Genomic DNA, 115,343 nt, shown 5'->3' with positions numbered 1-115,343 from the left:
AGCGTACATTAGTACGTGACTAGGGTGAGCGAGGAAAGCCAACGCACATGCAACTTGAAGTATGACAGGTATAAATACGAAAACGGTCAGCCAGACAAATGTGCCGCTATACCTGACTTAACCTTGAGTGCAATTAGCGAATGAATTTCCAAACAGAAGTTGGAATCTTGTCGTAAAGCTTATTCATGGTCAATTCAGCAAGGCGATGATCTGCTGCTGAGTAAAATACAGCCAGTTCGTTGTCGGACAATTCATATTTATTTTTTTCAATAACGCGCTCTAGCGTATCAATTGTCTGGCAACGTCGCAGGCGCATCAAATAATCTGTTTTAGTTAATGGTTTATCGGACATAACTCTTACCTATGATTGTAATAATTTTTAACAAGACAAACTAACAGGATTAGCCCTGGTGGCATTGACAAAACAGCGAAACAGTCGATTACCTGACTTCCGCCATTTCTGCAGATCCTGCGTATTAATACCATAACTGCTGAACAACATAAAAGTGTCATCCAGGTATTCATCTATCTGCGCGATCAGCTTATTGTCCTCATTGTACTTAATTTTATAATTAAGTGCGAAGGTTGCAATATGCTCTATCAGTTCATTGAGCTGCAAGCTGGTTGCAGAGGTAGGGTCATTAACCCAGCCATGGTTACTTTGTTCAAGGTTTGCAAGACAGTCATGATACAGAGTTTCGCAGAGAAATTTAAGCTGCGCGATATCATGTCTTTTGGGTGAGTATTCATCCATAACGCATCCCCTTCTTAGTGGCTTAAACTAACCGAACACCTTTCGGGATGGATACAACAACTACCTGGAACTTGCCCGCGACTCCTGATGATTTAACTATAATCTACTCTAAAAAAGATTTCATCGTCATATCACGAAAAATTACAATTATGTAAAATTATGATGCTACGTCATTTTTACATTTTAACAGATAAATGCCGCTATTCGAAATGGGACAATTTCTTTATTCTTCGGGCAATCATCGGGTTATCTTGTTTAGGTTTAGCAACGAAAGGCAACAACCGACAATGTGAACCAGTGGATAGGATTAATCTTAATATTTATTAAAGTAAATAAGAACTCTCGCTGTTTTTTAAGAATAGCCTTTAAGGCTGCAAGGATTATATCGCTTATTTACCCGATAGAAAATAAACGGAATGGCAATAAGTGATTTTTATGATTTTTTCAGAAAAAAGGCCGCTTGCGCGGCCTTATCTTTAGAGATGTATCAATGATGCTCTACTGAGTGGCTATGCTCAATATCTTCATTTTTGCGGCTAAAGCGGCGGCGTACCACCACAAAGAACACCGGAACAAAGAAGATCGCCAACACGGTTGCCGTCACCATCCCACCCATTACGCCAGTACCAACGGCGTTCTGCGCACCGGAACCTGCGCCGGAGCTGATGACCAGCGGCATTACGCCCAGAATAAAGGCCAGTGACGTCATCAGGATTGGACGTAAACGCATGCGTACTGCGTCCAGCGTCGCCTCTATCAGACCTTTACCCTCTTTATCCATCAAGTCTTTGGCGAATTCGACGATAAGTATCGCGTTCTTCGCCGACAACCCAATGGTTGTGAGCAGGCCTACCTGGAAGTAAACGTCGTTGGTCAGGCCGCGGAACGTTGCTGCCAGCAATGCACCGATAACACCCAGCGGTACAACCAGCATTACGGAGAACGGAATTGACCAGCTCTCGTACAACGCTGCCAGACACAAGAATACGACGATCAGTGAAATAGCATACAGGGCAGGAGCCTGGTTGCCGGACAGTCGTTCCTGGTAGGACATACCAGTCCAGTCATAACCGATACCGGATGGCAGTTTGCTGGCCAGTTGCTCCATCATCGCCATGGCTTCACCGGTACTTTTACCCGGAGCGGCCTGGCCTAAGATTTCCATGGAAGGCAAACCGTTATAGCGTTCCAGACGCGGCGAACCGTATTCCCAACGTGAGGTGGAGAAGGCGGAGAACGGTACCATCTGTCCATCGCTACCGCGGACATACCAGTTGCCAATATCTTCTGGCAACATACGGTATTTCGCTTCAGACATGACGTAAACTTTCTTCACACGACCACGGTCGATAAAGTCATTCACGTAGCTTCCGCCCCATGCTGCACCCAGCGTTGTATTAATATCACTAATGGAAACGCCCAGAGCCTGCGCTTTTTCCTGATCGATATCGATCTTGAACTGCGGCGTATCTTCCAGACCGTTAGGACGAACACCGACCAACAGATCAGGATGCTTCGCGACTTCACCAAACAGTTGGTTACGCGCCTGAGTCAGCTTCTCATGGCCCAGACCCGCCTGGTCAATCAACTGGAAGTCAAAACCGGTTGCGGTCCCTAACTCCACAATCGCTGGCAGGTTAAAGGCAAAGACCATTGCGTCTTTAATCTGCGAGAATGCGCCCATTGCACGCTGAGTAATCGCTTCAACCTTGTTCTCTTCGCCAGGACGTTCACTCCAGTCTTTCAGAGAAACGAACGCGATGCCGGTGTTCTGACCACGACCAGCAAAACCGAAACCGTTAACGGCAAACACCGATTCAACGTTCGCTTTTTCCTTGGTCAGGTAGTAATCCGTCATTTCGTCCAGTACCTTCTGGGTACGCTCTTGCGTCGCACCCGCAGGCAGCTGAGCCATAGACAGGAATACCCCCTGGTCTTCATCTGGCAGGAACGAACTTGGCAGACGAACGAACAGATAGGCCATGCCCACAACGATAATCAGATACAGCGCCAGATAACGACCGGTGCTGCGCAGAATACCGCCCACGCTATCGGTGTAATGATGCGTGCTCTTATCGAACATGCGGTTAAACCAGCCGAAGAAGCCTTTTTTGCCTTCTCCGTGATCGCCTTTAGCAATCGGTTTGAGCATGGTCGCACACAGGGCAGGGGTCAGAATCAATGCCACCAGTACAGACAGCGCCATCGCGGAAACAATGGTGATGGAGAACTGACGGTAAATTGCACCGGTCGACCCTCCGAAGAACGCCATTGGGATAAATACCGCTGACAGCACCATCGCGATACCCACCAATGCACCCTGAATCTGGCCCATCGATTTTCGCGTTGCTTCCTTCGGCGGTAGTCCTTCCTCAGCCATTACACGTTCAACGTTCTCGACCACCACGATGGCATCATCCACCAGCAGGCCGATGGCGAGCACCATCCCGAACATCGTCAGGGTATTTATTGAGAAGCCGAAAATCGCCAGGACGGCAAACGTACCCAAGAGTACCACCGGCACGGCGATAGTCGGAATCAGCGTCGCGCGGAAGTTCTGCAGGAACAGATACATTACCAGGAACACGAGGATGATTGCTTCTGCCAGCGTTTTCACTACTTCGTGAATAGAAATTTTCACGAACGGCGTGGTGTCATACGGGTAAACGATCTTCAGACCTGACGGGAAGAACGGTTCCATCTTCTTCAGTTCTTCGCGGATAGCGTTTGCGGTGTCCAGGGCGTTAGCACCTGTTGCCAGCTTGATACCCAGACCGGATGCCGGTTTACCGTTGAACTTCGCAATGATGTCGTAGTTCTCACCGCCCAGTTCCACTTTCGCTACGTCACGCAGACGAACCTGGGAACCATCCTGATTCACTTTCAGCAGGATTTTGCCGAATTCATCAGCGGAGGTCAGACGGGTTTGCGCAATGATCGATGCGTTAAGCTGCTGACCTTTCACCGGCGGCGTACCACCTAACTGACCGGCTGCAACCTGGGCGTTCTGCGCTTTGATGGCGCTGATTACATCAACCGGTGTCAGCTGGAAGTTGTTCAGTTTGTTCGGATCCATCCAGATACGCATCGCGTACTGAGAACCAAACAGCTGAACGTCGCCCACGCCTGAAGTACGGCTAATGGCATCCTTCATGTTGGCGCCAACGTAGTCGGAAATATCCTCCTGCGTCATGGTACCGTTGGTGTTGATAACACCGACAACCATCAGGAAGCTGCTGGATGACTTCTCAACGCTAACCCCTTGCTGCTGTACTTCCTGAGGCAGCAACGGCATGGCCAGCTGCAGTTTGTTCTGCACCTGTACCTGTGCGATATCCGCATCAGTACCAGACTGGAAGGTCAGGGTGATCTGCACGGTACCCGTGGAGTCACTGTTAGAGGACATGTACATCAGGTTATCGATACCGTTCATATTCTGTTCGATAACCTGCGTAACAGTATCCTGTACTGTTTTGGCATCAGCGCCAGGGTAGGTCGCGGAGATCGTCACTGCTGGCGGTGCAATAGTCGGATATTGCGCTACCGGCAATTTGAGGATCGCGAGCCCCCCTGCCAACATGATGATAATGGCGATCACCCACGCAAATATTGGGCGATCGATAAAGAAATTAGGCATGTCTTAACGGCTCCTGTTTAAGTTAAGACTTGGACTGTTCAGGCTGGCTACCGCTTTGGCCTTGCTGGTTGTTATCAGCGGTGATTTCCTGCGCTTTTACCTGCGCGCCAGGACGTACTTTCTGCAGCCCAGTAACAATCACGCGGTCGCCCGGCTTAAGTCCATCAGTGACTAACCATTTGTCGCCAATCGCTTGTGCGGCGACAATTTGACGAGTTTCAACTTTGTTGTCTGCACCGATAACCAATGCACTGGCATCGCCACGCGGTGTGCGGGTAACGCCTTGCTGTGGAACCAGTAATGCAGTTGGGTTAATCCCTTCTTCCAGACGTGCGCGGACGAACATACCCGGCAGTAAGGTATGATCCGGGTTCGGGAAAATTGCGCGTAACGTAATCGACCCAGTGGTTTGATCTACCGTCACATCAGAAAATTCCAGCGTACCGGACTGCGGGTATTTAATGCCGTCATTGGTCACCAGTTCGACTTTCGCTTTACCGTTCTCTTGCTTCAGCGTGCCGTTGGCCAGCTCTTGTTTCAGGCGCAGGAAGTCGTTGCTTGACTGCGTCACGTCTACATAGATGGGATCCAACTGCTGAACGGTCGCCAGTGCGGTCGCCTGACCGTTTTGCACCAGAGCGCCTTCCGTAACGGATGATTTACCAATGCGACCGCTGATCGGTGACGTCACTTTGGTGTAAGCCAGATTGATGCGTGCAGTTTCTACCGCAGCTTTCGCGGCAACGACGGCGGCGTTTGCCTGCTGTGCGTCAGCCAACGCGCTATCGTAGTCCTGTTGGCTGATGTACTTAGTACCCAACAGTTTCTGATAACGTTTCACCGTCAGTTGAGCAATGTTTGCTGCGGCTTGTGCTTTAGCCAGATCGCCTTTTGCACTTTCATAAGCGGCCTGGTAAGTAGCAGGATCAATCTGATAGAGAGATACACCCGCTTCGATGTCACCACCTTCCGTGAAATTACGTTTCAGGATAATCCCGCTAACCTGAGGACGAACTTCAGCAATACGAAACGCACTGGTGCGACCCGGAAGTTCGGTTGTGATCTGTAGAGGTTCAGTTTTGAGCGTAACAACTCCAACCTCTGGCATTTGCTGGCCCCCTTGTTGGGCCTGTTTGTCGTCACATCCTGTTAGCGCTAAGCTGCCTGAGAGCATCAGAACGACTGCCAGAGGCGTTAACCCTCTGTTTTTGTTCATATGTAAACCTCGAGTGTCCGATTTCAAATTGATCAATGGCTTAAAGCCCATAAACCCATTGCTGCGTTTATATTATCGTCGTGCTATGGTACATACATTCACAAATGTATGTAAATCTAACGCCTGTAAATTCACTGACCTATGGCACGAAAAACCAAACAACAAGCACAGGAAACACGACAACACATTCTTGATGTCGCTCTGCGTATGTTTTCGCAACAAGGGGTCTCATCCACCTCGCTGGCTGAGATCGCAAAAGCCGCTGGTGTGACGCGCGGTGCAATCTATTGGCATTTCAAAAACAAATCGGATTTATTCAGTGAAATCTGGGAGCTAGCAAAACCTAACATTGATGAGTTAGAGACTGAGTATCAGGCAAAATTCCCTGACGATCCACTATCAGTATTAAGAGAAATTTTAATTTACGTTCTTGAAACTACCGTGACAGAAGAACGCCGACGTTTATTGATGGAGATTATATTCCACAAATGCGAATTTGTCGGGGAAATAGCATCAGTTCAGTTAGTCGAACGTAGCCTGTGTCTGGAAAACTATGACCGTATAGAAAAAACGTTACGCCACTGTATGGATGTCAACATGTTGCCGGAAAACCTGAACACACGTCGTGTAGCGGTGTTAATGCGTAGCTATATTTCCGGGATCATGGAGAACTGGTTATTTGCTCCCGAATCGTTTGATCTGAAGAATGAGGCTCGCCAGTACGTGGCGGTGCTGCTGGAGATGTGTCTGCTTTGTCCAAGCTTGCGCCTGCAGGCAGGAGAGACAAGCTAGTTTGCCATTCTGCACCAGGAATTCTCCTGGTCGTTTTGCCTGCTGCTATTCTGCTGGTCACAGCCGTGATATTCTTGCCGCTTGACTATTTCCGGTCACTTTCCCGGTTCAGAAACATTCATTCTCATGACTATGTTGCAGCTCTATAAACGTTCACAGCATGTAATTGCTATTAGCATACTTTTCTTCATTCTATTGTTATCCTGCCAGTCATCTGCATTTGCGCGGGCGCAACAGAGTGGTGAACTGCCGACGAAAGCAGATATTCAGAGCCAACTGGACGCACTGAGTAAACAAAAAGATCTCTCCGCGCAGGATAAGCTGGTCCAACAGGATCTCATCGATACTATCGCCACGCTGGATAAAATCGATCGCGTGAAAGATGAGACCGTACAGCTTCGCCAGAAAGTGGCCCAGGCGCCGGAGAAAATGCGTCAGGCGACGGATGCGCTAAATTCGCTCAGCGATGTCGACAATGACGACGAAACGCGAAAAACGCTGAGCACGCTTTCCTTACGACAGCTTGAGTCACGCGTCGCGCAGGTGCTGGATGACCTGCAAAGCTCGCAAAACGATCTTGCTGCCTACAACAGCCAACTGGTGTCGCTCCAGACCCAGCCAGAGCGCGTACAAAATGCGATGTACACTGCGTCGCAGCAGATGCAGCAAATCCGCAACCGACTTGATGGCACTAATGTAGGCGAAGGTGCTTTACGCCCCAGCCAGCAGGTACTGTTACAGGCGCAGCAGGCGCTGCTGAATGCGCAGATCGACCAACAGCGAAAGAGCCTCGAAGGTAATACGATTTTGCAGGATACCTTGCAAAAACAACGTGATTACGTGACGGCGAACAGTAACCGCCTTGAGCATCAGCTCCAGCTCCTGCAGGAAGCGGTGAACAGCAAGCGACTGACGTTAACCGAAAAAACGGCGCAGGAAGCAGTCACGCCGGATGAAGCCGAGCGTATTCAGTCCAATCCGTTAGTGAAGCAGGAGCTTGATGTTAACCATCAGCTCAGCCAGCGTCTGATTGCCGCTACCGAAAACGGCAACAGCCTGATGCAGCAAAATATCAAAGTCAAAAACTGGCTTGACCGCGCGCTGCAATCCGAACGCAACATTAAAGAACAGATCGCCGTTCTGAAAGGCAGTCTGCTGCTGTCGCGTATTCTGTATCAGCAACAACAAACGCTGCCGTCGGCGGATGAACTTGCCGATATGACCAACCGGATCGCCGACTTGCGTCTGGAGCAGTTCGAGGTCAACCAGCAGCGCGACGCGCTGTTCCAGAATGATGCGTTTGTCGCCAAACTGGAAGAAGGGCACAGCAACGAAGTTAACGGCGAAGTCCATGATGCCTTACTGCAGGTTGTGGATATGCGTCGTGAACTGTTGGATCAGCTCAATAAGCAACTGGGCAACCAGCTGATGATGGCGATTAATCTGCAAATTAACCAGCAGCAGTTAATGAGCGTGTCGAAAAACCTGAAAGGGATCCTCACGCAGCAGATTTTCTGGGTTAACAGTAATCGTCCGATGGACTGGGACTGGATCAAAGCTTTCCCGCAAACGCTTAAAGACCAGTTTAAGTCGATGAAAATCACGGTGAACTGGGAAAAAGCGTGGCCTGCAGTATTTATTGCGTTCCTGGCGGGATTGCCGCTGCTGCTCATTGCCGGGTTAATCCGCTGGCGTCTGAAATGGTTGAAAGAGTATCAGGCGAAATTAGCCGCTGCGGTGGGTAACCTGCGTAATGACAGTCAGCTCAACACGCCAAAAGCGATTCTGATCGATCTCATCAGAGCCTTGCCGGCGTGCCTGATTATCCTCGCGGTAGGTCTGATTCTGCTTACCATGCAGTTGAATATCAGCGACCTGCTGTGGGCGTTCAGTAAGAAGATGACAGTCTTCTGGCTGGTGTTTGGTCTGTGCTGGAAGGTGCTGGAAAAAGATGGCGTGGCAATTCGTCATTTTGGTATGCCAGCAAAACAAACTAGCCATTGGCGCCGCCAAATCGTGCGTATTAGCCTGGCGCTGTTACCGCTTAATTTTTGGTCGGTCATTGCTGAACTGTCACCGCTCAATCTGATGGACGATGTGCTGGGTCAGGTGGTGATTTTCCTCAACCTGCTGCTGATCGCCTTCCTGGTATGGCCAATGTGCCGCGAAAGCTGGCGTGATAAAGAGTCACATGGTCTGCGTCTGGTGACGATTACCGTGCTGTCTATTATCCCGATAGCATTAATGGTGCTGACGGCGACCGGCTATTTCTACACCACGCTGCGCCTGGCGGGACGCTGGATTGAAACGGTTTATCTGGTCATTCTCTGGAACCTGCTGTACCAGACCGTGCTGCGTGGGTTGAGCGTCGCGGCACGTCGTATCGCCTGGCGTCGCGCGCTGGCACGTCGTCAGAACCTGGTGAAAGAAGGAGCGGAAGGCGCCGAACCGCAGGAAGAACCGACCATCGCGCTTGAGCAGGTTAACCAGCAAACGCTGCGTATAACTATGCTGGTGATGGTTGCCCTGTTTGGTGTCTTGTTCTGGGCCATTTGGTCTGATTTGATCACCGTGTTCAGCTATCTCGACAGCATTACGCTCTGGCATTACAACGGTACCGAAGCGGGTGCGGCAGTGGTGAAAGACGTCACCATGGGTAGCCTGCTGTTTGCGATTATTGCCTCAATGGTCGCGTGGGCGCTGATCCGTAACTTACCCGGCCTGTTGGAAGTGCTGGTGCTCTCGCGACTGAAGATGCGTCAGGGCGCTTCGTATGCGATCACCACGATCCTTAACTACGCGATCATCGCCATCGGCGCGATGACGGTCTTCGGATCGCTCGGTGTTTCGTGGGATAAGCTACAGTGGCTGGCAGCAGCCCTGTCGGTTGGTCTTGGTTTTGGTTTGCAGGAAATCTTCGGTAACTTTGTTTCGGGCCTGATTATTCTGTTTGAACGCCCGGTCCGCATCGGCGATACCGTGACTATCGGTACGTTTTCAGGAACAGTCAGCAAGATCCGTATCCGTGCCACCACCATTACCGACTTCGATCGCAAAGAGGTGATCATCCCGAACAAAGCCTTTGTGACGGAGCGTTTGATCAACTGGTCGCTTTCCGATACCACCACGCGTCTGGTGATCCGCATCGGCGTGGCCTACGGTTCGGATCTGGACAAAGTGAAGAAAGTGCTGTTGCAGGCGGCGATGGAACACCCGAAAGTGATGCACGATCCGGAGCCTGCGGTGTTCTTTACCGCCTTCGGCGCCAGCACGCTGGATCATGAGCTGCGTTTATACGTGCGTGAACTGCGCGATCGTAGCCACACGGTTGATGAACTGAACCGTGCGGTCGATCGTTTGTGCCGTGAAAACGACATTGATATCGCCTTTAACCAGCTCGAAGTGCACCTGCACAACGCGAAGGGCGACACCGTGACCGAGGTTAAGCGTGACATCATTAAAGGTGATGATCCGACGCCTTCGGTAGGTTAATAGAAAAGCTCATCAGGCCTGCGAGCTTCGATTCATTCGTAGGCCTGATAAGTGCAACGCTATCAGGCATTTCAGCTATAGCGCGTTTTTTGAAGAAGAGAGCTGTTTCTTTTCGTAATCCCGTTTAACAATCTCCAGCGCCTTCAGTACGGTTTCAGGTGCAACCTGATTTTCCTCAAGTAAAACAATCAAATCGACGGCCAGTTTGACCTCGTCCGGGGCGTTCTCTAATGACATAAATTCTCCGGGGATTAACGGGTTAAACGCGCCAGCACGTTTTCTATTCTTGCCAGAGCATGACGGCAGCGCGCCAGTCGCGCCTCGAATGCTTCTACTTCACGATGCAGTTTTTGCTGTTCTGCAAAGCCGGTAGCCTGAGCCAGACGCTCTTTGCGTTCACGCGTCATTTCAACCAGACGGCGTTCAAACTCCTGATGTTGGACCCGCTTACGCTGCCAGCGCGCCAGACCTGGAGATGCACTGTCCCACTCGCGTAGCGACCAACTGGCAGTTTCACGTGAAATCGCCTCTAACTGTGAGGCAAGGTGTTCCGCAAGCCAGGTGATTTGTGGTAGTTGTTGCTGCTCAACGGCGCGACGTAGGGCAGTAAGATTATCGTCAGCTTCATCCAGGCAGGCCTGCAGCAATGTGCTGCGCGTGTGAAACAGATGCCTGTCAAAGCGGGCGCTAAGCGTTGTGTGGTGCGCCAGCGGAGCACAACGCTGTCGCAGGCGGTTAAGCTGGTTTTCGAGCGTCTGTAACAGCATGGCGGTTTTCACAACAACACTCCGATGAAAATGAGAACTGTTATGCTAAAGTAGCGATTCTCTGTGTTAAGTACTGATATTATGCAACGCATTATTCTAATCATCATTGGCTGGATAGCGGTAGTGCTAGGTACGCTGGGCGTAGTATTGCCTCTGTTGCCGACGACGCCGTTTATACTGCTGGCCGCCTGGTGTTTTGCCCGCTCATCGCCGCGTTTTCACGACTGGTTGCTTTACCGTTCGTGGTTCGGCGGGTATCTGCGTCACTGGCAAAAGCACCGCGCGATGCCGCCGGGAGCAAAACCGCGCGCTATTTTGTTGATCCTGGTGACGTTTGCTATTTCCCTCTGGCTGGTCAATATGATGTGGGTACGCGGCCTGCTGCTGGTTATTCTCGCCTGTTTACTGATTTTTATGTGGCGGATCCCGGTGATTGATGAAAAACAACAAAAGCAGTAAAGCGCAATAATCGCTGTTGCAATTGTCTCTCGCAGCCAGTAAATTCGACCGTTTTCGAGCACAGGCGCAGATGGTCAAAGGTTAACCAAGTGTAACCTTGGCCCTAATATAGACACAAAATCATTCAAGATACGTCGAGGATGAAGTGTATAGTGCGCCGTGAAGTAATACTGTATTAATCAGGCACAAACTTATGACCGCGACTGCACAGCAGCTTGAGTTTCTCAAAAATAGCATCAAAAGCATCCACGACTACCCAAAACCGGGCATTCTTTTCCGTGATGTCACCAGTTTACTGGAAGATCCGAAAGCCTACGCCCTCAGCATTGAATTGCTGGTTGAGCGCTACAAAAATGCGGGGATCACTAAAGTGGTTGGCACCGAAGCGCGTGGCTTCCTGTTTGGCGCGCCGGTAGCGTTGGGGCTGGGTGTCGGCTTTGTTCCGGTACGCAAACCGCGTAAGCTTCCGCGTGAAGTTATTGCTGAGACCTATGAGCTGGAGTACGGCACCGATCAGCTGGAAATCCACGTTGATGCCATCAAACCGGGTGATAAAGTCCTGGTTGTGGACGATCTTCTGGCAACTGGCGGCACGATTGAAGCGACCGTGAAGCTGATCCGCCGTCTGGGTGGCGAAGTGACCGATGCTGCCTTTATCATTAACTTGTTTGATCTGGGCGGCGAGCAGCGTCTGGAAAAGCAGGGGCTGACTTGTTATAGCCTGGTTCCATTCCCGGGCCACTAAGTCGGGCTATCTTATCCCGGTTGAAGTAATACCGAGACACACAACCTCGCCGTTGCTGCGAGGTTGTGTTAGCATTACCCTCCTGTGAATCCACCCTCCAGCCTTTCAGAGCCTGCCAATGAGTTATCAGGTCTTAGCCCGAAAATGGCGCCCACAAACCTTTGCTGACGTCGTCGGCCAGGAACATGTGCTGACGGCACTGGCGAACGGCTTGTCGTTAGGGCGTATTCATCATGCTTATTTGTTTTCCGGCACCCGTGGCGTCGGAAAAACCTCTATCGCCCGCTTGCTGGCGAAGGGATTAAACTGTGAAACTGGCATCACCGCTACGCCGTGCGGCGTGTGCGATAACTGCCGGGAAATTGAGCAGGGGCGTTTTGTCGATTTGATTGAAATCGATGCCGCCTCACGCACCAAAGTCGAAGATACTCGCGATCTGCTGGATAACGTTCAGTATGCGCCCGCGCGCGGTCGCTTTAAGGTCTATTTGATCGACGAAGTGCACATGCTGTCGCGCCACAGTTTTAACGCCTTGCTGAAAACGCTCGAAGAGCCGCCCGCGCACGTCAAATTCCTGCTGGCGACCACCGATCCGCAGAAGCTGCCGGTGACCATCCTGTCGCGCTGTCTGCAATTCCATCTTAAAGCGCTGGATGTCGAACAGATTCGCCATCAGCTTGAGCATATTCTCAAAGAAGAGCATATCGCCCATGAGCCACGTGCGCTGCAACTGCTGGCTCGCGCCGCAGACGGCAGCCTGCGCGATGCGCTGAGTTTGACCGATCAGGCGATTGCCAGCGGCGATGGTCAGGTCTCGACCGACGCGGTCAGCACCATGCTCGGCACGCTGGACGACGACCAGGCGCTCTCGCTTGTTGAAGCGGTTGTGGCTGCGGACGGCGAACGCGTGATGACGCTGGTAAACGACGCCGCCGCGCGTGGTATCGAATGGGAAGCGCTGCTGGTTGAGATGTCGGCTTTGCTGCATCGTATTGCCATGGTTCAGCTTTCACCTGCCGCGCTCGGTAGCGATATGGCCGCCATTGAACTGCGTATGCGTGAACTGGCGCGAATTGTACCGCCTACCGATGTGCAGCTTTACTACCAGACCCTGTTAATCGGGCGCAAAGAACTGCCGTATGCGCCAGACAGACGAATGGGCGTCGAAATGACGCTGCTGCGTGCGCTGGCTTTTCATCCGCGCATGCCGCTCCCGGAACCTGAAGTCCCGCGCCAGTCGTTTGCCCCGGTCGCACCCACAGCGGTGATGACCCCGACGCAGGTGCCACAGCAGCAACCTGCGCCAGCGCAACAGCAACAGAATGTGCCGCTTTCCGATGCCACCAGTCAGGTGCTGGCGGCGCGCAGTCAACTGCAACGTGCTCAGGGAGCAACCAAAGCAAAAAAGAGTGAACCGGCAGCCGCTTCCCGCGCGCGGCCGGTGAATAATGCTGCGCTGGAAAGACTGGCTTCGGTGTCGGAACGTGTTCAGGCGCGTCCGGCAGTCTCTGCGCTGGAAAAAGCACCGGCGAAGAAAGAAGCGTATCGCTGGAAAGCGACCAATCCTGTTGCAGAAGTCAAAGAAGTCGTCGCCACGCCGAAAGCGCTGAAAAAAGCGCTCGAGCATGAAAAAACGCCGGAACTGGCGGCAAAGCTTGCGGCTGAAGCCATTGAACGCGACCCGTGGGCCGCCCAGGTGAGCCAGCTCTCGCTGCCTAAACTGGTGGAGCAGGTGGCGCTTAATGCCTGGAAAGAAGAGAATGGCAACGTGGTTTGCCTGCACCTGCGTTCCACGCAGCGACACCTTAATTCCAGCGGCGCGAAGCAAAAACTGGCCGAAGCACTGAGTTCCTTAACGGGGTCAACGGTTGAATTGACCATCGTTGAAGATGATAATCCTGCGGTGCGCACGCCGCTGGAGTGGCGTCAGGCCATTTATGAAGAGAAGCTCGCGCAGGCGCGTGAGTCGATTATTGCGGATAATAACATCCAGACGCTGCGTCGTTTTTTCGATGCGGAGCTGGACGAAGAGAGTATTCGCCCCATTTGATCGTCAGCCTAATGGTTTGACGGTCGTCATCCCTTAACGTGATTGAGAGAGAAGCCTATGTTTGGTAAAGGCGGTCTGGGTAACCTGATGAAACAGGCCCAGCAGATGCAAGAAAAAATGCAGCAGATGCAGGAAGAAGTCGCCAAGCTGGAAGTGACCGGCGAATCTGGCGCGGGTCTGGTAAAAGTGACCATCAACGGCGCGCATAACTGCCGTCGCGTGGAGATCGATCCAAGCCTGCTGGAAGACGACAAAGAGATGCTGGAAGACCTGGTTGCTGCGGCATTCAACGACGCGGCGCGTCGCATTGAAGAGACGCAGAAAGAGAAGATGGCCTCTGTTTCTTCCGGAATGCAGCTGCCGCCTGGCTTTAAGATGCCGTTCTGATGCAAACCAGCCCGCTGTTAACTCAGCTTATGGAAGCACTGCGCTGTCTGCCGGGCGTTGGCCCGAAGTCGGCGCAGCGCATGGCGTTCACGCTGCTTCAGCGCGATCGCAGCGGCGGGATGCGTCTGGCGCAGGCGTTAACGAAGGCGATGTCGGAAATCGGCCACTGTGCCGATTGCCGCACCTTCACAGAGCAAGACGTCTGCAACATCTGTTCGAACCCGCGTCGCCAGGAAAACGGTCAGATTTGCGTGGTGGAGAGTCCGGCGGACATCTACGCCATTGAGCAAACCGGGCAATTTTCCGGACGTTACTTCGTGCTGATGGGACATCTGTCGCCGCTGGACGGTATCGGGCCTGATGATATCGGGCTGGATCGTCTTGAACAGCGACTGGCGTCTGAGCAAATCAACGAACTGATTCTGGCGACCAATCCCACGGTCGAAGGAGAGGCGACCGCCAACTATATTGCTGAGCTTTGCATGCAATATGGCGTTGAAGCCAGCCGTATCGCCCATGGCGTTCCGGTAGGCGGCGAGCTGGAAATGGTCGATGGCACCACGCTGTCGCACTCTCTGGCAGGACGACACAAGATTAAATTCTGAACAAACGGAGGCCGCGACGGCGGCTTCCGCTTGAAATCCTTCCCGCTTGTCCCCATTTCACCCTCAACGTGTTTTTACCATTGAAAATGGCATTGTTGAGGTAGATCTACATGAAAGGACAAGAAACTCGTGGTTTTCAGTCAGAAGTAAAACAGCTTCTGCACCTGATGATCCATTCTCTGTATTCCAATAAAGAAATCTTCCTGCGTGAGCTTATCTCTAACGCCTCGGATGCGGCAGACAAGCTGCGTTTCCGCGCACTGTCTAACCCGGACCTGTATGAAGGTGACGGTGAGCTGCGTGTGCGTGTTTCCTTCGATAAAGATAAGCGTACGTTGACCATTGCCGATAACGGCGTGGGGATGAACCGTGATGACGTTATCGATCATCTGGGGACCATTGCGAAATCCGGCACCAAATCTTTCCTCGAATCCATGGGCTCCGATCAGGCGAAAGACAGCCAGTTGATCGGTCAGTTTGGGGTTGGTTTCTACTCTGCCTTCATCGTGGCGGACAAAGTCACCGTGCGTACCCGTGCTGCGGGTGATAAACCGGAAAACGGCGTGTTCTGGGAATCTGCGGGCGAAGGCGAGTACACCGTTGCTGATATTACCAAAGAAGACCGTGGTACCGAAATCACTCTGCATCTGCGTGAAGGCGAAGACGAGTTCCTCGATGACTGGCGCGTACGTTCCATCATCAGCAAATATTCCGACCATATCGCGCTGCCGGTAGAGATCGAAAAATCCGAAGAGAAAGACGGCGAGACCGTGGTTTCCTGGGAAAAAATCAACAAGGCGCAGGCGCTGTGGACCCGTAACAAGTCGGAAATCAAAGACGACGAGTACAACGAATTCTACAAGCACATCGCCCACGACTTCACTGACCCGCTGACCTGGAGCCACAACCGTGTGGAAGGTAAGCAGGAGTACACCAGCCTGCTGTATATCCCGTCGCAGGCGCCGTGGGATATGTGGAACCGCGATCACAAGCATGGTCTGAAACTGTACGTCCAGCGTGTCTTCATCATGGACGATGCCGAGCAGTTCATGCCGAACTACCTGCGCTTTGTCCGTGGTCTGATAGATTCTAACGATCTGCCGCTGAACGTTTCTCGCGAGATCCTGCAGGACAGCACCGTCACCCGTAACCTGCGCAGCGCGCTGACCAAACGCGTACTGCAGATGCTGGAAAAACTGGCGAAAGACGACGCGGAAAAATACCAGACCTTCTGGAAGCAGTTCGGCCTGGTGCTGAAAGAAGGCCCGGCGGAAGACCACGCCAACCAGGAAACGATCGCTAAACTGATGCGCTTCGCGTCTACGCACACTGACTCCTCCGCGCAAACCGTGTCGCTGGAAGATTACGTGTCGCGAATGAAAGAAGGGCAGGAGAAAATCTACTACATCACTGCAGACAGCTATGCGGCGGCGAAGAGCAGCCCGCACCTGGAACTGCTGCGTAAGAAAGGCATCGAAGTGCTGCTGCTTTCTGACCGCATCGATGAGTGGATGATGAACTACCTGACCGAGTTCGACGGTAAGGCATTCCAGTCCGTTGCTAAAGCTGACGAGTCCATCGACAAGCTGGCGGATGAAGTTGACGAATCGGCAAAAGAAGCGGAAAAAGCGCTGACGCCGTTCGTTGAGCGTGTGAAAACCCTGCTGGGTGACCGCGTGAAAGAAGTGCGTCTGACTCACCGTCTGACCGACACGCCAGCCATCGTTACCACCGATGCGGATGAAATGAGCACCCAGATGGCGAAACTGTTTGCCGCTGCGGGCCAGGCCGTACCGGAAGTGAAATATATCTTTGAACTGAACCCGGACCACGTGCTAGTAAAACGCACGGCGGATACTCAGGACGAAGCACAGTTCAAAGAGTGGGTTGAGCTGCTGCTGGATCAGGCGCTGTTTGCCGAGCGCGGCACGCTGGAAGACCCGAACCAGTTCATTCGTCGTATGAACCAGTTGCTGGTATCCTGATACCTGTAATGTAATGCCGGATGGCGCTAACGCTTATCCGGCCTACAACATCTTTTTGATCGTAGGCCGGATAAGGTGTTTACACCGCCATCCGGCAATTTCTTTCCTTATTTTCAATTTTCCCGCCATTAACCGTTTCAGCGCAGACTACCTTCCTTGAGCCAATTGCGTGATGGTGGTATCGTTTAGCGCTTTTTAAAAAATATCGACAACCTTTAAGGGGATTTTCGTAATGCGTATCATTCTGCTTGGCGCTCCGGGCGCGGGTAAAGGAACTCAGGCTCAGTTCATCATGGAGAAGTATGGTATTCCGCAAATCTCCACCGGTGATATGCTGCGTGCCGCCGTGAAATCTGGCTCCGAGCTGGGCAAACAAGCGAAAGACATCATGGACGCCGGTAAGCTGGTGACTGATGAGCTGGTGATCGCGCTGGTAAAAGAGCGTATTGCTCAGGAAGACTGCCGTAATGGTTTCCTGCTTGATGGCTTCCCGCGTACTATTCCGCAGGCAGACGCCATGAAAGAAGCGGGCATCAACGTGGACTACGTTCTGGAGTTTGACGTACCTGACGAACTGATCGTTGACCGTATCGTCGGTCGCCGCGTACACGCTGCTTCTGGCCGCGTTTACCACATCAAATTCAACCCGCCTAAGGTTGAAGGCAAAGACGACGTGACCGGCGAAGAGCTGACCACCCGTAAAGACGATCAGGAAGAGACCGTACGTAAGCGCCTGGTGGAATACCATCAGATGACCGCACCGCTGATCGGCTACTACTCTAAAGAAGCGCAGGCGGGTAACACCAAATACGCGAAAGTTGACGGCACTCAGGCCGTGGCTGACGTGCGCGCAGCGCTGGAAAAAATCCTCGGCTAATTTTTTCGCGTAATAAACCTCTTATCAGGTCTGCCAATATCTCGTAGGCCTGATAAGCGCAGCGCCATCAGGCAAATTCTCGTCTTACCTCTCACAGCAATTAGTTCTTCTTTATCGCTTTTCCGCTACAATTATCAACAATTTGAATCGATAAGAGGCGGTAATGCGTCAGACGAAAACCGGTATCCTGCTGGCAAACCTCGGCACTCCCGATGCCCCAACTCCCGAAGCCGTTAAGCGCTACCTGCGCCAGTTTTTAAGCGATCCACGCGTAGTCGATACGTCCCCTGCGCTGTGGTGGCCGCTGCTGCGTGGTGTGATTTTGCCGCTGCGAGCGCCGCGTGTGGCAAAGCTGTACCAGTCAATCTGGATGGAAGACGGTTCCCCACTGATGGTCTACAGCAAGGCGCAACAGCAGGCGCTGGCACAACGTCTGCCTGATACCCCTGTCGCGCTGGGGATGAGCTACGGTTCGCCATCGCTCGAAAGCGCGGTCGATGAACTGTTGGCAAGCGGAGTGGAACACATGGTGGTGTTACCGCTGTACCCGCAATATTCCTGTTCGACGGTTGCAGCAGTCTGGGACGAGCTGGCGCGCATCTTAGCGCGTAAACGCGGTATTCCCGGCGTCTCTTTTATTCGTGATTACGCCGATGACAGCAGCTACATTGATGCGCTGGCCAAGAGTGCCCGGGATTCATTCGCTCAACATGGCGAACCTGATTTACTGCTGCTCTCCTACCACGGTATTCCGCAGCGCTACGCCGATGAAGGCGATGACTACCCGCAGCGCTGTCGCGATACGACGCGTGAGCTGGTTTCAGCGCTTGGTCTGCCGCCGGAAAAAGTCATGATGACCTTCCAGTCTCGCTTTGGCCGCGAACCGTGGCTGACGCCGTATACCGATGAAACGCTAAAAATGCTGGCGGAGAAAGGAACTCGGCATATCCAGGTTATGTGTCCGGGCTTCGCGGCTGATTGTCTCGAAACGCTGGAAGAGATAGCGGTGCAAAACCGGGAAATTTTCCTTGAGGCTGGCGGTAAGCAATATGAGTATATTCCGGCGTTGAATGCCACACCGGAACATATCGAAATGATGGTTAAACTGACCGCCGCCTACCGCTAAAGCTGTTGCTTAAAGAAACGCGCGCCGTCCTGCAGAGCTTCATCGGCGGTTTTCATCACCCGCGAATAGTGCAGGAAGGCGTGCAGCGTACCGGGATACATTTTGTACTGGCAGGGCTGCTGATGCGCCTGTAACGTCTGGAATAATAAGCGGCTATCGTCAATCAGTGGATCGAACTCCGCACCGGCGATAAAACACGGCGGTACGTCGCGCGTCAGATCGTTATTAAACAGGCAATAGTACGGTGACTCGCGATCGTCAGCGCTACGTAGGTACGCGTTTTCATACATCTGCAAGTCCTCGCGGGTTAACCCATCCCACGCTCCGCCCATCAGCCGTCGGCTCAGTGAATCCTGCAGCCCGTAAAGCCCATACCACAACAGCACGCCAGCCACCTTGCCGCAGGCAATGCGTTTATCCCGCAGCCACAGCGCGCTGGCAAGCGCCAGCATGGCTCCGGCGGAATCGCCCGCAAAACCAATCGTATTGATATTGAGGGAATAGTCGCCAGCATGTTGATGATAGTACTGGCAAACGGCGACGGTCTCTTCGATGGCTTGTGGGTAGCGCGCTTCCGGCGACAGCGAATAGTCGATGCCAATAACTGTGCACTGGGTGTAGTGCGCCAGTAAACGCATAATCCGGTCATGGGTATCCAGATTACCGAGAATAAAACCGCCGCCGTGCAGGTAATACAGCGTGGCCTGGCTTTGGGGCTGCGGAGCGTAGATGCGTGTGGCAACGGGGCCGCACGCGGTAGAAATCACGCATTCTCGTGTATGCATCTGCGGGGCATCGGCATTCCACAGTCGCCGCTCATGAATGTAGTGTTGGCGCTGGGCCACGAAGTCATCGGCAGCGGGCCACGGCGGCAAATCGTCGCGATGAAAATTCACCACGCTTTTCATTTCATCCGAAATTTTGTCGAGTACGGGGATTTTGTTTTCCGGCTTCATAAAACGCTCCTTGTGAAGGTGAGTTATTGTAGAAATTAATCCCGGATAAACTGCGATCTCACCGTCCGATATTGAAACTCAGCGTCGCATCGCATGCGCTGCAGGGAATGTGCTACCATGCATCGCTCAGTTAACCACCCGTAAAATCGACCATGAAATTTCCCGGTAAACGTAAATCCAAACACTATTTTCCCGTCAGCGCGCGCGATCCGTTGCTGCAACAAATTCAGCCAGAAAATGAAACCAGCGCAGCCTGGGTGGTGGGCATCGACCAGACGTTGGTGGATATTGAAGCCAAAGTGGATGATGACTTTGTAAAACGTTATGGATTAAGCGCCGGGCATTCTCTGGTGATTGCCGATGATGTCGCAGAAGCGCTCTATCAGGAACTGGTGCGTGAAAATTTGATCACCCATCAGTTTGCGGGCGGTACGATCGGTAACACGATGCACAACTACTCCGTGCTGGCGGATGACCGCTCGGTGCTGCTGGGCGTGATGTGCAGCAATATCGAGATTGGCAGCTATGCGTACCGTTATTTGTGCAATACCTCCAGCCGTACCGATCTGAACTACCTGCAAGGCGTTAATGGACCGATTGGTCGTTGCTTTACGCTGATTGGTGAATCCGGAGAGCGTACCTTCGCCATTAGCCCTGGGCATATGAATAAGCTACGGGCGGATAGCATCCCTGAATCGGTAATTGCCGGAGCGTCCGCGTTGGTGCTGACGTCCTATCTGGTGCGCTGCGAGCCGGGTGAGCCGATGCCGGAAGCGACCATGAAGGCGATTGAATACGCTAAAAAACACAATGTGCCGGTGGTACTGACGCTGGGCACCAAATTCGTCATTGCCGATAACCCGCAGTGGTGGCAGGCATTCCTCAAAGAGCATGTCTCTATTCTGGCGATGAATGAAGAAGAGGCTGAAGCGCTGACCGGCGAGAACGATCCGCTACTGGCGTCCGACAAAGCGCTGGATTGGGTGGATCTGGTGCTGTGCACTGCGGGTCCGGCAGGTCTGTATATGGCGGGCTTTACGGAAGAAGAAGTCAAACGTAAAACCCAGCATCCGCTGCTGCCTGGAGCGATTGCCGAATTCAATCAGTACGAATTCAGCCGCGCCATGCGCCATAAAGACTGTACCAATCCGCTGCGTGTGTATTCGCACATTGCACCGTATATGGGCGGGCCTGAAAAGATAATGAATACCAACGGTGCTGGCGACGGCGCGCTGGCGGCATTGCTGCATGATATTACCGCCAACAGCTATCACCGCAGTAACGTGCCTAACTCCAGCAAGCACAAGTTCACCTGGCTGACCTATTCGTCGCTAGCCCAGGTGTGTAAATATGCTAACCGCGTGAGTTACCAGGTGCTGAACCAGCATTCACCGCGCCTGACGCGCGGTTTGCCGGAACGTGAAGACAGTCTTGAAGAGTCGTACTGGGATCGCTGAGTTCTTGCCCGATGGCGCTACGCTTATCGGGCCTACGCGTAACATTAACTGGCGGTAGCAACTTCACCGGCAGGCGGTGTTTCAATTAGCTCCAGCATGGTGCGGGCGATTTCACGCTCGCCCATGACGACCTGATTGGCGCCGCGCTCGGTAATATATTCCACCTCATCGTCATAATGTGCGCGGGCGATAATCTCAATCGACGGGCACTTCTCGCGAGCGGAAGCGACAATTTCACCCGCTTCATAGCCATTCGGAATGGTTAGCAACAGCCAGCGTGCGCAATCCAGATGCGCCAGATTCATAATCTCTTCGTTAGCGGCATTTCCTAGCACCGCGCGGATCCCACGCTCGCGCAATTCATCCACCCGGGTACGTGAGGTTTCGATAACCACCAGCGGGATCCCCGCAGCCATCAATTTCTCACCCAGCAGGCTGCCGACGCGACCAAAGCCAACCAGCAGGGCGTGATTGCAGATATCCACCGGAATTTGCTTCTCTTCTTCGATAGCCTCTTCCAGAGTCTGCTCTTCCAGCGTTTCTGTTTTGGCGAGATATTTTTCTAACACCGCGAACAGCACCGGGTTGAGCATTATGGACAGGATTGCCCCTGCCAGCACCAGATTCTGTCCGGCCTGCGGCAGCAGGTTTAACGCCATTCCCAGACCCGCCAGGATAAAGGCAAATTCACCAATCTGCGCCAGACTGGTGGCAATGGTGAGCGCCGTGCGTTGAGAGTGACCAAACAGGCGCACCAGGAAATAGGCGGCAAGGGATTTACCAAAGATGATAATCGCCAGCGTGCCCAGTACTGCCAACGGCTGCTGGATCAGGACTAACGGATCGAACAGCATTCCGACGGAAACGAAGAACAGCACGGCGAACGCATCGCGCAGCGGCAGGGTGTCATGCGCCGCACGGTGGCTCAGCTCAGATTCATTCAGCACCATACCGGCGAAGAATGCGCCCAGCGCAAAGGAGACATCAAACAGCTCTACTGCGCCGAAGGCGATACCTAAGGCGAGGGCGAGGACTGAGAGGGTAAACAGTTCGCGTGAACCGGTTGCGGCGCTGCGGGCCATAATCCACGGTACCAGGCGACGCCCCACCAGCATCATAATCGCGATAAACGCCACCACCTTACCGATGGTAATGCCCATATCGACGGCCAGCGAAGCGAAGCCGACATCTTCTTTTTCCAGCATTCCGGCGACTGCTGGCAGGAGAACCAGCGTCAGCACCATCATCAGATCTTCGACAATCAGCCAGCCAATGGCAATTTGCCCGCGCTGGCTGTCAATGAGCTGTCGTTCTTCAAGCGCACGCAGTAGCACCACGGTGCTGGCGGTTGAAAGACACAGACCAAACACGATCCCCACCATCAGCGACCAGCCTAATACAGCTGAAAGCGCCATACCCAGCAGCGTTGCCACTGCTATCTGGGCAATCGCGCCGGGAATGGCGATTGACTTTACCGCCATCAAATCCTTCAGGGAAAAGTGCAGCCCGACGCCGAACATCAGCAGAATAACGCCAAGCTCGGCCAGTTCAGGCGCGAGCTTAGTATCAGCAACAAAACCAGGTGTAAATGGACCGGCCAGAACGCCCGCTAACAGATATCCCACCAGAGGAGAAATACGTAGTTTATTGGCAATCATGCCTAATATAAAAGCGAGCACAAGGCCGCCGACAATGGTGGTGATAAGCGGGGTGGCGTGATGCATTCCGTCTCCTTTGGTTGCTGTGATGATCCTAAAAACCCAAACTACGAGTAATAGTTTATGACAATTTTAATGTTTATGTTTATGAATAATTATTGAATTTTGAAGAAAACGGGATTTTAAGAGTAAAAAAGCACGGATCGGAAAAGTACGGTGATATGTGAGAGGTAAAGGCTGATGGCTACTGTAAGTAATGATGGCCAAAATTTACTTTTGGCCATCAGAAAATCAGGCTTTGTGTCGGTTATCAGGTAAGAATATGGTCAGTATCCCCAGAAGTGGCAGGAAAGCACATATTTTGTAGACCAAATCGATGCTGGTATGGTCGGCTATCAGCCCTAGCACCGCGGCTCCCAAGCCGCCCATGCCGAAGGCAAAACCGAAAAATAACCCAGAAACCATGCCGATACGCCCAGGAAGCAGCTCCTGTGCGTAAACCAGAATGGCAGAAAACGCCGATGCGAGGATAAAACCAATGATCACGGTTAAAATCCCGGTCCATTCCAGCGTTGCGTAGGGTAAAACGAGGGTAAATGGCGCAACGCCGAGGATAGACCCCCAAATAACATATTTTCTGCCAATTTTATCGCCTAATGGTCCGCCAATCACCGTCCCGGCCGCGACGGCAAACAGGAAGGCAAACAGGTGAAACTGGGCGTTTTGTACCGATAATCCGAATTTTTGCATCAGATAAAAGGTGTAATAGCTGCTGATGCTCGCCATATAGAAGTATTTGGAGAAAATCAGTACCAGCAGGATGCTTACAGCCAGCACCACTTTATTACGCGGCAACGGATTAACGATAGCGACCTTCGGCTTTCCTTTACTCATCCGATGCTGCGCGGCATACCAACGGCTGATTTGTGCCAGGACGACAATCGCTAATAGCGCAGCCAGAACAAACCAGGCCACATTACCCTTACCATATGGCGCGATGATGACAGCCGCCAGTAACGGTCCCAGTGAGCTGCCGAAGTTGCCGCCAACCTGAAAAATCGACTGAGCGAGGCCGTGGCGACCACCAGAGGCCATACGCGCCACGCGGGACGATTCCGGGTGAAATACCGAAGAGCCGGTGCCAACCAGCGCCGCGGCGAGCAGCACCATATGGAAGCTGCCGGCCATGGCCAGCAAAACAAGCCCGCTCAGCGTGAAGCACATTCCTATGGGCAGCGACCATGGCATCGGATATTTGTCCGTCCAGTAACCCACCACCGGTTGCAGCAGCGAAGAAGCTAGCTGGAAGGTTAGGGTGATCATCCCGATCTGCATAAACGTCAGCGAGAACTCTGACTGCAATAGCGGATAAATCGCCAGGATCAGCGACTGAATCATATCGTTTAGCAAATGGGAGAGGCTGATCGCTCCTAAAATGCCAAATGAGGTGCGTGCTTTAGCAACCGACGCTGACGCGCCAGCCACAGGCTGGGTTGGTTCACTTATTGCCATAGAAAGTCACTTCTGTTTGGGTTGCGATTATGAGGGTAATCTAATTTGTTATTATTACCTGACTAACATACCTGCGGAAGGTGTTTGAAGGAAGTCTCATTTCTGAAAACATTTTCGACTATTATTTCATATCATTGTAATTTCAGTCGTTGATTTTGGCTCAGGGAGAGAAATATGAAGTTTTTAAAACGGGGCGTGGCGCTGGCGTTATTAGCCGCATTTACGCTGGCAGGTCAGCCAGCGCAAGCGTATGAAAAAGATAAAACCTACAAAATTACCATTCTGCATACCAATGATCATCACGGTCACTTCTGGCGTAGCGAATATGGGGAATACGGACTGGCGGCGCAAAAAACGCTGGTGGACGGTATTCGTAAAGAGGTGGCTGAGGAAGGGGGCAGCGTACTGCTGCTTTCTGGTGGTGATATTAATACCGGCGTACCGGAGTCCGATCTGCAGGATGCGGAACCTGATTTTCGCGGGATGAACCTGATTGGCTATGACGCGATGGCGGTCGGAAACCACGAGTTTGATAATCCGCTTAGCGTATTGCGCCAGCAGGAAAAATGGTCCAAATTTCCGTTTCTCTCGGCCAATATTTATCAGAAAAGCACCGGCGAGCGTTTATTTAAGCCGTGGGCCATCTTTAAGCGCCAGGATTTAAAAATTGCCGTACTTGGTTTAACCACTGACGATACGGCAAAAATTGGCAACCCTGAGTTCTTTACCGATATCGAATTCCGTAAACCTGCTGATGAAGCCAAACTGGTTATTCAGGAACTGCATATGGGTGAAAAGCCAGACATCATTATCGCGACCACCCATATGGGACATTATGACAACGGCAACCACGGCTCGAACGCCCCTGGCGATGTCGAAATGGCGCGCAGCCTGCCAGCAGGTTCGCTGGCGATGATTGTCGGTGGCCACTCGCAGGATCCGGTGTGTATGGCTGCGGAAAATAAGAAGCAGGTTGATTACGTACCGGGTACGCCGTGTGCGCCAGATAAGCAAAATGGGATCTGGATTGTACAGGCCCACGAGTGGGGGAAATACGTGGGCCGGGCGGACTTTGAGTTCCGTAACGGCGAAATGAAAATGGTTAACTACCAGCTCATTCCCGTTAATCTGAAGAAAAAAGTGACCTGGGACAACGGTAAAAGTGAGCGCGTACTCTACACCCCGGAGATTGTTGAAAATCAGCAAATGCTTTCGCTGCTGACGCCGTTCCAGAATAAAGGTAAAGCGCAGCTCGACGTGAAAATCGGTAGCGTCAATGCGCGCCTCGAAGGCGACCGTAGCAAAGTCCGTTTCGTGCAAACCAATATGGGGCACTTGCTGCTGGCTGCGCAAATGGCGCGAACCAGCGCTGATTTTGGCGTGATGAGCGGCGGCGGTATCCGTGACTCCATCGAAGGCGGCGATATCACCTATAAGAGCGTGCTGAAGGTACAGCCGTTTGGCAACATCGTGGTGTACGCCGATATGAGCGGGAAAGAAGTGATTGATTATCTGACCGCGGTGGCGCAAATGAAGCCGGACTCCGGAGCCTACCCGCAGTTTGCCAACGTCAGCTTTGTAGCGAAAGACGGCAAACTTAACGATTTGAAAATCAAAGGCGAACCTGTTGACCCAGCCAAAACCTATCGTATGGCAACGCTGAGCTTCAACGCCACCGGCGGTGATGGCTATCCGCGCATTGATAACAAACCAGGCTATGTGAATACCGGGTTTATTGATGCGGAAGTGCTGAAAGAGTACGTACAGAAGAACTCACCGCTGGATGCCAGTGCGTATGAGCCGAAGGGTGAGGTGAGCTGGCAGTAACAGGGCGGAGTGCCGGATGGCGGTGCAGGCACCTTATCCGGCCTACAGGTCAGTGCGATTTGTAGGCCTTAAAGCTGCGCGCCATCAGGCATTCATTCTATAACCGCTTAATCCCGGCGGGCGATATCGGCGAATTTCGCATCCAGAATTTTCGCCATATCGCTCGCTGCCAGTTCGATATCCAGCCCGCGTTTGCCGCCGGAAACATAAATGGTGTCAAACGTTTGGGCTGGCGCGTCGATAAGCGTCGGCAATCTTTTTTTCTGCCCCAGCGGGCTGATACCGCCTACCAGATAGCCGGTAGTGCGTTGCGCGACCATGGGATCGGCCATATCGACCTTTTTGGCACCCAATGCTTTGGCAACCTTTTTGAGATCCAGTTGACCTGCTACCGGTGTGACGGCGACCGCCAGATGCTTCATGTCGCCATTCACGGCAACCAGCAGCGTTTTGTAAACCTGGTCCGCGTTCAGACCTAACTTTCGCACCACTTCATCACCAAAGTTTGTCTCGGACGGATCGTGATCGTAGGTGTGGATCTGAAAAGAAATTTTGTTTTTTTCGAGTAATTTAACTGCGGGTGTCATAGCAATTTTCCTGGCCCAGACAAAATACGACTCAAGCATACGCCTGATGTCTGTCTAAAAAATAGTACCATCTTGCGCAATAGTATTGGCAGGATGATGACTTTGAGCGACAATCGAACTACACCGACGCTTTAAGCGCCGGGATCATAATAATGATGAAATTCCTCTTTGACGGGCCAATAGAGATATTGGCCATTTTTTTTACCGTAACATCTCCGGCAAATTTCCTTCTCCGTATAAATGCAGCGCGCCAACGGCCACGACGTAGTGACCAGCAGGCATCGCTCTGAGCCGATCGCGCCAGGCTGTGTTGCGTTGATGCATCAATACGTCATACAACGACTGGCTAAAGGTATTGGGAAGCGTCAGTTCGCTATTGCGCGGCGGCGTTTCAAGCCACCAGCCCATCATCTGCTGTAGCAGTCTGGCATTGGTATGCCAATGCGTCAGAGTATCATCCAACAGGGCCAGTCCGTTATCAGGCAACTGACATAACAGCTCGATTTGACTGGATGCGCCTTCCAGTTCAATTATCGGTTTATGCGCCTGCTTAGCCGCATTCAACAGTTGATAATCAATCCCGTATTCCGCCCGCAGCCCTAGCTGCTGTGCCTGCGTTGCCTGTAATACCATGGCAATTTGCCATAACGGCTGAGTGGAGAGCAGGGAAGGAGAAATGCCCAGTTCATCGGTGACCTTATGCAGATTATCTAACTGCTCCGGGCTGATGCGCTCTTCGAGTGCGGCAAAGGTCGGCAGGTCGGCAAACGGCGTGTCGTCACCGGAAACATCCGCTTCGACAATCAGCGCATCGGCATGCTTGAGTTTTTTGAGTAATTTGGCAGGCAGAGGCGCCATATCGCGGCTGCCCATGTGAATGCTGCCAATCAGATGAAAATGGCGGTTGCCGGGCAAAGAGATGTCGATGGCAGGCCAGGTATAGTGGTTGCCGCGCAGTGCAGACCATAATGCTTTTACCCGGTATAACAAATCCATACGACCTCCCTAAGTGGAGAACCATGCTAGCGCGTGGCCGGAAAAGTCGCAATGTGTGAATTGCCGGATGGCGCAGTTGATAGCGCCATCCGGCAAAGGGTTACTCTTTAGGTTTGAAGCGCAGCAGTCGGTTCGCGTTGCTCACCACGGTAATGGAAGAAAGCGCCATCGCCGCCCCGGCGACTACCGGGTTGAGCAGCGTGCCGGTGAACGGCCACAGGATCCCAGCGGCAACCGGGATGCCGATGCTGTTGTAGATAAACGCGCCGAGCAGGTTCTGTTTCATATTGCGTAGCGTTGCCCGGGAGATAGACAGCGCATCCGCAACGCCCATCAGGCTATGACGCATCAGCGTAATCGCGGCTGTTTCAATCGCCACATCGCTGCCGCCACCCATGGCGATCCCTACATCGGCCTGAGCCAGCGCAGGTGCATCGTTGATACCGTCACCGACCATGGCGACCTGACGCCCCTGGCTCTGCAGACGCTTGATCGCCTCGGCCTTACCGTCCGGCAGAACGCCCGCAATCACCTCGTCAATACCCGCCTCTTTGGCGATGGCGTTGGCGGTCGTTGGGTTGTCGCCGGTCAGCATCACCAGACGATACCCGGCGCGGTGCAGGCGCTGGAGCGCTGCCACGCTGTCGCTACGCAGTGGATCACGAACCGCTAACAGCGCCGCCGCTTTACCATCAATCGCCAACAGGACCGGAGTTGAACCCTGGGAAGCCTGAGCGGTGATTTCAGCTTCCATTTCAGTGGTATCAACCTGCTGTTCATTGAGCAGAGCCTGATTTCCCAGCAGCAACGTATGACCTTCGGTCTCGCCGCTGACGCCTAACCCGCGCAGGGTACGGAAACCGTTGACCAGCGGCAGCGAGACATCGCCAGCTTTGTCCAGAATCGCCCTGGCCAGCGGGTGGCTGGAACCCTGTTCAAGGGCGGCAGCCAGACGAATTGCCCGCGCTTCATCGGTGTTGCCAAACGTTTTGATGGCGACAACCTGCGGTTTGCCTTCAGTCAGCGTCCCGGTCTTATCAAAGACTAGAGTATCGAGCGTGCTGGCGCGCTGCAGCGCATCGGCATCGCGTACCAGTACCCCAAACTCAGCGGCACGCCCCACGCCTGAAATAATCGACATCGGCGTTGCCAGACCCAACGCACAAGGGCAGGCGATAATCAGAACGGTGGTGGCAATGACCAGCGTATAGACAATCTGCGGTGCTGGTCCAAAGAAATACCAGATAGCCGCACTGACCAGCGCAATGGCGACCACGACCGGAACGAACACCGAGGAGATACGGTCAGCCAGTTTGCCAATTTCCGGTTTGCTGCTTTGCGCTTGACGCACCATACGAATAATGCGTGACAGCGTGGTGTGACTGCCAACGGCGCTGGCGCGGAACAGCACGCTGCCGTCCTGTACGACCGTACCGGCGTGGACGCTATCGCCTTCACCTTTTTGCTGCGGAATCGGCTCACCGGTCAGCATCGCTTCATCCAGCCAGGCTTCGCCCTGCGTAATTTCTCCATCGACCGGCACGCGGTCGCCGGTGGTCAGGCGCAACAACATTCCCGCCTGAACGTCTGCCAGCGGCACGTTCTTTTCACCTTCGTCAGTAACGACGCGTGCGGTCGGTGGCGTCAAATCAAGCAGTTTTTCCAGCGCTTTGGACGAGCGCTGGCGAGCCCGCGCTTCCAGCATGTGTCCGAGGTTAATCAGACCAATAATCATGGCGCTGGCTTCATAATAGAGGTGTCGCGCTTCCATCGGGAACCATTGCGGCCAGAGGTTGACGCTCATGGAATAGAGCCATGCCACCCCTGTACCCAGCGCGACCAACGTATCCATAGTCGCGGTGCCGTTCATCAGGCTTTTCCACGCATTGCGGTAAAAGTGACCGCCCGCGAAAACCATCACCGCAAGCGTTGCCAGACCAATCGTCAGCCACAGGCTGCGGTTGTCATCGCTCACCATCATGTTGTCGCCAATCATTCCCCATACCATGACAGGGATACCCAGCAGCAGCGCGACGGCCGCCTGCCAGCGAAAACGTTTCATGGTTGCCACGGCGGTTTCTTGCTGACGCTCGCGGCGTTTAGCATCATCTTCAATGGCTTCTGCGCCGTAACCCGCTTTTTCTACCGCCTGCACTAAATCTGCGGCGGAGGCACTGCCCATTACCAGCGCAGTGCGTTCCGCCAGGTTTACCCGTGCCTGGGTGACACCCGGTACGCTTTGCAATGCATTTTGTACACGGGTCACACAACTGGCGCAGCTCATGCCGTTTAACAGCAACTGTTGGCTGTCATCATCAGCCGTAGCTGCCGGAAGCTCGGAAGGGACCGCTGCCAGTGCTTCCGACGGGATTGATGACTCCGTCAGCGGTTTAGCCTTTGGGTGGCTTAACTCCGCGCCGTAACCGGCTTGTTTGATGGTTTCAATCAGCGCTTCTGCGCTGGCGCTCCCGGTAACATGGGCCTCTGTCACGGTAACATCCGCTTGCTCAACATCCGGACGTTGTTCCAGACTTTCTTTAACGCGTTTTACGCAGTGACCACAGGACAAACCGTCCAGGGTTAGATCGATTGTTTGAGACATAACCAACTCCTTCATTGCAGGTTTAACTGACTGTGATAAAGGTTAAACCTTCCAGCAAGGGGAAGGTCAAGGGTGTTTTTAGAAAAGATGAAAAAAGGGGCGAAGGGGGAAAAAAACGGGAACGTCACCTCAGAGCGTTCCCGGTCTGTTATTGATTGAGGACGATAAGCGGCGTTCGATGCTCCGGTTCATTTATGACCGTGAGATCGGCACCGTACAGCGCGTTCAGCGCCCGTTGCTTCAGGACATCCTGCGGATACCCGTTATCAACAATCCTGCCGCGTTCCATCAATACCACGCGGTCGGCATAACGCGCTGCGAGGTTGAGATCGTGCAGGACGCAGCAGACGCTAAACTGCCGTTCACGCACCAGGCGACGCAGCAGACGAAAAAGGTGCTGCTGGTGGTGAATATCCAGGGCGGAGGTAGGTTCATCGAGAAATAACCATTTGGGCCGAGGCACGGGCTCCCAAAGCTGAACCAGCAGGCGCGCCAGCTGTACCCGCTGTTGTTCTCCTCCCGACAGATGCCGGTAATCGCGCGCGGCCAGCGCCTGGCAGTCGCACAACGTCATGATGTGTTCCGTTTCATCGCCCGTATTGCGAGTGCGATACGGATGCCTGCCCATGCGAATAACCTCCTGCACGCTAAACGGGAAGGCCATATGACTGTTCTGGCGCATCACGGCACGGGTTTTTGCCAGCTCGGTGATTGACCATTCGTTCAGCGGCTTGCCGAATAAGCTACAGCGCCCACTGTGAGGTTGCAGATAACCCGTGAGCTGGCGTAGCAGCGTTGATTTCCCGGCGCCATTCGGGCCAAGAATCGCGATAATCTCTCCTTCAGGTAGCGTCAGGGAAACATCGTCGGTCAATCGTCTGCCCTGAATGTGGTAAACCAGATTTTCAGCAACGATCATGACACCCTCCGGCTACGCAGTATTAACCACAGAAAATACGGTCCTCCGATCAGGCTGGTTAACAGACCAACGGGCATTTCGGCAGGCTGCACCAGAGTGCGGGCCAGCGTATCGGCAATCAGGAGTAGACAGGCGCCCGCCAGCGTCGAGCAGGGAATCAACCAGCGATGATCGGCGCCGGTAGTCATTCTGATCAGATGTGGGATCACCAGGCCAATAAAACCAATTACGCCGCTGACGGAAACGGCAGCACCAACCAGTAGCGAGCTGAGCAACAGTAACTGCTGGCGCTTACGTTTGACGTTCACGCCGAGGTAATGCGCCTCTTCATCACCCAATTGCAGCAAATTAAGCGTGCCCGCCATACAGACGGTGACAGCAATGGCTGGAAGAACAAAGGTACTGGCAACCAGCAGCGTTGGCCACTGGGCCTGGCCGAGATTGCCCATCATCCACAGCGTAAGTTGACGTAGCTGTTGCTCATCGCCCACATAGCTCAGTACGCCAATAGCCGAACCGCACAAAGCATTGATAGCGATACCGGCTAACAGCAGTTGCATCATTCCGCCGTGGCTATGACGCTGGCTTATCAGGAAAATAATCGTGCAGACCACCATGCTGCCCGCGACGGCAAAAATCATCTGCTCATACAGCACCAGCACCACGGGAAACGAAAAGGGGATAACTATCGCGATACCGACCATCAGCGCGGAGCCGCTACTGACACCAAGCAGGCCAGGATCGGCCATCGGATTGCGAAAAAGCCCCTGCATTATAACCCCTGCCGTTGCCAGCGCTGCGCCTACCAGAACGGCCAGCAACACACGGGGCAAACGGATGTTCAACCAGATGTCACGGTATTCGTCGTTGAACAGCGCGCTGAAGCTAATGTTCAGCGCCCCCTGGCTGGCTCCGAAGAGCATCAGAGCGACCAACAACAGAGAAAGACCCGTCAGAATGCTGACGGAAGAAAGCGAGTCCTTAAGCACGCAACGCTCCATAACGTCTTTGCGGCGCGAAGTTCCCGCGCCGCGAGGGGTTTACGCGGGTTTCAGTCCTGGCTCAACCAAACTGTAAATCTGGTTATTGAGTGACGGGGCTGTAGCCAGTTCGTGAATGTGCCTTGCAACATCTGCACGCATCACAAAACCATGGCACTCCTCGGCCTGTATCCGTTGCGCCTGACCTGTGGCTGCACCGTTCAGCAAACCGCCGGGGCGGAGAATGGCGTAGTCCAGTTGACTGGTTTGTAGCCAGCTTTCAGCCAACGATTTTTCGCGTACCGCCTGACCAAATGCGGCCCTGGCGCGTGGGGACAAAAAGGGCCAACTGTCGCCACAGCCAAGCGAAGTCACCAGAATCATGCGTTTGATCTCCGCTTTTTCTGCTTCATCAATGACGGTTCTGTGCGCCAGATAATCCTGGGCACCGCCCATGGAGGAGATCACCGTGGCATGTTGACCCGCTGCGCGACAGGCACAGGCGGTGACCTGGCTGTCGCAGGCGTCGCCAATGAAGACCTGCACACCTTTTTCCTGCAACCCGGCAGCGACCTGCGCGTTGCGAACGACGGCAATCACCGGACGTTGTTCCGCCAGTGCGAGTGCCAGTGTTTTCGCGCCGACGCCGCTACCACCTGCACCAAAAATGAGCCATGGAGCCATCAGGCTTGTTCCTTTAAGGATGAAGACAGCGCGTGAAAGGCGCTGACCTGGTCGGCCAGTAGCTGACGATGCTCATCCCGACCGAGGAAAATTTTGAACATAGCGCTACCCGCCTGGTTAAAGAAGAGAATGGACGCGGTGTCCATGCCCATAAATTTGCGTTCAATCAGGGCGATATGTGTGCAGTTTTCTGCCTTGATATGACCGGTCATGCCTTTTTTGCCGCGCAGGTTGAAGTAACCGTGGCGGTGGAATCCGGAAGGTAATTCACCGGTGAATTCCAGAATGACATCAGCAGTATGGACCAGGGTGGTGACTTTGCCCCATTCGCTGACGGTTTCCCAGACGGTATCAAATTGACTGCCGGAAACCAGCGTCGGGGAGGGGAGGTTTTTCACCACCTCCAGCAGCGTGGTGTTGTACTGGGCTGCGATAACTTCCAGCGTACCGTCCGGCTCAGTTTTCAAAAAATCCTGTAAAGAGACATGGCTCATACTTCACTCCTTTTATGGTTGCTCTACCGCAATACGCGGCGTGTTAAGTGTTTGAATCAGTTCATCAAGAGACTGCAAAATATTGCTCGCCCAAAAACGCCCTTCATTGGTCAGGCGTACACAGGTGCTGGCATCTCGCGTCAGTCCTGCGTGATGCCACTGGGTCAGTAGCGGGGTCAGTTTTTGTGCATGAGGTGTCAGTTCATCCAGCGGGACGCGGGCCGTTTCAATACCGGCCTGGAGGGTGTTTCGCCACTGGAAACCACGCTCGGCGGTGCGCATCATCATCATGAGCGGTTTTTTTCCGGCGGCGATGGATTCATGCCATGTGGTCAGATTGCGCTCGACCATCCAGGAATAGCCATTGACTGACCCTCCTGCGCCAGAGCCGAATGCCAGACAGTCTGCGCCCTGTTTAATCAGCAGGTTGTACAGATTGCGTTCCCGTGTGGTGCGCGCCCAGTGGCTGTTGCTGATGCAGCGCCAGCCCGCGCTGTCCATAAAATCGCAGCCCTGAAGATAGAGGTCGCGACGTTCGGCAGGAGAGGGAACCGTTGTGCGCCCGGTTTCAACCGCTTTGCCAAGCGGTGTATTAGGGAGCAGGTTCAGCGCATAAAGATCTACGCCGTCGAGGCCGATGTCGCGGGCAATCGCCAGATCCTCGCTCCACACCTTTGCGTCCTGTCCTGGCAGACCAAACAGCAGATCGCAGACCACGGCGGCTCGATCCCGTTTTACCAACCCCTGCATAAAGGCCATCGCGGTCGGGCCGTCCGAAGTGCGCGCCATTTTCTTGCGGATCCGGCTGTTAAATGACTGAATGCCGATCGAAAATCGATTGGTGCCAGCGTCAAGGCAGGCATCTATTCGCGCATCGTCAAAATTGAGTACCCGCCCCTCAATGGTGATTTCGCAGTCCGGCGCCAGCGGTAGCTTGTCACGTAGTGCGGTGATGATTCTGGCCAGATCCCGTGCCGACAGCGCAGACGGTGTACCGCCGCCAAAATAGACGGCGTGAATCGGGGCCGACTGATGCAATGCGCTATCGGCTTCCATCTCTATTTCGCGTAATAGCGCGTTGGTGTAGCGGGCGCAGTGATCCTCTTCAAAGCGGTTTTGATAAAAACCGCAGAAAGTACAATGTGTTGCACAGAAAGGGATATGCAAGTACACCAACCGTTTCCGCGGTGGGGTTGGCTGGCTGATGACCTCCTGCCAGGTTTGTGACAATAGCTCTTTGGCAACCGGGATCGCCCCACGCCAGGGCATCGTGGCGCGGCGATCCTTAAATGGCTGACTTCCCTCGAGCGCAAAATGCGCGGTGAGATCCAGCGAGTGTTCAGTTTTCATTGTTCTTTATAAATCCAGTTAGTGAGGCCAGAATTGCTGGTGCAGGGCTTCAACCGCATCGGCGACGCGCGGCCCCATACCCAGAATTAGCGCCTGGTCAACCGCCACAATGCGCTGGTTTTTCCAGGCCGCAGTGTGGGTAATACCGGCAATCGCGCTCAGACGAGCCAGACCGCCATCCACCATTTGCGACGTCACCACGATCACCTCTGGGTTGGCGGCGATCAGCGATTCCGCGCTGTAGCTTTTATACTGCGCATGGGTGGCGACATTTTGTGCGCCTGCGAGGGTCATAATGGCATCGGCAACGCTGCCTTTTCCGGCGACCTGTGGCGCGCTGCCGCCAGCGGAGAGAATGAACATGGCTTTGACCGGCGCGTTTTTCGCTGCCACGTTGTGCTGAACGCGATCCAGACGTTGACGTATGCGATCGATCAACGTCTCACCTTGTTCGGGAATGCGCAGGGTTTGAGCCAGTTCCCGAATGTTGGCGTACATCTGTACGACGGTGGCCGGTACGCGCGGCAACGTCACGACGTTAACTTTTTGCGCCCGCAACTGATCCAACACGATTTGAGGGCCAGCATCCTGCCAGGTGATAAAGCTGTCCGGATGCAGCGATAAAATGCCCTCGCTGCTTAACTGCTTCCAGTAGCCGATATGCGGGAGTGCGGCAGTTTCGGGTGGATACGAGGTGGTTTCATCAACGCCGACCACCCGGTTGCCGATGCCCATGGCGTATATCAGTTCGCTAAGAGAGCCGCCCGCCACCACCAGGCGGTCGGCGGACTGGGCACTGAAAACGCAGGCGAGGCTCAGTAAGCCAATCAAGAGTTTTTTCATCGTCAGAAATTCCACGCAAAGCCAACGGCGGCATTGAAACCAGCGTCTGGAATAGATTCATGCGCGGTTCTGTAACGCTTGTCGGTCAGGTTGTTGAGCGCGAGGTTGACCTGATACTGATCCTGCGGACCGAACTCGGTGTTGAATGCAAGGTTAAGCGTGGCCCAGCCTGGGTAGTTGATTTCCGTGGTGCCGGTATTATCTTTGGCGCTGGACGCCGCGCGGATAAAGACATCGGACGTCAGGTTAGCGGCGTTCATCAACCAGGTATGTTTCAGGCCGACGCGCCCGGTCAGAGTGGGTTCGCCGGTATCCCAGGTTTTAAGGGTATTGCCTTCGTACTGACGGCGAATGAGATTACCGCTCAGGTAAGGTGAAACTGCCCAGCCGTTGTATTCTGCGGTGAGTTCCATGCCCCAGGTTTTGGCCCGATCGATGTTGTCGTAGTAGTAATAGCCGCCCCGTGAAGAGGTGGTATTACCGCTGCATACGGGTTGACCTGAACAGGCCAGGCTGGCGATATAGTCTTTGGCTTCGGAGTAATAAATGGCGCCGTCAATCAGCCACATATTCCCTTTATACCGTGCACCCAGCTCATAGTTATTCGAGTGTTCCGCCTTCAGGTTTGGGTTGCCGTAGGTTACGCTGCCGCCTGCGGACGTCTGCATAAACAGCTGAGTCAGCGTGGGGAAGACATAGCCTTGGGCATATGCAGCCCGAAGTTCAAGATCTTTAAAACCGGAATAGCGTAGGCTGGTTGAGGTCACCAGTTCATCATCGTGAACGGAATTTCCTCCGGTGGATTGCCAGGTGCTGCCGCTGCTTTGCAGGGTTTGCGTATCGTTGCGATTGAGCTTCGAAGACAGCCAGTACTGGCGTGCGCCCACGGTCCACGTCCAGTCATCGGCAAAGCGCCAGTCGTTTTGCGCGAACAATGAGGTGTTGCTTTGCTCCGCTTCGTTGTATGACAGGGTACGTGTTTGCGTATCGAAGAAGCCGGTAGCTGCGGTCTGGCGCGTACTGCCGTCCGTGTCCTGTTTTATTTTGTCATGCTGATATTGAGTGCCAATCACCAGCTCGTTGTTAGCAGGCAGGGAGAAGTTGCTCTGTAGCGTTACCCCTTGGGTATACTGTTTGTCGTTGGTATTGGTCTGATTGCTGACCGTCAGCGCTTTAATCATCGGGCTGGGGATAACTTGGGTCGTTTTGACCCGGTTTTCAAATTTGCGCTCTATTGTCTGGCTGTATGCGTCAATATGGATGTTCTTCAGGTAATCCCCATCGGCCGCGTAGTCGTAGAAAAGACCGATTTTCTCGCGTTCCAGCTTAGGTATTTTGACGCTAAAGTCGTCGAACTGGCCCTCTGGATCGTCAAACCAGGTTTGAGTAGACAGTTTGTAACGATCGAGGGAGAGCCCAATTTTGTGGCGATCGAAGTTGTAACCCAGCCATACGCCCTGGCCGTTATTGCGGAAGTTGGTGTTGGGCAATCTTCCGTCAGGCGTATCGCGGTCCCCCTGGTCGGAATAGCTGCCATTGATGCGGTAGTCAAAGTTTCCGATGCTCCCCCAGGCCGCTGCCGACTCTTCCCATCCTGCCGTTGCGGAGTTATAAACAGCCTTAACGCTGCCGCCGAGAGGCTTATCACCGCCTTTTTTGGTAATAAAGTTTACGACACCGCCAATCGCCTGCGAACCGTAGAGGACAGAATAGGGGCCTTTGACCACTTCAATCCGTTCCAGCGCGGATTCGTCAATCAGCAAACCGGCTCCGTAGTTTTGTCCGGCACGTTGGTAACTGACGACCTGGCCGTCGATCAAAATCAGCACCCGCGAAGACGCTTCGCCACGGATACGAATTTGTTTCCGCCCTGCGAGGGCGTTATCGGTGACTTCGACGCCGGGAATATCTTGTAAATCATCAGCAATAGAAACGCTGGTGGAGTTTTGCAGCGTCTGGCGATCGATAACCTGTATGGTTGCTGGGCTATCCCAAAGGCTACTTTCTGTGCGGTTAGCCGTGACGATAACCGTGTCTTCGTCGGACGTAGAAGCGTGTGTTGGAGAGGTAGCTGCAAAAGCGGCGCCGGACATGCATAATGTCAGGGCTGAAAGAATAAATGGCCTTTGGTTATTCCGTGGCAACATAAGAGAACCTTTATTGAATGTAAATGATCATCATTATCATTCGCGTTTATATATAAAATTGTTTCCCTTTGTTCAAGATGAAAGATGTAGAACCAATATATCTTTTGATTTGAGTCAATTTCGTGCAGTCATTAAATGCATAAATGTGATCTAAATCGGATATAACAATGTGAATTAAAAGGATTTGTGCATCGCGGTGAGGGTGGGAAATGTGCAGGGTTCTCGGGTAAATCATCAGGACAATCTGGGCTATAATGGGCTCAGTACCAACAAGATCCGCGGGGGAAATGTGAATATTAGCGATGTTGCGAAAAGAACCGGTTTGACCAGCAAAGCGATACGCTTTTATGAAGAAAAAGGCTTAGTGACGCCGCCGCTGCGTAGCGAAAATGGCTATCGCACATACAACCAACAGCATCTGAATGAACTTACGCTGCTGCGCCAGGCACGCCAGGTGGGTTTTAATCTCGAAGAGTGCGGCGAACTGGTGAATCTGTTTAACGATCCGGCGCGTCATAGCGCAGATGTGAAAAAGCGTACCTTAGAAAAGGTCGCGGACATTGAGCGGCATATCAGCGAGCTGCAGGCCATGCGCTTGCATTTGCTGGCACTGGCGGAGAGTTGCCCTGGCGATGACAGCGCCGAATGCCCGATCATTGATAACCTCTCCGGCTGCTGCCACCATAAAGCGAAGGCTTAACGGCGAGGGGGATTAAGCATAAATACCACCGTGCCGCGGTACCACGGGGATTTCTCAAGCTGCGCTTCAGCCTGCGGGTCCCGGCTACCGTTTTGCACCAGCCCCAGCTTAAACGGAATGCGCAGACGACTGAGTGCGGGCAGATACGCCTGATAATTCGTTACCGTATGACGGCCCTGATAGCTCTGGACCACCAGTTCATCGACCGCCAGCGCATTCAGCGTGGCGACGTCGCCCGTTTTTGCCCAATCCAGCAGTCCAGTCACGCCAAGTGCAAACTCGGCCGGTAACTGTTGGCGTAATTGCTGCAGAAAGCGGGCGTAATCGGCAAGCTGATGGGTCGCCGCGTCAAAATCAACCTGCAGGCCGACTACATGATTCCCGGCGGCCTGCCAGCGTTGCATCAATCTTATGATGCGAGCCGGGATCGCCTCCGGTACGTCGAGCGTGGTAAAGCGCACGGTCAGCCAGATCGAGGGAAAAGACAGGCGGCTGGCCGGCAGCCCGAGACGCTGGAAAACCACGTTACCCGAACGAACCAGCACCTCACCCTGATGCAGATAGACCGTTTGTGCGTCTTTCAGTTCGTCACTGGCCTTCACGCCGGACCACAGCCAGAAGGCCGGATGCTCACGGGCGGCGACGATATCTGCCGCCTGCGGCTGGCCTGTCAGCAGCGCGGTTACCAGTAGTATTTGAGTTTTTGCGCCCACGGACTTCCCGGATACTGCGTTTTCAGTTGGGTGAACCAGCCTTTACGCTGCAGTTTATCCACTTCCTCACCGCCGCACTCGTTAGAGCCTGACGGCGCATAGCACATGATGGCGCGATACAGCGCGAAGCTCTTGTCTTCAACCTCTGCTTTCGGCGAAGTGATCACCTGCTGATAGTAGCGTTGCCTGTCGAACTGACCGAACGGCTCCTTGCGCGATATTGCTGATTCAAGAACGTCGTTGCCAGCACTGTTTTTCCACAAATCGACGTGGGTTTGCGTGGTGCGGAAGAATTCGCCTAAGCAGTTCAGCGCGTGGGCATCATCCGCTTTTTTGCTCAATACCGTCACCGTTTCATTAAGGCTGCGACAGGTGTAACCGCGCTCGGCAGCGTCGCCGTTCCAGTCGAAAATACTCAGATTAACGTCATCAAACGCGTCGCCAATAACCGGCGGAGTAATGGCGCTGGCCAGTTTTCTGTCATTCAACCAGTCGCCAAAGCGGTTTTCGGTAAGATCGCGTACCAGCAGCGTATGCAGGGCGATGGTACGCTCTTCATTGTTAGGTCCATGGACGGCCTGCTGGCGCAGCAGTTCAGGCGAGGCCTGTGTTTTCAGTATCTGCGAGCGAAAACGCAGGTTGGTTACTGCGCTTTCTGGGGCAAATACCGCCGCCACGTCGCCGCTATAAACCAGCGTTGCGGCGAGCTTAGCCTGTACATACTGCTGCTGTTCGTTGTCCTGGCTGAGTTTTAGCAACTGCAGCCAGAAATCACTCGCCGCGCGCCAGTTCTTCTGGCCCATCAGCGCTTCGCCGTACAGCACTTGTTCGCTGAAGGCGAGGGTATCGTGAATGGCGAGTTTCTGCGCTGGCGTAACTGCCTGAATAATCGCCGCGTAGTTCTCCGTCGCCAGCCACAGATTCAGTTGCAGATCGCGCCATAGCGGCAGTTTTTGGCTCTGCTCAAACACCGGTTTGCTGGCATCGAGCTGCGCCTGGGTCAGCGTGGGTTTACTGTTGTTATCCAGACGCAGCGCGCGCAGTAGTTCGATATAGCTGACAAGCGGCGCATCGGGGAATGCTTCCACCACGGACTGTTCGTAGAACGCCATACCGTAGACATTATCGTATTCGATGACTATTTCTCGCAGTTGCCGAGCGTCAGCCGACTGCTGGAGCGTCTGCTCATACAACCCGGCCAGCTGCGGCCACGCCTGTAAATACCAGTTTATGCGACGCAGCATACCGCGCGCGGAGTCGGCATACAGGCCTTGCGGGAAGCGTTGCAGGTAGGCTTGTGCCTGCGTCTGAGCCTGAGTCGCGTCCTCGCGGTTAATTTTTGCAATATCAAAATCGCCGTATTCGCCCACGCTGTTCTGGCTGCTCTTGTTCAAGGCCGCACGCATCAGCATGTATTGCGCGGTCTCTGCCAGCCACGGGCGCTCACTTTTGGCAAGCTGAGTGAAATCCCGTTCGGCGCTGGCATAATCACCGGCATAGAAACTGGCAGCTGCGGCCAGATAATTTTTATAGGACTGAGCGGGTGAATCAGCCGGGAGGGTGGCAAGTGAAGACTCAATTTGCTCGCGGGTTGCCCCGGATAGCAGCCCCGTACGCGCCTGGGCTAAGGCCTGGCGCTGTTCCGCTGTTAACGTCGAGTCGGCCAGCAGTGCGGCAAAAAATGCGCTGACGCTCTCGGTGTTATTCGAAACATGACGGTTCTCAAGCTCAGCGTCGTTGACGTTTATTTCGTCTGCGCTAATGTTCAGTTCGGCCATCTGTCGGGAGAGTGGGTTGTCTGCGGCGGATGCCGGAGCAGCGGCTGGCTGCGAGGTTGCCTCATCCCATTGCGGGTGATAGGCAAAATAGAAATCCCGGGAGCGGGTGATATCTGCTGGCATTGATTGTACCGGCAGAGCAAATGATTTTTCCTGGCTCAGCAGCCGCAGCAGGTTGTCGCGACTGTCGTTTTCAGGGTTGAAGGTCGGCGTGCCTTTCAGCAGGCAGCTGTCGTCGCTCCATTTGCAGTCTTCCATATCGAAAGAGGCGAATGCCTGCGGGGCGGCGGTCAGTAATGTGCAAAGGGCAAAGGCAAGGGGTGTCTTCCTGACCATAGTCTTATTTCCTGTCTTTTTAGTGTGATACCGCTTTAATAATCAGGGTTATCCCTTCAACGGCAATGACTTCAACCTGCGTTCCGGCGCTCAAATCGTCGCTGGCGCTAACGGGCCATGAGCTATCGCCGACGCGCATGTGTCCGCGACCATTGACCAGGGCGGTTTCCAGAATAAATCGTCGGCCAACCAGCTGCTGTCCGCGCTGGTTAAGATGGCTGTCGGCGGGTTTCTGCTCCTGAACGCGCCTTGCCAGCCATTTCCACCACAGCCACGCCGCCAGCAGGGTGAGGACGGCGAACATTGCCCCCTGCCACGCCCAGTCTAGCGGAACGAGCCAGACGACCAGACCGGTAATCACCGCTGCCACGCCGCTCCACAGCAGATAGCCGTTGCCGCCCAGCATCTCGGCGGCGAGTAGCAAACCGCCGAGGCTGAGCCAGAAGATGTGCGGGTGCACCAGAATCATCGCTATCATGATTTTTTCCGCTCGCTGGCGCTGTCCTTAACCAGTTCGGCGATCCCGGCAATAGAGCCCATCAGGCTGCTGGCATCCAGCGGCATCATCACCACTTTGCTGTTATTCGACGAGCCGATATGCTGCAGCGCTTCGGTGTATTTCTGTGCCACGAAGTAGTTCACTGCCTGAATATCCCCAGCAGCAATGGCCTCAGACACCATCTGCGTTGCGCGAGCTTCGGCTTCTGCTGAACGTTCACGCGCTTCAGCCTGTAAAAACGCGGACTGGCGTTCACCTTCCGCTTTAAGGATCTTCGACTGTTTCTCACCTTCGGCCTTGACGATTTCTGCCTGACGGATCCCTTCGGCCTCAAGAATGTAGGCGCGCTTGGTACGTTCGGCTTTCATCTGCGCGTTCATCGCGTCGATAAGTTCTGCCGGAGGACGCACGTCGCGGATCTCGATACGGGTGATTTTGATGCCCCAGGGATTCGTGGCTTCATCAACAATATGCAGCAGGCGCGTGTTGATGTTGTCGCGTTGGGAGAGCATTTCATCGAGTTCCATCGAACCGAGAACGGTACGAATGTTGGTCATGGTCAGGTTGATAATCGCCAGTTCCAGGTTGCTGACTTCATAGGCGGCTTTCGGCGCGTCGATCACCTGAATAAAGCACACGGCATCAATTGCGACGTTGGCGTTATCTTTGGAGATGACTTCCTGAGAAGGGATATCAAGCACCTGTTCCATCATGTTGATCTTACGACCAATGCGGTCCATGAACGGCACAACAAGGCTTAAACCCGGTTGCAGGGTTTTGGTGTAACGGCCAAAACGCTCTACCGTCCACTGATATCCCTGCGGGACGATTTTGACGCCAGCGCCGACGATCACCAGCGCGACAAAAATAAGAATAGGAATAAAAATGAGCATTGATGAAACCTCCTGTTGTGCTGTCCTTTACTGCCTCATTAATCAAATTATACCCGATTTATCAAGGTGGGCTCCCTTATAATAAATTACAGGCATAGACTGTCTGCACGAAAGATGTAAAAAAGGAATGGGTAATGGAAGAAAGCAGTATTTTGCTTCAGTTAAAAAATGTCGCATGGCAGGCAGGGGAGACGCAGGTTCTCAATAACATCAGTTTTGATCTCCGCGCCGGAGAATTTAAGCTGATTACCGGCCAGTCCGGCTGTGGGAAAAGTACGTTACTCAAGATTGTGGCGTCATTAATGAGTCCGACTGCCGGTGAAATTCTCTTTGAAGGCAAGGAGATAAATACCCTCAAGCCGGAAACGTATCGCCAGCAGGTCTCCTATTGTGCGCAAACGCCTGCTTTATTTGGTGACACCGTTTACGACAACCTCATTTTCCCCTGGCAAATCCGTAACAAACGTCCGGAGCCGGATGCGTTTCTGAGCGATCTGGCCCATTTTGATCTCCCCGAGACGATCCTCAAAAAAAGCATCAATGAGCTGTCCGGTGGCGAGAAGCAGCGCGTCTCGCTAATTCGTAATTTGCAGTTTCTGCCCAAAATTCTGCTGCTTGATGAAATCACCAGCGCGCTGGATGAGGCTAATAAACGTAATGTGAACGAATTAATTCACCACTATGTTCGCGATAAGAATATTGCGGTGCTGTGGGTGACGCACGACAAAGATGAAATTACGCATGCGGATAATGTCATAACCCTTCAACCGCACGCCGGAGAAATGCAGGAAGCACGCAATGAACGAGCATAATATTACCAATGAGTCCCTGGCATTAGCGATGATGCTGGTGGTGGTGGCGATCCTGATTAGCCACAAAGAAAAACTGGCGCTGGAGAAAGATATTCTCTGGAGCGTTTGCCGGGCAGTGGTTCAGCTGATTATCGTCGGCTATGTGCTGAAATATATTTTTGGCGTTAACCACAGTATTCTGACCTTACTGATGGTGCTGTTTATCTGCTTTAACGCGGCTTATAACGCACAAAAGCGCAGTAAATATATTGATAAAGCTTTCCTCTCGTCGTTTATCGCTATCACGGTGGGGGCGGGGCTAACGCTGGCGGTGCTGGTTTTGTCTGGCTCTATCGAGTTCACGCCGATGCAGGTCATCCCGATCTCCGGCATGATTGCAGGCAATGCGATGGTGGCAGTGGGGCTGTGTTACAACAATCTGGGACAGCGGTTTAACAGCGAACAGCAGCAAATTCAGGAAAAACTTAGCCTCGGCGCGACGCCGAAAGTGGCCTCTGCGCCGCTGATTCGCGACAGCATTCGCGCCTCGCTGATCCCAACGATCGACTCTGCAAAAACGGTAGGGCTGGTAAGTTTACCGGGGATGATGTCCGGGTTGATCTTCGCGGGTATTGATCCAGTAAAAGCGATTAAATATCAGATTATGGTGACGTTTATGCTGCTTTCTACCGCCAGCCTGTCGACCATTATTGCCTGCTACCTGACTTATCGGAAGTTCTATAATTCGCGCCACCAATTAGTCGTAACGCATTTGAAGAAGACGTGATGTGATGCCGGAGGGATCGGTATTGGTAGAATTTGTATGCCCGATAAGCGCAAGCGCCATCGGGCAAAATCAAACGGATTAGTACAACAGTGCGTACAGTTGGCGGCGGTATTTTGAGGCCAGCGCATCGCCGGTTCCGAGTGCGGCAAGGATCTCCTGGAAGGTCTTACGTGCCTGACCGTCGGCAGCAGTGAGATCTTTCTTCAGGTGGCTGAACAGCAGTTCCAGTGATTCCTCGTTACGTCCGACCTGATGTAACTGGATGGCTAGTTGAGTTGCCAGCACCGCATCCTGCGGATTGCTGGCGACTTGCTGCTGCAGCTGTTGGATTTCCGGCGTATCCGCCGCCTGCTTCAGCAGTTCTATCTGCGCCACCAGTCCCTGATAGCGGGTGTCCTGATCCTGCAACGGAATGGTTTTCAGCACCGCTTCGGCATCGTCAGAACGATTGAGGGCGATTTGCGTTTCCGCCAGCAGCAGGCCAATTTCGCTGCTTTGGTTGGAGATCTGCCAGGCTTCTTTCAGCAGCGGCAGTGCATCCGCGTGATTACCGGCTTCGATGAATTCGATAGCCTGACGCGCTTTCAGCTCTTCTTCGCTCGGCAACACTTTTTCCAGCAGTGCGCGGATAACCTCTTCCGGCTGCGGGCCCTGGAATCCGTCTACTGGCTGACCGTTCTGGAACAGATAAACCGTAGGGATGGCGCGCAGGCCAAACTGAGAAGCGATCATCTGCTCGGCGTCGCAGTCGAGCTTGGCGAGAATAAACTGACCGTTGTACTGGGCGGCAAGGCTCTCCAGTACCGGCGTCAATTGCAGGCAGTGCTGGCTGCGCTCAGACCAAAAATAGAACAGGACCGGCGTGGTCATCGACTGTTCAAGGGTCTGCTGCAGGTTCGATTCGTTAATGTTAACAATATTCTGTGTGGACATGGAGTTACTCTCTTTTGTCGATTTCTTGTTACATGGGGGCTGACGCGCGTGCTTCAACTCAACCCTGTAAAATTTTGTCCATTATGCGGCCTGGCAAGAGGCGTTTAAGTAGCATCACTGCCCAGGTCACCAGCGTAACCGGATAACGTAGCTTTGGTTTATCGCTCTCAAATGCATGACGTACTTTGGCGACAACCGCTTCTGGTCCCAGCGTAAAACGCGCGGCAATGCCGGGGTTCTCGACGGGCTTATCGCTCTGGGTCTGGTTGACGTTTTCGGTAAAGCGGGTACGGATGGGGCCGGGCTCAATCAGGCTGACCTTAATGCCGCTGTGGCGCAGTTCCATACGCAGCGCGTCGGACCAGGCTTCCAGCGCATATTTACTGGCGGCATAGGCGCCGCGTCCCGGCGTTGAGATCAATCCCATCACCGATGAGGTCATCACGATACGCCCTTCGCCGTGAGGGAGCATAGCGGGCAACAGGCGCATGGTAAGCTGATGTGCGCCAAAGAAGTTGGCGGAAAATTGCTGTTCCATCTGTTCACGGCTGATGGTGGGCAGGGGACCATAGACACCGTATCCGGCGTTGTTAAAGATCCCATATAAACGATTATCGGTCAGGGCGATCACTTCATCGGCGGCACGATCCACGCTTTCGGGTGAATCCAGATCCAGCAATACGCCAGCGAATCCCATACTGTTCATACGCGCGACATCGTCAGGTTTGCGACAGCCTGCCAGAATTTGAAAACCCTGGCGCTTTAGTTCAAGCGCGCTTTCCAGACCGATTCCGCTGGAACATCCTGTTATTAAGACCGATTTTTGCATAACTTTACCTGTCAGGATCTCCGTTGTTTTATGAGTCGTGATTTACTAGAGGAGTGAGATGTTGCGCCATCCAGTCGGCAATAAACGGCTGAGCGTCACGGTTAGGATGAATACCATCATCCTGCATCCACTGGGGTTTCAGATAAACCTCTTCCATAAAAAATGGCAGCAGAGGAATATCAAACTCTTTGGCGAGCTTTGGATAAATCGCGCTAAAGGTTTCATTATAACGGCGGCCATAGTTTGCCGGCAGACGAATTTGCATCAGCAGCGGTTCGGCATTTGCCGCTTTGACATCCTGCAGAATCGTGCGCAGGGTTTGTTCGGTTTGCGCAGGCGCAAAGCCGCGCAGGCCATCGTTACCGCCAAGTTCGACCAGCACCCAGCGCGGCTGGTGCTGCTTGAGTAATGCAGGTAGACGGGCCAGACCTTGCTGCGAGGTGTCGCCGCTAATGCTGGCATTCACCACTGGCGTTTTGGTTTGCCATTTATCATTAAGTAGCGCAGGCCACGCGGCGCTGGCGGACATACGGTATCCAGCGCTCAGGCTGTCACCCAGAATTAATAACGTGTCCGCAGCGGCGGCGCGGAAAGTTAACAGGACCAGGAACAGGAAAGGCCAATGCCAGCGGAAAACATTGTTGAAGTTCATCATCTTAAGAAATCCGTCGGTCAGGGTGATCAAGAGCTATCCATCCTTACCGGAGTTGAACTGGTTGTCAAACGCGCCGAGACCATTGCGTTGATTGGCGAGTCGGGATCGGGGAAATCCACGCTGCTGGCGATCCTCGCCGGGCTGGACGATGGCTCCAGCGGTGAAGTCAGCCTGGTGGGGCAGGCGCTGCACACTATGGACGAAGAAGCCCGGGCGCAGCTGCGGGCGCGGCACGTGGGTTTTGTCTTCCAGTCATTCATGTTAATTCCAACCCTCAACGCGCTGGAAAACGTCGAACTACCCGCGCTGCTACGCGGCGAAAATAGCGGAAAAAGTCGTGACGGGGCAAAAACGCTGCTGGAGCAACTGGGGTTGGGAAAACGTCTTGATCATCTTCCGGCCCAGCTTTCCGGCGGGGAGCAGCAACGCGTAGCGCTGGCACGGGCGTTTAACGGACGCCCTGACGTGCTGTTTGCCGATGAGCCAACGGGCAATCTGGACCGCCAGACCGGAGACAAAATCGCCGACCTGCTGTTTTCTCTGAACCGGGAACACGGTACCACCCTGATTCTGGTGACCCATGACCCGCAGCTGGCGGCGCGTTGCGATAGGCGTTTACGCCTGGTGAACGGACAGTTGCAGGAGGAGGCATGATTGCACGCTGGTTCTGGCGCGAATGGCGCTCGCCTTCATTACTGATTGTCTGGCTGGCGTTAAGCCTGGCGGTGGCCTGTGTACTGGCGCTTGGCAATATCAGCGATCGCATGGAAAAAGGGTTGAGCCAGCAAAGTCGTGAGTTTATGGCGGGCGATCGGTCGCTGCAAAGTTCGCGCGCCGTACCGAAAGCGTGGATTGACGAGGCGCGACAGCGTGGTCTGAAGGTGGGTGAACAGCTCACCTTTGCCACCATGACCTTTGCCCGGGATACGCCGCAACTGGCGAACGTCAAAGCAGTGGATGATGTGTATCCGATGTACGGCACGCTGCAAACCAATCCGCCGGGGCTGAAACCGCAGCCGGGCTCAGTGCTGTTGGCCCCGCGTCTGATGGCGCTACTCAACTTAAAAATCGGTGATTCCATCGACGTTGGCGATGCCACCCTGCGCATCGCCGGAGAAGTGGTGCAGGAACCGGATTCCGGTTTTAATCCCTTCCAGATAGCGCCGCGCCTGATGATGAACATGGCGGATGTCGAAAAAACGGCGGCGGTCCAGCCGGGAAGCCGTGTGACCTGGCGCTATAAATTTGGCGGTACGCCACAGCAACTGGAAGCCTATGAAAAATGGCTGCTTCCGCAGTTAAAGCCGGAACAGCGTTGGTATGGGCTGGAGCAGGATGAAGGGGCGTTGGGGAAATCACTGGAGCGTTCGCAACAGTTCCTGCTGCTGTCGGCACTGTTAACGCTACTGCTGGCGGTTGCTGCCGTTGCCGTGGCGATGAATCATTACTGTCGCAGTCGTTACGATTTGGTGGCGATATTAAAAACGCTCGGTGCGGGCAGGGCGCAGCTGCGCAAGCTGATTATTGGCCAGTGGCTGATGGTGCTGGCGCTGTCTGGCTTGACCGGCGGGCTGTTCGGGCTGTTATTTGAGCGGGTGCTGGTGGTATTACTGAAGCCAGTTCTGCCCGGTGAGCTACCGCCCGCCAGCCTTTGGCCGTGGCTGTGGGCACTCGGTACGATGACCGTCATTTCTCTGTTGGTGGGGCTACGCCCTTATCGCTTGCTGCTGGCGACGCAGCCGCTGCGGGTACTGCGTCGCGACGTGGTGGCAAACGTCTGGCCGCTTAAGGTCTATCTGCCCGTAGCAACGATAGTTGTGGTTGCGCTGCTGGCCGGATTGATGGGCGGAAGTATGCTGCTGTGGGCGGTACTGACCGGGGCGGTGGTGCTGGCGCTGCTGTGCGGCGTGTTGGGCTGGATGCTGCTTAACCTGCTGCGTGGTCTGACGCTGACCTCGTTGCCGCTGCGTTTGGCGGTCAGCCGGCTGTTGCGCCAGCCGTGGTCAACGCTGAGCCAGCTGTCGGCATTTTCGCTGTCCTTTATGCTGCTGGCGCTGTTGCTGGTGCTGCGCGGCGATCTCCTCGATCGCTGGCAGCAGCAAATGCCGCCGGAAAGTCCAAACTATTTTCTGATCAACATTGCCACCGAGCAGGTGGCTCCGCTGAAGGTTTTCCTTGCTGAGCATCAGGTGATCCCTGAGTCGTTCTACCCGATAGTGCGGGCGCGTCTGACGGCGATCAATGAGAAATCGACCGAAGGCAATCAGGATGAAGCGCTGAACCGCGAGCTTAATCTGACCTGGCAGGATACCCGCCCGGATCATAACCCGATCGTTGCCGGGAGCTGGCCGCCAAAAGCGGGCGAAGTGTCGATGGAAGAGGGGCTGGCGAAACGGCTGAACGTTAAGCTTGGCGATCGGGTGACCTTTATGGGGGATACCCAGGATTTCAGCGCCACGGTCAGCAGTCTGCGCAAAGTGGACTGGGAAAGCCTGCGACCAAACTTTTTCTTTATCTTCCCTTCCGGCGCGCTGGATGCTCAGCCACAAAGCTGGTTAACCAGCTTTCGCTGGGAGAACGGCAACGGCATGCTGACGCAGCTTAACCGCGAATTCCCGACTATCAGCCTGCTGGATATTGGCGCTATTCTCAAACAGGTGAGTCAGGTGCTGGAGCAGGTGAGCCGCGCGCTGGAGGTGATGGTAGTGCTGGTCACCGCTTGCGGTATGTTGCTGCTATTGGCGCAGGTGCAGGTCGGGATGCGTCAGCGTCATCAGGAACTGGTGGTCTGGCGCACGTTGGGCGCAGGCAAGAAGCTGCTGCGTACCACACTGTGGTGCGAGTTCGCCATGCTCGGGATGGTCGCCGGACTGGTGGCGGCCATCGGGGCGGAAACTGCGCTGGCGGTGCTGCAAACCCGCGTGTTTGATTTCCCCTGGGAGCCAGACTGGCGGCTGTGGGTTGTGTTGCCGCTTTGTGGGGCATTGCTGCTCTCTCTCTGTGGCGGATGGCTCGGTTCACGTCTTCTTAAAGGCAAAGCGCTGTTCCGTCAGTTCAGCAGTTAATTCATATTCGTGATGATTACGCACCGGTTTTTTTAAATCGGTGCTTTTTTTTATCTATGTAGCACAAAATGATAACTCATTGATATTTAACAGCACAGAACAATAAAAACCCGACAACACGAGTGTATTAATAAACGTTAATATTTGTATGCTGAATAATTGGCAGGCTATCTATCAAGGTACAAATAATGACTATAAAAAAAACGGCGCTGGCGGTATCGATCGGCGCAGCAGTGGCATTAACGACTTTCGCCTCCCAGGCGGAAATCACGGTCCTGAAACAAGATCCGCAGGCGGGCAACCCGCTGAGCCGTCTTAATTTCACCGTCGGCGGGAGTATTCGTCCGCAGTTCCAGAATATGGCCGGTGACGATGGTAAGAATGGCTACAAACGTAATGGCTTCGACGGTGGAACGCGTTTCCGCTTCGCTGCTGACTACTATCTGTTTGATGACATCAGTTGGGTGAGCTATTACGAGCTGGGCGTTAACTTCCCGGCGATGTTCAACTGGGACAATCACTATGCTAACGGCGCCAACGATACTACGCGTCGTATGCTGTACACCGGTCTGAAGAGCGCGACCTGGGGTACGCTGACCTTCGGTCAACAGAACAGCATTTACTATGATGTGGTGGGCGCGAAAACGGATATCTGGGACTACGACATGATCGGCCAGGCGCCAGGTAACGGTATCAATGGCGACTACGACGGTTCCTATCGTACACGTAAGTCACTGAAGTATAAAAATACGGTAGGCGATGTTGATCTTTACGCGTCTTATCTGTTCAGCGATGACTACAACCCGAACAACGGTTTGCGCTACAAACGTAAAGGCGGCGGCTCCCTGGGTGTGGATTATCACATCACCGATGACCTGACCTGGGGTACGGCGTGGAACTACACCCGCGCGGAAATGCGTGGCAACACCAGCAAAACCTACGATCAAAACATCGTCGGTACTGCGCTGAGCTGGAAACCGGACAACTGGACTTTCTCGCTGGGCGGCGGTTGGTATCAAAACTTCATGACCACCAAAAAAGTCTCTGTTAATGACTATTTTGCCGGTGACGCCTGGGGTCTGGAATACTTTGCGGGATATACCTTCCCGGTTGGCCAGTATGCGCTGAAATCCGTGCAGCCATACTTTATGGGCGATCGTATTGAATACGTGAATGGCCGTAACTACCTGCGTACCGACAACGGTGTGGGTATCAGCTTCCAGCTGGATTACGGTTTCCGTGTGGATTACGAACACGTCTTCACCTCCAGCACCGACAATCTGGGCGACATGAACCTGGTGCGTCTGCGTTACGACTTCTAATCGAACGCCTGCCGCCCGATGCGCTTGCGCTTATCGGGCCTACGAGAGCAGGGGGATCGCGTTATTTGTAGGCCGGATAAGGCACTTGTGCCGACATCCGGCTTTTTCATGCCTTCTCACATTTAAAAACACACTCTGCAACATCATGAAATAATTTCAAGGACAGCAGGTTGTGATCTGTGTCATGTTAACAATCAGCCTGTTAACAGGCCAACAAGAACAACGCCGCAAGAACGGCGTGAGACATGACACCACAACGTTAAAATGGAGAGATTATGGGATTGCGTCAGAGTTTACGCGTCGCGACCGGGGCGCTGTTACTGGCCTGTGGATTACAATTTGCTCATGCGAACAGTGATCCGCACACCATCGTATTTGGCGTCGCACCTGGGCCGTACGGCGATATGGTAAAACAAGCCATTGCCCCTACGCTGAAAGAGAAAGGCTATAAGGTAGTAGTACGCGAATTCAGCGACTACGTGCAGCCTAACATGGCGCTCTCCAATGGCAGCATCGATGCTAACCTGTTCCAGCATTCACTCTATTTTGACAAATTCACCGCCGATAAAGGCCTGAAACTGAGCAAGCTGATTGTGGTCCCGACGGCCGGGATGGGTTTTTACTCACATAAAATCAAAAGCCTGGATGAATTGAAAAAAGGGGATGTGATCACGCTTTCCAACGATCCCACCAACCTGGCTCGCGGTCTGCGTTTTCTGCAGTCTATTGGCCTTATCACCATCAAAGATAACATCGATCCAACTAAAGCCTCCGAGCGCGATATTGCCAGCAACCCGAAAGGGCTGGTGTTTAAACCGCTGGAAGCGGCACAACTGCCGCGTACGCTGGACGGTGTGACCGGTGCGCTGGTCAACGGCAACTTTGCCGTAGCGGCAAAACTGGATCTCGCCAGCGCCATCAAGCAGGAACACCTGGACGAAAATCTGAAAAATATCATTGCGGTACGCAGTGAAGATGCGGATAAACCATTTGCGAAAGATATTGTCGAGGCGGTGAAATCTCCGGCGTATCGTGCGGTGATCGACGATCCGCAAAATATCTACAGCGCCTTCCAGAAACCGGAATGGATGTCGGCAGCCCAATAATCGCTGCGCACAAGGGTTAACAGGGGCAGCGACGACTGCCCTTTTCGCATTTCTGAGGTGGCTATGATTGAGATTGAGAAAGTTTGCGTAGATTTTAGCGCAGGCCGTGGAGCATCAACCCGGGCGGTTGATGACGTTAGCTTGCGCATTGGCGCAGGTGAGATATTTGGCATTGTCGGGACCAGCGGCGCGGGAAAAAGTACGCTGCTGCGCACCCTGAACGCCTTAACGCGTCCGAGCCAGGGAAGCGTTAAGGTGAACGGCGTAGAAATTTCCGCACTGGAAGGCGCGCATCTACGTAAAGCCCGTCAGCGTATCGGGATGATTTTTCAACATTTTAATCTGATGCATACCCGTACCGTGGCACAAAACGTCGCCTTTAGCCTGAAGGCTGCCGGATGGGAACGCAGTAAAATTGGCCCGCGCGTGAGCGAAATCCTGTCGCTGGTGGGGCTATCAGACAAGGCGAACCGTTTTCCGGTTCAGCTCAGCGGTGGGCAAAAGCAGCGTGTGGGTATTGCCCGCGCAATTGCCAATCACCCGGATGTGCTGCTGTGTGATGAACCCACTTCCGCGTTAGATCTCGAAACCTCGGCCACGATTCTGGCGTTGCTTAAGCAGATCAACCAACAGTTGGGGATCACGATCGTGCTGATCACCCATGAGATGAACGTAATCAAATCGATTTGCGATCGCGTGGCGGTGATGTCCGGTGGCAAGGTGGTGGAGTCTGGTGAGGTGTTTGATGTTTTTGCTCACCCGCAGCACGCTTTCACTCAGCAACTGGTGTCGCATACCCTCAATCTGACGCTACCCGAGCGTCTGCGCCAGCATCTGCCCGGCCAGTTGCTGAAAATTCTTTTTATCGGCGATTCGGCAGAACAGCCGGTGTTGTCAGAAGTGGCGGTTAAATTTGGCGTGGCGGTGAACATTCTGCACGGCAAAATTGAATATATCGGCGAACGTGCGCTGGGGATTCTGGTGGTGCAACTGACCGCGCCGCATAACCCTTCTGCGGTGGATGTCGCCGTGGAACATATTCGTCAACGTACTGCACAGGTGGAGGTGATTCGTGGATGATTTATTGCCTGATTTGACGCTGGCGTTTAATGAAACCTTCCAGATGCTGAGCATCTCTACGCTGTTGGCGATTATTGGCGGTCTGCCGCTCGGTTTTCTTATTTTCGTTACCGACCGGCATTTATTCTGGCAGAACCGTTTTGTGTATCTGCTCAGCTCCGTGCTGGTGAATATTATCCGCTCGGTGCCGTTTGTGATCCTGCTGGTTCTGTTGTTGCCGCTAACCCAGTTTTTGCTCGGCAATACCATTGGACCCATCGCGGCATCGGTCCCACTTTCGGTAGCTGCAATTGCTTTCTATGCCCGTCTGGTTGATAGCGCGCTACGTGAAGTCGATAAAGGCATTATCGAGGCGGCGGAAGCGTTTGGCGCCAGCCCGATGCGCATCATCTGCACCGTTCTGTTACCGGAGGCGAGCGCGGGTCTGCTGCGTGGGCTGACGATAACGCTGGTGAGTCTGATCGGTTACTCCGCAATGGCCGGTATCGTTGGCGGCGGTGGAGTCGGCGACCTGGCGATTCGCTTTGGTTATTACCGCTACGAAACCCAGGTCATGATCGTCACCGTGGTGGCGCTGATTATTCTAGTGCAAGTCGTTCAGGTGCTGGGCGACTGGTTGGCGAAACGCGCAGACAAGCGCGACAGACATTGATTACTGTACGCTAAGCCAGTCAGCCACCTCCTGCCATGAGCCGTGAAAGACGATTTTCGCGGCTTTCTTTTCCAGCTGATAGCGATACATCGGGTCGTAATACTCGTTGAGCAACGGCACCAGCCAGCCCATATGCGCGTCGGTGCTGCCCGTTGCCTGCTGTTCGCGCAGAGCCACGTCGAGCAGGGTGGTCAGCTCGGCAAAACGTTGCAAACCCAGACGACGGCGGATAGCAAACAGACCGTGGTGCAGATACTCGCTGTACTCCTGCCAGCCCTGACTCTCGCCATAAGCGTGAGTGAAATCGTGGTGCATGCGCACAAAATACTCTTCGCGCAGTCGCTCCAGCCGTAGCTCAAAAGGATCGTCCACCACCGCAATAGCAGCCTGGCTCATGCGTTCGCGCAAACATTCGGGCAGATGATTAGCGCCGATCATGCGGCCTTCGTCTTCAAGTACCCACAGACGCAGATCCTGACGGCTGTCGGTTTTCAGCATTTCGACCGCCAGCAGGTTTTCAAAGCTTGCCTGGCTCAGCTGCGGCTCAACGGTGCGACCAAACGAGGAACCGCGATGGTGCGCCAGACCTTCGAGATCCACACCGTTTGGCTGCTGTTGCACTAGCTGCGTTTTACCGTTCCCGGTACAGCCGCCTATTAAGACGATCGGTTTTTGTACCAGCTCTTCAGTCAGTTGAATCGCCGCCTGACGCAATGCTTTATAACCGCCTTGTATTAGCGGGTAGTCAGTACCGGACTCGTGCAGCCATTGCTGCACAATGTGCGAACGCTGGCCGCCGCGCGCGCAGCATAAGTAGCCCGCAGGATTTTGACGACAGGCATTCAGCCAGGCCTTCATGCGTTGCTGGCGAGTCTCGCCACAGACCAGTTGATGGCCGAGCGCGAGGGCGGCCTCAGGCCCCTGACGTTTGTAACAGGTACCCACGGCAGCACGTTCGTCATCGTTCATTAAGGGAAGGTTTATTGCGCCCGGCATGGCGCCCTGCTGAAATTCGACGGGGGCGCGTACATCGATTAAAGGCGTACCAGCGAGCAGAATTGCGCGATAGTCCGTTCCATCGTTCATGTTTGATCCTGAAAATACAAAACAGCAATGGAGGGGATTTTACGCGCCAGGGGAGGGGCCGGGGAAGGATAAAATCCATTCCCCGGCATTAATGGCTTATTTCAGCTTTGACTGCGCCCAGATAATACCGCTGGCATATTCCAGCGGCAGCAGGGGGATAAGCGCTTCCAGTGTCGCGCTAAGGCGCGCGGTATCGCTGTCGCTCAGGTTCAGGTGACCCACCTTACGCCCTTCACGCACTTCTTTGTCATACCAGTGCAGGTGTACCAGCGGCAGCTTCAGCCAGTCGTAGTTCAGGTCGCTACCAATCAGGTTTACCATCACCGAAGGATGGTTCACCACCGGCGTCGGTAACGGCAGGTTGGTAATGGCACGCAGGTGCAGCTCAAACTGGCTAATGCTGGCGCCGTTTTGCGTCCAGTGCCCGCTGTTGTGCACGCGCGGAGCCAGTTCGTTGATCAGCAGACCTTCCGGGGTGATGAAACACTCCATCGCCATCACGCCGACATAGCCCAGCTCCTGCATGATGGCAGAGAGCATCGCTTCAGCCTGTGCCTGCTGTCTGGCGTTAGCCTGCGGGAACACCACGCTGGTGCGCAGAATACCGTCCTGATGCAGGTTATGGGTCAGGGGATAGAAAACGGTGCTGCCGTCATGCGCCCGAGCGCCAACCAGTGAGACTTCGCCAGAGAAGTTGATTCCCCGCTCGACGATGCACTCGCCATAGCAATCATCCGGCAGTTGTGCGGTTTCATTTGCGCGCAAACGCCACTGTCCACGACCGTCATAGCCGCCGACGCGACGCTTGACGATCGCCAGCTCGCCGAGTTTGTCGAATACCGCAGACCATTCGCTTTTATCTGCCAGCAGTTGCCACGGCGCGGTCGCCAGACCGAGCTTGTCAAAAAGCTGCTTTTGCGTCAGACGGTCGGCAATAATCGGGAAGACGTCGCGGTTAACAAACGCCGGGTGGCGCGCCAGTTCGCGAGTGAGCGCCGTTTCCGGCCAGCGCTCAATCTCTGCGGTGATCACGCTTTGCTGAAAAGGGACAGCAGCCGGTTCAGCGTCCAGCCCGACGGGCCAGACCGCAATGCCCAGCGGCTCGCCGGCCTGGCGCAGCATGCGTCCTAGCTGACCGTTACCGAGTACGCAGACCTGCTTCATGCCGCACCTCGCGGGTCCGGATTCTCCAGTACCTCATCGGTTTGTGCTTTGCGCCAGTCGTCCAGACGCTGGTGTAATGCGTTGTCGTGTGTAGCCAGAATTTGCGCTGCCAGTAGGGCCGCATTGGCCGCACCCGCTTTGCCGATCGCCAGCGTGCCGACCGGAATACCGCGCGGCATTTGAACGATGGAGTAGAGGCTATCTACGCCGCTCAACGCTGCGCTTTGCACCGGAACGCCGAGAACTGGCACCAGCGTTTTCGCCGCAATCATGCCTGGCAAATGCGCTGCGCCACCGGCTCCGGCAATAATCACCTGAAAACCGTTCTCTTCAGCGCTTTCGGCGAAGCTGAACAATTTGTCTGGGGTGCGGTGGGCGGAGACGACTTCAACATGATGCGGAACGTCCAGGATTTCGAAGATTTCGGCGGCGAACTGCATGGTAGCCCAGTCGCTTTTGGACCCCATCACGATGGCGACACGCGCCGGATTATTGCGGGAAGACATGCGTCTGAAAACTCCTGTGGTGCACTACACTCGACTTTTGAGGCCACAGAGAATAGCATAATTAACCTTCAAGGAAAACGATTGCGCGCTTTACACTTCACTCTTCAAGCTGCCTCTTTGTTGGCTGCATCTGCTCACCCCAGTCACTTACTTTTGTAAGCTCCCGGGGACTCACAGATTTGCCGCCTCGATGCAACTCGAATAGTTTTGTGTAAAGAGGAACTGGATATCTGCAGAATTAAAACGGAAACGCGACTAGCTCAACGTCGCTGGGCGTGACTTTCACCATTGAGCCTTCGGTATGCCATGCGCCTAATACCACGCGGAAAGCGGGTTGCTCATTGGCCGTGAGTTCGTGGACAGCCGGACGGTGTGTATGTCCGTGAATTAACCACTGGACCTGATGTTTTTCCATCTCGTTAATCACGGCCTGCGGATTCACATCCATGATTTCCAGCGATTTACTGCTGTTGGCGGCTTTACTGTTGGCGCGCATTTTTGCGGCAATGCGCTGGCGAACAAACAGGGGCAGGGCGAGAAACAGCTTCTGTAGCCAGGGTTGATGCACTTTGGCGCGAAACGCCTGATAGCCTGCGTCGTCGGTGCATAAGGTGTCGCCATGCATGATCAGCACCTTGCGGCCATACAGATCGAGCACTTTTTCTTCGGGAAGCAAGGTCATGCCGCTCGCACGGGCAAAACGTTTGCCGAGCAGAAAATCACGGTTGCCGTGAATAAAAAAGCAGGGGACGCCGGAATCTGCCAGCGTTTTTATCGCTGCGGCCATTTCATGATGCAGCGGATTCGGGTCGTCATCGCCAATCCAGGCTTCAAACAGGTCGCCGAGAATGTATAGCGCATCGGCCTTGCGCGCATCGCCGGCTAAAAAACGCAGAAAACCGGCGGTGATCGCCGGTTCTTCTGTGCAGAGATGAAGATCTGCAATAAACAGTGTCGCCACGATTACTCGCTGACGGTCACGTTTTCGATGATAACGTCTTCTTTTGGCACATCCTGGTGCATACCGCTGCGACCGGTGGAAACGCCTTTGATTTTATCAACCACGTCCATGCCTTCAACAACTTCAGCGAACACGCAGTAACCCCAACCCTGCATGCTTTCACCGGAGAAGTTCAGGAAGTCGTTGTCAGCAACGTTGATGAAGAACTGTGCGGTTGCGGAGTGCGGAGCCTGAGTACGCGCCATTGCCAGCGTACCACGGGTGTTTTTCAGACCGTTGTTCGCTTCGTTTTTGATCGCTTCTTTCGTGGCTTTTTGCTTCATTCCTGGCTCGAAACCGCCGCCCTGGATCATGAAACCGTTAATAACACGGTGGAAAATGGTGTTGTTGTAAAAACCTTCGCGGCAGTAGTCCAGGAAGTTTTTAACTGTTTCAGGCGCTTTATCATCAAACGTTTTGATTACGATATCGCCGTGATTAGTGTGGAAAGTAACCATTTTTGCATCCTGTTCCGATAGATTGGTGCTTCGACCCCGTCAGGGGTCAGAGTTAGGGGTGTGTTATAGCATAACCGCAAGCTGTGATCACCTCGCAAAGTGTGCTGCTTCCGGTCTAAATTATGGGTATTATACAGACTTTACTATCCACACACGTCTACACGGAATCTTCGATGTTAAAAATCTTTAATACACTGACGCGCCAAAAAGAGGAATTCAAACCTATTCATGCCGGGGAAGTCGGCATGTACGTGTGTGGTATTACCGTTTACGATCTCTGTCATATTGGCCACGGACGTACCTTTGTTTCTTTCGACGTCGTCGCGCGCTACCTGCGCTTCCTCGGCTATAAGCTGAAGTATGTACGCAACATTACCGATATTGATGACAAAATCATCAAGCGCGCGAATGAAAACGGTGAAAGCTTTGTCGCATTGGTCGACAGAATGATCGCGGAAATGCATAGCGATTTCGATGCGCTGAATATTCTGCGCCCGGATCTGGAGCCGCGCGCTACGCACCATATCGCTGAAATTATCGAAATCACTGAGCAGCTGATTGCCAAAGGTCACGCTTACGTTGCTGATAACGGCGACGTGATGTTCGACGTGCCGACTGACCCGAACTACGGTCAGCTGTCACGCCAGGATCTGGATCAGCTGCAGGCGGGTGCTCGCGTTGACGTGGTTGATGTGAAGCGTAACCCGATGGACTTCGTGCTGTGGAAAATGTCCAAAGAAGGCGAGCCGAGCTGGCCGTCTCCATGGGGCGCAGGTCGTCCGGGTTGGCACATCGAATGTTCGGCGATGAACTGCAAACAACTGGGTAACCATTTCGATATTCACGGCGGCGGTTCGGACCTGATGTTCCCGCACCATGAAAACGAAATCGCGCAGTCCACCTGTGCGCATGACGGTGAGTACGTTAATTACTGGATGCACTCCGGGATGGTGATGGTTGACCGCGAGAAAATGTCTAAATCGCTGGGCAACTTCTTTACCGTGCGCGATGTGCTGAAATACTACGACGCCGAAACCATTCGCTACTTCCTGATGTCGGGTCACTATCGTAGCCAGCTCAACTACAGCGAAGAGAACCTGAAACAGGCGCGTTCTGCGCTGGAGCGTCTGTACACTGCACTGCGCGGTACCGACAAATCCGTTGCCCCTGCGGGTGGCGAGGCCTTTGAAGCACGTTTCATTGAAGCGATGGACGATGACTTCAACACGCCGGAAGCTTACTCCGTGCTGTTTGATATGGCGCGTGAAGTTAACCGCCTGAAGGGTGAAGATATGGCGGCGGCTAACGGTATGGCTGCGCATCTGCGCAAGCTCTCCAGCGTGCTGGGACTGCTGGAACAGGATCCGGAAGCGTTCCTGCAAAGCGGGGCGCAGGCGGATGACGGTGAAGTTGCTGAAATTGAAGCGTTAATCCAACAGCGCTTAGATGCGCGTAAAGCGAAAGACTGGGCGGCAGCTGATGCCGCGCGTGACCGTCTCAATGAGATGGGCATCGTGCTGGAAGACGGCCCGCAGGGCACCACCTGGCGTCGTAAGTAACGCTCTATATTGCCGGATGGCGGCTTACGTCTTATCCGGCCTACGATGGAATGATCGGTAGGCCTGATAAGCGTAGCGCCATCAGGCACTATTAATGACGTTTGTACCACCACAGCACACCCATCATCATAACGCCCGGCAGCCATACCCACATCAACTCCGAAGTTATTACCTGATGCCCATACGGTGTGGCGTAGCGTGATAGCGCAAACGGGGCGACTTTAATCACCTGCCACGGTGCAAAGAAGCGTTCATCCGACCACGGCCACAGCCAGCCGACGCCTTTGCCGCCTGTCGTAACGGAATCCAGCAGACTGTGTGACAGCAGTGAAACCGTCAGGAATAGCCAGCAGCGAATCAATCCCGCCTTAAACCATCGTCGGCCAATCAACACGCAGAGCAGAGGTACCGCGAAGGCGAACAGCAGTGAGTGGGTAAATCCCCGGTGGCCAAACACATTGCCATAGGCGACACCGAACTTAAATGACAACACATCGGCATCTGGCAGCATAGCCAGAACGACGCCAGCAAACAGTAATCGTGGGGGTATGACTTTAAGTCCGAGACCTAACCCTAAACAGAGCGGAACGGCTGCGTGGGTAACAATAGTGGGCATGATGATCGCTTCGTGTGGAAAAACAGCATGCTAACAGTTCACTGTGAAGCGGGGATGAAGTCATTATCTGAAAACGAGAGGGAGAAGTGGCCGGATACGGTGTTTACCTCATCCGGCACTTAGGGTCACGCCACGACGCTAATGCTGTGACCTTCAAAGCTCACGGTCTGTCCGGCAACGATTTTGCATCGTTTACGCGTTTCAACAACGCCATCGACCTTAACTAACCCTTCGCCAATAGCAATTTTTGCCTGGGCGCCGCTTTCGCTCCAGCCTTCCAGCTTCAGCAGATCGCAGAGTTCAACATGTGGGTGTTTACCCAGTGAAAATGTGGCCATCTTAAACGTCCTTTACATCATGATATTCAACACACGCCTGCAGCGTGTTTTCGATAAGTGTGGCTACGGTCATGGGGCCAACGCCGCCCGGCACTGGCGTGATATATGATGCGCGTGCGGCAGCATCTTCAAAGACCACATCGCCAACAACCTTACCATTCTCCAGACGGTTGATGCCGACATCAATCACAATCGCACCTTCTTTAATCCACTCGCCAGGAATAAAGCCCGGTTTACCGACGGCAACAATTAGCAGGTCAGCATGCTCAACGTGGCGACGCAGATCTTTGGTGAAGCGATGGGTGACGGTGGTGGTGCAGCCAGCCAGCAGCAGTTCCATGCTCATTGGGCGACCGACGATGTTTGAAGCGCCAATGACGACCGCATTAAGGCCGTAGGTGTCGATGTTGTAACGCTCAAGCAGAGTCACAATACCGCGCGGGGTACAAGGACGCAGGCGCGGCGCACGCTGGCACAGGCGACCGACGTTATACGGATGAAAACCGTCAACGTCTTTATCTGGTGCAATACGCTCCAGCACTTTAACGTTGTCGATACCGGCAGGTAACGGCAGTTGTACCAGAATACCGTCGATGGTGGTATCTGCATTGAGCGTATCGATCAGCTCAAGAAGCTCCGCCTCGCTGGTGGTTTCGGGCAGGTCATAGGAGCGGGAGACGAACCCCACTTCGTCGCAGGCTTTGCGTTTACTCGCGACGTAAATTTGCGAAGCCGGATTGCTGCCTACCAGCACAACAGCCAGGCCTGGGGCGCGTAATCCAGCCGCTAAACGCGCCTGAACTTTTTGAGCAACCTCAGAGCGCACCTGCTGCGCAATCGTTTTACCGTCAATAATCTTTGCTGCCATCAGAGAGAGGATTCCGTCTGTTACGTTAAATCGAAGGGGATGCCACTATTTTGTCAGAAGCGGGACGTGCTGTCAGTTTTCGTTTGCGTTTTTATGTGCGCCAGGGCCGTCACGGGCTGCAAATGGTGTCGGCACAAAGGCTGAAGCCTTACGAATAAATAATAAGCATGCTAATTAAAATTAACGTGAATGAAACATCTCATCACCCTGGGTTCTTTATGGGTAATGCTTCATAAACCAGACTGTTACGTACTATTACGGCGGCATTTAGGTAATATTAACCAAGACTTTTCTTAGATCCCATTAAGAATTAGCCAGGGCTATTAAAAGGATTTGCAGGTATTTTTCATTAATTGAAATGTTTAATTTATCGCTGTGACGAATAGTCATATTCGCGAAGGATAATTAGTAAATCAAATACTCAGGAGAGTCGGGGTAAAAGGTTAGCTAATTCTCTTGCGATATATATCTTTACAGGATGCAGAGATAATTAGCCTGACATTTAATGTCGATAATGAAAACGGATCCCGCAGGATGCTGGAGCCGGATGTGTGTAATTCAAGGGAAATCCATGAAACGTAAATTAATGACCTCTTCTGTTATTGCCAGCCTGATGTTAGTCGCAGGTGCTGCGGTTGCAGCCGATCCGGTAAGTGTGAGCGGCGGTACTGTGCATTTTGAAGGTGAACTGGTCAATGCAGCCTGTGCAGTCAGTACTCAGTCATCCGATCAGGTTGTCACCTTAGGCCAGTATCGTACTGCCAGTTTTGCCGCAGTAGGTGATACAACGGCACAAATTCCGTTCTCCATCGTGCTGAACGATTGTGATCCGAAAGTTGCTGCAACCGCAGCCGTTGCTTTCTCTGGTCAGGCAGATGCCACCAACTCGGCTCTGTTGGCTGTTTCTTCAGGGAATAACACCACTACTGCTGGCGGTGTAGGTATCGAAATTCTGGACAACACGTCCACCGCGCTGAAGCCGGATGGAGCCACCTTCTCTACCGCTCAGGCGCTGGTAGAAGGAACCAACACCCTGCGTTTCTCTGCGCGTTACAAAGCCACTGCCACCAGCGCTACGCCGGGTCAGGCAAATGCCGACGCGACGTTCATCATGAAGTACGAATAAGCCGTTTTGATTTGCGCAAGGATGACGTTCGCCTCACTGGATGAGGCAATTTCCGGGGATGATGAAGGATGTGGCAGATGATAGGGAAAGGCGTGGCGCTGGCGGGAATGCTGTGCGTACTGCCTGTGTTTGCACATACGGTAATACTGGAAAGTGGCCGCCTTCACTTACGGGGGCAGCTCGTCAATGGTGCCTGTACGGTCGCTACTGACAGCCAAAATTTGCGGGTGCAAATGGGGCAGTATCGCACCAATGCTTTCTCCGGGACGGGGAGCTTTGCCTCTACCAGCGTGCCGTTTTCACTGCGCTTAACGTCATGCAGCTCCGATGTTTATGACCACGTTGGGATTGCGTTTGCAGGCGTGACGCCAGCGGAAGATCCGCAGGTTTTCCTTGCCAGTGGAGATGCGTCTGCGGCTTCGGGGATCGGCCTGGCGTTATTTGACCAGCGCCAACGGCAAATTATTCCGAATGCGCTGCCGCTTCATTATGCGCCGATTATAACGCAAGAGATGACGTTTCATTTCACTGCTCGTTATCGGGCTGTCTCGGAAAATATAACGCCGGGAACGCTTCGTTCAGACGTGTGGTTTACGTTGGTTTATCCCTGATTTATTTCCCAACGATAATCACACCAAAGGTATTTGTAGCTATGTTTAATTATCTAAAATCAGGTTTTATCCTTTTACTATTCTTATTTCCTGTTGCCAGTGTTCAGGCTGCCGGAGGCATTGCATTAGGCGCTACCCGTGTTATTTATCCAGCCGATGCCAAACAAACGTCACTGTCTATTAGCAATAGTGATACCAAAGAACGTTACCTGGTCAATTCATGGATTGAGAATAGCGCAGGTGTTAAAGAAACATCGTTTGTGGTTACGCCTCCGTTGTTTGTCAGCGAGCCCAAAAGCGAAAACACGTTGCGTATTATCTATGCAGGTGTTCCGTTGCCCAAAGATCGTGAGTCGCTGTTCTGGATGAACGTAAAAGCCATTCCGTCAGTCAATAAAAACAGCCTTGAGGGCAAAAACGTTCTGCAACTGGCGATTCTGTCCCGCATCAAGCTTTTTGTGCGCCCGAATAATTTGCCGCAAATTCCGGAAGATGCGCCCGGGATGCTGAAATTCTCCCGTTCCGGCAACCACCTGAAAATTAACAATCCGTCAGCGTATTACGTCACGTTGGTCAATCTCAACGTGGGGAAAACGAAGGTCGATAACGTGATGGTTGCACCGAAAAGCGATGCGCAGGTTCTGTTGCCAACAGGCGTGCAGGGCAACGTTACGTTCCAGACGGTCAATGATTATGGCGCTGTGACCCCGGCCCAAACGGTTAGCGTGCGTTGAGATAACGATGAATAAGACAACGTATTTTCCTGGCCTGTTTCCGGGGGTTACGCCACCGCTGGCGGGGGTGGCGTTGTCCACGCTGGCGGCGCTCTTTCCCTCTTTAAGCCATGGTGAAAGCTATTTTAATCCGGCCTTTTTATCTGCGGATACGGCAACCGTGGCGGATTTATCACGTTTTGAAAAAGGTAATCACCAGCCTGAAGGTGTTTATCGCGTGGATATCTGGCGCAACGATGAGTTTGTGGCTACTCAGGATATTCGTTTTACGACCAGCGCGGGAAAAGCCGGGGAGAAGTCCGGTGGGCTGATGCCGTGCTTTGGGCTCGACTGGGTAAAGCGCCTTGGTGTCAATATCGCCGCGTTTCCGGCACTCAATAAGGATGCGAACGATACCTGCATCAATCTACCTGAGGCGATTCCAGGTAGCGAGATTGCGTTTGATTTTTCTACCCTGCGACTAAACGTCAGCCTGCCGCAGGCGTCGATGTTAAACAGCGCGCGTGGCTATATTCCACCGGAAGAGTGGGATGAAGGCATCCCGGCCGCGCTGGTTAACTACAGTTTCACCGGCAGTCGCGGGAGTGATACGGACAGCTATTTCTTAAGTATGCTCAGTGGCCTGAACTATGGCCCCTGGCGCTTGAGAAATAACGGCGCATGGAGCTATTCCAAAGGTGACGGATATCACTCACAAAGCTGGAAAAACATCGGCACATGGCTTCAGCGCGCGATTATCCCGCTGAAGGGCGAGCTGGTGATGGGTGACAGCAACACCGGCAACGACGTTTTTGACAGCGTCGGATTTCGCGGGGCGCGGCTCTATTCCTCAGACAGTATGTATCCCGACAGCTTACAGGGTTACGCGCCTACCGTTCGCGGTATTGCGCGAACAGCGGCAAAGCTAACCATTCGTCAGAATGGCTATGTGATTTATCAAAGCTATGTTTCACCGGGCGCTTTCTCGATAACCGATCTCAACCCGACGTCATCCAGCGGTGACCTTGAGGTGACGGTGGACGAAAAGGACGGCAGCCAACAGCGCTATACGGTGCCGTACTCCACGGTTCCCTTGTTACAACGAGAAGGGCGTTTCAAATATGACGTGGTCGCAGGGGATTTTCGCAGCGGCAATAGCCAACAATCTTCTCCATTCTTTTTCCAGGGAACATTAATTGCTGGGTTACCAGAAGGCTACACCGCTTACGGCGGTACGCAGTTGGCCTCCCGCTACACGGCGGTGGTTTTAGGCACCGGCCGAAACCTGGGGGACTGGGGGGCGGTTTCTGTCGATCTGACCCATGCCCGCAGCCAACTGGCGGATGACAGTACGCATCAGGGGCAGTCATTGCGTTTTCTATATGCGAAATCGCTGAACAATTTTGGCACCAACTTTCAGTTGTTGGGATATCGCTACTCTACGCGTGGTTTCTATACCCTCGACGATGTGGCGTATCGCAGTATGGAAGGCTATGAGTACGAATACGACAGCGAGGGCAATCGCCACGATGTGCCCGATGTGAAGAGTTACCACAACCTGAGCTACAGCAAAAAGGGCCGTTTCCAGATAAACATTTCGCAGAATCTGGGGGATTACGGATCGCTGTATGTCTCGGGTAGTCAGCAAACGTACTGGAATACCTCAGACACCAATACCTGGTATCAACTGGGCTATGCCAGCGGCTGGCAAGGTATTAGCTATTCACTCTCCTGGTCGTGGAATGAATCGGTTGGCATCTCCGACACCGACCGTATTGTCGCGTTCAATATGTCAATACCGTTCAGCCTGCTGAGCGGACGGCGCTACTCGCGAGATAGCGCCTTCGATCGCACCTACGCCACCTTTAATGCTAACCGTAATAGCAATGGACAAAACAGCTGGCAGAGCGGGATCGGCGGTACGTTGCTGGATGGACGCAACCTGAGCTACAGCGTGAATCAGGGGCACAGCAGCACCAATGGCTACAGCGGAAACGCCAGTGCCAACTGGCAGGCGGCCTATGGCACGCTGGGCGTGGGATACAACTACGATCGCGATCAGCATGACTACAACTGGCAACTCTCTGGCGGCGTGGTGGGGCATGCGGATGGCATTACTCTCAGTCAGCCTCTGGGTGATACCAACGTGCTGATTAAAGCGCCTGGCGCACAGGGTGTGCGGATAGAAAACCAGACCGGCGTTCAAACCGACTGGCGTGGATACGCGGTGATGCCGTATGCCACCGTCTATCGCTATAACCGCGTCGCGTTAGACACCAATTCCATGAACAACAATACCGATGTGGAAAATAACGTCAGCAGCGTAGTACCAACGCAAGGGGCGCTGGTGCGAGCGGCGTTTGATACACGAATCGGTGTGCGGGCGCTGATTACCGCCAAATATGCCGGTAAACCCGTGCCGTTTGGCTCTATTGTGCGGGAAAACACCAGCGGCGTGACCAGTATGGTGGGCGAAGACGGGCAAATTTATCTCAGTGGTCTGCCGCTAAAAGGCGAGTTGCTGATCCAATGGGGGGAAGGCGCAAACGCTCGCTGCGTGGCGCGCTATGCCTTGCCTGAGGAGAGTCTGAAACAGGCGGTGACGCTCACGAACGTGACGTGCGAATCTCCAACGGCACGACAGGAATAATACGATGAAAAGACAAACGGGTTTGTTACTGGGAAGCGCTTTACTGCTGATGGCCCATTCGTCATGGGCGACGGTCTGCCATAACTCGAATGGCACGCCAACGGATGTTTTTTACGATTTGTCGAATGTCTTTAACAGCAGCAACAACCAGCCGGGACAGGTGGTAACGTTACCGGAAAAATCGGGCTGGATTGGCGTGAATGCCACCTGTCCGGCCGGAACGTCGGTGAATTACACCTATCGAAGCTATGTCACTGAACTTCCTGTTCAAAGTACCGAGGGTGGTTTTCAGTATCTGAAGCTCAATGACTACCTGCTGGGTGCCATGAGCATCACCGACAGCTACGCCGGGCTGTTTTATCCTCCAAGAAATTATATCCGTATGGGCGTTGACTCGAACGTTTCGAAGCAGAAGCCTTTTGGCGTACAGGATTCAAACCTGGTGTTTAAACTCAAAGTGATCCGCTCGTTTATTAACATGGTTCCGATTCCGCGTCAGACGATGTTCAGCGTCTATGTCACGACCAGTTCCGGAGATGCACTAAGCACGCCGGTGTATACTATCAGCTACAGCGGTAAGGTGGAGGTTCCACAAAACTGTGAGGTGAACGCCGGGCAGATTGTTGAGTTTGATTTTGGCGATATTGGCGCATCGTTGTTTAGTAAGGCGGGGGCAGGAAACCGGCCCGAAGGCATTAATCCGCAGACCAAAACCGTGGCGATAAAATGCACCAACGTCGCCGCACAGGCCTACTTGACCATGCGTGTAGAGGCTGAGAAAGCCACCGGACAAATGATGGTTTCTGACAACCCGGATTTAGGTTTTATCGTCGCCGATAGCAGTGGTAACCCGCTGACGCCTAACAATTTGTCCAGCAATATCCCATTTCAATTGGATGATAACGCCGCAGCCAGGGTCGGTATTCGGGCATGGCCGGTCAGCGTGACGGGGAATAAACCTACCGAAGGGCCTTTTACGGCTCGTGGCTATCTGCGAGTGGATTATGACTAACAAGCAAACACCATTCGCAGGGGCGCTTCTGGCGATGGTGTCCCTGCTAACATTCAGTTCGTTGGGCCATGCCGCCTCGTCGCTGGGGGAAATCAATATTGAGCTGCGTGGCAACGTGGTGGACTTTACCTGTGCGGTGATTGCCAGCGACAGCAATAAGTCAGTGGAGTTGGGGACCTGGCCGACAAAGCAGCTTCAGACCAGCGGAGATACCACTCAACCGGTCGCGTTTACGCTGAAGCTTGAAGGTTGCCCGCCGGGATCCGCATCGATAACGTTTTCCGGTACTCCGGCTCCGGGCACGACGCTGTTGGCGCTTGATGATGCGGTCATGGCGCAAAAGGTGGCGATTGAACTGCACGACAGCGATCGTACGCGATTACCGCTCGAACAGGCGAGCCAGGCCGTGGGGATTGATGAGAACGGCAATGCCACGCTGACCTTTTTCGCCAACTATATCGCGTTAGCCGATGGAGTTCAGCCTAGCGTCGCCAGGGCTGATGCCACGTTTATGATTAACTATAACTAATCAATAAGCTGACAAAACGCTCCCGAACGACATCTCGCCGGGAGTGTTATTACATTAACTCATGCATTTTTGCATAATCGATCAGCTCAACGATGGTGTGCAACCCGAGCTTGGAGTAGATATTCGCCTTGTGAGCGCTAATCGTTTTATTGCTGAGTAACAACTGTTCAGCAATTTCCTTATTGGACAGACCGTTTGCCAGATAACGCAAAACCGTAACCTCGCGGTTAGAGAGCGGCATGTCATTCAGCACACCTTTTTGTGCGTTTATATTGTTAATGAAATTAAGGGTATCCGACGGGAAAAAAGAATATCCCGATAAAATCATTTTTACCGCATTGTAGATATCATTGAGATCCTTTCGTTTACTGACAAAACCATTTGCACCGGCCCGGATAGCACGCCCGGCATAAAAAGACTCCGATTTAGAAGAGAGAAACAGCACCCGAGTTTTCTCCTGCAGAGACTTTATTCTCTTGAGTAATGTAAATCCATCCGAACCAGGTAGTTCAATATCCAGGATGACAAGATCGACCGGGTATGTGCGCAGGTGTTCTATTGCCGTACGGCTGTCGTCGGTTTTCAATACTACCTGAATATTACTGTTTTTCTCGAGTAGTACTTCTATCGACATTCTGACAATAGGGTGTTCGTCCATAATGATAACGGATGCTGGTTTCATTGTTGTATGCCTCAAACTGTTTGCGTATCTTGCGAATTTGATAAAACATCAGGCGTTATAATATTGTCAAATAGCCAAGAATTGTTCTGCGGGAAAACCGAATAAATATTATTTCATCCTTGTTTATTCGGTTGTTCTTCTGCAGAACAATGAATTTGTGGAAAATCCATTTCACACCGGGAAAACTAACAATTAATCAGGAAACTGTGGGGATTATACCTGCTCTGTTCTTTCGGAAAAGACTTACAACATCCCGGTTGTTAATGTCAGTTAGGATATTCTGAAAGACCCAGATGCGTTAATGACTATTGGTATTATTTATCTGCAGTTCGAATTATGGCAGATTGAAAATTTTTTTTAAATAGTAAAAACGATACAATAAACCAATTGTTTAGGTTTTGTTAAGACTGCAATTAGGCTTTTTTATATTGAAATGCACAGAATCAGTAAGGTTAAGTGTGACAGTGGCACCAGGCATAATACCAGGAATAGTTGTAAATATTAAATATTTGTAAAAATTAGATCTTTTTTCTTATTCAAGAATAAGTAGTTTCCTAAAAAATCTTATCGCACATAGGGTTATGGTGTTAAATTAAATGAAGAGAGGTAACGTTGAGGCGGTGTATCAGATGCAAAAAGCGTTGTCTGCTGGGTAACCCCAGGCGCGTAATCAATTGGTTCAGTCGATAGATGATACGGTGGTAGGGTTGTGTTTGTAACAATGCAATCTTTTTTAAGGAGTTACCTTGTAAAAGTAAGGCAATCATCTCCCAATCGAGCTGATTTATGCGCCTGGAATGAATATAGTCAGGAACCGGCGATAATAAGGCGTGACGCACCTCCGGAAGGCGTGAATTGCGTGATAGGATATAAAATGGACCGGATAGTGAAATAAAGGTAGTCAGGTCTTCATCACGACTTGAAAGCATTATGAAGATCTGGATGTCATTACGCTGCTTAATTAGCTGGCGCAAACGTTCAAGTATATCGAAATAGGGGAGTGTTAAGCTTTCTATGTCAATCACTAACTGGCTAATTACTGGTTCTTGCATGCTGGGTAAGGCCGACTCAACGCTCTGGAAGACCGCCGTACGTGTGCCTGAGAATAAATGTCGACTTAACGCGTAGGCCAGGTAGTAGTCTGTTGTAATTATCGCCTGAGATATAGTGTCGTCCGGTAATGTGTATTCGAGTTTTTGCGCCAGATACTCGAGCCGGTCAAATACTTGTGAGGTACAGTGGGGATATTGCCAGGTACAGTTAGTGTTTCGTATGCGGCGATAGCGGTCCCGGCGTTTTGCGCTGTGCATCCTTTTCCATTCCATTTCTGTTGCGGCAGGTCTGGATAAATTGCTGACTATAAACATCCCTGACCCAAATTTTTGCCAGCGTAAAGGTCAATGTCCTTGTGCCGTTGGGTTTCAGTACTTCAACAATCATCAGACTGGCAATTGCGTATCCCATCAGAATAATCTGCCGGAAGTTTTCTGATGTCTTACTCAATGCCCAAAAGATCGTTTTATCCAGTTCAACCTCTCTCTGATATTAGATAAAATATTACCGGGTGTGTCTTTCTGTTACCCCGGAAATAGTATGGCTGGATTATTCTGGCAGTCAGAGGATAGGTACAGTAGGAGTCGATACTTAATCGAGGATGAGATATTTCTCAATAAAAATTAGGCAGAGATACCCCGTCTAATTTTGTAGAAAATTCAGATGGGCGCGGATGTATCTTAAGAATTGCTGATCGTTTTTCACATGCAGCTTTTTCATTATGCCGCGGCGGGTCGCTTTGGCCTGAAGATCGCTTATTGAGAGTAAGTGAGCCGTTTCGGCTAAGGTATATCCGCTGGCGAGAAACATTAAGAACTTGCGTTCGTCGACAGAAAAGTTGCGGGTAGTGCAGTAATGGCAGATAGTTGCAGGCACGTTGCTGCGCAGCGCACGTTTTTGCAGGATGGGGACTAATTTTTTAGTCATTTCCTCAACGTCATCTTCTCGATAGATCAGCGGCAACATGTACAGGCAGGGCCGGAACATCAGCTTATCTTTATCATTTCTGTTGCAGATGACAACCCGGTGTTGGCGGCGGGTATGGATCGGAATCTGATAGCAATCGGCGCTGAGCCAATCTTCATCCAGGGAGATAAACGCGATGTCAGCGCGATCGATATTCTCGACAGGTAAAAAGCAGATCTCCTGATGCCACTGATTTGCCAGATGGGAGATGATGATTTTCAGTCCATGTTCGAAGTGACTGTTTTCTTCCTTGATGGCGATACTTAACATTAAAGAGTTCCTGAACCACTGGAGGGGTAAGGGAATGTTAAGCAAAATCATAAATATTCTAAATACATGTATCCTTAAATCTGGCGTTTCGTGGGCTGAGTTGTTACCAGGTGATTTCCTGGATACCCTTGAACAAGCAGAAAAAATCAACATTCGTACACTTCGCCAGCAACTGAAATAAAAGGCATTGACTCAGCAGGCGCTGACCGTATAATTCACGCGTTTCATCTGCATGAAGTAATCACTTCGCAATGCGCCCTTAGCTCAGTTGGATAGAGCAACGGCCTTCTAAGCCGTAGGTCGTAGGTTCGAATCCTACAGGGCGTACCATTCAAAGTTAGTCCCTATGCTCAGCTTCAACGCACCGTTACGCGCGGGACGGTTTTTCTGCTTCCAGCCAATGTTCTACCTCATAAAGACTTTGTTGGATCTCCTCTCTGAGTGAAAAATCACCCAACGGCTGCTGTTCAAGTGCTGCACACATCGTGCTGGCTGAGCGCATTCCCATGCTGGCGCAGCTGCTTTTGAGCTGATGTGCCAGACGTTTTATCTGCTCGCGCTCATTTAAATCTCGCGCCGTGTCAATTTCATCTAATAAAGGAAGGGTGTGTTGCTTAAAGAGCGCTAACCATTCGTGCACCTTTTGCCATCCCATGACCTGGATATCCCCAGCCAATTGCTGAAAATCTAACCGTTTGTTGTCATTGTCTGATGCAAGCGGGAGAGACTCGTTGGCGTGCAGATAATGCGTAATAAGTCGACTGAGTTCATCCCGGGGAACCGGTTTTTGAATAATGCCGAGAAACAGGGTACTGGTTCTTTGGTTTAGCGTTTCGTCGATGACGTGTGCGCTAAAGCCGATCAGGTTAAGTGCCGGATAGTCGTGGGCTAACTGCTGTGCCAGCGTGATCCCGTCGATATCCGGAAGATCGAAATCAACCAGAGCAGCATTAAAGCTGGCATCTTCCCGCAACAGGCTTAACGCCTCCTCGGCACAGTCGACAGCGGTGACCTGTGCGCCATTGAGAGTGAGCATTTCTGTGCTGATTCGCTGCGTAAGAGGATTATCCTCGATAAGCAATAAGCGTAAGCCCTGTAACGATATGGAGCGTTGTGCGGGTTTAATGACGGGCATCGTGGTTGCCCGCAATGGCAGACGCAGCTGAAAACAACTCCCGACGCCGGGTGTGCTGGTAACGCTTAGCTCTCCCTGCATTGCCTTGGCGAGACTGGCGCTGATGGTGAGTCCGAGCCCGGTTCCTCCGCGTTTACCGCTTACCTGAACGAACGGCTGAAAAATATCGTGCTGACGGGCAGGGTCAATTCCGCATCCCGTATCCTCAACCTCAACATACCAGTCCTGATCTTCACGCCGACTACGCAGGATTATGTGTCCTCGATCGGTAAAGCGTAGTGCGTTGTTTAGTAAGTTAGTAATGATTTGCCGGATACGGCGCGGATCGCCACGCAGGGAAGCGGGAACGTCATCGGCAAAATCCGCAACCAGCACGACCGGGCGACCGGCAACGCGGCTGTTCATGAGTTGAAGCGTACTTTCCAGCAAGGGTTTGGGTTCAAAAGGCTCATCGCCTATCGCCACATTCTTTCCACCGGCTTCGATGGCGGAATAGTCGAGGATGTCGTTGAGGATGGTCAGCAGAGACTCGCCCGAGTCGGTGATTGCGCGTAGATTTTCCCGATGCTGTGCCAGGGCTGGATTGTCTGAGAGCAACTGCGCAGTGCCCAGGATACCATACAACGGAGTGCGTATTTCATGACTCATAGCGGCAAGAAACGCCGATTTTGCCTGGTTAGCTTTTTCAGCTTCTGCACGGGCCTGCCGGTGTTCAGATACCATAGAATGCAGCTCGGCGGTGCGAGCTTTAACCTGTGCGGCCAGATGTTTGCGATGGTTATTGAGGGCGTGAACGCTACTGCGAAAGGCATCCATCAACCGCCCGATGGTATCCAGCTCGCGAACGCCTGCGGTTTCCGGAAAGGGGGAGTCAATATCCCCCTCAAGTAGACGCTGCAACGCCTGGGTTTGCTGTGCCAGTGGGCGTGTGACTGAACGATAAACCACACGCCAAAGTATAAGAATCAGCAAACATAATGACACGCCACCTAACAGCAGCAGCAAGTTTTGCCCGCGCTGGCTGGCCTGTTTGAGATGCGCCAGTCCGCTTTGATTGCGTTGGCCGATGATTTCCACCAACTGACTGACTTCGCTACTGAAACGGGTAAATTGTTCGATATTATTCTGCGATAAGATCTGCAATTGGGTCGTGATGTCATTATCCTGGCGATACAGGGACAGCAGCTCAATATAACGGCTAATCGTATTGATGGTGTCGGCCACCTGAGTGCGCACCACTGGATCTTCAATACGTATTTGTCGGCGGTGAAGCACTCTGACGGCGGCATTCAACTGGCTTTCCAGCGCAGCCAGGTTATTCTGCGCCTGGTTATTCCCCAGATTCATCACCATTTGCTGCACGCGTAGCGCGCTCAGGCGCAGCTCATTCATCTGGTTATAATATTCCAGATCGATATCGATGAGCCTGTCCAACGCGTGTTCAGCCGCTTGCCCCTGATGACTCTCAATTAAATCATAAATGCTTGCCTGCGTGGCGCCCGCCGAAGTAGCTGCATTGCTGGCCTGGCCTCGCGCCATTTCGGCAACGTCAGCGGTGGCCTCAATAATTGTCTGGCTAAGTTGTTGCTGTTGAGCGCGTAATCTCAGGCGTTCGCCAACCATCTCCCCCTGATGGCTTAACGACTGGGCGATCTCTTTTTCCTGTTGTTCAATGGCCGAGGTATCAAAGCCCTGTTCACGAAGAGTTTTGAGTAATGTGGTTATTTTCAGACTCTGGGCGGTTAGCATTCTCCCCTGAGCCAGCCACATATTTTCATTGTCTGCGGTGGTTAGATTTTGTGCGGAAAACAGTTCCCAGGCACTGGCCTCGCTGAGCTGGCGCGCCATATCCATGGTTGGAATTAGCGCCTGGGTATTGGCCTGCTCAACCTGGCTGACAAAACGCAGGTTATACCAGCCTGTCAGCGTACTGATAAGAGTCAGTGCCGCCATCAGCGCAAAGCCTATCCACAGTCGTTTGGTCAGAGATAAATTCACTGTCTGGTCGCCACAGATTAAAAAGGTTGAGTCCAAAAGAGGAAAGCAACTAGGATAAAGCCTTATCAATGTTGAGGCTATCATGCGCGTATTGGTTTTCCTGCTTATCACACTTTTTCCCGGCTTAAGTCACGCGGCCGGGTCTGCACTGCTGCGCTGGCAGGATACCCGGCAGTCAGTCTCGGTACCGCAGACGGACGTTACTGCAAGCAAAGTCTGGAAACTGTGCGCGTTGTATCCCAGCCTGAAGGATGCCTACTGGCTTTCAGTTAATTACGGCATGCTTGAGGCGGCAAAAAAATATGGAGTAAGCCTGAAGGTGTTTGAGGCGGGAGGGTATCGTCAGTTCACCACGCAAAAAACACAAATCGCTCAGTGCCAGCAGTGGGGCGCGGATGCCATTTTATTGGGCAGCAGCACAACGACTTTTCCGGATTTGCAGGCGCAGGTTGGTACGTTGCCGGTCATTGAGGTAGTTAATGCGATACACGATCCGACGGTGAAAGCACGGGTTGGAGTTCCATGGTTCCAGATGGGTTACCAGCCAGGCCGCTATCTGGTTAAGTGGAGCGCGGGAAAACCGTTAAAGGTCTTATTATTGCCCGGACCTGATGACGCCGGAGGCAGCCGCGAAATGGTGGCAGGATTCCGTCAGGCGATTGCCGGTAGTCAGGTGCACATCGTGGATGTGGCGTTGGGGGATAATGATATTGAAGTTCAGCGCAACCTGTTACAAGAAATGCTTGAACGTCACCCGGATGTCGATGTGGTTGCCGGTACAGCAATTGCAGCGGAAGCAGCGATGGGAGAGAAGCGGAATCAGGGGACGCCGCTAACCGTTGTCTCTTTTTATCTGTCGCATCAGGTGTATCGCGGACTTAAACGCGAAAGAATCATTATGGCTGCCAGCGATCAAATGGTCTGGCAAGGTGAACTGGCGATTCAACAGGCTATCAGAGTATTACAAGGGCAATCGGTGCCGGAAAATATCAGTCCGCCGATCCTGGTGCTCACCCCGAAAAATGCCGACAGCCAGCATGTTCAGCGCTCACTTTCTCCTGGCGGGTTCCGTCCGGTTTATCTGTATCAGTACACGTCGGCCGCTAAAAAATAACCTTCGCCGTGCTGCGTCACCAGTAAATCAGCCCGTAGCTTATGGCGCAAACGGCGGATCAATACATCCACGGTGCGTAAGTCTGGATTGTCTACCCGTCGTGCCGAAAGCATACGCAGTAAACGTTCGCGGCTGAGAATTTCCCCCGGATTGGTGACAAAGGCGACCAGCATTTCATACTCTGCGCGGGTGAGTTTGATCGCCTCATCGCCCAGTTCCAGGGTATGCCGGGAGACATTCAGACAGTATCCGGCAAACTGATAGCAGTTATCTTTGGTCTCCGGCTGTGCCTGGCGGGCAAGATCGATACGCCAGAGCAAATTTTTAACCCGAACCACCAGTTCACGTAGCTCCAGCGGCTTGGTGACATAATCATCAGCACCCATTTCCAGGCCAACGATCCGGTCAATTTGATCGCTACGACCCGTCACCAGAATGATCCCTACCGTTGAGCGTTCGCGCAGGGCACGGGTCAGCATTAAGCCATTTTCGTCCGGGAGGTTGATATCCAACAGAATAAGATCGACAGGATGTTGTGACATGATTTCACGTAGGCCTGTAGCGCTGGCGGTGACCGAGACGTGGTAACCCTCCTGTTCAAAGTATGCCTGTAACCTCGCCTGGGTGACGGGTTCATCTTCAACAATTACAATGTGATGCGACATCCTGATGGCGTGCTCTTTCTGTTCATATCTGTTCACATTGTGCCGTAAGTCATTCATCCTGACCAGTGTTGCTGTTCACATTTGAGAAATAAGATCCTCTGTAACTAAACCATAAGATTACAGGGGCTATTATGCGGAAACTATGGAGGGCGCTGCTCAGACCGAGCGCACGTTGGTCAGTGTTGGCGCTGGTCGTTATCGGGATTGTGGTCGGTATTGCGCTGATCGTCTTGCCGCACGTTGGTATTAAATTAACCAGTTCTACCGAGTTTTGCGTGAGCTGCCACAGTATGCAGCCGGTTTACGAAGAATATAAACAGTCTGCGCATTTTCAGAATGCCTCCGGGGTACGCGCAGAATGTCATGACTGCCACATTCCATCCGATATTCCAGGCATGGTGAAACGTAAGCTGGAGGCCAGCAACGATATTTACCAAACCTTTGTTGCCCACTCTATTGATACTCCAGAGAAATTCGAAGCCAAGCGCGCTGAGCTGGCGGAGCGCGAATGGGCGCGAATGAAGGAGAACAACTCCGCGACCTGTCGTTCTTGTCATGACTATGATGCGATGGACCACGCTAAACAACATCCTGAAGCTGCGCGCCAGATGAAGATTGCGGCCAAGGACAACCAATCCTGTATCGACTGCCATAAAGGTATTGCGCATCAGCTTCCCGATATGAGTAGCGGTTTCCGTAAGCAGTTTGATCAGTTACGCGCCAATGCAAACGACGATGGCGAGACGCTCTACTCTCTGGACATCAAACCTATTTATGCCGCCAAAGGTGATAAAGAACCTGCAGGATCACTGCTACCCGCTTCTGAAGTGAAAGTGTTAAAGCGTGACGGTGACTGGCTGCAAATTGAAATTGTGGGCTGGACCGAGAGTAATGGGCGTCAGCGCGTGTTGGCGCAATTGCCGGGCAAGCGCATTTTTGTGGCTTCCATTCGTGGCGACATCCAGCAGCACGTGAAGACGCTGGAGCAAACCACCGTTGCGGAAACGAATACGCCATGGAGTAAATTGCAGGCCACCGCCTGGATGCAGAAGGGCGATATGGTCAACGACATCAAACCTATCTGGGCTTATGCCGACTCGCTCTATAACGGAACCTGTAACCAATGCCACGGCGCGCCAGAGAAAGAACACTTTGATGCTAACGGTTGGATTGGCACGTTGAACGGCATGATTGGCTTTACCAGTCTGGATAAACGTGAAGAACGTACCTTACTGAAATATTTGCAGATGAATGCCTCTGACACTACGGATAAGCCGCATGGCGATAAGGGAGAAAGCAATGAAAAATAACGATCTCTTTCAGGCATCTCGCCGACGTTTTCTAATGCAGCTGGGGGGCTTGACCGTAGCTGGTATGTTAGGGCCTTCGCTGCTCACGCCGCGTAGCGCCAACGCCGCAGAAGTCCAGGGCACTGGCGTCAAAGAGGGGATTCTGACCGGTTCTCACTGGGGGGCTATCCGTGCCACCGTGGTTGATGGTCGTTTTATTGAGGCCAAACCGTTTGAGCATGATAAATACCCGTCAAAAATGATCGCCGGACTCCCGGATCACGTACACGGTGGAGCGCGTATTCGCTACCCGATGGTCCGCGTGGACTGGTTGCGTAAGCGCCATCAGAGCGATACCACTCAGCGCGGAGATAACCGCTTTGTACGCGTTTCGTGGGATGAAGCGCTGGACTTCTTCTACCAGGAGCTGGAACGCATTCAGAAGACCTATGGTCCGAGCGCGCTGCTGACTGCCAGCGGCTGGCAATCGACCGGGATGTTCCACAATGCTTCCGGGATGCTGGCACGTGCCATTGCGCTGCATGGCAACAGCGTGAGTACCGGGGGAGACTATTCCACCGGCGCCGCTCAGGTCATTCTGCCGCGCGTGGTAGGGTCAATGGAGGTATATGAGCAGCAGACCTCCTGGCCGCTGGTACTAGAAAACAGCAAAACCATTGTGCTGTGGGGTTCCGATCTCATTAAAAACCAGCAGGCGAACTGGTGGTGTCCGGATCATGATGTCTACGAATACTACGAGCAACTGAAGGATAAAGTGGCGCGGGGTGAGATTTCGGTCATCAGCGTTGACCCGGTCGTCACCTCAACGCATGACTATCTGGGCCGCGACAAGGTTAAGCACATCGCCGTGAACCCGCAGGCTGATGTGCCGCTACAGCTGGCGTTGGCACACACGCTGTATACCGAGAAGCTCTACGATAAGCATTTCCTCGATAACTACTGCGTTGGGTTTGAGCAATTTCTGCCTTATCTGCTGGGCGAAAGTGACGGACAGCCTAAAGATGCCCAGTGGGCGGAAAAAATCTGCGGAATTGATGCAGATACGATTCGTGAACTGGCGCGGCAGATGGCGGGCGGCAGAACGCAAATTATTGCCGGCTGGTGCGTGCAGCGTATGCAGCATGGGGAACAGTGGGCGTGGATGATCGTGGTGCTAGCCTCGATGCTCGGACAAATCGGTTTACCCGGCGGCGGCTTTGGCTTTGGCTGGCATTACAACGGTGCGGGCACCCCGGGGCGTAAAGGGATTATCCTGAGCGGTTTTTCTGGCTCCACCACCGTGCCTCCTGTGCATGACAGCACCGATTATAAGGGCTACAGCAGTACTATTCCGATCGCGCGTTTTATCGATGCGATTCTGGAGCCGGGCAAAAACATTAACTGGAACGGCAAAACCGTTAAGTTACCGCCGCTGAAGATGTGCGTTTTTGCCGGGACCAACCCTTTCCATCGTCACCAGCAGATTAATCGCATTATTGAGGGATGGCGTAAGCTGGAAACCGTCATCGCCATCGATAATCAGTGGACGTCGACCTGTCGATTCGCCGACATCGTATTGCCGGCGACGACCCAGTTTGAACGTAACGATCTTGACCAATATGGCAACCACTCCAACCGCGGAATTATCGCCATGAAGCAGTTGGTGCAGCCGCAGTTTGAAGCGCGTAATGATTTCGATATTTTCCGCGATCTTTGCCGCCGCTTTAACCGTGAAGAAGCGTTCACTGAAGGGCTGGATGAGATGGGCTGGTTGAAGCGCATCTGGCAGGAAGGAAGTCAGCAAGGGAAGGGACGCGGCGTTCATCTTCCGGCCTTCGACGTTTTCTGGAATCAGCAAGAGTACGTTGAATTCGAACATCCGCAGATGTTTGTTCGTCATCAGGCCTTCCGTGAAGATCCCGACCTTGAACCGCTGGGCACGCCGAGCGGTTTGATCGAGATATATTCGAAAACCATTGCCGATATGCAATATGACGATTGCCAGGGGCATCCGATGTGGTTTGAGAAAATCGAACGCTCACACGGAGGACCCGGATCGCAGCGTTGGCCGCTACATTTGCAATCCGTGCACCCGGATTTCCGTCTGCATTCACAGCTCTGCGAGTCCGAAGCGTTGCGTAAGCATTATGCGGTAAGTGGCAAAGAGCCGGTGTTTATCAACCCGCAGGATGCCAGCGTCAGGGGGATCCGCAACGGCGATATAGTTCGTGTATTTAACGCGCGTGGACAAGTGCTGGCCGGGGCGGTTGTCTCCGATCTCTACTCGCCGGGCGTGGCGCGCATCCATGAAGGTGCCTGGTACGATCCTGATAACGGTGGAGAAATCGGAGCGCTGTGTAAATACGGCAATCCGAACGTGTTAACGATAGATATCGGCACGTCTCAGCTGGCGCAGGCGACCAGCGCCCATACTACGCTGGTGGAAATTGAGAAGTATACCGGCAAGGTGGATAACGTGACGGCGTTCAGTGGCCCGATAAAAATGGTGGCGCAGTGTGAATATGTCCCGGCTGAGCAGGTGACGTCATGACGAAACACTTTTCCATGACAACAGAACAAATGGCCTGCGTGTACGCCTGGCTGGCGCAGTTGTTTTCCCGGGAGCGTGACGATGAAAGCCTGGCGCTTTTACAGTCCAGCGAAATGGCTGAGTGGTTCGCGGTGCTCAAAGGTGAGCCGCTGCTTGAGGCGCAGGTCCTTTTGCTGGAGGAAAAAATTGCTGCGCTGAAGGCGCGTGAAGACGCTACTCTGGAACTGGCAGCTGATTTTTGCAGCCTGTTCCTGATGTCGGATAAACACGCGGCGTTACCCTATGCGTCGGCTCATCTTGAAGGAGGGCCAAACTATGGGGTCATTAAACAACTATTATCTGATGCGGGCATGCAGGTAAGCGATACGTTTAGCGAGTCAGCCGATCATCTGGCGATTTTTATCGAACTGCTGAGCCATCTGCATTTTTCCCTGGCAGAGGCAGGACCGCGTCATCAGCAGGTTGATGCGTTGCGCAGAGAAACGCTGGCAGGGCTGTTACGCTGGTTACCGGAGTTCACCACTAAATGCTGTCGGTATGATGACTTTGGTTTTTACGGCGCGCTAAGTCAGCTGTTGCTGGCTTTGGTCAGACTGGATAATCAGAGCTGAGAGCAGCACATCCGGCGGTAATGAATCTGTTGCCTCCGTCGTATTGCTACGTTCACCTTATGTTTTTCACTTCTCTGAAACGATACTGCCTGTGAACGTGTTAAGGGTACTATCGCCGTACCCTTAACAATCCCGGCTCCCGGCGGGAAAATTGTTGCTGCGCAATACCCTCCGCTTATTCCTTCAGGCTACCGGGCCGGGCGCGAGGCAACATCCCTGTAAAACGCGCCCTGAACCCGCATCCCTGCGGGTTCTCCCGGCCTTACGGAAACACGTCGGCAATTTTCAGCCGGACCAGTCCACACTTGACCTCTTGCGCTTTTATTTGAAAATCGCTGAACAGCAAAACAGATTTAACTGGAAATCAGGGCGTTGAAGCGATGACCTCGTTATGGCTGTTCCACTCTCAGTTATTTCCATGGTCATTCATCTTCGTGAACTGAATGGCATTAGCACATTCGCTCCCGTTTTAATCCTCTCACCGTACAACCAGCACCGGACATTTCGCGTGGCGTACCACGGCTGCTGCCGTTGAACCCAGCAGATAAGTGCTAAAACCGGGTTTATGTGAGGCGATGACGATAAGCTCGGCGTCCACCGCCTCTGCCAACTTGAGGATCTGATCCTTCGGCGGGCCGTAAACGACATGAGTTTGACTCCTGCCTGCAGGAATATTGAACTGCTTAATAATCTCTTCGAGTTTTTCGCTGGCCTTGGCCTGCAGACCACTCCTGTCCGGGAATTCGGTAGAGTAGGCTAGCCCCAGCGAGGCATAGAACGGAACGGTAGGAATAACGGCTAAAAAGTGAACCTTCGCGGTTTTGGCATGCGCCTGAACCTGTGGAACAACATGGCGAGTTAAATCGGTTTCAGAGATATCAATGGGCACCAGAATTGAGCGATACATATTCACTACCTCCTGTTTGTTTACCTCTACTCTGAGTGTAGCGAAAGTTGTCTTTGTATAATAAGTGACCAGATCAAGGTTACGTGCATAAATGTGCGTCAATGAAATGTGTATGTCGCATGTCTGGCCGTATATGTATATGTGAGCAAAACTGTAAGACAGGTATCTTCATTAATACGTGTAATCAAAAAACAGAAAAGGGTTCTTTTTTATGTGTTTTCATTATATATTTAATTATATAACGATTGTCACCAAAGGATTAATTTCAGCAGCTTTTAATCTTTATCAAACTTTTATTCTGATGTTTGTGTGATTAATAGTTAATCAAACTTTATGTTTGGTTTAAAATTCTAATTTTAAACGAAATTTGATATTTACATTTCGTTCTCATTAATTATGCGAGCCCCTTCAAACTTACCCGTTGGCTGATTCTTATTTCTCTCTTCGCTTGATGAATATCAATAAGTAGCTGCTTTAGTATATTTATTGCCTACCCCTAAAAGGGTATTCGTCTGATGGAAATATAAGATGAGAAAAATAAATAAAACTATCATATGGACGATGCTGCTGTGCATTGTTCTTGGTGCAGTTATTGTTTTGGCAGGGCAATGGACATTGCACAAAACCTCGAGCACGGAATTTTGTTTGTCGTGCCATACGATGCAGGCACCTTACGAGGAATATACCGGCTCGGTTCACTTCCAGAATCAGAAAGGCATTCGCGCAGAGTGCGCGGACTGTCATATCCCGGAGGGCGGGCTGGATTATCTGGTGGCTAAGCTGCGGGCCTCAAAAGATGTTTATCACCAGTTCATAACCAAAAAAATCGATACCCCGGAAAAATTTGAAGAACATCGTCTGGAGATGGCGCAAACCGTCTGGGCACAGCTCAAGGCGAGTGATTCTGCGACCTGCCGTAGCTGCCACAGTATGGACGCCATGGATCTTGCTGCACAAAGCGCGGATGCCCAGAAGATGCACAAAATGGGCATCGCGGAAAAGCAAACCTGTATTGATTGCCATAAAGGCGTCGCCCATTTCCCACCTGAAATAAAAATGGATGACAGTGCGCTTAAAGGGCTTGAAGCGCAGTCAGCCTCCACTCCAGCCTCGGCAACTGAGCTTTATGCCGTAAGCAATACCGCGCTTGGCGATCTGGGAACTGTTTACCCGGCAACAAAAATGCAGGTTCTGAAAACAACGGACAACGCGCGACTGGTCGAGATTCGCGGTAGCCAGATGCAAGGAAGTGAACAGGTTATTTACTACGCAGCAGGGCAGCGTTTGATTCTTGCCAGCCTGAGTGAAAAAGGTCAGCAGTCGCTGAAGATCCTCTCCGACTGGAAAAAAGATGACTACGGCAATGCGTGGCGAGATGTCGTGCTGCAGGGCGAATGGAGCGGTTCCGCTCTCGCCAGCCGCGAACCCATGTGGGATTACGCACGCAAACTCGACAATGTGTACTGCGCGGGTTGTCATGCGCCAATTCCGGCGAATCATTTCACGCTCAACGCCTGGCCTTCTGTGGCGAAAGGGATGGGTGCTCGTACCAATATCAGTGAAAACGAACTGGATATCCTGAGCCGTTACTTCCAGTACAACGCGAAAGACATGAACAAATAAGCGATAAATCAGGAGAAATCATGAAACTCACAAGACGTGACTTTATCAAGACGGCTGGCGCGGCAACCGGGACAATGGCGATTTCTTCGGTGATCCCAATGCCGGCCTGGGCCGAAGGCCAGAATGGTGGGGCAATCCTGACGGCAGCACGTTGGGGTGCGGTATACGTGGAAGTCAAAGACGGCAAAGTGGTTTCCTCAAAAGGTGCGTTGCCGAAAACGGTGCCGAACTCATTACAGCAAACCGCGCCGGATCAGGTTCATACCAATATCCGCGTTAAGTATCCGATGGTGCGCAAAAGCTATCTGGAAAACCCGGGTAAAGCGGATGGTAAACGTGGTAACGATCCTTTCGTGCGTGTGAGTTGGGAACAAGCGCTGAAGCTCATTCACGAGCAGCATAGCCGGATCCGTAGCAGCTATGGCCCGTCCTCAATATTTGCCGGTTCCTATGGCTGGCGCTCTAGCGGTGTTCTGCATAAGGCGCAAACCCTACTGCAACGCTATATGAGCATGGCCGGTGGCTATGCCGGTCATACCGGAGATTATTCAACCGGGGCCGCGCAGGTGATCATGCCTTACGTTGTGGGATCGGTTGAAGTCTATGAGCAGCAAACCACCTGGCCGATGGTGCTAGAGCACAGTCAGGTCGTGGTGCTGTGGGGGATGAACCCGCTCAATACCCTCAAAATTGCCTGGAGCAGCACGGATGAACAGGGGATTGAATACTTTAATCTGCTGAAAAAATCAGGGAAAAGCGTCATCGCCATCGACCCGATGCGTTCTGAAACCATCGAGTTCTTTGGTGATAATGCGACCTGGATTGCGCCACATATGGGGACCGATGTGGCGATGATGTTAGGGATCGCCCACACGCTGGTGAAGAAAAATCTTCACGACAAAGCCTTCCTGGAAAAATACACCACCGGATATCCGCAGTTTGAAGAGTACCTGCTCGGCAAGAGCGACAAAATTGAGAAAACCGCCGAGTGGGCATCTGGCGTGTGTGGCGTGCCTGCTGAGCAACTGGAAAAGCTGGCGGAAATTTTCTCCAGCAACAAAACCATGCTCATGGCAGGCTGGGGGATTCAGCGTCAGCAATACGGTGAGCAAAAACACTGGATGCTGGTAACTCTGGCGGCGATGCTGGGGCAAATTGGTACCGAAGGCGGTGGTTTCGGGTTCTCTTATCACTATTCTAACGGCGGTAACCCAACACGCACCGGTGGGGTATTGCCAGCAATATCCGCCAAAATTGAGGGGGGATCATCTGCGGGCAACGACTGGGCGGTTTCTGATGCGGTGACCAGCCTGCCGGTAGCGCGAATTGTCGAGGCGCTGGAAAACCCAGGCGGCAAATATCAGCATAACGGTAAAGAGCAAACCTTCCCGGATATCAAAATGGTCTGGTGGGCGGGTGGCGCTAACTTTACCCATCATCAGGATACCAACCGCTTAATCAAAGCCTGGCAGAAGCCTGAACTGGTTGTCATCTCTGAGTGTTACTGGACCGCAGCGGCCAAACACGCCGATATTGTTCTGCCAATCACCACCTCGTTTGAGCGTAACGATCTGACCATGACCGGTGATTACAGTAACCAGCATCTGGTGCCTATGAAGCAGGTCATCGCGCCGCAGTTTGAAGCGCGTAGTGATTTTGACGTATTTGCCGATCTGGCTGAGATGCTCAAGCCGGGTGGTAAGGCGGTCTACACCGAAGGCAAAGACGAAATGGCGTGGCTGAAGCAGTTCTATGACGTTGCGCAAAAAGCCGCCCGCGCCCAGCGTGTCGCCATGCCTCAGTTCAACGCGTTCTGGCAGCAGAATAAACTGATCGAAATGCGTGAGAATGAAAAGAATAACAAATATGTGCGCTACGCGGATTTCCGCAGCGATCCGGTGATGAATGCGCTGGGAACGCCGAGCGGCAAGATAGAAATCTACTCGAAAACGATTGAAGGCTATCAGTATAAAGACTGTCCGCCGCATGCGTCCTGGATTGAACCGGATGAATGGAAAGGAACTGCGGATAAAGATCAGCTGCAGCTACTGACGGCGCACCCGGCACATCGTCTGCATAGTCAGCTGAACTACGCGTCGCTGCGTAAAGAATACGCGATTGCCAATCGTGAACCGGTGACGATTCATCCGGATGACGCGAAAGCCAGAGGGATTGTCGAGGGCGATCTGGTTCGTGTATGGAATGCTCGCGGACAGGTTCTGGTGGGGGCGCACGTCAGCGACGGTATCAAACCGGGAATCATCTGTATCCATGAAGGCGCATGGCCGGATATTGAAAACGGTATCTGTAAAAATGGCGGCGCGAACGTGCTGACGGCGGATATCCCAACCTCACGGCTGGCGAATGGCTGTGCGGGGAATACCAGCCTGGTATATGCAGAAAAATTCACCGGTGAAGCGCCAAAACTCACCGTCTTTGATGAGCCAGCAATTGTCACCATGTAATGATGATGGCTGATAAACGGGGGCCGTAAGGCTCCCGTTTTTTATTACTGTTTGGGCAACGTTTTACTGTTGTTACTCAGCCAGCTCAATCACATCTCCCGTTGCCGGTGCGTCAGTTCCCGGAAGCCACAATCGCCCCCACGAACCGGTACAATGACAGCCGAGCAGTTTTTCGGGTTGCTGTTGCTTAATAAATTGTCGGGTCCGCCATAGCTTAGCGGGGGAGGCAGCACGTAAATGAAACCCACCGACCAGGGCATAAATTTGGTTAACCCCTGTGATTTTCTGGCAATGGCGTACGATGTTCTCTATTCCCCGATGCCCGCAACCAGTAATGATGACTAACCCGCGTTCAGATTTATAGATCAACACGCCTTCGTCACTGATGTAATCTGGTTGGAGTGTTTTTTCGCTAATCACACCATAGGATTGTGGCGTGGGGACGCTAATTTCCCCGGACCACAAAAAGCGATCGCTGATAGCCAGCGGCTCGCGGGTGTATTCCATGATGAATCGAGAGTAGTTGTTATCACGCGAGAGTTTTTTAATTTTTCGTGGTGTTCCCGCAACCGTAACTGAGGCGTATCGTTCACAGGCTATTTGGGGATGGCAAATGATACGGCTGTTATCCGCAAGCCACGGCACGCCGCCGCAGTGATCGTAATGGCCGTGCGACAGCACCACGGCGGTTAAGTGCGTCAGGTCCACGCCCATTTGTGCAGCGTTATGCATGAAGCTGCCATCCGGCCCGGTATCAAACAATATTGTGGTCGTTTCATCCTGAACTAACAGACTTAATCCAGGCTTTGCCAGTAATGTTTTTCCAGCGCCAGCAGCACGTCGGTTTTCAAGCAGCACCGTGAGGGTCAAAGCCATGTCTGACTCCAGTATTAAAACGGCATACTGTAATGCATGGCTTTTGAGGGTGCTGTGATCGCAGCGCTCTTTAGCGATATCTGTTATTCACGCACAATTTTGCCAGCGTTTCCTGCATCGCTGTCATTCCAGCTACCGCGACCATTTGTTTTAATGGTGTAAGTGGCATAACCGACGCGGAAGGTCATCGTATCCTTATAGGTATTTACGTCACGCACTTCCTTACCGTTGACGTAAACGCCGGAATCTTCGACGTGAATATCAACGCTGCGTTGACCATTAGCAAATTTGGCCACGTAATTTCCGCTGAATTTGCCATCAATACCCGCATTATCGTGGTTATCCCGGCCTGTGGTATTTTGCTGCTCTTCACCATGGCGATGATGACGATTCTGCTGGCTGTTATCGTTCTCGATAAAGCCATGATCGTGGTTCCACTGATAGGATTTGTTCACATCACAACCATTGAGTTCGCTCATTTGCGTACAACCTGAACGTTCATACTTTTTCTGCATTGCCGGGGTAATTGCACATGCCGTTGTGGCCGTTGTCAGGCCAAGGACCAGGAGGGTCAGCAGACGTTTATTCATTTTTCACTCACTATCATCATTAAGTTTATTTATAGGAATACGAACTTTTTGGCTGTCATTTTTACGACGACGGCAGTCTCCCATTAAATATTAACGACGCATACCAGGGGAAATCCTAATTTATAATTAGGGTGAGGTGATAAATGTTGTGATACGCAACATAATGAGTAGTTGATTTACGATTTTTATACAATCTGAATGGAGGGTTAAAAGGTTTTTACTTTTTAATAGAAGATTTAATGAATTATTAATATTGACATTAACGATGAACAAGGATGCAGGCCTGTATATAAACAGGCCTGCACGGGGAGAGTAGTCCACAATATTCAAACTTAGCGTATTTATGGATATTGTCGTCAATACAGTTCGTCTTTACCCTTGAGTGGAGATCTGTGCGCGGTGCTGCTCGGCCTGTATCTCATGGGCAAATGAATGGCCGTTATTTACTGATTGGTGAACAACCATTGCTTTTTCATGTTCATTCATTTGTGAAAATGATTGCGAATTGGTTGGTGTTGACGATGAATTATTTGCCTGCGAGGCATGTGCCTGCGCCATTTGTTGATGTGCAGAGGCATCACTGTTATTCATCATTTCATGAGCCATTGCGGCCTGTTGATGCACTTTAGGTGTTTCTGCCGCATTAACGCCAGCTGAAATAAAAAACGCGATAGCTAAAAAAGAGGACATCTTATTCATCATATTTCTCCTGTTTGGGTTTACGGAAGAAAGTATAATTAATGGGGACTGTCAATGGCGTGACAGGATTATGACGGTTGTGTCAGAGAATAGGTGATGACAGGTATAAGCGTCATCACCATAAATTACATCGCGTGCTTGGGAAGCGTCAGAATAAAGCGAGTGACATAAGGATCGGAAGTTACCGAGACTTTTCCGTGATGGGCAATCACAATCGATTTCACAATCGCCAGACCAATACCGCTGCCTTCGCCTTTACGCTGCCGTGAAGGGTCCACTCGATAAAAGCGGTCAAAGAGTCGCGGAAGATGTTGCGGGGGAATGGGGGTTCCGGGATTCTCAACGACTATCTGGACCAGGTCATCCGCCTCTTTCACCCGCACGGTTACCGACTCACCTTTTGGCGTATAGCGCATGGCATTTGACAGCAGGTTACTCATTGCCCGGCGTAACATTAATGGATCGCCTGAAACCCAGCATGCGCGTCCTTCAAACCGTAAACCAACCTCACGCTCCTCTGCCCAGGCTTCGAAAAAGTCGAACACTTTACCGACCTCATCAGCCAGATTGAGCGCTTTTTTTTCTGGGATCAGCTGATTGTTATCTGCCTGCGCCAGAAACAGCATATCACTCACCATTTTCGACATACGGCCAAACTCTTCGAGATTGGAATACAGCACATCTTCCAGTTCTTTTTGGCTGCGGGTCTGGCTGAGCGCAATTTCCGTTTGGGTGACGAGGTTAGTTATTGGCGTGCGGATCTCATGGGCAATATCCGCCGAGAAGTTCGACTGACGTTTAAATACGTCCTCGATGCGTTCGAGCATGTGATTAAACGAACTAACCAGTTGTTCCAGTTCAATAGGCACAGCCTGCGGATCTAGACGGACATCGAGATCTTTCGAGGTGATATTTTGGATGCGACGACTAACATTACGGATCGGTTCATGGCCTTTGTATACGGCGAACAGCACGATAAAAACAATCATGATGCTAATCAGCGAAGCCGTCATAATTAACTTGTTTTTCAGATCGTTAATATAGTGCAGGTGAAAATCGATCGATAACGCCAGATACAGCGTATACGCTGGTTTTCCATCGGCAAGCTTTCCTACCGGCAGGCGAATCATTCGCCAGTTAGACGATGTTTTCTGTCCGTGGATATGTCTGGAGATTTGCAGTGTAGGACCTGAGATAATAAAAACGTCGCTGGCATGAGCATTTTTATCCGGCCTTGCGTTGGCGATAAATTGCCGGAGATCCGGCGCATTGGGCGAATGAAAAATGGCCTTCTGGTTGCTATCTACCAGAGAAATAATGACGTTCGAGTAACCCGCCACCACATTTTTTAGCGTTTCCAGTCGGCGTGATTCTGGCTCGTTAGGCTGGTTAATAATCCGCTCCAGCGTGGTGCTAATCTCTTGTAAATCATTGATGTCCTGCTCGGCGAAGTGGACTTTCACGGAGTGGATCATTATCCATGCAAAGGCGAAAAATGAAGCAATTGTCACCAGGCTGATAAAAAAGGTTAGTCGTGTCGCCAGTGAAAAAGGGCGCCGCCATCGTTTACTGGCCATCAGGAACCTCAAGCATATATCCCACGCCGCGCACGGTCTGAATCAGTTTCGGCTCATAATCGTTATCAATTTTGGCGCGCAGACGCTTAACGGCGACGTCGATGGCATTAGTATCGCTGTCAAAATTCATATCCCAGACCTGGGAGGCGATCAGCGAGCGGGGTAAAACTTCCCCCTGATGGCGCAGGAAAAACTCAAGCAGCGTAAACTCTTTGCTGGTCAGAGTGATGCGCGTACCGCTGCGGGTAACTTTTCTGCTGACCAGATCGACCATTAAATCCGCGACCTGAAACTGGCTTTCGACAATCACCGCCGCGCCTCGACGCAACAGCGTTCTGACACGTGCCAGCAGTTCGGCGAAAGCAAACGGTTTAACCAGGTAATCATCAGCACCCAATTCCAGACCTTTAACCCGATGTTCAATGGTACCCAGTGCGGTGAGAAGAAGAATGGGCATTCCTTTGTTGGCGGAACGCAGCATCCGCACGATATCCCAGCCGTTTACATCCGGCAGCATGATGTCGAGTATGAGCAGGTCGTAATCGCCGGTCATCGCCAGGTGATACCCGTTCAGGCCGTTATCCGCTAAATCCACGACAAAACCCGCTTCCGTCAGGCCTTTTGTCAGGTATTCACCGGTTTTTTTCTCATCTTCGACTATCAAAACCTTCATCGCATTCTCCTTCTCGCACTGGTTGTGCGGACTTTCAATTCTAGGGAAGCGGGATCGGATAGCAATCGGTTATTGGGAAAATGACAGTTTTGTCATTTTCCTGTCACCGGTTAAACAGAGTCACTTGGTTAAAGTACAGCACTATAAATTCCTACACATTTTAGGGACATCAGTCCGGTCAGGACGAGAAGAACTATGAGCAAATTTAAGCTTCTTACTCTCAGCGCTATATTCGTGCTCGCCGGTTGTTCATTGGCGCCGGACTATCAGCGCCCGGCTTTGCCGGTGCCGCAGCAATTTTCTTTAAGCCAGAATGCCCTGGTATCGGCTCAAGGTGAATATCAGGACACGGGCTGGCGGACCTTCTTCGTTGACTCCCAGGTAAAGGCGCTGATTGGCGAGGCGTTGGTTAATAACCGCGATTTACGTATGGCTGTGCTAAAAGTTCAGGAAGCGAGAGCGCAATATGGCGTCACGGACGCTGACCGCTACCCGCAGCTCACGGCAGGCTCCAGTGGTACTTACAGCGGTAAATTAAAAGGTGATAGCAGCACCGATCGTGAATTCGAAGCTGGACTCAATCTTAGTTTCGACCTGGATTTCTTTGGGCGGCTAAAAAATATGAGTGAAGCTGAGCGACAGAATTTCTTTGCCAGCGAAGAAGCGCGTCGGGCGGTGCATATCTCATTAATCTCCAACGTGTCGCAAAGTTATTTTAATCAGCGTCTGGCTTACGCGCAGTTGCAAGTTGCTGAAGAAACGCTGCAAAACTACCAGCGCTCTTACGCTTTTGTAGAGAAGCAACTGGTAACCGGTAGCACCAACGTACTGGCGTTGGAACAAGCGCGCGGTGTGATCGAAAGTACGCGTAGCGAAATTGCCAAGCGTAAAGGTGATCTGGCGCAGGCCAATAACGCGCTGCAGCTGTTGCTGGGTACATACGGGAAATTACCTGATGTCCACGCGCGCAGCCGTGGGGATATTAAACCGGTAACGCTGCCGCCATCGCTCTCGTCGCAAATACTGTTGCAGCGCCCGGATATTATGGAAGCTGAGCACGGATTATTGGCGGCAAATGCCAATATCGGTGCTGCGCGAGCGGCATTTTTTCCGTCTATAACGTTGACCAGTTCCGTGTCCAGTAGCAGCAGCGATCTTTCCAGTTTATTTAATGCCGCCAGCGGCATGTGGAATTTTGTCCCCAAAATAGATATTCCAATATTCAACGCTGGACGTAATCAGTCCAATCTCGACCTGGCAGAAATTCGCCAGCAACAGTCGGTAGTGAATTACGAACAAAAAATTCAGAACGCGTTTAAAGAAGTGGCGGATGCACTGGTGTCGCGCCAAAGCATTGCCGATCAAATTAGCGGGCAGCAGCGTTATCTGGATTCATTGCAAATCACACTACAACGCGCCAGAGCGCTTTATCAGAATGGTGCAGTTAGCTATATCGAAGTATTAGACGCAGAACGTTCTTTATTCGCTACGCGGCAATCGCTGCTCGATCTTAATTACGCCCAACAGGTTAATGAAATTAAGCTGTTTGCTGCCTTAGGCGGCGGTTGGGTGGAGTAATCCTTAATATTAACCTTTCAGGAGCATCAATTATGAATACTACCACCAAAGCTGTGCTGTTTAGTCTTTTCTCTATGATCATGTTTAACGCTCAGGCCAATGAGCATCAGCATGGTGAGATGATGAATATGCAGCCAGCGGCTCAACAGGAACAACTCATTAGCGCTACCGGGGTGATTGAAGCTGTTGATATGGAAAGTAAAAAGATTACGATCAAGCATGATCCTATTCCTGCGGTGAACTGGCCAGCCATGACGATGCGTTTTACACTGGTTGCCGATACGAAGGCTGATGATATTAAGCCTGGCGATAAGGTCGCGTTTACGTTTGTTCAGCAGGGAAATCTCTCTGTGTTACGCGATATTCACATCAGTAAATAACGTTCTCGTTGGTCTCTTTTATTCTTGCCCGGGTTTTTGCGAACGCGGGTGAGACTATCGCGCAATGGAAATCACTATGGCGTCTTTAAATATTAAAAATACCGCGCTTATTCTCGCTGGCATGATTGTCGGTGGGGTTATTTCTGTCGGTATTTATACTTATTATTCATCCGCAAAAGCAACGGCTGAAACCGGGCAGGCTTCGCCAAAAGAAGCCAGAAAAGTGTTGTTTTGGTACGACCCCATGTACCCAAACACGCGTTTTGATAAACCGGGTAAATCGCCATTTATGGATATGGATCTGATCCCGAAATATGCCGATGAAGAGACCGCGAACGCGTCATCACCAGGCGTGCGCATCGATCCTACACAGACCCAGAACCTGGGGCTGAAAACAGAGCCAGTGCGTCGTGGACCATTGCACTACGCGCAAACTTTTCCGGCCAACGTTAGTTATAACGAATACCAGTTTGTTATTGTCCAGGCACGCTCAGCGGGCTTTATCGAGAAGGTTTACCCACTGACCGTGGGGGACAAAATTAAACAAGGCGCGCCGCTGATCGACCTGACTATTCCTGATTGGGTTGAGGCGCAGAGCGAATATTTATTGCTGCGAGAAACTGGCGGCAGCGCGACGCAGGTGGAAGGAATTCTGGAAAGATTACGTCTGGCTGGAATGCCTGAAGCGGATATTCAGCGCTTAAAATCGACGCGTAAAATTCAGACCCGCTTTACCCTGAAAGCGCCTATTGATGGGGTGATCACCGCATTCGATTTGCGTACGGGTATGAACATTTCCAAAGACAATGTGGTCGCGAAAATTCAGGGTATGGACCCGGTATGGGTCAGCGCGTCGGTCCCGGAATCTATCGCCTGGCTGATTAAAGACGCCTCCCAATTTACCATCACCGTGCCCGCCTGGCCGGATAAGCCTTTCACCATCAGCAAGTGGAGTATCTTACCCAGCGTTGATGCTACCACGCGTACGCTCCAGCTCCGTTTACAGGTCGATAATCCTGACGAGGCGCTCAAGCCCGGGATGAATGCTTACCTGCAACTGAAAACACAAAGCGAGCCAATGCTGCTGATCCCGTCTAAAGCGCTAATTGATACGGGTACCGAGCAGCGGGTAATCACCGTTGATAACGAAGGCCGATTTGTGCCGAAACAGGTTGCGGTATTCCATGAATCTCAAGGGCTGACGGCTATCCGCTCCGGCCTGACCGAAGGCGAAAAAGTGGTTTCCAGCGGTCTGTTCCTGATTGATTCCGAAGCGAATATCTCTGGCGCACTGGACCGTATGCGCGCCCAGAACAGTAAGACGCAAGACGCAGCCGCCATGCCAGCCCAGGCTACCCATTCACACTGAGGATATGATAAATGATTGAATGGATTATCCGCCGCTCGGTGGCAAACCGTTTTCTGGTGATGATGGGGGCGCTGTTTCTCAGTATTTGGGGAACCTGGACCATCATCAATACCCCGGTTGATGCGCTGCCCGATCTCTCTGATGTTCAGGTGATCGTCAAAACCAGCTATCCGGGTCAGGCGCCGCAAATTGTTGAAAATCAGGTGACCTATCCGCTGACCACCACCATGCTGTCGGTACCGGGCGCGAAAACTGTGCGCGGTTTCTCGCAGTTTGGCGATTCCTACGTGTACGTCATTTTCGAAGATGGTACCGATCCTTACTGGGCGCGCTCGCGCGTACTGGAGTACCTCAACCAGGTTCAGGGAAAATTGCCGGCTGGCGTTAGCGCGGAAATGGGACCGGACGCCACGGGTGTCGGCTGGATATTTGAGTACGCGCTGGTGGATCGCAGCGGGAAACACGATCTGGCGGAATTACGTTCTCTTCAGGACTGGTTTTTAAAGTATGAGTTAAAAACGATTCCCAACGTGGCGGAAGTCGCCTCGGTAGGCGGCGTGGTTAAACAGTATCAGGTCGTTATTGATCCAATGAAGCTGACGCAATATGGCATCAGTCTGGCGGACGTGAAATCGGCGCTGGATACGTCGAATCAGGAAGCGGGCGGCTCATCTGTTGAGATGGCTGAAGCGGAATATATGGTCCGCGCCAGTGGATATCTGCAAACGCTCGATGATTTCAATAATATAGTCCTGAAAACAGGGGCTGACGGTGTACCTGTTTACCTGCGCGATGTGGCGCGCGTACAGATTGGGCCGGAAATGCGCCGTGGGATCGCCGAACTGAATGGCGAAGGCGAAGTGGCGGGCGGGGTGGTTATTCTGCGGTCCGGTAAAAATGCGCGTGAGGTGATCTCCGCGGTTAAAGCCAAGCTCGATACGCTGAAAAGTAGCCTGCCGGAAGGCGTAGAAATAGTTACAACATACGATCGCAGTCAGCTCATTGACCGCGCCATTGATAACCTGAGCTACAAGCTGCTGGAAGAGTTTATCGTTGTTGCGCTGGTGTGTGCATTGTTCCTGTGGCATCTGCGTTCTGCGCTGGTGGCGATTATTTCCCTGCCGCTGGGGCTGTGTATCGCGTTTATCGTGATGCATTTCCAGGGGCTGAACGCCAATATCATGTCGCTGGGGGGCATTGCCATTGCTGTCGGGGCGATGGTCGATGCCGCCATCGTGATGATTGAAAACGCCCATAAGCGGCTGGAAGAGTGGGGGCATCAGCATCCGCATGAAAAGCTGGATAACGCAACGCGCTGGAAGGTCATTACTGACGCCTCGGTAGAAGTCGGCCCGGCATTGTTCATCAGCTTGCTGATTATCACATTGTCGTTTATCCCTATTTTCACGCTTGAGGGTCAAGAGGGGCGACTGTTCGGGCCGCTGGCGTTCACCAAAACGTATGCCATGGCAGGTGCGGCGTTTCTGGCCATCGTGGTTATTCCGATCCTGATGGGATTCTGGATCCGCGGAAAAATACCTGCAGAAAGCAGCAACCCGCTTAACCGTTTCCTGATCCGTATTTACCATCCGCTATTGCTGAAGGTATTGCACTGGCCCAAGACCACCATTCTGGTGGCGGTGCTTTCAATACTGACGGTTATCTACCCGCTGAATAAAGTCGGTGGCGAATTCCTGCCGCAGATTAACGAAGGCGACCTGCTGTATATGCCTTCGACATTGCCGGGGATCTCAGCGGCGCAGGCAGCGGACATGCTGCAAAAAACCGACAAGCTGATCATGACCGTTCCGGAAGTGGCGCGCGTGTTTGGTAAAACAGGTAAGGCAGAAACCGCAACAGACTCAGCACCGCTGGAAATGGTTGAAACGACGATCCAACTGAAGCCGCAGGACCAGTGGCGTCCGGGGATGACGATGGACAAAATCATTGCCGAGCTGGATAAAACCGTACGCTTGCCGGGACTGGCGAATCTGTGGGTTCCGCCGATTCGTAACCGTATCGACATGCTCTCTACGGGGATCAAAAGCCCAATTGGCATTAAGGTGTCAGGTAACGTTCTGGCAGATATCGACGCCACGGCGGAGCAAATTGAAGAGGTGGCCAGAACCGTGCCGGGCGTCTCTTCGGCGCTGGCTGAACGCCTGGTCGGGGGGCGCTATATCAATGTGGATATTAATCGGGAGAAAGCGGCCCGGTACGGAATGACCGTCGGCGCGGTGCAACTGTTTGTCACCTCTGCGGTCGGAGGCGCAATGGTCGGCGAAACGGTGGAAGGGATTGCACGTTATCCGATTAACCTTCGCTATGCGCAGAGCTATCGTGATAGCCCGGAAGCGCTGCGTAATCTGCCCATTCTGACGCCCATGAAACAGCAAATCACGCTGGCGGATGTCGCCGATGTGACGGTGGTTTCGGGGCCTTCGATGCTGAAAACCGAAGATGCGCGACCAACCAGCTGGATTTACATCGACGCCCGCGATCGTGACATGGTCTCAGTGGTGGACGATCTGAAAAAAGCGATCGCTGAAAACGTACAGTTAAAGCCGGGGACCAGCGTGGCGTTTTCCGGGCAGTTCGAGCTGCTTGAGCGCGCCAGTCATAAGCTCAAACTGATGGTGCCGATGACGCTGATGATAATCTTCGTTCTGCTTTATCTGGCCTTCCGTCGCTTTGGTGAAGCGCTGCTGATTATCACCAGTGTGCCTTTTGCGCTGGTGGGCGGCATCTGGTTCCTTTACTGGATGGGGTTCCATATGTCGGTTGCAACCGGAACCGGATTTATCGCCCTGGCCGGTGTTGCTGCGGAGTTTGGCGTGGTGATGCTGATGTACTTGCGCCACGCTATTGAAGCCGAACCCGCGCTGGAAAATCCGCAAACCTTTACGGCGGATAAGCTGGATGAAGCGTTATATCACGGTGCTGTGCTGCGCGTGCGCCCGAAAGCGATGACCGTGGCGGTGATTATTGCAGGTCTGTTACCTATATTGTGGGGGACGGGAGCTGGCTCAGAAGTCATGAGCCGCATAGCCGCGCCGATGATTGGCGGCATGATCACCGCACCATTGCTCTCTCTGTTCATTATTCCGGCCGCTTATAAGCTGATGTGGCTGCACAGGCATCGCCACCAAAAGTAATGCCCTGAAGCGCTCGTCTGCCTCGGTTTTACTGCCGAAGCAGGCGTTGCGTTATACCGCCAACGCTTTCACGCGTTTGCGGTACTCGCCCGGCGTGCAGCCAAATTCTCGTAAAAAGACTTTATGAAACGACGATTCGCTGGCGTAACCCACCGACTCGGCAATAACGATTAACGGCTGTGTACCGCGCGATAGCATCTGGGCTGCGAACTGCAGGCGCAGCGCGGTTAACACCGCCAGCGGCGTGGAGTTTGATACTTCACGGAATAGCTGTGCGAAACTGGCCCGCGACATATGTGCTCGTTTTGCCAGTTCTTCGACGGTCCAGGCAAAAGCCGGTGACTCCAGCATCATGAATACAACGGATCCAAGCCTGGGGTGCAGCAGTAAATTCAGCACATTTTTAGCGGGTGTCGACTGGGCGAGCCACTCGCGAACGGTTAACGCGAACAGCGTAGCGCATTGCTGGCTGCAAACGATACTGGAGCCAGGCAGGTCGTTGATGTATTCCTCCTGCATTAGCGCAATCATGGCCTTCAGCCAATGGCTGACGGGGCTGTTCTCCTCAGGCGCCAGTAATAATACTTCCGGAAGCGCGGTTAAAAAATAGCGTGAAGATGCCTGTAATCGCAGGCTCCCGCAGACAATATGCGTTTGTTCTTCCCCTGTCTGGCACAGACGATGCGCGGAGTTTTGCGGCAGAATGACTATTGTTCCAGGGCGTAATGTGGAAGATGTTCCGTCAGGCATATCCAGTTGAGCGAATCCCTGGGTTACCGTATGCCAGCGAATAACGGACAGTTCACCCGCCGCATGCGGCAGTTGCCAGTCCCTGCTCAACAGGCAGTTTTGATCAATCGAGCCCTGCGGGTCGTTAAGCATAAGTAATCGGCTAAGTGCGTCCATGAAGACTCCTGGGCAGTTTTTGCTAATGCTAATTGAGATGAAAACAACGCTATAACACATAGCTTTATTAATAATTTTATGGTGTTAGTTTAATTACTCAATAGGTTGAGTGGAAGGGAAAGAGTGGCTTTTTAGACGATCTGACAGTAATTGGCGCGTTATGGATACATTGTTCGTGCATCTCTAAACCTATAATTCAGTTCAACAAACGAACAGTGACATGGCGGAGAGACAGCATGAATCAGTATCAGGCGATTATTATCGGATTTGGTAAAGCGGGTAAAACGCTGGCGGCAACACTGGCCAAAACGGGTTGGCGGGTAGCGATTATTGAACAGTCAAACACCATGTATGGTGGGACATGCATCAATATCGGCTGCATTCCCACCAAAACCCTGGTACACGATGCTGAACTTCAGCATGACTTTGCCGCAGCGATGCAGCGCAAGACCTCCGTTGTCAGTTTTCTGCGCGATAAAAACTTCCACAATCTTGCCGATCTGGAGAACGTGGATGTGATTGAAGGTCGTGCTGAATTCATTGATAACCATACAGTGCGGGTCGTGCAGCCAACAGGTGAGGTTGAACTGAGCGGCGAGAAAATCTTTATTAATACTGGCGCCCAGTCAACGATTCCGAACGTTGAGGGATTAACCTCGACGCCTGGCGTATTTGACAGCACTGGGTTGTTGAATTTGACGCAACGTCCCGAGCGTCTGGGCATTTTAGGCGGTGGGTATATCGGCGTTGAATTCGCATCGATGTTTGCCAACTTTGGTAGCAAAGTCACTATTTATGAAGCATCTCCGCAGTTTTTGCCTCGTGAAGACCGGGATATTGCTGATACTATCGCCAACATTTTACGCGACCAAGGCGTTGAGCTGATCCTCAATGCCAACGTGCAGTCGGTCTCCTCTCACGATAGTGCAGTACAGCTGCACATGCCGGAAGGTACCCAGACGGTGGATGTGCTGCTGGTGGCATCGGGTCGCAAACCGGCGACTGAAAATCTGCAGCTGCAGAATGCGGGTGTGGATGTAAACGACCGCGGTGCCATTATTGTAAATAAATATCTACGTACCTCGGCAGATAACATATGGGCAATGGGCGATGTCACTGGTGGATTACAATTTACCTATATCTCGCTGGATGACTTCCGTATTGTGCGCGACAACCTGCTAGGCGAGGGGGTACGTAACACGGGCGATCGTCAAAATGTACCATATTCCGTCTTTATGACGCCGCCGCTTTCCCGCGTCGGAATGACTGAAGAACAGGCCCGCGCCAGCGGTGCGGCGGTGCAGGTCGTGACGTTGCCGGTAGCGGCTATCCCGCGTGCGCGGGTGATGAATGATACCCGTGGCGTACTTAAAGCGGTGGTGGATAGCGAAACGAAACAAATATTAGGTGTGTCGCTGCTGTGCGTGGATTCTCATGAAATGATTAATATCATCAAGACGGTTATGGATGCGGGGTTACCTTATACCACATTGCGTGACCAAATATTTACCCATCCAAGCATGAGCGAATCACTAAACGATCTCTTTTCTCTCATTAAATAATAATAGCGTAGTCTACATATTTGCCCCACCCGTGTGGGGCTTTTTTATTTGTTTTTATATTTCCTGATACTAATTGACAGTTATTTTGGCGTTACGGATGAAATAAAATAAAGTGACATGTTTTATTATATTCCCACTGAAATAACTTGTTAATGGGAATAGAAATGAACATGTTTAAAACTACGTTACTAATGACTGCATTACTGACTGCTCCGGTGACATTTTCCGTGTTAGCGCAAACCGAGGTTGCCCACGTGAGCGTATCGACTGTGTCTGGCACTCCTTCCGTGGTGGAAGATGCCATTGCGAAACTGGCACAGGAAAAGAAAGCGACTTCCTGGAAAATTACCTCAATGCGCATTGATAGCAGCACTCACGCAACGGCAATTTTGTACAAGTGAGGAGAGCCGGAATGGAAAAATATCTTCGTATATTGGGCAAAGGTGATAGGGTTGGATTAACCTTGATTCGCCTGAGTATCGCGATTGTTTTTATCTGGATTGGGTTATTAAAATTTGTACCTTACGAAGCCGACAGCATTACGCCGTTTGTCGCCAATAGTCCGGTAATGTCATTTTTTTATGAGCATCCAGAAGAATACAAACAACATTTAACCCACGAAGGTGAATTCAAACCGCAGGCTCGTGAATGGCAGACGGCGAATAACACGTATACGTTCTCAAATGGCCTGGGCGTAGTCGAAGTTCTTATCGCTTTGCTGGTGCTGGCTAATCCTGTTAGCCGTTGGCTGGGATTAATTGGCGGCGTTCTGGCATTTGCCACACCAATTGTAACTTTATCATTTTTAATAACCACACCAGAAGCATGGGTGATGCCGCTGGGTGATTTACACCACGGATTTCCGTACTTGTCAGGCGCTGGACGGTTGGTGTTAAAAGATACGTTAATGTTGGCGGGAGCGGTGATGATCATCGCGGATTCTTCCCGATCAATTATTAAGCAAAAGTATTGAATTTTTAACGTTGTACCCTCTGCAAGACAGTAAGCCACTATAGTTCGATTCGGTAATTACCGGGCCAGCAGGACGCTGGCCTTTTTTCTGCCCTAAGGGAAATTTATGTTATACATGAAATACAATGATTCGCTTTGCCACAATAACCAGTCGGACTTATATTACTGATTAATAATATAGTGACGTAAGCATCTTCTTTCTTCTTTCGATAGCGCACCAGTTCGCATATTGCGTAGTTCCTCCATCAAAACCCATTCATTTTTCTCTGTTTTTTTCTGTACAATTCTTGCTATTTGTTATCTCAAAATGACACTTTAAAAAAGATTGTTATTCACTTTTGTTATAATTAAACAACACGTTCGCATGGTTTTAGGCATGACTTCAGCTAGAATTAACTTTGATTAAATGTTTTTACGTATCAATAAATGGCTAAAGATAGTTAAAAACTTAATTTTTAATCAACTGTTCGACATGGAATCCACTATGGTAATTAAGCACCAGGGGTGGATGCTGATCTCGCGTTTTGTGAGTCACCAAACGCGAGACATATCTTAAATATGGAAATAAGGGTTTTAGAATGAGCTTTGGATTAGCAAAGGAAGATAAGTTTGAAATCATAGCTACCCTTCGTGAAGAGCTGCATAAGAAAACGAAACTGGAAGTGTTATGTGAAAACAGTAGCGTTATCACGCAGTTAGAGAAGGTTGATTTCGAGCGGTTTGTTATCTCCTGGCACGAAGACATTGTTCCTGAAAAGGTCCAATACTTTATCCTGCACAGCGCAAGCGGGATTGTGAAATTTAGTGCCAGATTCGAGCAAACCCCATCAGCAGGTGCAGAAGTAGGATTATCCTACCTCATACCGGATTTGATTTTCTTTGCCCAGCAGAGACAAAATCAGCGTTTTTCCTTCATGAAGGGGTATGACTTTTTCTGTTTTGGTCGTTACAAAAATGGAGAAAACTACTCTTTCAAGATTAAAAATATCTCGCAGGGTGGTTGTGCGTTAATCGTTAAAGATGTAAACGCCCGTTTTCTTTATAAAGATGCGGTGATTAAAAATGCATCTCTGGATTTCGATACATTTGGCAGTTTACAACTGGACTTAAAAGTGATCGATGTCGTCCTGATCAATGAATTTGATGAGGATAACCAGTTGTATTCCTGTCATCAGATTTCGTGTGAGTTTGATTTTAAAAATCGTCGTGAAGAGACTGAAGTCGAGAAAATTATTATTAAATTTTTAATGAGTAACAAGATTAGAAGCTTATAAGGAACGGTGAACAGGATGTTGATGTGTGGCAGTGATAATTTTGTGGGCAATGGTATGTTTGCCTACCTCACCAGCAAACATGTACCGATACAAACATTCCAGTTTGAGGATATGTTGCATCAGTCATCATTATGCCAGCATCAAACCATGGTTTTTAATATCATCGATAATGAACATGCGTGTTCGGACATTGTTCAGTTTTTGAATAAAAACCGATTCAAATTTTATAATAACGTCGTGGTGATTGTTGCTGATAGTTTGGTGGCGAAATTATGCGTAGAGTTATTATATGTCGAAAAAATAATAGTTTTGACTGAAAAATCTTCATTGCGTGATTTTGGTCAATTGGCGACATTATCAGTCGGGAAATGGAACCCCCGACTGTATCGTTCGCAGAAAAGATTAACCGAAAGAGAGCAGCAGATCCTGAACTTACTGGTAAGTGGTTATACAGCCAAAGAAATTTCTGAGTTAGTTAGCCTGAACTATAAAACGATTCAGGCACATAAGATGAGAGTCGTCGCCAAGCTTGGCCTGACCAATACCTCTGATTTAAATAAGTTAATTGTCAGATTTACCCATCGTATGTCTTTTTTACCCTAACCTGACCATTCTTTTCTGATGTAATACACCTAATAGTAGATACAATTCGGGAGTGATTTTGACTGGTTTTTAATGTTATGATTTGTAGAGGGAGAGGGGAATGTTTAATTCCAATGAGGTGCTAACTGCGCTTGAAAAGGCTTTGAATACCAGTCAACTTTATATGGTTTATCAGCCTATTTTCAATTTACATGCCCAGTGTATAAGCGGATTTGAAGCATTAATGCGTTGGAATAGTCCTCAGATGGGTATGATCTCTCCCGATGTTTTTATTACGTTACTGGAAGATAGCGGTAATATTATTTCAATTGAAGATATGGTTACTCACTCTCCGTGGGATGTTGCAACTTCCTGGCCTGACCCCATTGTATTATCCGTCAATATTTCCGCGCTCGAATTCTGCGATCCTCTGTTACCCCAACGCGTCAGACAAAATCTTGCCACCTCCGGATTGCCGGTCCATCGATGCCAAATAGAGGTCACCGAAACGTCACCGCTGTACGACAGTCAGATTGCGGCTAAAAATATGACGGAATTAAAGGCGATAGGGGTCAAGCTTGCGCTTGATGATTTTGGAACCGGTCATGCTAATCTTAATTACCTGTTGAAATATCCTTTTGATACCTTAAAAATTGATAAAGAATTTGTCACTGGCATTGAACCCGACACCCGATCGACAAAGATTGTTGAGGGTATTATTTCACTGGCGCATAATTTTGGTATCGAAGTTCTTGCCGAAGGGGTGGAAACCCAGTCCCAGCTGGACCGGTTGATGCAGATTGGTTGTGACAAAATTCAAGGCTTTTTCATTTCTCCCCCGGTGCAGGCACAAGAGATCCCTTCACTCTTAGCGCAATATAATCGTTAATCCCTCCGTATTTACGTTTTCCAATCCCTTGATTGTTCCACGTTGCTGGTAAGTCTGTAGGCCTGATACGCGTCGCGCATCAGCCACCCCTGTAATACTATAAGCAAAAAAAAGCCCCCTGCTGAACAGGAGGCTGGCGAGTTTATGTTAGCTTAGAACGATTTCTTAAAGCCGATAGAGGCATTGACCGGCGCTTCGACCTGCGACTTACTGCCGCCGTTGCTGAATTGCGTACCCAGCTCACCGTAGACCTGCAGGTTTCTGTCGATAGACCATGACAGGCCGGCTGCAACTTCAGTGCTGGAGTACTGCTGTGAAGATTCCAGCGTAGTGGTGGCTACCGCATTGCTAAAGTGCGTTTTGTCTTTTGAACCCAGACCCTGCCAGACGTTAACCCTGCCGTACGGCTGGAATTTGCCATGGTTGGTGTCATAGTCAGCGACCAGACGCACGCCCAGACGCGCGGTAAAGGAGTCTGCGGTATCCATTTTCACTTTCGTTGGGGTCACACCATCCAGCGTGCTGTTATCAAAGTCGCTGTACTGGTAGATCAACTGAGCCTGAGGCTCCAGACTCCATGCGCTGGCGCCTAAACGGAACGATTTACCCACCTCTGTCGACGCCGTCAGCGTGTTGCCTCTGACGGTATACGAGCCATTGTTACCGGTCGCCGCCAGGCGGGATTTATGGTTACCGTACTGCAGGACGTTATCAACATACATACCGTCACCCGAGAACCAGGTCGCATAGCCACCGACGTAAAATGCGTTGTCGTCGATGTTACCGCCTTTGCCATCGCTGCCTGTCTTCGTGCCTTTCACGTTGCTGTCGATATCAAGGATGCTGGTATACATCCCGGCTTTCCAGCTTTCGTTAGCATACATATCAACGCCGACCTGGATACCCATGGTATGGGAGCTGGTTTGCGTACCGGCAGCATCATCCAGTTTGGTTTTACCGGAGTAGCCAATCATTCTTGCCCAGGCGCGATTGTCTTCATCAATGCCCGGTTTAACCTCGTCCCCCATACGTTGGTGCATGTTACCTAACAGGCTAATATCACCCTGACGTACTACGCTGGCGAGGCCAGAATACAGCATGGTTTCTGGACGGTATTCACTTCTCAGATACCAGTTTTCACCCTGGCCCTGAGCATTACCCGCATGTAGTTGGTACTCAAACGCACCTGCAGCCATACGATCGGCGGCAAGATGGAAGGCATCCCGTGAGGTTTGCGCGGTTGTGGTTGCGCCATTGAGCGCAGTCACCACTTCGATACCATCCCCAATGGTCGGCGCGCCAAGACCAGAACCATCGACATCCAGCAGTGTGCTACCGCTGGCTTTACCGCCATCGATAATCAGACGGTCGGCAATGCCTGCTCCGCTACCATTCTGGATAGCTGCCATGTTGATAGTCCCTTTTTCGCCGGTGTAATCCCCTTTGACGGTTAAGGTTGTGCCAGTCTGCTGACCGATGAGCGAGACATCGCCACCGTTGCTCAGGCCCGCTACCGTCTGGTTATAGCCCTGCGTGTTCAACGTGGTGTCTGCGACTACATAGTGGTGTGATGCGCTACTCAGGGTGTTGGTATTACCCGCTTGCAGCACGCCGTTGGCGATCAACGTAGCGCCGCTGTAGCTGTTTTCACCTTGCAGCTCGGTAATGCCGCTACCGGTCTGATGCAACTGGCCTTTACCACTGATATTGCCGGTCAGCGCCAGGGTATCGCCACGATTGACGTTGAGTACGCCGTTATCAACGACATCCCCCTGAATGCTGCCAATATCACCGCCGTTACCCAGTTGTAAAACGCCTTGTTCGATGGTGGTGCCACCGGTGTAGGTGTTATCCAGCGTCAGGGTGAGGGAGCCTTTACCGGTTTTGGTCAGTTGACCGTTACCTTCGACTTCCGTCAGCAGAGAAACGTCATGACCGTTGGTGTCGAATGTCCCGCCGCCGGATTCCAGCGTCACCTGACGGGCAGTATCAAACGCTTCGCCATACTTCAGCGTACCGCCATTAAAGGTAATTCCCGTATCTGCCGCACCCAGGTTGGTATCACCCGCCACCTGCAGCGTCCCTGAGGTGATGGTGGTGCCACCGCTGTAAGTATTGTCGCCGGTGAGAATCAGCGTACCGAGATCGCCTTTATTCAGGCCGCCGGTACCGCGGATAACGCTGTCGATAGTGGCGGTATAACTAGCGCCGTCTACTGTGCCATCGCCGACACGAATCAGGGTGTTTGCCGTGTCGGTGGTAATGGCTTCGCCGCCCACACGATAACCATCGGTGGCGAACTGCGCGCCGCTGATGATGACATCGCCTTTGCTGTTATCGACGGTTACGTTGCCCGCTTCACCCTGGAAGACAGCGAATGCAGCATCGGTAAACGGTGCGTTCAACGCGCCTTCTGGCGTCGATTCATCGGTGGTCCAGTTGTCGTTACCCTGGCTGGATTGCCAGATACCGTCGCCGCCGTTGATGACGCCGTTATTTTTCAGCTCGCCATTCTCACCGCCGGTGCCGTCCCAGAAGCGCAGCGTCAGTCCGGCGTGGTTGACCAGGTTGACCTGATTTTTCACCGATGTCTGCACGTACAGGCTGTCAGCTGCTTCCGGTGCGTTAGCAATATCCATTACATTGTTGGTCAATGTGCCGGTGTAGTTGATGACGCGGTAAACGCCCACATCAAAGCTACCGCCTGGTGAGGTTTCAATGTTGAGCTTACCGTCGAGCGTCAGATCGCCATTTACATCAATCAAGTCGTTGAAGGCACCGCCCGGGGTATAAGCCTGACCAAACTGATAATCCAGTTGGGCGTTATCACTGAGCGTCAGAGAACCGGTAGTCAGTTTACCCACACTGTTGATAGCTGCACCCGCGGTAATATGCGCGTCGTCCAGCACATCAACCGCGCCGCCGATAATACCGTTACCGCCGAGCGTTGCCCCGGATTTCACCGTCACCTGGCCGGTAGCCGCAGACTGATTACCGTTGACCAGCAGCACGCCTTCATTGACGTCCGTGGTGCCGGTGTAAGTGTTATCGCCGGTCAGCGTCAACGTTCCGTCACCGATTTTCACCAGGCTGCCGTCGTTGCCGCTGATAATACCGCTGATGGTGTCATCAAGATGCAGATTACCCAGCGACAGTTCTTTATTGCCCAGTTCGACATTACCCGCGCCGGACAACGAGCCGATAGACGTTGCGCTGTCGACTGCGCTGATATCGACCTTACCGTCCACCAGGTTTTTAACGACGGTGTTCTCTGCCATCGCATAGTCAGCAAAGGTCATCAGTCCGCTGTTATTCACGGTAGCATTGCCCCCGCTGGCATTTTCTTCCAGCGCCAGGGTACTGTCTCTTGACACGTTAACCGTCGCGTTGCCCGCGCTGGCGTTGTTGGTTAACACCGCTTTCGCCGTGCCCGTCAGGTTCAGCATTGCGCTTGCGGCGGTGACGTTATCCGCCAGCGTTAACAGGCTGTCGGCGATGTTCATAGTCAGGGATTTCAGGCTGGTATCTGTCCCGCTGACATTGAGCGTCGCACCCTTATTGACGTTCACGGTGCTGCTTTCATTACTGCCAAAGGCTCCGGTTTTGCTGACGTTGACCGTCACATTGTTGGCGTTTCCGGTACCGGCAATTTCTGTTTCACCTTTGTAGCTGTTGGCGCGGTCGAGCGACAAGGTGCTGCCCGCATCGCTTGAGCTGCTGGTGACTTTCAGTTTACCCTCGCCGGTAATCTCACCGGTTGGCGTGAAGTGGTGCGAATTAAGGTCAAACACCGCAGCATTCTCATTCGCTCCCAGATCAATGGTGCGATTGCTGGTCAGGTCCGCGCCCAGTTGCAGCGTTGAACCGTTATTGATGGCCAGGTCAGTTCCGCTCTGGCCGAGATTGCTGTCGGAGGAGATCTGCAACGTGCCGCCATCAATGCGCGTGCCGCCGCGATATTCGTTGTCACCGCTGAGGATCAGACGGCCAAGGTCGGTTTTCACCAGCGTCAGCTTGTCAGCAGTACTGGCCTCGCGGATAACGGACTCAATGGTCGCGGTATAGTTTTGCCCCGCGCCACCAGCGCCAACGCGCACCAGCAGTTCGCCAGTCCCCGGCGTCTGGCCTGCGTGGGCCGCGTTTTCCGTGGTGGCATACGCGTTAAGCGCATCGCCTTTAACGACATAGCCATCGGCATCAAACTGTGCTCCGGAGAAGTTAACTTCTCCCGCGGCGTTATCCACGGTAACGGTACCGCCTTTGGTGGTGAAGACGGCGAAGGACTTCTGTGCCCAAGGGGCGTTACCCTCACCGGTTGCGGTGGTCCAGTTGTTATCACCCTGACTGCCGATTGCCATCCATTTGCCATCGCCACCGTCAATTTTGCTGTCGCCTTCAATGCCCGACGCGCCGTGGCTCTGATTAACGGTTGCGCCGTCCCAGAACTGCAGGGTAACGCCGTTGGCATTCACCAGGTTGACCTGTTTGTCGATGGAGGTTTGAACAAAAATATTGCTCTTATCCTGGCTATTCGGTATCGCGCCTAATTCCAGCGTCTGGTTATCCAGCGTGCCACCGTAGTTATAGATACGGTACACGCCCGGTCCGAAGTTACCACCCTGTGAAGTGGTGACGTCCAGAGTCCCGTCCAGTTGCAGATCGCCTGCGACGTTAATCAGATCGTTTAGCGCGCCGCCTGGCGTATAGGCTTGACCCAGTTCGAAAGCGGAGGTCGTTTTGCTGCCAAGCTGCAGATTACCGTTAATGGATAACGTACCCGCACCGCCGTCACCGGCGCTGAGGGTAGAGGCATCGTTCATCAGCACGTCGCCGCCGATCACCCCGTTACCCCCCAGCGTCGCCGTACCGCTTACTTTGGTCACACCCGTCGCGGCACTCTGATTCCCTTTCACCAGTAGCGTACCGCTGGTGACGGTCGTGTCGCCGGTATAGGTGTTATTGCCCGTCAGGCGAGTAATACCGTTACCAATCTGCTGTAACGCACCGATCCCGGAGATTACGCCGCCAAGCAGCACATCATTGGCCCGATTAATCGCCAGTACGCCATTGTCGATGATGTCAGACACGGCGTTGACTCCGCCTGTATTTCCGCCGTCACCCAACTGCAGCGTACCGGTTTGATCAATAGTGGTAGAGCCGGTATAGGTGTTGTTGGCGGTAAAGACGGTGGTGCCGTCCGCCGCGCGTTCAAACTTCCCATCACCGCTGATGACGCCGTTATAGATCTGTGCCGCCGTCGTGTCGCCCTGCGTGTCAAAGATGACTCGGCTGCCTGCACCCTGAGTCGTCACATTGTAGTCAGCGATGGTCGCGGCAGTGCTGGTGGACTCGCCGTGATCGCCGGTACGCAGCGTTGCGCCATTGGTAACCGCAATGGTTTTACTTGCCAGTTGCAGACGATCGACGATGCGCATATCTGCACTTGAACCGCTAATGGTCAGTGAGTCCCAACCCGTGCCGATGTTGGTACCGGTGGTCAGGTTATCGCTGCTCAGACTGCCAATTTTCGCACTGTTACCGTGTGTATTGGTGAAGGTGAGGGCGTTGCCACTGCCGGCTTCGGTAGTGATATGGCGCGTTTTATCCAGCGTCACATTGCCGATGTTGGCTTTATTGTTGCCGCCGGTTCCGGCGAAATTCACCTCGCCGGCAAAGGTTCCGCTTTGCCAGTTAAAGGTGTCCTTGCCTTCACCGGTGTTGATCACGCCACTGGTGATACCCTGGCTGATATCAATGGTGTCATTGCCCTTGCCAGATTGAATCGCCACTGCCGTATCGTTGATAGCCTGAAGGGTACCGGTATTGGTGATTTTTTTATTGCTGTCACCGCTGGCATCAATAACGGGTGCGGTGGTGCTGGCAGAGATAATTTTTCCGCTATTGGCTATTGCGCTAACATTTTTAGCGATGATTGCAGAACCACCTGCGCTGTCGTAGACGTTGATATCGGCATTGGTGGTGACCTTACCGTCCGTATTGGCGCGGATACCGCTGCCTTCGCTGTTATGCACCTCAACGGTATAGCCTTTGCCGATGGTCAGATTGCCTGTCACTGCGTCACCATTGCGCTGCTCAAAGGCGAAGCCGGTACCTTTACCGTTAACGTTCAGAATGTTATTCAGGCCATCTTTCATGTTTAACGCGACGCTGGTACGGATCCCCGGACCGTCGTTGGCATTGATAGTGACATCGTTGAGTGTGATATCGGTATTGTTGGCGTCGTTTTGAATGCCAGCACCAGTACCTTCGGCGCTAATAATCACCCCTTTGGCAGCCAGCTTACCGGCTCCTGTATCAAGACGAATACCATCGGCCGAACCATTAGTCGTGATGGCATCACCGGCATTACCGGTAATACTCAGGCTGGCACCGTTGGTCAGCAGAACCCCTGCGGTTCCATCATCAACTTGAATCTGACCCAATTTTTTAATCTGTGCGTTCGAACCCGAAGCTTGTACGCCAATGCCGTTACTCACATGTAAGGCAGCGGTCGCGTTATTGGTTAAACTCCCGCCTTGTTGCACGTTAACACCAATGCTGTCGGTGCTGGCAAGATCGATAATTGCCTGGGTATCGAGGATCAGGCTGCCCTGGTTCCTTGCCACATAGGCAATAACCTTGTTGCCGCTGGCTTCTGAAGTGATTTTTGCGTTTGAAGTGAGGATGGTCGGAGTGGAGCTACCTTCTGCGTTGCCATTCAACTGATGAGCCTGACCGTCCACTACCCCGGCAATGGTTCTTTCACCGGTTAAATTGATGGTGGTTTTATCGCTGATGTTACCTGTGGCACCGCCTTCAATCAGCAGTGCGGCGGAGTCGGTGCCCTGCACGGTGAACGTGGCTTCGCCGGTATCCACACTACTGCCTGTGCCCGTCGCTAATACGCCAACGGACTGTTCGCCGCTTAAGGTCAGGTCAAGGTTTGAGCTGGGCTGACCGTCAGGAGTGGTGGTGTTACCGGCCAGCATTGCACCATTGGCAATACGGAAAATGGTGGTGCGATCTTGCCCGTTGTCATTCATTACCGCCTGACCAATATTCGCAGTTGCGCCTTTACCATACAGGTAATAGCCAATCTGATCGGTGCTGTTGAATGCCGGGCTACTCAGACTGTCGACGTTAGCGACGGCGTTATCACGCACGTGTACGCCGATGTTCCCGGCTTTGTTTAGCGTGATGTTGGAATAGACGTTGACCACTGCCTTTCCATCTTTGCCACCTTCAGCCCAGACGGCATAGTTACGGTTACCGACACTACCTTCACCATCAACTACGATAGAGCCTGAAGCGCTGGTCGTGGCTTCGGCATTTTTGTTAGTTGCGCTGACGTGGATGCCGACGTTGTTGGTGCCGTTGACGTTAATCTTGCCGTCGTTGCGAATTTCCTGATTATTTTCCGCGCCGCTGTCACGCACGGTGATACCGTAGTTCCTGCTACTCCCCGCGCTGGAATCGCCATTGATCACGATATTACCGGTATTGATGACGTTGCCGGTCGCGTTACCAATCAGCATACCCGCGGCGTTACGTACGCCGGTTCCCAGCGTGATAAGGCCGTTGTTAATCACCTCTTTGGCGCTCTTGGTCATTATCCCGGCGCTCAGACTTGAACCGCCTGACATGGTGACATCTTTAGACGGATCACTTGCGTTACGGCCAAGATAAATAGAGGCACCTGCGCTGTTGGTAAAGGTGGCGTTGTCGGCGACTTCTACGCCATAGGCGATGCCGCTGCCGTAGGATGCACCGTTTTTGCGCCCGTCCACGACGTTGATATCGCCGTTGTTGACCCCTTGCGCATTGTCAGACAGTTGCATACCAATGGCCAGCGTCAGCGAGTCAGTGGGTTTGTCCTTGCTCCAGGGATCGGCGGCAGAAGCGGTACCGAAGTTATCGGTGGTGATCGCCTGGTTGATGGTACCTTCGTTGGTGATTTGACTGGCGCCTTGCCCCTGCATACCAAATGCGCCATAGCTGTTGACGTTTTGGTTGCCGTCTTTATCAATAAACAGCCCGGAGTTGATGATCCCGTTGTTGGTTGCCGTCGCGTCTTTTGCCAGCATGCCAATCGCCAGGCTTTGCCCGGTAGACGTGCGTAATGCGTTCAGCTCGCCAAGGTTAGTGATAACCCCACCATTAATGGCTTTCATCACGCCATTAATACTGCCGTCCACGGCAATAATCGCGTCTTTGTTCAAGGTGCCGGAGGTGCCTGCGCCGTTGGCGTAGATGGCATGTAACTCACCACGGCCAGCGGTCGCGTTGTTGGTATGTGACAAACCGTCGGTCCAGACGTCGTAATCCCAGCTGAGTATGTCAGCTGGCTTACCGGAGGTGAGCAGATTTTCAATCAGCTCGGCGTACTTTGTTTGTGCTGCGGTGACGGTTGTGACTTCCTCCGCATCTATCCACAGCTGGATTTGGCTGACTTTTTCACCATCAGGGTTGAGTGCCGCGTCGTCGCTTTTGCCCAACAGCCAGTCATTGAATTCGGCCAGTTCTTGTGTGTTGGTAATGGTAAATGTACGCTCCCCGGTTTTGACGACCTTGCCATCCTCGTCATAGCCATAGGTCATCAGCGAAAATTCATCGCCAAACACGGAGGTTTGCGCTGAACCGGTGAACGTTTTTTCAGGGATCACCGGGGCTGCGTTAAATTTTATATAGTTATCTGACTGCCAGTTCACCTGGCTTGCAGTACCTTGCGCTTCCAGCAGCGAGGAATCTTTTGCCAGCAATTCGATGGTATTGGCTTTGTCACGCACATTGAGGGTGTCGTCGCCAATATTCAGATTCGCAATGGAGCCATTTGTCGCCAGGGCGATACCAAATTGCTTATAGATTTCTGATTTCTGAGCATCAAAGGTGTTTAATACCGCATCGCCGATTTTCGCTTCGGTAAGAAAGCCCTTTAAGTCAGTGGTATCAAAGACTTTGATGGTTGTTTTTTCACCGGGAAACGCCGGATCGTTGATATCAAATTCTGTGCTCTGCGAAGGCGTCGACGACTGGTTGTAAGTCAGGTATTCCGCCAGTTCTTCAGTGGTGGTGATTGTTTTTACACTCTGGTCAGGGCTGGTCGCTTTCAGGATGATTTTTTTTGATTGCAGCAACTCCTTGATGGTGGTTGATTCAACAACGCCGCTTTGACCCGGGCTAAATGTTGGGATTGCACCACTGATATTCAGTGCCTGACCGGTGGTGTTATCTTCATATAAGAAGCCGTAGTCGTGGATACCCTCATAAACCCCAGCGGAAATACCTGTCTTGAAGTCTTCATGAATATCGTGTTCACCCGTTGCGGTAATCTGGGCTGCAGAAGCCAGCAATGAAGCACCGCTTAATGCGCCAGCTGCCAGTACGGCGACAGTTTTACGCGAGCTGCTTTTTTTCTTTCCTTTCGTTAATTCAGAAACGACCACCCAGATACCGAGCGCCGCGTTCCAAATAATGCTGTAAACTTTGTTCATATATAACCCTTGTCTACATTCCTGTTATGTATGTGTTAATACGTTGAGTTGTTGGCTATGGTTGGCACGCGGATGTGCTACCCGGTAATGGATTTTGGAAATAGGGTTCCCTTCCGTGCGATGCGGAATTAAAAAAGCGAGTCGAAAGAAAACCTCTTTAAATAATAACCGTGATAATTGTCCTTAAATAAGTCAGTTACGGCTGGCTATAGTGGGAAATGGTGTACTTGAGCCGGGTGTTATTTTTGCCGAGTTTTCTGGCAATATTGCTTTTGTACGCCCCGATGGTTTTTTCACTTTTTTGTGATGCCCCGGCGATTTGTGTCAGTGACCATCCTCGGGCAAGCATCATCATTACGTTAAATTCGTTAGCTGTAATTTTTGTGTGTAGTTCTTTGATACTTTGTTGTTTTTTGTTTTGCGTGATACGTGTGACGGTCTGTAATAGCTGATCAAGGCTGGTGTCTTGATCGAGAAATTGCATGTTCTTCCCGCAAACGGTTTGAAAAATGGCAAAGGTAGCTTCATCTGCCAAAACAATAATTTTGGTGACAGGTCGTAAAGCCATGTTGCGGATAATCCTGGCATATTTTAAAAAATCTGATTTGTCAGGATTAATGATGATGCAATCCGTTTCATAAGGGAGCATTTTGACAGCAGAAAGTGTCTGGGAGGAGTAGTACGTGATATCAATAAATAATGATGAGCCACGTAGGATTTCTCGCATGCCTAGCCAAGGGTAAATTGAGTCACCCAAAAAAATAGCTTTTGACATAACGATCTCCTTGAAATTTTGGTGCAAGCAGTCGCCTCTTTTTTTAGGTTAAAAAAGAGTTTCTTGCGACGCGTGAAATGTTAATTAAATCTCGTATAACGTTCTGTGCTGTGAACGTATCCTTATTAATTCCAGATCAAACAGAAATTCTCTGTATTAATTAGAATCATTAACTATCCTTAAAGTGGATATTACACTTTGTTAAAATTTAAGATAAATCGTTTATTTCAGCTCTGAGTAAATGATTGATAGATTTCGCTTATGGATCGGGATAATAATAAGAAGGAGGTTTGTATAAAGGCAGGGTATTCCTAGGGTTAAAGAAAGGTATTTATATGTAATGGCTTTAATTTCAATAAGATACTCATTTTTCTTCATGGGATTAATTGAGGATAGGAGAATTCTTAATCCTGGCCAGGACGTAGGAGGTGGAAGGTTAGGAGAAGAGGGAAATATTGCCGAATTTACACCTATCGGCTAAAAATAGGATTATCCCAGATGATATTTCTACGTTAAAGCAATTTATTAGTGCTTTATCCTTTTTTGGTCTTTTTGTGCCTAATGTTGAAATCTGGCTTGCAGGTGTCATTTTGTCTTAATGCGCTAGCGATAGCGCTTAGCCCGCCAACAGCTCCTGCTCAACCTGTTGCACCTGTTGTTCCAGCGTATTGCGGATTTCCGTAAGCGCCCGTTGTTGATCGGAGAAGTAGGCCTCTTTATCTGTCACGGAGGTGGCAAGCCGCCAGGCGTTCTCCGCTTCCAGTTCGGTAATCTCTTTCAGCAGCGCGTTAATGTGTTCTCTGAGCTGTTGTATTTTGCTGCGTAAATGCTGCAAATCGTTCAATCGGTCACTCGCCATCATCGGTTCGAGGCCGCTTTGCAATTGAGTCAGTAGCGCCCGGACGGCGGCAAGATCGGCATTTTGACGTGCCTGGTTAAGCTGCACCATCATCTGATGCGCTTTCTCTTTCAGATCATCGGCTACCACGTCCGGGTGGCAAAGACGGCTGGCCTGACGCCACAGGCGTTTTAGCTCATTACGTTCATCAGAGGAAAGCCGCTGGTCACGGCTAAAACGATGCTGCGCATCCTGCTGCTGCTCCTGATATTCATCATATTCATGGCTGGCCTCTTCCTGTGCCTGACGGGTTGCGCTGTCGTCCTGGCGAGAAAAGTCGTTTTCCAACTCACGAATCTCCGCCAGCAGGGCGGTAATCAGTTCCATTTGTTGCTGAATACGTTGGCGTGTTTCCACCGATTCGCGCGAATCTGAATTCTGATTCATCCAGTGCTGCTTGAGCCTGGCCAGTTGATCAACAGCCTGGGAAATATAGTGCTGGCAGGATTGATAGTCTTTTTCCCGACGTTTTCGCTCCGCTTCCTGTTTGCGCTGGGCGCTGGCGGCGAGCTGTTTACGTAGTTCGAGAATGCGGCTCATCAGCGGTCCAAGACGAAGGTGATACAGATCGTTGAAATCATCGAGGATTTGAATGCGCGTGTTGCGCTTATCGATCAGGTCACGCAGCTGTGTTTCGAGCGCTTTGAGTTCCAGCTTACTGGCGGCAATGGCTGGATCCTGCCACGTAGAGACTGCCCGTTGAGATTGCAGCCAGGCCGAGATTTCACGCAGGGCATCACTAAAACGTCGTTCTTCGATCGCCTGCACAATGGTGCCAGGTACGACTGACAAAGGTTCATTTTTAAGATGCGCCACCTGCTGGAAAATAATCTCCTCATCTTCCAGTTCAATAGCGCTTTTGACGATTTCCAGTCGTTTGATGATCTTATTCATGACAGTCGTTGCCTGGCCTGGCTAAAAAACGAGTGGCTGAAGTACAACAGGTTCACCCGTTTGAAAATGTTAGAAAAACAGTAAAGCGCATTCTGTGGCCTGCGATGCCTTTTCGTCCAGAATAATTCACTGTAATTATGAAAAACCGGAAGTCGCGCGCACCTGTCTGCATCTTCAAACCTCTGTTTCATGTTTTTTACTCTCGGGTAATTATTCTTGATTCAGTAAAGATAATGCGTATAGTTCTCATTCTCCTTTGTTATTAGCTCTCTGTATTACTTCTGGTAAGGATCCCTACAATGAAAAAAACAACATCCGCGCTGGCATTGCTGATTGTTGCGGCGTTAAGCGGTTGTGCGCCGCATACCACGCCAGCCAGCAACGCCAGCGTTACGGAAAAAACAACGCAACCTGCCGTCACCGATGTACAGCAACGCGCGCTGGCGGCTGGGTTATATGAAATGGCGCTTAGCCCGGCAGGGGATGCGTTGTACGTTGCCAGCGCCGAAGGATTTAAAGATGTGCAGGGCGGTGTGGTTTACAAGCTGGATCCGAAAACGCTTAAAACGCTCGGTTTGAGTCATACAGATATGAA

At 52.2% G+C, this 115,343-nt stretch carries 94 protein-coding genes, 1 tRNA gene and 1 other annotated feature (1 of these 96 only partly in view); of the genes, 46 read left to right on the top strand and 49 right to left on the bottom strand.

All coding sequences use genetic code 11. The features are described 5' to 3' along the window. Positions 1–133: 133 nt before the first annotated feature. The 4 genes from hha to acrA form a co-directional block, all read right to left on the bottom strand. Positions 134–352: a hemolysin expression-modulating protein Hha gene (hha, locus tag OGV85_RS23270; RefSeq protein ID WP_002892050.1), complete on the bottom strand. Its 219-nt coding sequence runs from the start codon at positions 350–352 to the stop codon at positions 134–136. Between the two features lie 27 nt (positions 353–379). Next, on the bottom strand, positions 380–754 hold the full coding sequence (gene tomB / locus OGV85_RS23265) for an Hha toxicity modulator TomB (RefSeq protein ID WP_003021733.1): 375 nt from the start codon (positions 752–754) through the stop codon (positions 380–382). Positions 755–1,241: 487 nt separating this feature from the next. Then, positions 1,242–4,391, bottom strand: coding sequence for an efflux RND transporter permease AcrB (gene acrB / locus OGV85_RS23260; protein WP_003021736.1), 3,150 nt, complete (start codon positions 4,389–4,391; stop codon positions 1,242–1,244). A 22-nt stretch (positions 4,392–4,413) separates the two neighbouring features. Then, a complete protein-coding gene (acrA, locus tag OGV85_RS23255; protein WP_003835922.1) occupies positions 4,414–5,607 on the bottom strand; it encodes a multidrug efflux RND transporter periplasmic adaptor subunit AcrA in 1,194 nt (397 codons plus the stop codon). 141 nt (positions 5,608–5,748) lie between these two features. On the opposite strand from acrA, the gene acrR reads away from it, so the two are divergent. Together acrR and mscK are read left to right on the top strand one after the other, a co-directional pair. Beyond that, a complete protein-coding gene (acrR, locus tag OGV85_RS23250) occupies positions 5,749–6,399 on the top strand; it encodes a multidrug efflux transporter transcriptional repressor AcrR (protein WP_003021744.1) in 651 nt (216 codons plus the stop codon). A gap of 126 nt (positions 6,400–6,525) precedes the next feature. Further along, positions 6,526–9,891: a mechanosensitive channel MscK gene (gene mscK / locus OGV85_RS23245; protein ID WP_048219469.1), complete on the top strand. Its 3,366-nt coding sequence runs from the start codon at positions 6,526–6,528 to the stop codon at positions 9,889–9,891. Between the two features lie 75 nt (positions 9,892–9,966). Here mscK and rsmS read toward each other — a convergent pair whose 3' ends face one another. Next, the gene (gene rsmS, locus OGV85_RS23240) at positions 9,967–10,128 is read right to left on the bottom strand and encodes a pleiotropic regulatory protein RsmS (protein ID WP_003021750.1); all 162 of its coding nucleotides are present in this window, start codon (positions 10,126–10,128) and stop codon (positions 9,967–9,969) included. 14 nt (positions 10,129–10,142) lie between these two features. After that, positions 10,143–10,670: a primosomal replication protein N'' gene (gene priC, locus OGV85_RS23235; RefSeq protein ID WP_003021753.1), complete on the bottom strand. Its 528-nt coding sequence runs from the start codon at positions 10,668–10,670 to the stop codon at positions 10,143–10,145. Between the two features lie 69 nt (positions 10,671–10,739). Between priC and OGV85_RS23230 the strand changes: the two genes are divergently transcribed. The 8 genes from OGV85_RS23230 (at position 10,740) to hemH (ending at position 18,892) form a co-directional block, all read left to right on the top strand. Next, positions 10,740–11,117, top strand: coding sequence for a DUF454 family protein (locus OGV85_RS23230; RefSeq protein ID WP_003847534.1), 378 nt, complete (start codon positions 10,740–10,742; stop codon positions 11,115–11,117). A 193-nt stretch (positions 11,118–11,310) separates the two neighbouring features. Next, positions 11,311–11,862 (top strand): adenine phosphoribosyltransferase, encoded by a 552-nt coding sequence (apt, locus tag OGV85_RS23225; RefSeq protein ID WP_003021759.1) that lies wholly within the window; start codon positions 11,311–11,313, stop codon positions 11,860–11,862. Positions 11,863–11,980: 118 nt separating this feature from the next. Continuing rightward, positions 11,981–13,912: a DNA polymerase III subunit gamma/tau gene (gene dnaX, locus OGV85_RS23220; protein WP_061547907.1), complete on the top strand. Its 1,932-nt coding sequence runs from the start codon at positions 11,981–11,983 to the stop codon at positions 13,910–13,912. Next, positions 13,245–13,309: a sequence feature (DnaX frameshifting element), on the top strand. It overlaps the preceding gene by 65 nt. Before the next feature lie 57 nt (positions 13,913–13,969). After that, on the top strand, positions 13,970–14,299 hold the full coding sequence (locus tag OGV85_RS23215; RefSeq protein ID WP_003021764.1) for a YbaB/EbfC family nucleoid-associated protein: 330 nt from the start codon (positions 13,970–13,972) through the stop codon (positions 14,297–14,299). After that, on the top strand, positions 14,299–14,904 hold the full coding sequence (gene recR, locus OGV85_RS23210; RefSeq protein ID WP_003021767.1) for a recombination mediator RecR: 606 nt from the start codon (positions 14,299–14,301) through the stop codon (positions 14,902–14,904). The genes OGV85_RS23215 and recR overlap by 1 nt, the downstream gene beginning before the upstream one ends. Before the next feature lie 110 nt (positions 14,905–15,014). Next, positions 15,015–16,889, top strand: coding sequence for a molecular chaperone HtpG (gene htpG, locus OGV85_RS23205; RefSeq protein WP_003021770.1), 1,875 nt, complete (start codon positions 15,015–15,017; stop codon positions 16,887–16,889). Positions 16,890–17,121: 232 nt separating this feature from the next. Further along, positions 17,122–17,766, top strand: a complete 645-nt coding sequence (gene adk / locus OGV85_RS23200; RefSeq protein WP_003021773.1) for an adenylate kinase — start codon at positions 17,122–17,124, stop codon at positions 17,764–17,766. 163 nt (positions 17,767–17,929) lie between these two features. Beyond that, positions 17,930–18,892 (top strand): ferrochelatase, encoded by a 963-nt coding sequence (hemH, locus tag OGV85_RS23195; RefSeq protein WP_003021775.1) that lies wholly within the window; start codon positions 17,930–17,932, stop codon positions 18,890–18,892. Here hemH and aes read toward each other — a convergent pair. Further along, on the bottom strand, positions 18,889–19,848 hold the full coding sequence (gene aes, locus OGV85_RS23190) for an acetyl esterase (protein WP_061547906.1): 960 nt from the start codon (positions 19,846–19,848) through the stop codon (positions 18,889–18,891). The two genes, hemH and aes, sit on opposite strands and share 4 nt — an antisense overlap. A 152-nt stretch (positions 19,849–20,000) precedes the next feature. Between aes and gsk the strand changes: the two genes are divergently transcribed. Beyond that, complete coding sequence (gsk, locus tag OGV85_RS23185) at positions 20,001–21,305, top strand: inosine/guanosine kinase (protein WP_003021781.1); 1,305 nt, start codon at positions 20,001–20,003, stop codon at positions 21,303–21,305. 44 nt (positions 21,306–21,349) lie between these two features. Here the strand turns inward: gsk and ybaL are convergent, their stop codons facing one another. Both ybaL and fsr read right to left on the bottom strand, forming a co-directional pair. Further along, entirely contained in the window at positions 21,350–23,029 is a 1,680-nt protein-coding gene (gene ybaL / locus OGV85_RS23180) for a YbaL family putative K(+) efflux transporter (protein ID WP_003021783.1), read from the bottom strand. A 225-nt stretch (positions 23,030–23,254) separates the two neighbouring features. Then, positions 23,255–24,475 (bottom strand): fosmidomycin MFS transporter, encoded by a 1,221-nt coding sequence (gene fsr, locus OGV85_RS23175; protein ID WP_003021788.1) that lies wholly within the window; start codon positions 24,473–24,475, stop codon positions 23,255–23,257. A 174-nt stretch (positions 24,476–24,649) separates the two neighbouring features. Here fsr and ushA point away from each other — a divergent pair, with 174 nt between their 5' ends. Next, complete coding sequence (gene ushA / locus OGV85_RS23170) at positions 24,650–26,302, top strand: bifunctional UDP-sugar hydrolase/5'-nucleotidase UshA (protein WP_003021791.1); 1,653 nt, start codon at positions 24,650–24,652, stop codon at positions 26,300–26,302. Positions 26,303–26,409: 107 nt separating this feature from the next. Here the strand turns inward: ushA and ybaK are convergent, their stop codons facing one another. From ybaK to OGV85_RS23120, 10 genes are all read right to left on the bottom strand, one after another. Next, complete coding sequence (gene ybaK / locus OGV85_RS23165) at positions 26,410–26,889, bottom strand: Cys-tRNA(Pro)/Cys-tRNA(Cys) deacylase YbaK (RefSeq protein ID WP_061547905.1); 480 nt, start codon at positions 26,887–26,889, stop codon at positions 26,410–26,412. A gap of 201 nt (positions 26,890–27,090) precedes the next feature. Next, positions 27,091–27,885: a TraB/GumN family protein gene (locus OGV85_RS23160; RefSeq protein WP_057063198.1), complete on the bottom strand. Its 795-nt coding sequence runs from the start codon at positions 27,883–27,885 to the stop codon at positions 27,091–27,093. 100 nt (positions 27,886–27,985) lie between these two features. Then, the gene (copA, locus tag OGV85_RS23155; protein ID WP_032948714.1) at positions 27,986–30,487 is read right to left on the bottom strand and encodes a copper-exporting P-type ATPase CopA; all 2,502 of its coding nucleotides are present in this window, start codon (positions 30,485–30,487) and stop codon (positions 27,986–27,988) included. A gap of 148 nt (positions 30,488–30,635) precedes the next feature. Next, positions 30,636–31,406 carry a heme ABC transporter ATP-binding protein gene (locus OGV85_RS23150; protein ID WP_003021801.1) on the bottom strand — a complete coding sequence of 257 codons (771 nt, stop codon included), beginning with the start codon at positions 31,404–31,406 and terminating at the stop codon, positions 30,636–30,638. Then, entirely contained in the window at positions 31,403–32,395 is a 993-nt protein-coding gene (locus OGV85_RS23145) for a FecCD family ABC transporter permease (protein ID WP_003021806.1), read from the bottom strand. The genes OGV85_RS23150 and OGV85_RS23145 overlap by 4 nt, the downstream gene beginning before the upstream one ends. A gap of 51 nt (positions 32,396–32,446) precedes the next feature. Further along, positions 32,447–33,070 (bottom strand): anaerobilin reductase, encoded by a 624-nt coding sequence (gene chuY / locus OGV85_RS23140; protein WP_003021809.1) that lies wholly within the window; start codon positions 33,068–33,070, stop codon positions 32,447–32,449. Beyond that, entirely contained in the window at positions 33,070–33,564 is a 495-nt protein-coding gene (hutX, locus tag OGV85_RS23135) for a heme utilization cystosolic carrier protein HutX (RefSeq protein ID WP_061547903.1), read from the bottom strand. The genes chuY and hutX overlap by 1 nt, the downstream gene beginning before the upstream one ends. Positions 33,565–33,576: 12 nt before the next feature. Next, complete coding sequence (gene hutW, locus OGV85_RS23130) at positions 33,577–34,914, bottom strand: heme anaerobic degradation radical SAM methyltransferase ChuW/HutW (RefSeq protein WP_286554060.1); 1,338 nt, start codon at positions 34,912–34,914, stop codon at positions 33,577–33,579. An 18-nt stretch (positions 34,915–34,932) separates the two neighbouring features. Continuing rightward, on the bottom strand, positions 34,933–35,757 hold the full coding sequence (locus OGV85_RS23125) for a heme/hemin ABC transporter substrate-binding protein (RefSeq protein ID WP_061547901.1): 825 nt from the start codon (positions 35,755–35,757) through the stop codon (positions 34,933–34,935). Between the two features lie 2 nt (positions 35,758–35,759). Continuing rightward, positions 35,760–37,904 (bottom strand): TonB-dependent receptor plug domain-containing protein, encoded by a 2,145-nt coding sequence (locus tag OGV85_RS23120; protein WP_061547900.1) that lies wholly within the window; start codon positions 37,902–37,904, stop codon positions 35,760–35,762. 289 nt (positions 37,905–38,193) lie between these two features. Between OGV85_RS23120 and cueR the strand changes: the two genes are divergently transcribed. Beyond that, a complete protein-coding gene (gene cueR, locus OGV85_RS23115) occupies positions 38,194–38,604 on the top strand; it encodes a Cu(I)-responsive transcriptional regulator (protein ID WP_003021822.1) in 411 nt (136 codons plus the stop codon). Here the strand turns inward: cueR and OGV85_RS23110 are convergent. Genes OGV85_RS23110 through OGV85_RS23095 form a run of 4 tightly spaced genes read right to left on the bottom strand, consistent with a single transcriptional unit; the run spans position 38,601 to position 42,823 of the window. Then, complete coding sequence (locus tag OGV85_RS23110; RefSeq protein ID WP_061547899.1) at positions 38,601–39,317, bottom strand: DUF3142 domain-containing protein; 717 nt, start codon at positions 39,315–39,317, stop codon at positions 38,601–38,603. The two genes, cueR and OGV85_RS23110, sit on opposite strands and share 4 nt — an antisense overlap. After that, positions 39,287–41,431 carry a PA5441 family protein gene (locus OGV85_RS23105; RefSeq protein WP_181522613.1) on the bottom strand — a complete coding sequence of 715 codons (2,145 nt, stop codon included), beginning with the start codon at positions 41,429–41,431 and terminating at the stop codon, positions 39,287–39,289. Before OGV85_RS23105 ends, OGV85_RS23110 begins: the two co-directional genes overlap by 31 nt. A 19-nt stretch (positions 41,432–41,450) precedes the next feature. Beyond that, the gene (locus tag OGV85_RS23100) at positions 41,451–41,909 is read right to left on the bottom strand and encodes an NfeD family protein (RefSeq protein ID WP_003021832.1); all 459 of its coding nucleotides are present in this window, start codon (positions 41,907–41,909) and stop codon (positions 41,451–41,453) included. Then, positions 41,906–42,823 (bottom strand): SPFH domain-containing protein, encoded by a 918-nt coding sequence (locus tag OGV85_RS23095; protein ID WP_003021835.1) that lies wholly within the window; start codon positions 42,821–42,823, stop codon positions 41,906–41,908. Before OGV85_RS23095 ends, OGV85_RS23100 begins: the two co-directional genes overlap by 4 nt. A 134-nt stretch (positions 42,824–42,957) precedes the next feature. Here OGV85_RS23095 and fetA point away from each other — a divergent pair, with 134 nt between their 5' ends. Beyond that, positions 42,958–43,635 carry an iron efflux ABC transporter ATP-binding subunit FetA gene (gene fetA, locus OGV85_RS23090; RefSeq protein ID WP_003021838.1) on the top strand — a complete coding sequence of 226 codons (678 nt, stop codon included), beginning with the start codon at positions 42,958–42,960 and terminating at the stop codon, positions 43,633–43,635. Continuing rightward, complete coding sequence (gene fetB / locus OGV85_RS23085; RefSeq protein WP_003835795.1) at positions 43,622–44,401, top strand: iron efflux ABC transporter permease subunit FetB; 780 nt, start codon at positions 43,622–43,624, stop codon at positions 44,399–44,401. Before fetA ends, fetB begins: the two co-directional genes overlap by 14 nt. A gap of 78 nt (positions 44,402–44,479) precedes the next feature. Here the strand turns inward: fetB and OGV85_RS23080 are convergent, their stop codons facing one another. Genes OGV85_RS23080 through tesA form a run of 3 tightly spaced genes read right to left on the bottom strand, consistent with a single transcriptional unit; the run spans position 44,480 to position 46,815 of the window. After that, positions 44,480–45,334, bottom strand: coding sequence for a co-chaperone YbbN (locus OGV85_RS23080; protein ID WP_003021844.1), 855 nt, complete (start codon positions 45,332–45,334; stop codon positions 44,480–44,482). A 58-nt stretch (positions 45,335–45,392) separates the two neighbouring features. Continuing rightward, complete coding sequence (locus OGV85_RS23075) at positions 45,393–46,163, bottom strand: SDR family oxidoreductase (protein WP_061547895.1); 771 nt, start codon at positions 46,161–46,163, stop codon at positions 45,393–45,395. A gap of 28 nt (positions 46,164–46,191) precedes the next feature. Continuing rightward, entirely contained in the window at positions 46,192–46,815 is a 624-nt protein-coding gene (tesA, locus tag OGV85_RS23070) for a multifunctional acyl-CoA thioesterase I/protease I/lysophospholipase L1 (protein WP_032932667.1), read from the bottom strand. On the opposite strand from tesA, the gene ybbA reads away from it, so the two are divergent. From ybbA to OGV85_RS23040, 6 genes are all read left to right on the top strand, one after another. After that, positions 46,786–47,472 (top strand): putative ABC transporter ATP-binding protein YbbA, encoded by a 687-nt coding sequence (gene ybbA, locus OGV85_RS23065; protein ID WP_003021853.1) that lies wholly within the window; start codon positions 46,786–46,788, stop codon positions 47,470–47,472. The two genes, tesA and ybbA, sit on opposite strands and share 30 nt — an antisense overlap. Next, positions 47,469–49,883: a putative ABC transporter permease subunit YbbP gene (ybbP, locus tag OGV85_RS23060; RefSeq protein WP_061547894.1), complete on the top strand. Its 2,415-nt coding sequence runs from the start codon at positions 47,469–47,471 to the stop codon at positions 49,881–49,883. Before ybbA ends, ybbP begins: the two co-directional genes overlap by 4 nt. A 188-nt stretch (positions 49,884–50,071) precedes the next feature. Beyond that, a complete protein-coding gene (locus OGV85_RS23055) occupies positions 50,072–51,205 on the top strand; it encodes a porin (protein WP_003021860.1) in 1,134 nt (377 codons plus the stop codon). Between the two features lie 275 nt (positions 51,206–51,480). Beyond that, positions 51,481–52,311, top strand: coding sequence for a MetQ/NlpA family ABC transporter substrate-binding protein (locus OGV85_RS23050; protein WP_003021862.1), 831 nt, complete (start codon positions 51,481–51,483; stop codon positions 52,309–52,311). Between the two features lie 63 nt (positions 52,312–52,374). Continuing rightward, a complete protein-coding gene (sfbB, locus tag OGV85_RS23045) occupies positions 52,375–53,391 on the top strand; it encodes a virulence-associated ABC transporter ATP-binding protein SfbB (protein ID WP_003835783.1) in 1,017 nt (338 codons plus the stop codon). Continuing rightward, positions 53,384–54,043, top strand: a complete 660-nt coding sequence (locus OGV85_RS23040) for a methionine ABC transporter permease (protein WP_003021866.1) — start codon at positions 53,384–53,386, stop codon at positions 54,041–54,043. The genes sfbB and OGV85_RS23040 overlap by 8 nt, the downstream gene beginning before the upstream one ends. Here the strand turns inward: OGV85_RS23040 and mnmH are convergent, their stop codons facing one another. The 5 genes from mnmH to ppiB form a co-directional block, all read right to left on the bottom strand. After that, positions 54,044–55,129 (bottom strand): tRNA 2-selenouridine(34) synthase MnmH, encoded by a 1,086-nt coding sequence (gene mnmH / locus OGV85_RS23035; RefSeq protein WP_061547893.1) that lies wholly within the window; start codon positions 55,127–55,129, stop codon positions 54,044–54,046. Between the two features lie 96 nt (positions 55,130–55,225). Then, the gene (gene purK / locus OGV85_RS23030) at positions 55,226–56,293 is read right to left on the bottom strand and encodes a 5-(carboxyamino)imidazole ribonucleotide synthase (RefSeq protein ID WP_061547892.1); all 1,068 of its coding nucleotides are present in this window, start codon (positions 56,291–56,293) and stop codon (positions 55,226–55,228) included. After that, a complete protein-coding gene (gene purE, locus OGV85_RS23025; RefSeq protein WP_003021871.1) occupies positions 56,290–56,799 on the bottom strand; it encodes a 5-(carboxyamino)imidazole ribonucleotide mutase in 510 nt (169 codons plus the stop codon). The genes purK and purE overlap by 4 nt, the downstream gene beginning before the upstream one ends. Positions 56,800–57,037: 238 nt before the next feature. Further along, positions 57,038–57,760: a UDP-2,3-diacylglucosamine diphosphatase gene (gene lpxH, locus OGV85_RS23020; RefSeq protein WP_061547891.1), complete on the bottom strand. Its 723-nt coding sequence runs from the start codon at positions 57,758–57,760 to the stop codon at positions 57,038–57,040. A 2-nt stretch (positions 57,761–57,762) separates the two neighbouring features. Then, positions 57,763–58,257: a peptidylprolyl isomerase B gene (gene ppiB, locus OGV85_RS23015; protein ID WP_003021875.1), complete on the bottom strand. Its 495-nt coding sequence runs from the start codon at positions 58,255–58,257 to the stop codon at positions 57,763–57,765. Between the two features lie 173 nt (positions 58,258–58,430). On the opposite strand from ppiB, the gene cysS reads away from it, so the two are divergent. Further along, a complete protein-coding gene (gene cysS / locus OGV85_RS23010) occupies positions 58,431–59,816 on the top strand; it encodes a cysteine--tRNA ligase (RefSeq protein WP_003831109.1) in 1,386 nt (461 codons plus the stop codon). Between the two features lie 91 nt (positions 59,817–59,907). On the opposite strand, the gene OGV85_RS23005 is transcribed toward cysS, so the two are convergent. From OGV85_RS23005 to folD, 3 genes are all read right to left on the bottom strand, one after another. Further along, positions 59,908–60,432, bottom strand: coding sequence for a metal-dependent hydrolase (locus OGV85_RS23005; protein WP_061547890.1), 525 nt, complete (start codon positions 60,430–60,432; stop codon positions 59,908–59,910). Positions 60,433–60,557: 125 nt separating this feature from the next. After that, entirely contained in the window at positions 60,558–60,770 is a 213-nt protein-coding gene (gene ybcJ / locus OGV85_RS23000; RefSeq protein ID WP_003021885.1) for a ribosome-associated protein YbcJ, read from the bottom strand. Position 60,771: 1 nt separating this feature from the next. Then, entirely contained in the window at positions 60,772–61,638 is an 867-nt protein-coding gene (gene folD / locus OGV85_RS22995) for a bifunctional methylenetetrahydrofolate dehydrogenase/methenyltetrahydrofolate cyclohydrolase FolD (protein WP_003021887.1), read from the bottom strand. Positions 61,639–62,209: 571 nt separating this feature from the next. Here folD and fimA point away from each other — a divergent pair. The 6 genes from fimA to sfmF all read left to right on the top strand — a co-directional run bounded on the left by fimA (position 62,210) and on the right by sfmF (position 68,279). Further along, entirely contained in the window at positions 62,210–62,764 is a 555-nt protein-coding gene (gene fimA / locus OGV85_RS22990; protein ID WP_032947919.1) for a type 1 fimbrial major subunit FimA, read from the top strand. A 77-nt stretch (positions 62,765–62,841) separates the two neighbouring features. Beyond that, positions 62,842–63,375, top strand: coding sequence for a type 1 fimbrial protein subunit FimI (gene fimI / locus OGV85_RS22985; RefSeq protein ID WP_003847496.1), 534 nt, complete (start codon positions 62,842–62,844; stop codon positions 63,373–63,375). A gap of 41 nt (positions 63,376–63,416) precedes the next feature. After that, entirely contained in the window at positions 63,417–64,109 is a 693-nt protein-coding gene (fimC, locus tag OGV85_RS22980; protein ID WP_016149733.1) for a type 1 fimbria chaperone FimC, read from the top strand. Positions 64,110–64,116: 7 nt separating this feature from the next. Next, positions 64,117–66,738 carry a fimbrial biogenesis usher protein gene (locus OGV85_RS22975; protein WP_032948735.1) on the top strand — a complete coding sequence of 874 codons (2,622 nt, stop codon included), beginning with the start codon at positions 64,117–64,119 and terminating at the stop codon, positions 66,736–66,738. Positions 66,739–66,742: 4 nt separating this feature from the next. Continuing rightward, complete coding sequence (gene fimH, locus OGV85_RS22970; RefSeq protein WP_032948736.1) at positions 66,743–67,750, top strand: type 1 fimbria D-mannose specific adhesin FimH; 1,008 nt, start codon at positions 66,743–66,745, stop codon at positions 67,748–67,750. Beyond that, a complete protein-coding gene (sfmF, locus tag OGV85_RS22965) occupies positions 67,743–68,279 on the top strand; it encodes a fimbria assembly protein (protein WP_061547889.1) in 537 nt (178 codons plus the stop codon). The genes fimH and sfmF overlap by 8 nt, the downstream gene beginning before the upstream one ends. Positions 68,280–68,328: 49 nt before the next feature. On the opposite strand, the gene fimZ is transcribed toward sfmF, so the two are convergent. From fimZ to fimW, 3 genes are all read right to left on the bottom strand, one after another. Further along, on the bottom strand, positions 68,329–68,961 hold the full coding sequence (gene fimZ / locus OGV85_RS22960; RefSeq protein ID WP_003021902.1) for a fimbria biosynthesis transcriptional regulator FimZ: 633 nt from the start codon (positions 68,959–68,961) through the stop codon (positions 68,329–68,331). Positions 68,962–69,548: 587 nt separating this feature from the next. Beyond that, on the bottom strand, positions 69,549–70,271 hold the full coding sequence (gene fimY / locus OGV85_RS22955) for a fimbria biosynthesis regulator FimY (protein ID WP_061547888.1): 723 nt from the start codon (positions 70,269–70,271) through the stop codon (positions 69,549–69,551). Positions 70,272–70,656: 385 nt separating this feature from the next. Then, complete coding sequence (gene fimW, locus OGV85_RS22950; protein ID WP_016149736.1) at positions 70,657–71,250, bottom strand: fimbria biosynthesis transcriptional regulator FimW; 594 nt, start codon at positions 71,248–71,250, stop codon at positions 70,657–70,659. A 253-nt stretch (positions 71,251–71,503) separates the two neighbouring features. Here fimW and OGV85_RS22945 point away from each other — a divergent pair. Beyond that, positions 71,504–71,580, top strand: a tRNA-Arg gene (locus tag OGV85_RS22945). Between the two features lie 37 nt (positions 71,581–71,617). Here the strand turns inward: OGV85_RS22945 and torS are convergent. Then, positions 71,618–74,383 carry a TMAO reductase system sensor histidine kinase/response regulator TorS gene (gene torS / locus OGV85_RS22940; RefSeq protein ID WP_072291307.1) on the bottom strand — a complete coding sequence of 922 codons (2,766 nt, stop codon included), beginning with the start codon at positions 74,381–74,383 and terminating at the stop codon, positions 71,618–71,620. 82 nt (positions 74,384–74,465) lie between these two features. Here torS and torT point away from each other — a divergent pair, with 82 nt between their 5' ends. After that, positions 74,466–75,497 carry a TMAO reductase system periplasmic protein TorT gene (gene torT, locus OGV85_RS22935; RefSeq protein ID WP_061547887.1) on the top strand — a complete coding sequence of 344 codons (1,032 nt, stop codon included), beginning with the start codon at positions 74,466–74,468 and terminating at the stop codon, positions 75,495–75,497. Here torT and torR read toward each other — a convergent pair. Beyond that, complete coding sequence (gene torR, locus OGV85_RS22930; protein ID WP_032948739.1) at positions 75,470–76,162, bottom strand: two-component system response regulator TorR; 693 nt, start codon at positions 76,160–76,162, stop codon at positions 75,470–75,472. The genes torT and torR overlap by 28 nt on opposite strands. Positions 76,163–76,293: 131 nt before the next feature. On the opposite strand from torR, the gene torC reads away from it, so the two are divergent. The 3 genes from torC to torD are packed head-to-tail and all read left to right on the top strand — an operon-like array spanning position 76,294 to position 80,613. Then, complete coding sequence (gene torC / locus OGV85_RS22925) at positions 76,294–77,472, top strand: pentaheme c-type cytochrome TorC (RefSeq protein ID WP_003021915.1); 1,179 nt, start codon at positions 76,294–76,296, stop codon at positions 77,470–77,472. After that, on the top strand, positions 77,462–80,002 hold the full coding sequence (gene torA, locus OGV85_RS22920) for a trimethylamine-N-oxide reductase TorA (protein ID WP_057063236.1): 2,541 nt from the start codon (positions 77,462–77,464) through the stop codon (positions 80,000–80,002). The genes torC and torA overlap by 11 nt, the downstream gene beginning before the upstream one ends. Next, the gene (gene torD / locus OGV85_RS22915) at positions 79,999–80,613 is read left to right on the top strand and encodes a molecular chaperone TorD (protein WP_061547886.1); all 615 of its coding nucleotides are present in this window, start codon (positions 79,999–80,001) and stop codon (positions 80,611–80,613) included. The genes torA and torD overlap by 4 nt, the downstream gene beginning before the upstream one ends. Positions 80,614–81,091: 478 nt before the next feature. Here torD and uspF read toward each other — a convergent pair whose 3' ends face one another. Further along, positions 81,092–81,520 (bottom strand): universal stress protein UspF, encoded by a 429-nt coding sequence (gene uspF, locus OGV85_RS22910; RefSeq protein WP_003021923.1) that lies wholly within the window; start codon positions 81,518–81,520, stop codon positions 81,092–81,094. Positions 81,521–82,048: 528 nt separating this feature from the next. Between uspF and OGV85_RS22905 the strand changes: the two genes are divergently transcribed. Beyond that, a complete protein-coding gene (locus tag OGV85_RS22905) occupies positions 82,049–83,143 on the top strand; it encodes a NapC/NirT family cytochrome c (RefSeq protein ID WP_003835730.1) in 1,095 nt (364 codons plus the stop codon). A gap of 20 nt (positions 83,144–83,163) precedes the next feature. Next, the gene (locus tag OGV85_RS22900; RefSeq protein WP_061548159.1) at positions 83,164–85,608 is read left to right on the top strand and encodes a trimethylamine-N-oxide reductase 2; all 2,445 of its coding nucleotides are present in this window, start codon (positions 83,164–83,166) and stop codon (positions 85,606–85,608) included. Between the two features lie 72 nt (positions 85,609–85,680). Here OGV85_RS22900 and OGV85_RS22895 read toward each other — a convergent pair whose 3' ends face one another. The 5 genes from OGV85_RS22895 to cusR all read right to left on the bottom strand — a co-directional run bounded on the left by OGV85_RS22895 (position 85,681) and on the right by cusR (position 90,023). Next, a complete protein-coding gene (locus tag OGV85_RS22895; RefSeq protein ID WP_003021931.1) occupies positions 85,681–86,484 on the bottom strand; it encodes an MBL fold metallo-hydrolase in 804 nt (267 codons plus the stop codon). Positions 86,485–86,567: 83 nt separating this feature from the next. Further along, positions 86,568–87,074 (bottom strand): hypothetical protein, encoded by a 507-nt coding sequence (locus OGV85_RS22890; RefSeq protein ID WP_061548160.1) that lies wholly within the window; start codon positions 87,072–87,074, stop codon positions 86,568–86,570. A gap of 372 nt (positions 87,075–87,446) precedes the next feature. Further along, positions 87,447–87,773, bottom strand: a complete 327-nt coding sequence (locus OGV85_RS22885; RefSeq protein ID WP_061548161.1) for a PcoE/SilE family metal-binding protein — start codon at positions 87,771–87,773, stop codon at positions 87,447–87,449. Between the two features lie 125 nt (positions 87,774–87,898). Next, positions 87,899–89,350, bottom strand: a complete 1,452-nt coding sequence (locus tag OGV85_RS22880) for a Cu(+)/Ag(+) sensor histidine kinase (protein ID WP_061548162.1) — start codon at positions 89,348–89,350, stop codon at positions 87,899–87,901. After that, entirely contained in the window at positions 89,340–90,023 is a 684-nt protein-coding gene (gene cusR, locus OGV85_RS22875) for a copper response regulator transcription factor CusR (RefSeq protein WP_003021940.1), read from the bottom strand. The genes OGV85_RS22880 and cusR overlap by 11 nt, the downstream gene beginning before the upstream one ends. Before the next feature lie 195 nt (positions 90,024–90,218). On the opposite strand from cusR, the gene OGV85_RS22870 reads away from it, so the two are divergent. The 4 genes from OGV85_RS22870 to OGV85_RS22855 all read left to right on the top strand — a co-directional run bounded on the left by OGV85_RS22870 (position 90,219) and on the right by OGV85_RS22855 (position 96,505). Further along, the gene (locus OGV85_RS22870; protein ID WP_061548163.1) at positions 90,219–91,601 is read left to right on the top strand and encodes an efflux transporter outer membrane subunit; all 1,383 of its coding nucleotides are present in this window, start codon (positions 90,219–90,221) and stop codon (positions 91,599–91,601) included. Between the two features lie 32 nt (positions 91,602–91,633). Continuing rightward, positions 91,634–91,981 carry a cation efflux system protein CusF gene (gene cusF, locus OGV85_RS22865; protein ID WP_061548164.1) on the top strand — a complete coding sequence of 116 codons (348 nt, stop codon included), beginning with the start codon at positions 91,634–91,636 and terminating at the stop codon, positions 91,979–91,981. A 76-nt stretch (positions 91,982–92,057) separates the two neighbouring features. After that, entirely contained in the window at positions 92,058–93,350 is a 1,293-nt protein-coding gene (locus OGV85_RS22860; protein ID WP_061548165.1) for an efflux RND transporter periplasmic adaptor subunit, read from the top strand. An 11-nt stretch (positions 93,351–93,361) separates the two neighbouring features. Further along, on the top strand, positions 93,362–96,505 hold the full coding sequence (locus OGV85_RS22855) for a CusA/CzcA family heavy metal efflux RND transporter (RefSeq protein ID WP_061548166.1): 3,144 nt from the start codon (positions 93,362–93,364) through the stop codon (positions 96,503–96,505). 51 nt (positions 96,506–96,556) lie between these two features. Here OGV85_RS22855 and rclR read toward each other — a convergent pair whose 3' ends face one another. Further along, entirely contained in the window at positions 96,557–97,411 is an 855-nt protein-coding gene (gene rclR / locus OGV85_RS22850; protein WP_003847476.1) for a reactive chlorine-specific transcriptional regulator RclR, read from the bottom strand. A gap of 236 nt (positions 97,412–97,647) precedes the next feature. Between rclR and rclA the strand changes: the two genes are divergently transcribed. From rclA to OGV85_RS22820, 6 genes are all read left to right on the top strand, one after another. Beyond that, on the top strand, positions 97,648–98,973 hold the full coding sequence (gene rclA, locus OGV85_RS22845; protein ID WP_061548167.1) for a reactive chlorine resistance oxidoreductase RclA: 1,326 nt from the start codon (positions 97,648–97,650) through the stop codon (positions 98,971–98,973). Positions 98,974–99,143: 170 nt separating this feature from the next. Further along, a complete protein-coding gene (gene rclB, locus OGV85_RS22840; protein ID WP_003835706.1) occupies positions 99,144–99,374 on the top strand; it encodes a reactive chlorine resistance periplasmic protein RclB in 231 nt (76 codons plus the stop codon). A gap of 11 nt (positions 99,375–99,385) precedes the next feature. Then, on the top strand, positions 99,386–99,946 hold the full coding sequence (gene rclC / locus OGV85_RS22835) for a reactive chlorine resistance membrane protein RclC (protein WP_003021961.1): 561 nt from the start codon (positions 99,386–99,388) through the stop codon (positions 99,944–99,946). 577 nt (positions 99,947–100,523) lie between these two features. Further along, positions 100,524–101,219, top strand: coding sequence for a flagellar brake protein (locus OGV85_RS22830; protein WP_061548168.1), 696 nt, complete (start codon positions 100,524–100,526; stop codon positions 101,217–101,219). A 21-nt stretch (positions 101,220–101,240) separates the two neighbouring features. Next, a complete protein-coding gene (locus OGV85_RS22825) occupies positions 101,241–101,822 on the top strand; it encodes a helix-turn-helix domain-containing protein (RefSeq protein ID WP_008319941.1) in 582 nt (193 codons plus the stop codon). A 100-nt stretch (positions 101,823–101,922) separates the two neighbouring features. Next, positions 101,923–102,690, top strand: coding sequence for a putative bifunctional diguanylate cyclase/phosphodiesterase (locus OGV85_RS22820; protein ID WP_032948757.1), 768 nt, complete (start codon positions 101,923–101,925; stop codon positions 102,688–102,690). A 152-nt stretch (positions 102,691–102,842) separates the two neighbouring features. Here the strand turns inward: OGV85_RS22820 and OGV85_RS22815 are convergent, their stop codons facing one another. From OGV85_RS22815 to OGV85_RS22805, 3 genes are all read right to left on the bottom strand, one after another. Beyond that, positions 102,843–112,181 (bottom strand): autotransporter outer membrane beta-barrel domain-containing protein, encoded by a 9,339-nt coding sequence (locus tag OGV85_RS22815; RefSeq protein WP_061548169.1) that lies wholly within the window; start codon positions 112,179–112,181, stop codon positions 102,843–102,845. A gap of 196 nt (positions 112,182–112,377) precedes the next feature. Next, positions 112,378–112,956, bottom strand: coding sequence for a LuxR C-terminal-related transcriptional regulator (locus tag OGV85_RS22810; RefSeq protein ID WP_003835695.1), 579 nt, complete (start codon positions 112,954–112,956; stop codon positions 112,378–112,380). A gap of 616 nt (positions 112,957–113,572) precedes the next feature. Then, complete coding sequence (locus OGV85_RS22805) at positions 113,573–114,748, bottom strand: coiled-coil domain-containing protein (protein ID WP_061548170.1); 1,176 nt, start codon at positions 114,746–114,748, stop codon at positions 113,573–113,575. A gap of 299 nt (positions 114,749–115,047) precedes the next feature. On the opposite strand from OGV85_RS22805, the gene OGV85_RS22800 reads away from it, so the two are divergent. Then, a protein-coding gene (locus OGV85_RS22800) for a YncE family protein (protein WP_061548171.1) crosses the window boundary here: on the top strand, positions 115,048–115,343 show its 5' end (the start). It continues 790 nt past the right edge of the window; 296 of the gene's 1,086 nt are visible here — the first part of the coding sequence; the start codon lies at positions 115,048–115,050; its stop codon lies beyond the right edge, outside the window.

It is taken from the genome of Citrobacter sp. Cf132 (assembly GCF_030333885.1).
GTDB lineage: Bacteria > Pseudomonadota > Gammaproteobacteria > Enterobacterales > Enterobacteriaceae > Citrobacter > Citrobacter freundii.
Note: the sequence above shows the minus strand (reverse complement) of the source record. Positions and strands in the feature narration are given on the sequence as shown.

What these genes read in the sequence shown, in the direction of transcription:
- hha (WP_002892050.1), bottom strand. Translation starts at nt 352, where the DNA reads ATGTCCGATAAACCATTAACTAAAACAGATTATTTGATGCGCCTGCGA.
- tomB (WP_003021733.1), bottom strand. Translation starts at nt 754, where the DNA reads ATGGATGAATACTCACCCAAAAGACATGATATCGCGCAGCTTAAATTT.
- acrB (WP_003021736.1), bottom strand. Translation starts at nt 4,391, where the DNA reads ATGCCTAATTTCTTTATCGATCGCCCAATATTTGCGTGGGTGATCGCC.
- acrA (WP_003835922.1), bottom strand. Translation starts at nt 5,607, where the DNA reads ATGAACAAAAACAGAGGGTTAACGCCTCTGGCAGTCGTTCTGATGCTC.
- acrR (WP_003021744.1), top strand. Translation starts at nt 5,749, where the DNA reads ATGGCACGAAAAACCAAACAACAAGCACAGGAAACACGACAACACATT.
- mscK (WP_048219469.1), top strand. Translation starts at nt 6,526, where the DNA reads ATGACTATGTTGCAGCTCTATAAACGTTCACAGCATGTAATTGCTATT.
- rsmS (WP_003021750.1), bottom strand. Translation starts at nt 10,128, where the DNA reads ATGTCATTAGAGAACGCCCCGGACGAGGTCAAACTGGCCGTCGATTTG.
- OGV85_RS23230 (WP_003847534.1), top strand. Translation starts at nt 10,740, where the DNA reads ATGCAACGCATTATTCTAATCATCATTGGCTGGATAGCGGTAGTGCTA.
- apt (WP_003021759.1), top strand. Translation starts at nt 11,311, where the DNA reads ATGACCGCGACTGCACAGCAGCTTGAGTTTCTCAAAAATAGCATCAAA.
- dnaX (WP_061547907.1), top strand. Translation starts at nt 11,981, where the DNA reads ATGAGTTATCAGGTCTTAGCCCGAAAATGGCGCCCACAAACCTTTGCT.
- OGV85_RS23215 (WP_003021764.1), top strand. Translation starts at nt 13,970, where the DNA reads ATGTTTGGTAAAGGCGGTCTGGGTAACCTGATGAAACAGGCCCAGCAG.
- recR (WP_003021767.1), top strand. Translation starts at nt 14,299, where the DNA reads ATGCAAACCAGCCCGCTGTTAACTCAGCTTATGGAAGCACTGCGCTGT.
- htpG (WP_003021770.1), top strand. Translation starts at nt 15,015, where the DNA reads ATGAAAGGACAAGAAACTCGTGGTTTTCAGTCAGAAGTAAAACAGCTT.
- adk (WP_003021773.1), top strand. Translation starts at nt 17,122, where the DNA reads ATGCGTATCATTCTGCTTGGCGCTCCGGGCGCGGGTAAAGGAACTCAG.
- hemH (WP_003021775.1), top strand. Translation starts at nt 17,930, where the DNA reads ATGCGTCAGACGAAAACCGGTATCCTGCTGGCAAACCTCGGCACTCCC.
- aes (WP_061547906.1), bottom strand. Translation starts at nt 19,848, where the DNA reads ATGAAGCCGGAAAACAAAATCCCCGTACTCGACAAAATTTCGGATGAA.
- gsk (WP_003021781.1), top strand. Translation starts at nt 20,001, where the DNA reads ATGAAATTTCCCGGTAAACGTAAATCCAAACACTATTTTCCCGTCAGC.
- ybaL (WP_003021783.1), bottom strand. Translation starts at nt 23,029, where the DNA reads ATGCATCACGCCACCCCGCTTATCACCACCATTGTCGGCGGCCTTGTG.
- fsr (WP_003021788.1), bottom strand. Translation starts at nt 24,475, where the DNA reads ATGGCAATAAGTGAACCAACCCAGCCTGTGGCTGGCGCGTCAGCGTCG.
- ushA (WP_003021791.1), top strand. Translation starts at nt 24,650, where the DNA reads ATGAAGTTTTTAAAACGGGGCGTGGCGCTGGCGTTATTAGCCGCATTT.
- ybaK (WP_061547905.1), bottom strand. Translation starts at nt 26,889, where the DNA reads ATGACACCCGCAGTTAAATTACTCGAAAAAAACAAAATTTCTTTTCAG.
- OGV85_RS23160 (WP_057063198.1), bottom strand. Translation starts at nt 27,885, where the DNA reads ATGGATTTGTTATACCGGGTAAAAGCATTATGGTCTGCACTGCGCGGC.
- copA (WP_032948714.1), bottom strand. Translation starts at nt 30,487, where the DNA reads ATGTCTCAAACAATCGATCTAACCCTGGACGGTTTGTCCTGTGGTCAC.
- OGV85_RS23150 (WP_003021801.1), bottom strand. Translation starts at nt 31,406, where the DNA reads ATGATCGTTGCTGAAAATCTGGTTTACCACATTCAGGGCAGACGATTG.
- chuY (WP_003021809.1), bottom strand. Translation starts at nt 33,070, where the DNA reads ATGGCTCCATGGCTCATTTTTGGTGCAGGTGGTAGCGGCGTCGGCGCG.
- hutX (WP_061547903.1), bottom strand. Translation starts at nt 33,564, where the DNA reads ATGAGCCATGTCTCTTTACAGGATTTTTTGAAAACTGAGCCGGACGGT.
- hutW (WP_286554060.1), bottom strand. Translation starts at nt 34,914, where the DNA reads ATGAAAACTGAACACTCGCTGGATCTCACCGCGCATTTTGCGCTCGAG.
- OGV85_RS23125 (WP_061547901.1), bottom strand. Translation starts at nt 35,757, where the DNA reads ATGAAAAAACTCTTGATTGGCTTACTGAGCCTCGCCTGCGTTTTCAGT.
- OGV85_RS23120 (WP_061547900.1), bottom strand. Translation starts at nt 37,904, where the DNA reads ATGTTGCCACGGAATAACCAAAGGCCATTTATTCTTTCAGCCCTGACA.
- OGV85_RS23105 (WP_181522613.1), bottom strand. Translation starts at nt 41,431, where the DNA reads ATGGTCAGGAAGACACCCCTTGCCTTTGCCCTTTGCACATTACTGACC.
- OGV85_RS23100 (WP_003021832.1), bottom strand. Translation starts at nt 41,909, where the DNA reads ATGATAGCGATGATTCTGGTGCACCCGCACATCTTCTGGCTCAGCCTC.
- OGV85_RS23095 (WP_003021835.1), bottom strand. Translation starts at nt 42,823, where the DNA reads ATGCTCATTTTTATTCCTATTCTTATTTTTGTCGCGCTGGTGATCGTC.
- fetA (WP_003021838.1), top strand. Translation starts at nt 42,958, where the DNA reads ATGGAAGAAAGCAGTATTTTGCTTCAGTTAAAAAATGTCGCATGGCAG.
- fetB (WP_003835795.1), top strand. Translation starts at nt 43,622, where the DNA reads ATGAACGAGCATAATATTACCAATGAGTCCCTGGCATTAGCGATGATG.
- OGV85_RS23080 (WP_003021844.1), bottom strand. Translation starts at nt 45,334, where the DNA reads ATGTCCACACAGAATATTGTTAACATTAACGAATCGAACCTGCAGCAG.
- OGV85_RS23075 (WP_061547895.1), bottom strand. Translation starts at nt 46,163, where the DNA reads ATGCAAAAATCGGTCTTAATAACAGGATGTTCCAGCGGAATCGGTCTG.
- ybbA (WP_003021853.1), top strand. Translation starts at nt 46,786, where the DNA reads ATGCCAGCGGAAAACATTGTTGAAGTTCATCATCTTAAGAAATCCGTC.
- tesA (WP_032932667.1), bottom strand. Translation starts at nt 46,815, where the DNA reads ATGAACTTCAACAATGTTTTCCGCTGGCATTGGCCTTTCCTGTTCCTG.
- ybbP (WP_061547894.1), top strand. Translation starts at nt 47,469, where the DNA reads ATGATTGCACGCTGGTTCTGGCGCGAATGGCGCTCGCCTTCATTACTG.
- OGV85_RS23055 (WP_003021860.1), top strand. Translation starts at nt 50,072, where the DNA reads ATGACTATAAAAAAAACGGCGCTGGCGGTATCGATCGGCGCAGCAGTG.
- OGV85_RS23050 (WP_003021862.1), top strand. Translation starts at nt 51,481, where the DNA reads ATGGGATTGCGTCAGAGTTTACGCGTCGCGACCGGGGCGCTGTTACTG.
- sfbB (WP_003835783.1), top strand. Translation starts at nt 52,375, where the DNA reads ATGATTGAGATTGAGAAAGTTTGCGTAGATTTTAGCGCAGGCCGTGGA.
- mnmH (WP_061547893.1), bottom strand. Translation starts at nt 55,129, where the DNA reads ATGAACGATGGAACGGACTATCGCGCAATTCTGCTCGCTGGTACGCCT.
- purK (WP_061547892.1), bottom strand. Translation starts at nt 56,293, where the DNA reads ATGAAGCAGGTCTGCGTACTCGGTAACGGTCAGCTAGGACGCATGCTG.
- purE (WP_003021871.1), bottom strand. Translation starts at nt 56,799, where the DNA reads ATGTCTTCCCGCAATAATCCGGCGCGTGTCGCCATCGTGATGGGGTCC.
- ppiB (WP_003021875.1), bottom strand. Translation starts at nt 58,257, where the DNA reads ATGGTTACTTTCCACACTAATCACGGCGATATCGTAATCAAAACGTTT.
- cysS (WP_003831109.1), top strand. Translation starts at nt 58,431, where the DNA reads ATGTTAAAAATCTTTAATACACTGACGCGCCAAAAAGAGGAATTCAAA.
- OGV85_RS23005 (WP_061547890.1), bottom strand. Translation starts at nt 60,432, where the DNA reads ATGCCCACTATTGTTACCCACGCAGCCGTTCCGCTCTGTTTAGGGTTA.
- ybcJ (WP_003021885.1), bottom strand. Translation starts at nt 60,770, where the DNA reads ATGGCCACATTTTCACTGGGTAAACACCCACATGTTGAACTCTGCGAT.
- folD (WP_003021887.1), bottom strand. Translation starts at nt 61,638, where the DNA reads ATGGCAGCAAAGATTATTGACGGTAAAACGATTGCGCAGCAGGTGCGC.
- fimA (WP_032947919.1), top strand. Translation starts at nt 62,210, where the DNA reads ATGAAACGTAAATTAATGACCTCTTCTGTTATTGCCAGCCTGATGTTA.
- fimI (WP_003847496.1), top strand. Translation starts at nt 62,842, where the DNA reads ATGATAGGGAAAGGCGTGGCGCTGGCGGGAATGCTGTGCGTACTGCCT.
- fimC (WP_016149733.1), top strand. Translation starts at nt 63,417, where the DNA reads ATGTTTAATTATCTAAAATCAGGTTTTATCCTTTTACTATTCTTATTT.
- OGV85_RS22975 (WP_032948735.1), top strand. Translation starts at nt 64,117, where the DNA reads ATGAATAAGACAACGTATTTTCCTGGCCTGTTTCCGGGGGTTACGCCA.
- fimH (WP_032948736.1), top strand. Translation starts at nt 66,743, where the DNA reads ATGAAAAGACAAACGGGTTTGTTACTGGGAAGCGCTTTACTGCTGATG.
- sfmF (WP_061547889.1), top strand. Translation starts at nt 67,743, where the DNA reads ATGACTAACAAGCAAACACCATTCGCAGGGGCGCTTCTGGCGATGGTG.
- fimZ (WP_003021902.1), bottom strand. Translation starts at nt 68,961, where the DNA reads ATGAAACCAGCATCCGTTATCATTATGGACGAACACCCTATTGTCAGA.
- fimY (WP_061547888.1), bottom strand. Translation starts at nt 70,271, where the DNA reads ATGCACAGCGCAAAACGCCGGGACCGCTATCGCCGCATACGAAACACT.
- fimW (WP_016149736.1), bottom strand. Translation starts at nt 71,250, where the DNA reads ATGTTAAGTATCGCCATCAAGGAAGAAAACAGTCACTTCGAACATGGA.
- torT (WP_061547887.1), top strand. Translation starts at nt 74,466, where the DNA reads ATGCGCGTATTGGTTTTCCTGCTTATCACACTTTTTCCCGGCTTAAGT.
- torR (WP_032948739.1), bottom strand. Translation starts at nt 76,162, where the DNA reads ATGTCGCATCACATTGTAATTGTTGAAGATGAACCCGTCACCCAGGCG.
- torC (WP_003021915.1), top strand. Translation starts at nt 76,294, where the DNA reads ATGCGGAAACTATGGAGGGCGCTGCTCAGACCGAGCGCACGTTGGTCA.
- torA (WP_057063236.1), top strand. Translation starts at nt 77,462, where the DNA reads ATGAAAAATAACGATCTCTTTCAGGCATCTCGCCGACGTTTTCTAATG.
- torD (WP_061547886.1), top strand. Translation starts at nt 79,999, where the DNA reads ATGACGAAACACTTTTCCATGACAACAGAACAAATGGCCTGCGTGTAC.
- uspF (WP_003021923.1), bottom strand. Translation starts at nt 81,520, where the DNA reads ATGTATCGCTCAATTCTGGTGCCCATTGATATCTCTGAAACCGATTTA.
- OGV85_RS22905 (WP_003835730.1), top strand. Translation starts at nt 82,049, where the DNA reads ATGAGAAAAATAAATAAAACTATCATATGGACGATGCTGCTGTGCATT.
- OGV85_RS22900 (WP_061548159.1), top strand. Translation starts at nt 83,164, where the DNA reads ATGAAACTCACAAGACGTGACTTTATCAAGACGGCTGGCGCGGCAACC.
- OGV85_RS22895 (WP_003021931.1), bottom strand. Translation starts at nt 86,484, where the DNA reads ATGGCTTTGACCCTCACGGTGCTGCTTGAAAACCGACGTGCTGCTGGC.
- OGV85_RS22890 (WP_061548160.1), bottom strand. Translation starts at nt 87,074, where the DNA reads ATGAATAAACGTCTGCTGACCCTCCTGGTCCTTGGCCTGACAACGGCC.
- OGV85_RS22885 (WP_061548161.1), bottom strand. Translation starts at nt 87,773, where the DNA reads ATGAATAAGATGTCCTCTTTTTTAGCTATCGCGTTTTTTATTTCAGCT.
- OGV85_RS22880 (WP_061548162.1), bottom strand. Translation starts at nt 89,350, where the DNA reads ATGGCCAGTAAACGATGGCGGCGCCCTTTTTCACTGGCGACACGACTA.
- cusR (WP_003021940.1), bottom strand. Translation starts at nt 90,023, where the DNA reads ATGAAGGTTTTGATAGTCGAAGATGAGAAAAAAACCGGTGAATACCTG.
- OGV85_RS22870 (WP_061548163.1), top strand. Translation starts at nt 90,219, where the DNA reads ATGAGCAAATTTAAGCTTCTTACTCTCAGCGCTATATTCGTGCTCGCC.
- cusF (WP_061548164.1), top strand. Translation starts at nt 91,634, where the DNA reads ATGAATACTACCACCAAAGCTGTGCTGTTTAGTCTTTTCTCTATGATC.
- OGV85_RS22860 (WP_061548165.1), top strand. Translation starts at nt 92,058, where the DNA reads ATGGCGTCTTTAAATATTAAAAATACCGCGCTTATTCTCGCTGGCATG.
- OGV85_RS22855 (WP_061548166.1), top strand. Translation starts at nt 93,362, where the DNA reads ATGATTGAATGGATTATCCGCCGCTCGGTGGCAAACCGTTTTCTGGTG.
- rclR (WP_003847476.1), bottom strand. Translation starts at nt 97,411, where the DNA reads ATGGACGCACTTAGCCGATTACTTATGCTTAACGACCCGCAGGGCTCG.
- rclA (WP_061548167.1), top strand. Translation starts at nt 97,648, where the DNA reads ATGAATCAGTATCAGGCGATTATTATCGGATTTGGTAAAGCGGGTAAA.
- rclB (WP_003835706.1), top strand. Translation starts at nt 99,144, where the DNA reads ATGTTTAAAACTACGTTACTAATGACTGCATTACTGACTGCTCCGGTG.
- rclC (WP_003021961.1), top strand. Translation starts at nt 99,386, where the DNA reads ATGGAAAAATATCTTCGTATATTGGGCAAAGGTGATAGGGTTGGATTA.
- OGV85_RS22830 (WP_061548168.1), top strand. Translation starts at nt 100,524, where the DNA reads ATGAGCTTTGGATTAGCAAAGGAAGATAAGTTTGAAATCATAGCTACC.
- OGV85_RS22825 (WP_008319941.1), top strand. Translation starts at nt 101,241, where the DNA reads ATGTGTGGCAGTGATAATTTTGTGGGCAATGGTATGTTTGCCTACCTC.
- OGV85_RS22820 (WP_032948757.1), top strand. Translation starts at nt 101,923, where the DNA reads ATGTTTAATTCCAATGAGGTGCTAACTGCGCTTGAAAAGGCTTTGAAT.
- OGV85_RS22815 (WP_061548169.1), bottom strand. Translation starts at nt 112,181, where the DNA reads ATGAACAAAGTTTACAGCATTATTTGGAACGCGGCGCTCGGTATCTGG.
- OGV85_RS22810 (WP_003835695.1), bottom strand. Translation starts at nt 112,956, where the DNA reads ATGTCAAAAGCTATTTTTTTGGGTGACTCAATTTACCCTTGGCTAGGC.
- OGV85_RS22805 (WP_061548170.1), bottom strand. Translation starts at nt 114,748, where the DNA reads ATGAATAAGATCATCAAACGACTGGAAATCGTCAAAAGCGCTATTGAA.